Source organism: Uliginosibacterium flavum (genome assembly GCF_040566545.1).
GTDB classification, from domain to species: Bacteria; Pseudomonadota; Gammaproteobacteria; order Burkholderiales; family Rhodocyclaceae; genus Uliginosibacterium; species Uliginosibacterium flavum.
The window spans coordinates 1-95,880 of the sequence record NZ_JBEWZI010000014.1 but is presented as its reverse complement, the minus strand read 5'-3'; the positions used below and the strand labels follow the sequence as shown (position 1 = coordinate 95,880).

86 protein-coding genes and 2 tRNA genes are annotated in these 95,880 nt (G+C 58.9%); 45 read left to right on the top strand and 43 right to left on the bottom strand.

Annotated elements, in window-relative coordinates; translation table 11 throughout:
- Nucleotides 1–96 precede the first annotated feature (96 nt).
- Both ABXR19_RS13720 and ABXR19_RS13715 read right to left on the bottom strand, forming a co-directional pair.
- Nucleotides 97–3,354 (bottom strand): PAS domain-containing hybrid sensor histidine kinase/response regulator, encoded by a 3,258-nt coding sequence (locus ABXR19_RS13720; protein WP_354601707.1) that lies wholly within the window; start codon nucleotides 3,352–3,354, stop codon nucleotides 97–99.
- A 129-nt stretch (nucleotides 3,355–3,483) separates the two neighbouring features.
- Complete coding sequence (locus tag ABXR19_RS13715) at nucleotides 3,484–3,678, bottom strand: hypothetical protein (RefSeq protein WP_354601706.1); 195 nt, start codon at nucleotides 3,676–3,678, stop codon at nucleotides 3,484–3,486.
- Nucleotides 3,679–3,705: 27 nt separating this feature from the next.
- Between ABXR19_RS13715 and ABXR19_RS13710 the strand changes: the two genes are divergently transcribed.
- On the top strand, nucleotides 3,706–5,286 hold the full coding sequence (locus ABXR19_RS13710) for a GDSL-type esterase/lipase family protein (protein WP_354601705.1): 1,581 nt from the start codon (nucleotides 3,706–3,708) through the stop codon (nucleotides 5,284–5,286).
- Between the two features lie 79 nt (nucleotides 5,287–5,365).
- Here ABXR19_RS13710 and ABXR19_RS13705 read toward each other — a convergent pair whose 3' ends face one another.
- Nucleotides 5,366–6,535 carry a trypsin-like peptidase domain-containing protein gene (locus tag ABXR19_RS13705; protein ID WP_354601704.1) on the bottom strand — a complete coding sequence of 390 codons (1,170 nt, stop codon included), beginning with the start codon at nucleotides 6,533–6,535 and terminating at the stop codon, nucleotides 5,366–5,368.
- Between the two features lie 53 nt (nucleotides 6,536–6,588).
- Between ABXR19_RS13705 and ABXR19_RS13700 the strand changes: the two genes are divergently transcribed.
- Nucleotides 6,589–7,335: a Nif3-like dinuclear metal center hexameric protein gene (locus ABXR19_RS13700; RefSeq protein ID WP_354601703.1), complete on the top strand. Its 747-nt coding sequence runs from the start codon at nucleotides 6,589–6,591 to the stop codon at nucleotides 7,333–7,335.
- A gap of 11 nt (nucleotides 7,336–7,346) precedes the next feature.
- Here ABXR19_RS13700 and ABXR19_RS13695 read toward each other — a convergent pair whose 3' ends face one another.
- On the bottom strand, nucleotides 7,347–9,575 hold the full coding sequence (locus ABXR19_RS13695) for a type IV pilus assembly protein FimV (protein WP_354601702.1): 2,229 nt from the start codon (nucleotides 9,573–9,575) through the stop codon (nucleotides 7,347–7,349).
- Between the two features lie 484 nt (nucleotides 9,576–10,059).
- Between ABXR19_RS13695 and sucC the strand changes: the two genes are divergently transcribed.
- From sucC to ABXR19_RS13665, 6 genes are all read left to right on the top strand, one after another.
- Nucleotides 10,060–11,226, top strand: coding sequence for an ADP-forming succinate--CoA ligase subunit beta (gene sucC / locus ABXR19_RS13690; RefSeq protein WP_354601701.1), 1,167 nt, complete (start codon nucleotides 10,060–10,062; stop codon nucleotides 11,224–11,226).
- A 25-nt stretch (nucleotides 11,227–11,251) separates the two neighbouring features.
- On the top strand, nucleotides 11,252–12,145 hold the full coding sequence (sucD, locus tag ABXR19_RS13685; RefSeq protein ID WP_354601700.1) for a succinate--CoA ligase subunit alpha: 894 nt from the start codon (nucleotides 11,252–11,254) through the stop codon (nucleotides 12,143–12,145).
- A gap of 153 nt (nucleotides 12,146–12,298) precedes the next feature.
- Entirely contained in the window at nucleotides 12,299–13,024 is a 726-nt protein-coding gene (locus ABXR19_RS13680; RefSeq protein ID WP_354601699.1) for a TerC family protein, read from the top strand.
- Nucleotides 13,025–13,338: 314 nt separating this feature from the next.
- Nucleotides 13,339–14,085: an FHA domain-containing protein gene (locus ABXR19_RS13675; protein WP_354601698.1), complete on the top strand. Its 747-nt coding sequence runs from the start codon at nucleotides 13,339–13,341 to the stop codon at nucleotides 14,083–14,085.
- An 18-nt stretch (nucleotides 14,086–14,103) separates the two neighbouring features.
- Nucleotides 14,104–14,868, top strand: coding sequence for a 3',5'-cyclic-nucleotide phosphodiesterase (locus tag ABXR19_RS13670; protein WP_354601697.1), 765 nt, complete (start codon nucleotides 14,104–14,106; stop codon nucleotides 14,866–14,868).
- Nucleotides 14,869–14,947: 79 nt separating this feature from the next.
- Complete coding sequence (locus ABXR19_RS13665; protein WP_354601696.1) at nucleotides 14,948–17,302, top strand: GspE/PulE family protein; 2,355 nt, start codon at nucleotides 14,948–14,950, stop codon at nucleotides 17,300–17,302.
- Between the two features lie 124 nt (nucleotides 17,303–17,426).
- Here ABXR19_RS13665 and ABXR19_RS13660 read toward each other — a convergent pair whose 3' ends face one another.
- The 4 genes from ABXR19_RS13660 to ABXR19_RS13645 all read right to left on the bottom strand — a co-directional run bounded on the left by ABXR19_RS13660 (nucleotide 17,427) and on the right by ABXR19_RS13645 (nucleotide 22,624).
- Nucleotides 17,427–18,938 (bottom strand): ArnT family glycosyltransferase, encoded by a 1,512-nt coding sequence (locus ABXR19_RS13660; protein WP_354601695.1) that lies wholly within the window; start codon nucleotides 18,936–18,938, stop codon nucleotides 17,427–17,429.
- Entirely contained in the window at nucleotides 18,938–20,443 is a 1,506-nt protein-coding gene (locus ABXR19_RS13655; RefSeq protein ID WP_354601694.1) for an ArnT family glycosyltransferase, read from the bottom strand. Before ABXR19_RS13655 ends, ABXR19_RS13660 begins: the two co-directional genes overlap by 1 nt.
- 237 nt (nucleotides 20,444–20,680) lie before the next feature.
- The gene (locus tag ABXR19_RS13650) at nucleotides 20,681–21,688 is read right to left on the bottom strand and encodes a glycosyltransferase family 2 protein (RefSeq protein WP_354601693.1); all 1,008 of its coding nucleotides are present in this window, start codon (nucleotides 21,686–21,688) and stop codon (nucleotides 20,681–20,683) included.
- 12 nt (nucleotides 21,689–21,700) lie between these two features.
- Nucleotides 21,701–22,624 (bottom strand): lysylphosphatidylglycerol synthase transmembrane domain-containing protein, encoded by a 924-nt coding sequence (locus tag ABXR19_RS13645; RefSeq protein WP_354601692.1) that lies wholly within the window; start codon nucleotides 22,622–22,624, stop codon nucleotides 21,701–21,703.
- A 190-nt stretch (nucleotides 22,625–22,814) separates the two neighbouring features.
- Here ABXR19_RS13645 and ABXR19_RS13640 point away from each other — a divergent pair, with 190 nt between their 5' ends.
- The 4 genes from ABXR19_RS13640 to ABXR19_RS13625 all read left to right on the top strand — a co-directional run bounded on the left by ABXR19_RS13640 (nucleotide 22,815) and on the right by ABXR19_RS13625 (nucleotide 26,549).
- Entirely contained in the window at nucleotides 22,815–24,113 is a 1,299-nt protein-coding gene (locus tag ABXR19_RS13640) for a threonine/serine exporter family protein (RefSeq protein WP_354601691.1), read from the top strand.
- Complete coding sequence (rocF, locus tag ABXR19_RS13635) at nucleotides 24,110–25,027, top strand: arginase (RefSeq protein WP_354601690.1); 918 nt, start codon at nucleotides 24,110–24,112, stop codon at nucleotides 25,025–25,027. Before ABXR19_RS13640 ends, rocF begins: the two co-directional genes overlap by 4 nt.
- Before the next feature lie 173 nt (nucleotides 25,028–25,200).
- Complete coding sequence (locus ABXR19_RS13630) at nucleotides 25,201–26,154, top strand: diguanylate cyclase (protein WP_354601689.1); 954 nt, start codon at nucleotides 25,201–25,203, stop codon at nucleotides 26,152–26,154.
- Nucleotides 26,151–26,549: a response regulator transcription factor gene (locus ABXR19_RS13625; RefSeq protein ID WP_354601688.1), complete on the top strand. Its 399-nt coding sequence runs from the start codon at nucleotides 26,151–26,153 to the stop codon at nucleotides 26,547–26,549. The genes ABXR19_RS13630 and ABXR19_RS13625 overlap by 4 nt, the downstream gene beginning before the upstream one ends.
- Here ABXR19_RS13625 and gloB read toward each other — a convergent pair.
- Nucleotides 26,540–27,310 (bottom strand): hydroxyacylglutathione hydrolase, encoded by a 771-nt coding sequence (gene gloB, locus ABXR19_RS13620; RefSeq protein WP_354601687.1) that lies wholly within the window; start codon nucleotides 27,308–27,310, stop codon nucleotides 26,540–26,542. The two genes, ABXR19_RS13625 and gloB, sit on opposite strands and share 10 nt — an antisense overlap.
- A gap of 17 nt (nucleotides 27,311–27,327) precedes the next feature.
- On the opposite strand from gloB, the gene ABXR19_RS13615 reads away from it, so the two are divergent.
- Nucleotides 27,328–28,059, top strand: a complete 732-nt coding sequence (locus ABXR19_RS13615) for a class I SAM-dependent methyltransferase (protein ID WP_354601686.1) — start codon at nucleotides 27,328–27,330, stop codon at nucleotides 28,057–28,059.
- Nucleotides 28,060–28,138: 79 nt separating this feature from the next.
- Nucleotides 28,139–28,612, top strand: coding sequence for a ribonuclease HI (gene rnhA, locus ABXR19_RS13610; RefSeq protein ID WP_354601685.1), 474 nt, complete (start codon nucleotides 28,139–28,141; stop codon nucleotides 28,610–28,612).
- A 129-nt stretch (nucleotides 28,613–28,741) separates the two neighbouring features.
- Here rnhA and ABXR19_RS13605 read toward each other — a convergent pair whose 3' ends face one another.
- A complete protein-coding gene (locus ABXR19_RS13605) occupies nucleotides 28,742–29,134 on the bottom strand; it encodes a VOC family protein (protein WP_354601684.1) in 393 nt (130 codons plus the stop codon).
- Nucleotides 29,135–29,201: 67 nt separating this feature from the next.
- Nucleotides 29,202–29,975, bottom strand: a complete 774-nt coding sequence (locus ABXR19_RS13600; RefSeq protein ID WP_354601683.1) for an SDR family NAD(P)-dependent oxidoreductase — start codon at nucleotides 29,973–29,975, stop codon at nucleotides 29,202–29,204.
- A 178-nt stretch (nucleotides 29,976–30,153) separates the two neighbouring features.
- Here ABXR19_RS13600 and ABXR19_RS13595 point away from each other — a divergent pair, with 178 nt between their 5' ends.
- The 5 genes from ABXR19_RS13595 to ABXR19_RS13575 all read left to right on the top strand — a co-directional run bounded on the left by ABXR19_RS13595 (nucleotide 30,154) and on the right by ABXR19_RS13575 (nucleotide 34,499).
- Entirely contained in the window at nucleotides 30,154–31,518 is a 1,365-nt protein-coding gene (locus ABXR19_RS13595) for an MATE family efflux transporter (RefSeq protein ID WP_354601682.1), read from the top strand.
- A 53-nt stretch (nucleotides 31,519–31,571) separates the two neighbouring features.
- A complete protein-coding gene (locus tag ABXR19_RS13590; protein WP_354601681.1) occupies nucleotides 31,572–32,243 on the top strand; it encodes a DedA family protein in 672 nt (223 codons plus the stop codon).
- A 15-nt stretch (nucleotides 32,244–32,258) separates the two neighbouring features.
- Nucleotides 32,259–32,705, top strand: coding sequence for a hypothetical protein (locus ABXR19_RS13585; RefSeq protein ID WP_354601680.1), 447 nt, complete (start codon nucleotides 32,259–32,261; stop codon nucleotides 32,703–32,705).
- 63 nt (nucleotides 32,706–32,768) lie between these two features.
- Nucleotides 32,769–33,413 (top strand): phosphoribosylglycinamide formyltransferase, encoded by a 645-nt coding sequence (purN, locus tag ABXR19_RS13580; RefSeq protein WP_354601679.1) that lies wholly within the window; start codon nucleotides 32,769–32,771, stop codon nucleotides 33,411–33,413.
- A 9-nt stretch (nucleotides 33,414–33,422) separates the two neighbouring features.
- Entirely contained in the window at nucleotides 33,423–34,499 is a 1,077-nt protein-coding gene (locus ABXR19_RS13575) for a DUF3108 domain-containing protein (protein WP_354601678.1), read from the top strand.
- A gap of 156 nt (nucleotides 34,500–34,655) precedes the next feature.
- Here the strand turns inward: ABXR19_RS13575 and ABXR19_RS13570 are convergent.
- A tRNA-Arg gene (locus ABXR19_RS13570) sits at nucleotides 34,656–34,730 on the bottom strand.
- Between the two features lie 591 nt (nucleotides 34,731–35,321).
- Between ABXR19_RS13570 and ABXR19_RS13565 the strand changes: the two genes are divergently transcribed.
- The 3 genes from ABXR19_RS13565 to ABXR19_RS13555 all read left to right on the top strand — a co-directional run bounded on the left by ABXR19_RS13565 (nucleotide 35,322) and on the right by ABXR19_RS13555 (nucleotide 39,963).
- Nucleotides 35,322–36,275, top strand: a complete 954-nt coding sequence (locus ABXR19_RS13565) for a hypothetical protein (RefSeq protein ID WP_354601677.1) — start codon at nucleotides 35,322–35,324, stop codon at nucleotides 36,273–36,275.
- Between the two features lie 139 nt (nucleotides 36,276–36,414).
- Nucleotides 36,415–38,316 (top strand): ATP-binding cassette domain-containing protein, encoded by a 1,902-nt coding sequence (locus ABXR19_RS13560; protein WP_354601676.1) that lies wholly within the window; start codon nucleotides 36,415–36,417, stop codon nucleotides 38,314–38,316.
- A gap of 162 nt (nucleotides 38,317–38,478) precedes the next feature.
- Nucleotides 38,479–39,963 (top strand): pectate lyase family protein, encoded by a 1,485-nt coding sequence (locus tag ABXR19_RS13555; protein WP_354601675.1) that lies wholly within the window; start codon nucleotides 38,479–38,481, stop codon nucleotides 39,961–39,963.
- Nucleotides 39,964–40,029: 66 nt separating this feature from the next.
- On the opposite strand, the gene ABXR19_RS13550 is transcribed toward ABXR19_RS13555, so the two are convergent.
- A complete protein-coding gene (locus ABXR19_RS13550) occupies nucleotides 40,030–40,890 on the bottom strand; it encodes an HDOD domain-containing protein (protein WP_354601674.1) in 861 nt (286 codons plus the stop codon).
- A 241-nt stretch (nucleotides 40,891–41,131) separates the two neighbouring features.
- Between ABXR19_RS13550 and ABXR19_RS13545 the strand changes: the two genes are divergently transcribed.
- Together ABXR19_RS13545 and ABXR19_RS13540 are read left to right on the top strand one after the other, a co-directional pair.
- Nucleotides 41,132–42,160, top strand: coding sequence for an oxidoreductase (locus ABXR19_RS13545; protein ID WP_435594328.1), 1,029 nt, complete (start codon nucleotides 41,132–41,134; stop codon nucleotides 42,158–42,160).
- Entirely contained in the window at nucleotides 42,157–43,287 is a 1,131-nt protein-coding gene (locus tag ABXR19_RS13540) for a GGDEF domain-containing response regulator (RefSeq protein ID WP_354601673.1), read from the top strand. Before ABXR19_RS13545 ends, ABXR19_RS13540 begins: the two co-directional genes overlap by 4 nt.
- 172 nt (nucleotides 43,288–43,459) lie before the next feature.
- Here the strand turns inward: ABXR19_RS13540 and pgm are convergent, their stop codons facing one another.
- The 3 genes from pgm to ABXR19_RS13525 are packed head-to-tail and all read right to left on the bottom strand — an operon-like array spanning nucleotide 43,460 to nucleotide 47,983.
- Nucleotides 43,460–45,091, bottom strand: coding sequence for a phosphoglucomutase (alpha-D-glucose-1,6-bisphosphate-dependent) (pgm, locus tag ABXR19_RS13535; protein WP_354601672.1), 1,632 nt, complete (start codon nucleotides 45,089–45,091; stop codon nucleotides 43,460–43,462).
- A gap of 46 nt (nucleotides 45,092–45,137) precedes the next feature.
- Nucleotides 45,138–46,376, bottom strand: a complete 1,239-nt coding sequence (locus ABXR19_RS13530; protein WP_354601671.1) for a pyridoxal-dependent decarboxylase, exosortase A system-associated — start codon at nucleotides 46,374–46,376, stop codon at nucleotides 45,138–45,140.
- Nucleotides 46,373–47,983 carry an acyl-CoA ligase (AMP-forming), exosortase A system-associated gene (locus tag ABXR19_RS13525; protein WP_354601670.1) on the bottom strand — a complete coding sequence of 537 codons (1,611 nt, stop codon included), beginning with the start codon at nucleotides 47,981–47,983 and terminating at the stop codon, nucleotides 46,373–46,375. Before ABXR19_RS13525 ends, ABXR19_RS13530 begins: the two co-directional genes overlap by 4 nt.
- An 82-nt stretch (nucleotides 47,984–48,065) precedes the next feature.
- Here ABXR19_RS13525 and ABXR19_RS13520 point away from each other — a divergent pair, with 82 nt between their 5' ends.
- Nucleotides 48,066–48,329, top strand: coding sequence for an acyl carrier protein (locus tag ABXR19_RS13520; protein ID WP_354601669.1), 264 nt, complete (start codon nucleotides 48,066–48,068; stop codon nucleotides 48,327–48,329).
- Between the two features lie 142 nt (nucleotides 48,330–48,471).
- Here ABXR19_RS13520 and argB read toward each other — a convergent pair whose 3' ends face one another.
- The 14 genes from argB to ABXR19_RS13450 all read right to left on the bottom strand — a co-directional run bounded on the left by argB (nucleotide 48,472) and on the right by ABXR19_RS13450 (nucleotide 63,525).
- Nucleotides 48,472–49,365, bottom strand: coding sequence for an acetylglutamate kinase (gene argB, locus ABXR19_RS13515; RefSeq protein ID WP_354601668.1), 894 nt, complete (start codon nucleotides 49,363–49,365; stop codon nucleotides 48,472–48,474).
- Between the two features lie 196 nt (nucleotides 49,366–49,561).
- Nucleotides 49,562–49,978, bottom strand: a complete 417-nt coding sequence (locus tag ABXR19_RS13510) for an Hsp20/alpha crystallin family protein (RefSeq protein ID WP_354601667.1) — start codon at nucleotides 49,976–49,978, stop codon at nucleotides 49,562–49,564.
- A gap of 256 nt (nucleotides 49,979–50,234) precedes the next feature.
- Nucleotides 50,235–50,699, bottom strand: coding sequence for a dihydroneopterin triphosphate diphosphatase (gene nudB / locus ABXR19_RS13505; protein ID WP_354601666.1), 465 nt, complete (start codon nucleotides 50,697–50,699; stop codon nucleotides 50,235–50,237).
- Nucleotides 50,696–51,151, bottom strand: a complete 456-nt coding sequence (locus ABXR19_RS13500) for a barstar family protein (RefSeq protein ID WP_354601665.1) — start codon at nucleotides 51,149–51,151, stop codon at nucleotides 50,696–50,698. Before ABXR19_RS13500 ends, nudB begins: the two co-directional genes overlap by 4 nt.
- Nucleotides 51,148–51,525, bottom strand: a complete 378-nt coding sequence (locus ABXR19_RS13495) for a guanyl-specific ribonuclease (RefSeq protein ID WP_354601664.1) — start codon at nucleotides 51,523–51,525, stop codon at nucleotides 51,148–51,150. Before ABXR19_RS13495 ends, ABXR19_RS13500 begins: the two co-directional genes overlap by 4 nt.
- A 381-nt stretch (nucleotides 51,526–51,906) precedes the next feature.
- The gene (locus ABXR19_RS13490; protein WP_354601663.1) at nucleotides 51,907–53,538 is read right to left on the bottom strand and encodes a tetratricopeptide repeat protein; all 1,632 of its coding nucleotides are present in this window, start codon (nucleotides 53,536–53,538) and stop codon (nucleotides 51,907–51,909) included.
- 71 nt (nucleotides 53,539–53,609) lie between these two features.
- Nucleotides 53,610–55,712, bottom strand: a complete 2,103-nt coding sequence (locus ABXR19_RS13485; protein WP_354601662.1) for a S9 family peptidase — start codon at nucleotides 55,710–55,712, stop codon at nucleotides 53,610–53,612.
- 83 nt (nucleotides 55,713–55,795) lie between these two features.
- The gene (gene aspS, locus ABXR19_RS13480) at nucleotides 55,796–57,592 is read right to left on the bottom strand and encodes an aspartate--tRNA ligase (protein ID WP_354601661.1); all 1,797 of its coding nucleotides are present in this window, start codon (nucleotides 57,590–57,592) and stop codon (nucleotides 55,796–55,798) included.
- 80 nt (nucleotides 57,593–57,672) lie between these two features.
- A complete protein-coding gene (locus ABXR19_RS13475; protein WP_354601660.1) occupies nucleotides 57,673–58,272 on the bottom strand; it encodes a DUF502 domain-containing protein in 600 nt (199 codons plus the stop codon).
- Nucleotides 58,273–58,284: 12 nt separating this feature from the next.
- The gene (locus tag ABXR19_RS13470) at nucleotides 58,285–58,581 is read right to left on the bottom strand and encodes an FmdB family zinc ribbon protein (protein ID WP_354601709.1); all 297 of its coding nucleotides are present in this window, start codon (nucleotides 58,579–58,581) and stop codon (nucleotides 58,285–58,287) included.
- A 127-nt stretch (nucleotides 58,582–58,708) separates the two neighbouring features.
- On the bottom strand, nucleotides 58,709–59,563 hold the full coding sequence (locus ABXR19_RS13465) for a prepilin peptidase (protein WP_354601659.1): 855 nt from the start codon (nucleotides 59,561–59,563) through the stop codon (nucleotides 58,709–58,711).
- On the bottom strand, nucleotides 59,560–60,795 hold the full coding sequence (locus tag ABXR19_RS13460; protein WP_354601658.1) for a type II secretion system F family protein: 1,236 nt from the start codon (nucleotides 60,793–60,795) through the stop codon (nucleotides 59,560–59,562). Before ABXR19_RS13460 ends, ABXR19_RS13465 begins: the two co-directional genes overlap by 4 nt.
- A 16-nt stretch (nucleotides 60,796–60,811) precedes the next feature.
- Nucleotides 60,812–62,527: a type IV-A pilus assembly ATPase PilB gene (pilB, locus tag ABXR19_RS13455; protein ID WP_354601657.1), complete on the bottom strand. Its 1,716-nt coding sequence runs from the start codon at nucleotides 62,525–62,527 to the stop codon at nucleotides 60,812–60,814.
- A gap of 200 nt (nucleotides 62,528–62,727) precedes the next feature.
- Nucleotides 62,728–63,525: a cytochrome C assembly family protein gene (locus ABXR19_RS13450; protein WP_354601656.1), complete on the bottom strand. Its 798-nt coding sequence runs from the start codon at nucleotides 63,523–63,525 to the stop codon at nucleotides 62,728–62,730.
- A gap of 73 nt (nucleotides 63,526–63,598) precedes the next feature.
- Here ABXR19_RS13450 and ffh point away from each other — a divergent pair, with 73 nt between their 5' ends.
- The 7 genes from ffh (at nucleotide 63,599) to ABXR19_RS13415 (ending at nucleotide 71,114) form a co-directional block, all read left to right on the top strand.
- A complete protein-coding gene (gene ffh, locus ABXR19_RS13445) occupies nucleotides 63,599–64,960 on the top strand; it encodes a signal recognition particle protein (protein ID WP_354601655.1) in 1,362 nt (453 codons plus the stop codon).
- A gap of 404 nt (nucleotides 64,961–65,364) precedes the next feature.
- Nucleotides 65,365–65,790 carry a GspH/FimT family pseudopilin gene (locus ABXR19_RS13440; RefSeq protein ID WP_435594327.1) on the top strand — a complete coding sequence of 142 codons (426 nt, stop codon included), beginning with the start codon at nucleotides 65,365–65,367 and terminating at the stop codon, nucleotides 65,788–65,790.
- Nucleotides 65,762–66,196 carry a type IV pilus modification protein PilV gene (gene pilV / locus ABXR19_RS13435; protein WP_354601653.1) on the top strand — a complete coding sequence of 145 codons (435 nt, stop codon included), beginning with the start codon at nucleotides 65,762–65,764 and terminating at the stop codon, nucleotides 66,194–66,196. Before ABXR19_RS13440 ends, pilV begins: the two co-directional genes overlap by 29 nt.
- On the top strand, nucleotides 66,186–67,232 hold the full coding sequence (locus ABXR19_RS13430) for a prepilin-type N-terminal cleavage/methylation domain-containing protein (protein ID WP_354601652.1): 1,047 nt from the start codon (nucleotides 66,186–66,188) through the stop codon (nucleotides 67,230–67,232). The genes pilV and ABXR19_RS13430 overlap by 11 nt, the downstream gene beginning before the upstream one ends.
- A gap of 2 nt (nucleotides 67,233–67,234) precedes the next feature.
- Nucleotides 67,235–67,765: a pilus assembly PilX family protein gene (locus ABXR19_RS13425; protein ID WP_354601651.1), complete on the top strand. Its 531-nt coding sequence runs from the start codon at nucleotides 67,235–67,237 to the stop codon at nucleotides 67,763–67,765.
- A gap of 17 nt (nucleotides 67,766–67,782) precedes the next feature.
- Nucleotides 67,783–70,659 carry a hypothetical protein gene (locus ABXR19_RS13420; protein WP_354601650.1) on the top strand — a complete coding sequence of 959 codons (2,877 nt, stop codon included), beginning with the start codon at nucleotides 67,783–67,785 and terminating at the stop codon, nucleotides 70,657–70,659.
- 14 nt (nucleotides 70,660–70,673) lie between these two features.
- The gene (locus tag ABXR19_RS13415; RefSeq protein ID WP_354601649.1) at nucleotides 70,674–71,114 is read left to right on the top strand and encodes a type IV pilin protein; all 441 of its coding nucleotides are present in this window, start codon (nucleotides 70,674–70,676) and stop codon (nucleotides 71,112–71,114) included.
- A gap of 74 nt (nucleotides 71,115–71,188) precedes the next feature.
- On the opposite strand, the gene ABXR19_RS13410 is transcribed toward ABXR19_RS13415, so the two are convergent.
- Nucleotides 71,189–71,824, bottom strand: a complete 636-nt coding sequence (locus ABXR19_RS13410) for a c-type cytochrome (RefSeq protein ID WP_354601648.1) — start codon at nucleotides 71,822–71,824, stop codon at nucleotides 71,189–71,191.
- Nucleotides 71,825–71,920: 96 nt separating this feature from the next.
- On the opposite strand from ABXR19_RS13410, the gene yihA reads away from it, so the two are divergent.
- The 3 genes from yihA to ABXR19_RS13395 all read left to right on the top strand — a co-directional run bounded on the left by yihA (nucleotide 71,921) and on the right by ABXR19_RS13395 (nucleotide 74,318).
- Entirely contained in the window at nucleotides 71,921–72,568 is a 648-nt protein-coding gene (gene yihA, locus ABXR19_RS13405) for a ribosome biogenesis GTP-binding protein YihA/YsxC (RefSeq protein ID WP_354601647.1), read from the top strand.
- Between the two features lie 252 nt (nucleotides 72,569–72,820).
- Entirely contained in the window at nucleotides 72,821–73,837 is a 1,017-nt protein-coding gene (gene hemB, locus ABXR19_RS13400; protein WP_354601646.1) for a porphobilinogen synthase, read from the top strand.
- Nucleotides 73,830–74,318: a GNAT family N-acetyltransferase gene (locus ABXR19_RS13395; RefSeq protein ID WP_354601645.1), complete on the top strand. Its 489-nt coding sequence runs from the start codon at nucleotides 73,830–73,832 to the stop codon at nucleotides 74,316–74,318. The genes hemB and ABXR19_RS13395 overlap by 8 nt, the downstream gene beginning before the upstream one ends.
- A gap of 10 nt (nucleotides 74,319–74,328) precedes the next feature.
- On the opposite strand, the gene fliJ is transcribed toward ABXR19_RS13395, so the two are convergent.
- From fliJ to fliF, 5 genes are all read right to left on the bottom strand, one after another.
- Nucleotides 74,329–74,787, bottom strand: coding sequence for a flagellar export protein FliJ (gene fliJ, locus ABXR19_RS13390; protein WP_354601644.1), 459 nt, complete (start codon nucleotides 74,785–74,787; stop codon nucleotides 74,329–74,331).
- 35 nt (nucleotides 74,788–74,822) lie between these two features.
- Complete coding sequence (gene fliI / locus ABXR19_RS13385; RefSeq protein WP_354601643.1) at nucleotides 74,823–76,235, bottom strand: flagellar protein export ATPase FliI; 1,413 nt, start codon at nucleotides 76,233–76,235, stop codon at nucleotides 74,823–74,825.
- A gap of 77 nt (nucleotides 76,236–76,312) precedes the next feature.
- A complete protein-coding gene (locus tag ABXR19_RS13380) occupies nucleotides 76,313–76,993 on the bottom strand; it encodes a FliH/SctL family protein (protein ID WP_354601642.1) in 681 nt (226 codons plus the stop codon).
- A gap of 272 nt (nucleotides 76,994–77,265) precedes the next feature.
- Complete coding sequence (fliG, locus tag ABXR19_RS13375) at nucleotides 77,266–78,273, bottom strand: flagellar motor switch protein FliG (RefSeq protein ID WP_354601641.1); 1,008 nt, start codon at nucleotides 78,271–78,273, stop codon at nucleotides 77,266–77,268.
- Nucleotides 78,257–79,957, bottom strand: coding sequence for a flagellar basal-body MS-ring/collar protein FliF (gene fliF, locus ABXR19_RS13370; protein WP_354601640.1), 1,701 nt, complete (start codon nucleotides 79,955–79,957; stop codon nucleotides 78,257–78,259). Before fliF ends, fliG begins: the two co-directional genes overlap by 17 nt.
- A gap of 167 nt (nucleotides 79,958–80,124) precedes the next feature.
- On the opposite strand from fliF, the gene ABXR19_RS13365 reads away from it, so the two are divergent.
- The 4 genes from ABXR19_RS13365 (at nucleotide 80,125) to ABXR19_RS13350 (ending at nucleotide 84,624) form a co-directional block, all read left to right on the top strand.
- Nucleotides 80,125–81,252 (top strand): sensor histidine kinase, encoded by a 1,128-nt coding sequence (locus ABXR19_RS13365; protein ID WP_354601708.1) that lies wholly within the window; start codon nucleotides 80,125–80,127, stop codon nucleotides 81,250–81,252.
- Entirely contained in the window at nucleotides 81,249–82,682 is a 1,434-nt protein-coding gene (locus ABXR19_RS13360) for a sigma-54-dependent transcriptional regulator (RefSeq protein WP_354601639.1), read from the top strand. The genes ABXR19_RS13365 and ABXR19_RS13360 overlap by 4 nt, the downstream gene beginning before the upstream one ends.
- Before the next feature lie 112 nt (nucleotides 82,683–82,794).
- A complete protein-coding gene (fliE, locus tag ABXR19_RS13355; protein ID WP_354601638.1) occupies nucleotides 82,795–83,112 on the top strand; it encodes a flagellar hook-basal body complex protein FliE in 318 nt (105 codons plus the stop codon).
- A gap of 153 nt (nucleotides 83,113–83,265) precedes the next feature.
- Nucleotides 83,266–84,624: a tyrosine-type recombinase/integrase gene (locus ABXR19_RS13350; protein ID WP_354601637.1), complete on the top strand. Its 1,359-nt coding sequence runs from the start codon at nucleotides 83,266–83,268 to the stop codon at nucleotides 84,622–84,624.
- A gap of 30 nt (nucleotides 84,625–84,654) precedes the next feature.
- Here ABXR19_RS13350 and ABXR19_RS13345 read toward each other — a convergent pair whose 3' ends face one another.
- The 3 genes from ABXR19_RS13345 to ABXR19_RS13335 all read right to left on the bottom strand — a co-directional run bounded on the left by ABXR19_RS13345 (nucleotide 84,655) and on the right by ABXR19_RS13335 (nucleotide 86,228).
- Nucleotides 84,655–85,179 (bottom strand): hypothetical protein, encoded by a 525-nt coding sequence (locus ABXR19_RS13345; protein ID WP_354601636.1) that lies wholly within the window; start codon nucleotides 85,177–85,179, stop codon nucleotides 84,655–84,657.
- Nucleotides 85,176–85,523, bottom strand: coding sequence for a hypothetical protein (locus tag ABXR19_RS13340; RefSeq protein ID WP_354601635.1), 348 nt, complete (start codon nucleotides 85,521–85,523; stop codon nucleotides 85,176–85,178). The genes ABXR19_RS13345 and ABXR19_RS13340 overlap by 4 nt, the downstream gene beginning before the upstream one ends.
- A 531-nt stretch (nucleotides 85,524–86,054) precedes the next feature.
- Complete coding sequence (locus ABXR19_RS13335) at nucleotides 86,055–86,228, bottom strand: hypothetical protein (protein WP_354601634.1); 174 nt, start codon at nucleotides 86,226–86,228, stop codon at nucleotides 86,055–86,057.
- Nucleotides 86,229–86,418: 190 nt separating this feature from the next.
- On the opposite strand from ABXR19_RS13335, the gene ABXR19_RS13330 reads away from it, so the two are divergent.
- The 4 genes from ABXR19_RS13330 to ABXR19_RS13315 all read left to right on the top strand — a co-directional run bounded on the left by ABXR19_RS13330 (nucleotide 86,419) and on the right by ABXR19_RS13315 (nucleotide 88,357).
- Complete coding sequence (locus ABXR19_RS13330) at nucleotides 86,419–86,910, top strand: ankyrin repeat domain-containing protein (protein WP_435594326.1); 492 nt, start codon at nucleotides 86,419–86,421, stop codon at nucleotides 86,908–86,910.
- Nucleotides 86,911–87,181: 271 nt separating this feature from the next.
- A tRNA-Met gene (locus ABXR19_RS13325) sits at nucleotides 87,182–87,255 on the top strand.
- A 305-nt stretch (nucleotides 87,256–87,560) separates the two neighbouring features.
- The gene (locus ABXR19_RS13320; protein WP_354601632.1) at nucleotides 87,561–88,187 is read left to right on the top strand and encodes a type IV toxin-antitoxin system AbiEi family antitoxin domain-containing protein; all 627 of its coding nucleotides are present in this window, start codon (nucleotides 87,561–87,563) and stop codon (nucleotides 88,185–88,187) included.
- A complete protein-coding gene (locus ABXR19_RS13315) occupies nucleotides 88,184–88,357 on the top strand; it encodes a hypothetical protein (RefSeq protein WP_354601631.1) in 174 nt (57 codons plus the stop codon). Before ABXR19_RS13320 ends, ABXR19_RS13315 begins: the two co-directional genes overlap by 4 nt.
- Here the strand turns inward: ABXR19_RS13315 and ABXR19_RS13310 are convergent.
- The 4 genes from ABXR19_RS13310 to cimA all read right to left on the bottom strand — a co-directional run bounded on the left by ABXR19_RS13310 (nucleotide 88,335) and on the right by cimA (nucleotide 93,066).
- Nucleotides 88,335–89,021 carry an RBBP9/YdeN family alpha/beta hydrolase gene (locus ABXR19_RS13310; protein ID WP_354601630.1) on the bottom strand — a complete coding sequence of 229 codons (687 nt, stop codon included), beginning with the start codon at nucleotides 89,019–89,021 and terminating at the stop codon, nucleotides 88,335–88,337. The two genes, ABXR19_RS13315 and ABXR19_RS13310, sit on opposite strands and share 23 nt — an antisense overlap.
- A gap of 89 nt (nucleotides 89,022–89,110) precedes the next feature.
- The gene (locus ABXR19_RS13305; RefSeq protein ID WP_354601629.1) at nucleotides 89,111–90,118 is read right to left on the bottom strand and encodes a sulfate ABC transporter substrate-binding protein; all 1,008 of its coding nucleotides are present in this window, start codon (nucleotides 90,116–90,118) and stop codon (nucleotides 89,111–89,113) included.
- A 464-nt stretch (nucleotides 90,119–90,582) separates the two neighbouring features.
- Nucleotides 90,583–91,110, bottom strand: a complete 528-nt coding sequence (locus ABXR19_RS13300; RefSeq protein WP_354601628.1) for a plasmid recombination protein — start codon at nucleotides 91,108–91,110, stop codon at nucleotides 90,583–90,585.
- Nucleotides 91,111–91,500: 390 nt separating this feature from the next.
- The gene (gene cimA / locus ABXR19_RS13295; RefSeq protein ID WP_354601627.1) at nucleotides 91,501–93,066 is read right to left on the bottom strand and encodes a citramalate synthase; all 1,566 of its coding nucleotides are present in this window, start codon (nucleotides 93,064–93,066) and stop codon (nucleotides 91,501–91,503) included.
- Nucleotides 93,067–93,580: 514 nt separating this feature from the next.
- Between cimA and ABXR19_RS13290 the strand changes: the two genes are divergently transcribed.
- Complete coding sequence (locus ABXR19_RS13290; protein ID WP_354601626.1) at nucleotides 93,581–93,949, top strand: energy transducer TonB; 369 nt, start codon at nucleotides 93,581–93,583, stop codon at nucleotides 93,947–93,949.
- Between the two features lie 17 nt (nucleotides 93,950–93,966).
- Nucleotides 93,967–95,283: a S41 family peptidase gene (locus ABXR19_RS13285; protein ID WP_354601625.1), complete on the top strand. Its 1,317-nt coding sequence runs from the start codon at nucleotides 93,967–93,969 to the stop codon at nucleotides 95,281–95,283.
- Nucleotides 95,284–95,880 lie beyond the last annotated feature (597 nt).

Here is a 95,880-nt window from a genome sequence, read left to right as displayed (position 1 = left end):
CGCCAAGGTCTGTTGTTTCATCATGGGCCGAATTTTACCGAACTCAACCCTATGACGGAGACTTGTTCAGCGTAGCCTTAGTGTGGTTCCCAGCACTCAGCACTTGTTTTTCCGACTTGTCATCGTCGACTCCAGTTGGGTTCTGAACTGTGGCCAGAGCTGGCTGACGGCTTCGAAGGCTTCCTGATCCGCGTTGGCTTCGAGGATGCCGGCCAGCTCGAGCAGGTGTTCGTCGCCAGTGTAGTAGGCGCCGCCGCGAATGCTGTGGAACTGGCGTGCCAGGGTGACGCGGTCTTTTGCTTCGAGAGCGGCTTCGATATCCACGATGCGTCTGGGCAGTTCAGCGTCGAACATGGCGCGCAGGTGCTGCATGAAATCACCTTTGCGGGCGCTGGGGGTATAGCGGCCTGCGCTGTTTTGAGCTGTGGTTTCGCGGGCGATGTAGGCGGCGAGCATAGTGTGCAGCTTGCGTTCGTCGATCGGCTTGGTCAGGAAGTCGTTCATGCCTGCTGCAAGATAAAGCTGGCGGTCTTCTTCGCTGACGTTGGCGGTCAGGGCGATGAGGGGAATGTGCGGGTTGCGCACGCGCTGAGCGCCATGGCCGCCGGACCGGATGGCGCGCGCGGCATCGCTGCCGTCCATGTGCGGCATGCGCCCATCCATGAGGACCAGATCGTAATCGCGCTGAGTCAGGGCGGCGATGGCTTCGAGGCCGTCTTCCACGATGTCGACGTGATGGCCCATCTCTTCAAGCAGGTTCTGGATGATCAGCTGGTTGGTGGGGGAGTCCTCCGCGCACAGGATGCGCAGTGAGCGGCCGTGGTGCTCGAGCGTGCCCGGTGTGGCTTGCACGACAGTCTTGCCGATCGGCATGGGCAGGACAAAGGTGAAGGTGCTGCCGACCCCGGGCGTGCTGCTGACGACGATCTTGCCGCCCATGGCTTCGACCAGTTGGCGGCAGATGGCCAGACCGAGGCCGGTGCCGCCGTATTTGCGCGTGGTCGAACTGTCGGCTTGCTGGAATTGCTGGAACAGGCGAGGGATGACCTCCGGGGCGATGCCGATGCCGGTGTCGGTTACGCTGAAGCGCACCGTGCATAGGTTTGGCGTGCTGATCACGTTTTCGACCCGTACCGTGATCGAGCCGCGTTCGGTAAATTTCATTGCATTGCTGACCAGGTTCATCAGCACCTGGCGGACACGTGTGGGGTCACCGCGCAGGCTTGCCGGCAGGCTGGCGTCAATATCCAGATTGAAGCTGACGCTGTGTGCCTGGGCGTGTTCGTTGAAAATCTGCAAGGATTCTTTGAGCGTGTCGCGCAGGTCGAATTCGATGTCCTCCAGCAGAAGTTGCCCGGCTTCTATTTTCGAGAAATCCAGAATGTCGTTAATGATGGCCAGCAGGTGTTCTGCGCTGGCCAGGCTGATCATCAGTTTGTCGCGCGCGCTGTCGCTCAGGATTTCCTTGCGAAGCGCCAGACGCAGCATGCCGATCACGCCGCCCAGCGGGGTGCGGATCTCGTGGCTCATGCTGGCGAGGAATACCGACTTGGCTTCGCTGGCGCGCGCGGCGCGCTCTTCCGCCTCGCGCCAGCTGGTAATGTTGAAGTTGGCGCCGATGATGACGGGTTGGCCGGCGGCGTCGATGCTGCTGCGTTTGGAAATCAGGCGGTAGGATTCGCGCCCGGTGACCGAGTGGCGGCGTTTTTCTTCTTTCAGGATGATTTCGCCTGCCAGCACTTGCTGGTCTTCGGCGTACACCATCTGTACGTGATCATCGCCGGAGCCGAACATTTCCGGGGTTGTACCGATCAGTTCGGCGGCTGGACGCTGCAGATCCTGCGCGAAGGCTTCGTTGACCATGACGTACTGGCTGTGCGCATCCTTGACGTACACCGGTTGCGGGATCACGTCGATGAGGCGCTGGGTGAAATTCTGAACCCGTTCGCGCAGTTCGCGTTCGCGCTGTAGAGCCAGCTGCAGGGCGCGCTCGGCCAGTTTCCAGCGGGTCAGGTCAAAGTGTGCGCCAACGATGACCGGGCGGCCCTCAGTGTCGATGGAGGGACGCTTGGAAACGATCCGGAAGACCTCTTCGCCGCTGATCGGGTGAGTGCTTTGCTGTTCCTTGTAGACCTCGCCACCCGCCAGCACGTCGGCATCTTCGCGGATTGATGTTTCGCGGGCCTCCGGGTCGTTGGAGAGCTCCCGCGCAGTCAGCCCCAGAACAGCCTCCTGCGTTTTGCCGCGCTCTTGCGCAAAGGCCGCATTGACAAGCAGGTAGCGGCCGCTCGCATCCTTGACGTAGATCGGGTCAGGAATCATGTCGAGGATGCGTTGGATGAAAACCTGGGTGTCGCGATGGAAGGATTTTTCACGCTCCACCGCCAGTTGCAGGTCACGTTCGGCCTTGCGCCAGGGGGTGACATCGAAATTCGCACCGACGATGACGGTGCGTCCTTCAGTGTCTTCGCAGGCACTCTTGCTGATGATGCGGAATCGTTCCTGCCCGGTATCCGGATGAGGGATGTGCTCTTCCTTGTATACCGACTCACCCGCCAGTACACGCGCGTCTTCGGCTTGCACGCGGTCCGAGGCGTCGAGCGTGGCCCAAGCCCGGCGGCTGAGCAGATCTTCCATCGAGCGGCCGCGTTCGCGCGCGAAGGCTTTATTGACCAGCAGGTAGAAACCATCCGGTTTGCGCACGTATACCGGGCTTGGGATGACGTCAATCAGGCGCTGGGTGAAGGCTTGCACATGTTCGCGTAGCTTGCGTTCGCGTTCGGCGGCATCGGCCAGCGCGTGCTGCACCTGCCGCAGTTCCGTGATGTCAAAGTGCGAGCCGACAATGGCTGGTTCGCCACTAGCGTCCAGACAAGTGCCTTTGGTAATGATCCGGAAAACTTCCTGGCCGGTAACAAAATGCTGCTTGTGCTCTTCTTTCCAGACGGGCTTGCCGGCCATGACGGCCAGATCTTCTTCGCGCTGCAGGCGGGTGGCTTCTGCATAGTTCGATGAGATGCCGTTGCTGCCGACCAGCGCTTCGCGGGACATGGCTTTGTCGCGCGCAAAGGCTTCATTCACCATCAGGTAGTGACTGTTGGCGTTCTTCAAATAGACCGGATGGGGAATCACATCCAGCACGCGCTGAAAGAAAGCGTGTGTGGCGGCGTGTGCCGTTTGCTCGGCCACGAGTGCCCGGAGTGTGCGTGGCAAGATCAGCATGCCGGGCAGCATACACAGCAGTGCGCAGGCGGGCAGAGCCAGCCACAGAGGCGGCGCTAGCCACAGCAGGCCTGCAACGCTGCCGGCGCTGCAGAGCAGCCATGTCAGAAGCGGGCGGAGGTGTCCCTTCATGTCACTGGAGTCTCTGTCCTTGGATGCCGCCGCGTCAGTGCGTGGCGGGCAGTGTTGTCGGTGGAGTGGCTGATATTCGCTCCAGTTTACGGCAAACCACGGGTTTTGCTTGATAGGGGAAGCCCTTGTTCATCCAGGCAGGTTGTACAGGCATTCGAACTGGCGTTTACTGGCGTGTCCGTACTGGCAGACGGGGCTTTGCGGCGCGCGATGCCTGCGTGCAAAAGCATGTTGAATGCGCTTCTTCAGGCTGGTGTGCAAGGGCGTCCTTTTTGTCATTTCCGCAATATCCGTCAAGTCACCATGCTGGCTTCCTGCGATCATGCAGGTCCACCTTGGGAGAAAGCCGTCATGCAAGCCTGTCGTTTCCGCCTCAGTAGCCTCGCCGCACTCGTATTCCTTGCTGCTTGCAGCAATACACCCAGCACGCCACAGCTTGTTGGCACCGTGCTAACTGGCGTTGCGACGCTGGAAGCTCCGCTGGCCGGAGCCAGGATCAGTGTGGCGGATGCCCGGGGCCTGATCAAGACCACCACGGCCGACGCGCAAGGCCGCTATGCCTTGGAGGTGAATGGCCTCGTGGCGCCGCTGATGATCTCGGCTGTGGAGGCGGGCAACACGAATTGCAATGACAGCGCCAAATTGTGGGCCAAGTGCATTGGTGCCTTGCTGGCCGAGGTGAAGCCGGATCGGCGGAACATCGCCAACGTGAATGCCTTGAGCGACCGTGCGCTCGGCAGTGTTGCCCAGACGCTCAAGCACAAAGGCCCGCAAGGCCTGATGGATGCCGGCACGACAGCCGGGATTGATCCAGCGCTAATCCGCAGCAAGACCGATGGCGGACGCAAAGCCGTGCAGCAGGCGCTGAAGGATGCCGGCGTGGTTGATGCAGAAAAATTCGATCCGGTAACAACTCCGATGCAGGCTGATGGCACCGGCGTGGATGCCGTGTTGCGGGTGTTGAGCCATAACCGGGGTTACGACAACGACACTGGTGTGCCCGGCGGTACGGCGATTCTGGATGCCGATTATTACTACGTCGGCAATGAGGAGCCGCTCAATCTGGCGCGTGCCCAGGCCGCGTTGGTCAAGGCCAAGGATCCGGCTTACACGCGCATTCTGATCGTCGGCGATTCCACGGCCAGCACTTACGAGTTGGAGCGCCTGCCGCGCATGGGCTGGGCGCAGGTTTTCGAAGATCAGTTCAAAGCGGATGCGAAGATCAAGGTGTTGAACAACGCCAAGTCGGGTCGCAGCTCGCGCAATTTCTACAATCAGGGCTACTTCCGCCAGATGATGCAGTACGTGCGCCCCGGTGATTACGTGATCATCCATCACGGCCATAACGACCAGAACTGCGATGCTGCCAAGCCCAAGCGCGGCGCGGCGGATGTGGCAAACATGTGCACGTATCCGAACGACGCTCAGGGCAAGAAGCAGTTCCCGGCTGGACAGCCGCAAATGTCCTTCCAGAACTCGCTGGAGGTGTATGTGAAGGAGGCGCGTGCCAAGGGCGCGATTCCAATCATCATGACGCCGACCACCCGTGTCTATAACGCGGCTCGCAAGGAAGGCTTTCCGGTCGTACCGAATCACTTCACCTCGGCCGGGCAGGGTAGCGGTGGTTACGCGTTTGTCGGCGATTACAGCCAGACCATCAAGGACACCGCCAAGGCCAACAAGCTGCCGCTGATCGATGTCGAGACTCAGACCATCGCCTTTGCCAACGCGCATCAGGCGGACTGGAAAAACTACTGGTTGGCCGTCGATCCGGTGAAGTTTCCCTGGTATGCAACGCAGTCCTCAGGCACTTTGAGCAAGCCGGATACCACCCATTTCCAGGAAGCCGGTGCCCGCGCCGTGGCCGGCATGGTCGCGCAAGGGATCAAGGATTCACCCGAGCTGGCAGCATTGGCGAAGATGCTGAAATAAGGCATGGCTGGAGAGCCCATCAGGACAAGGCTCTCCAGCATGCCTGTCTGTACAGGCCCGCAGGGTGCGGCTCTCCGGCCTATTGCTTGCTGATGTCCGGCAGCGGGCGCTGCGCGATGTGGGCGACGGTTTCCAGCGTTTTGCCGCGCCGGATCAGGCTGAGCTTGGCGAGCTGGCCGGGCGGTAGCCGGGCAACCGATTCGAGCACGCCGTGAGCATCCGTGATGGCTTGGCCGTCGATGGCGGTGAGTACGTCGCCGGGCAAGATGCCTGCCTGTTCGGCCGGGCTGTTACGCGCGATGCCGGCAATCAGCGCGCCCTTGGCGGGCAGCTTGAAGGCTTCGATCAGATCAGGCGTGATTTCCTGCACCTGCACGCCGATCCAGCCACGTGTGACGTGCCCGGTCTTGATGATCTGCTCCATCACGCTTTGGGCGGATGAGGCAGGAATGGCGAAGCCGATGCCTAGCGAGCCGCCGGAGCGCGAATAGATGGCGGTGTTGATGCCGACCAGCCGGCCATCGGTGTCTACCAATGCCCCGCCGGAGTTGCCGGGATTGATCGCCGCGTCGGTCTGGATGAAATTCTCGAAAGTATTGATGCCCAGCTGGGTGCGCCCCATCGCGCTGATGATGCCCATGGTGACGGTCTGCCCCACGCCAAAGGGATTGCCGATGGCCAATGCCACATCGCCTACGTGAGCCGTGTCAGCGGGGGCGAAATTGATGGCGGGCAATTTGGCCCGGCTATCGATGCGCAGCACCGCCAGATCGGTTTCCGGATCGCGGCCGACGATGCGGGCGGGGAATTTCTTGCCGTCGTTCAGCGCCACTTCGATGGCGTCGGCACCTTCGATGACGTGATTATTGGTCAGGATGTAACCATCGGTGCTGACCAGCACGCCGGAGCCGAGGCCAGAGCTGCGCTGGGCGGGCGCTTGCCCCTGATTGCCGAAAAAGTGCTTGAAGAAGGGATCGTTGAGCAGCGGATGCTGGGGCGCAGCGATTTCCTTGCTCGTGAAAACATGCACCACGGCCGGCAGCGCGCGCTGGGCCGCCGCCGCATAGCTACCCGGAGAGGCTTGCTGTACGCCACTCTCGGGCAGTGGGCGAGTGCTTTCCAGGTTTGCAAGGGGCGTGGGCAGCAATTGAGTGCGCGGCAGCCATTCCGGCTTGAAGGTGACGATCACGAACAGCACGGCGAGTGCCATCGTGACGGTTTGAGCGAAGATCAGCCACAGACGTTGCATAATTCCTCGTTAGTCGGGTCTTTACCCATCATGAATTCAAAAAGGAGCATCCAGTGCAGCGCGCGCAATTACAGACTTGCCTTGAGGAACTGCTGGAGTGCGGCCGCTTCAGTGATTATTGCCCAAACGGTTTGCAGGTGGAAGGCCGTGCCGAAATCAGGCGCGTGGTGTGTGGGGTGTCGGCCAGTCGCGCCTTGATCGAACGCGCCATTGAAATGCAGGCCGATGCCATCATCGTGCATCACGGCTGGTTCTGGCGCGGCGAGGATGTACGGGTGACCGGCATCAGGCGCCGGCGCCTGGGGATGCTGCTGGCCCATGATATCAATCTGTTCGGTTATCACCTGCCACTGGACGCCCACCCGACGTTGGGCAACAACGCACAGCTGGCGCGGGTGCTGGGCTGGCAGGTGGATGAGCCCTGCCGCGAACAGCCGCTGGTCTTGCTGGGGAAGTTGCCGCATGCCATGCCGGCCGGTGAGGTGATGCGTTCGGTGGCGGCGCGGCTGGCACGCGAGCCCCTGCTGATTGGCGATGCGGAGCGTGAAGTCAAGCGCGTGGCCTGGTGCAGCGGTGGGGCGCAGGGCTACTTCGAGCAGGCGATTGCGGCTGGCGTCGATCTGTTCCTGTCCGGCGAAATTTCAGAGCAGACGGTACATCTGGCCCGCGAGAGCGGCGTGGCCTATCTGGCGGCCGGCCATCATGCGACCGAGCGCTACGGCATTCACGCCCTGGCCGCGTATCTGACTGAGCAGTACGGGCTGGAAGCCGAGTTCGTGGATATCGATAACCCGGTCTGATTCAGTCAGGGTCAGATCGAATCGGTGTCCTTGATGAAACTGCCGTCTTCACTGATGTCGTCCAGATTCAGGTGCAGGGTTTTGCTCAGGTTCGTCATGTCCAGTTCGAAGTCGAGCTGGTGCAGGCTGGTCGTGTTTGAAAATGCCGGCGCTGCGCTTGCCAATGGTGCTGGCTGACGAGGCTGTTGAGGCATTTGCACGGTGGCCTGCAGATCTGGCTGTGTCGGAAATTCAGTTGCGATTGGCGCTACGTTGAGAGCTGTGCTGACATGGGTATGGGTGGCAGGTGGTGTTACGGTCTCGGCAAGCGGGTCAGGACGGTAAGCGCCAATCTGGCTTTCCAGCACGCCCAGTAGCATCAGGATTTCATCCACAATGGCTAACGGGAAGCCTTGGCGGGAGCCTTGGCGATTGTCACGTAACAGCCCATGCAGATAGATCTGGCACTCGCGTTTGCCCCAAAGCTCATCCAGTCGGGCCAGAATGTGCGGCATGCTTTCGAGCGATTCGGGGGCCTGGCGTGCGGCATCAAAGGCGTCCCAGCCGACTGATTTGACGTTGAAGGTCTTGTTCAGTTGAGTCGTCAGGGCGTCAAACTCGACCCGCATGTCGGCGGCGCGATACACCTCCAGCAGCTTGATCCAGGGCTTGACGGCCTGCTTCGGATTGCTGCGGATGAAGTCGGCAAGTGTCTGTGCTGCGCCATGAACACGGCCGAAGGACATCATGATTTCGGCCAGCTCGATGGCGGAGTCGTGTTCTTCGGCGTCGTCATCGACAATTTGCAGCAGCGACACCGGTCCCAGCCCGGAGGCGGTGAAATGCCCCAGCGCGCCTTCCATGGCGTTCATCGAGCGTGGGGTGGTTTTTGGTGCGTGACCCTCTTCATCCGGCCAGATGTCGGCCTCGGAAATGGGATCAATCAGATGTTCGGCAACGTCTTCGCCATCCACGTGATTGGCGGACTGAGGCTGTTCGCTGTCCATCAGCTGCTTGCTGCGACGGCGGCGTCCAAGCCAGAGCAGGGCGCTCAGGCCGGCGGCGATGCTCAGCAATCCACCGAGGATGAAGGCGTTCGAGGCATACCATGGTGAGAGCGGCTCGCTGCTTGCCTCTTGGCGAGGTGCGCTTGCAGCGGCTTGCTGCGCGAGGCTCTCCAGAGGAGGGCTGGCCTGGATCGTCAGCGGGTTGGAGGTTTCCTGGGGCGCGCTTTGCTGGGCGAGGTCCGCCTGTAATTCGCTTTCCAGGCGGGTTGCCTCCTGTTTGAGTTGCGCTTGCATGGCCTCGAGCTGACGCAGGCGCTCTTTCAGTTCGATCTGGGTGGCGATTTTTTCGTCCAGCGAGGCGATCAACTGCATCTCTGTACGGAGTCGCGTGCGCTGATCGTCGTTCAATTCCTTGTGCTGCCCGATGGTGGTGGACATGCGCAGTGAGCCTTCGCTGCCGCCGGAGATGAACAGGCGGTCGCGCGCGATGGGCGTCTCGGCCTTGCGGCGTTGTGGCGCGGGGCTGGCAATTACGGGTTCAGAGCGCAAGACCGGGCTGATGCTGCGCTCGGGCAAGGCGGCTAGAGCGGGGGCGGGCAAGGGCGGGAGTTCAAGTTCGATGCCCGCCGGCAGTGGCGAGCGCGAGGCGGTATTGCCACTCAGGCGAGTTGCGTTCTGACGCAGGATGCTGAGGGCGAACTGGCGCTGGGCCTGGCGGTCACCCGGCACCACGCGTTCGGCAATCGTACGTGCCGAGTCGCCGGCCTGGACTTTCCAATTTTGCCCCGGTGTCGGGACTAGCGAGTTAATGGATTCTTTGGCGGCGACAGTACTGATTGTGCTGGTGGCTGGCAGACTGCTTTCGTCGGCGTTGGGTGGGTTGAGCAGCAGCGTGTAATCGCGTCGCAGGCCCATGCCACATTCAACGCGCAGTCCCAGCATGATGGCTGGGTGGCTGGTAGGGCGGGCGGTAACTACCAGCAAGGCGCCACGCGGCCCGGATTCAAACGTCAGGCGAGCATTGCTGCTGAGCCAGGGTGTGTCATCGCTGTAGCCCGAGGGTGCGCCGACGACCCGGATGCAGCTGAGCTCGATGCGATCAGCGTCACCGGCCTGCATCGGGATCTCGATCCGCAGTGGGCCACCAATACGGCTGGATGTGGTGGCGGTACCCAGCCCCATCGCGAGAGCTGGTTGTGCGACAAGGATGTTGCCCAAACCAGCTACGAGGCTGGCGAGCAATAATTTGCGCATGCAGGGTGGCGTGAATGACTGAGTGCGGTCAGCAGGCATGGAGGCGTGTGTTTGAACCTGTCTCATATGTTCGTCATTTTAATTCTTGTCGCGTGGTTTTAATACAAGGCATGTCCGTAAAACCAGTCAGAACCGTGTCGCAGTCGAGGTTTCTGCTGTAAAAGTATTTGGTGTTTTTGGTGTTGTTTTGCATGAAAACGTCAAATTCAGGAATACCTTTAGAACTGCGGTTTTGGCGCGTTCCGGCATGGATGTATTTCGGTGTCGCGTGTAAGGGAATGTCGCCTGAAGTGTTTTTCAGTGTTTCGGGTTAAAATCCGCGTACCCTGCAGAGATACACGTGCCCTGATTGTCTTCGACTTGTGCGTTTGACAACGGAGGCCGTGAGCCCGGGGTTCCGTCGTGCGCATCAATCCATAGACGACTCAATCCGTGCCACTGCGATCCGGGTTCCGGAAGCATGGCTCGAAACAAGGGCAAAAAAATGAAGATCCATGAGTACCAAGCAAAAGAAATCCTGCGTAAATATGGCGTAGTCACCCCCCGTGGCATTCCGTGTTTCAGCGTGGATGAAGCAGTCAAAGCTGCTGATGATCTCGGCGGTTCCATCTGGGTTGTCAAAGCTCAGATTCACGCCGGTGGGCGTGGCAAGGGCGGTGGCGTGAAGCTGGCGCGTTCCAAGGATGAGGTGCGCAAGGTTGCATCCGAAATCCTCGGCATGCAGCTGATTACGCACCAGACCAGTCCTGAGGGCCAGAAGGTTCGTCGCCTGATGGTTGAAGAAGGCGCCGACATCAAGAAGGAATACTACGTTGCGGCACTGACCGACCGTGCGACCCAGAAGGTGGCCATGATGGCTTCCTCCGAAGGCGGCATGGATATCGAGGAAGTTGCGCACAGTACGCCGGAAAAAATCATCAAGGTGTTCATCGATCCGGCCACCGGCCTGACCGACGCACAAGGCCTAGAACTGGCCAATGGCATTGGCGTGCCGGCTGCGTCGACGGCGATGGCCATCGATACTTTCCGCAAGCTCTACACCTGCTACATGGAAACCGATGCTTCGCTGGCGGAAATCAACCCGCTGATTCTCGAAGGCAACGGCAACATCAAGGCGCTGGATGCAAAGTTCAACTTCGATCCGAACGCACTGTTCCGTCATCCGGACATCGTTGAGTACCGCGATCTGGATGAAGAAGATCCGGCTGAAATCGAAGCCTCCAAGTTTGATCTGGCCTACATCTCGCTAGACGGCAATATCGGCTGTCTGGTGAACGGCGCTGGTCTGGCCATGGCGACGATGGATACGATCAAGCTGTTCGGCGCCGAGCCGGCCAACTTCCTCGATGTTGGTGGCGGTGCCACGACCGAGAAGGTGACCGAAGCCTTCAAGATCATGCTCAAGAACCCGGCTGTGAAGGGGATTCTGGTCAATATCTTCGGCGGCATCATGAAGTGCGACACCATCGCCAATGGCGTGGTGACCGCTGCGCGTGAAGTGCATCTGACCGTGCCGCTGGTGGTGCGCATGAAGGGTACCAACGAGGATCTGGGCAAGAAGATCTTGGCTGAATCCGGCCTGCCCATCATCACTGCCGACACCATGGCAGATGCCGCCCAGAAGATTGTTGCCGCCGTGGCAAATAAGTAAGCCACAGGCCAGGAGCTCACAAAATATGTCTATTCTCATCAATAAAGATACCAAGGTCATTACCCAGGGCATTACCGGGAAGACCGGCCAGTTCCACACTGAAAAGTGTCAGGAATACGCAAACGGCGTGAATTGTTTTGTTGCCGGCGTGAATCCGAAGAAGGCGGGCGAGTCAATCTTCAATATTCCGATCTATGGTTCGGTGAAAGAAGCTGCTTCCGAGACTGGTGCAACCGTTTCCGTGATCTACGTGCCGCCGGCAGGCGCTGCCGCTGCGATCTGGGAAGCCGTTGAGGCTGATCTGGATCTGGCGATCTGCATCACCGAAGGCATTCCTGTGCGTGACATGCTTGAAGTGCGTAACCGCATGAAGGCCAAGGAAGCTGCCGGTGGCAAACGCACCCTGTTGCTGGGGCCGAACTGTCCGGGTCTGATTACGCCGGATGAGATCAAGATCGGCATCATGCCAGGTCATATTCACCGCGCTGGCCGTATTGGTGTCGTCTCGCGTTCAGGCACCCTGACCTATGAAGCGGTTGCTCAGCTGACCGAAATCGGCCTGGGCCAGTCTTCGGCAGTCGGCATCGGCGGCGATCCGATTAACGGGCTGAAGCACATCGATGTGATGCGCATGTTCAATGAGGATCCGGATACGGATGCAGTCATCATGATCGGCGAAATCGGCGGTCCGGACGAAGCCGAAGCTGCGCTGTGGTGCAAGGCCAACATGAAGAAGCCGATTGTTGGCTTCATCGCGGGTGTAACTGCGCCAGCCGGTAAGCGCATGGGTCATGCCGGAGCCTTGATTTCCGGTGGCGCTGACACTGCTGACGCCAAGTTAGCCATTATGGAAGAGTGCGGTTTCAAGGTGACGCGTAACCCGTCCGAAATGGCCAAGCTGCTCAAAGCCATGCTCTGATCAAGGTGTTTTTATGCAAAAGGCCGCCTTGGCGGCCTTTTGTTTTTGTAGAGGGATTTTTCTTCGTCAGCGCGTCTTGGCGACTCAGGTCAAATCAGGGCTTGCTGCCTGAGGTAAGCTCGGCATCTGTTTTGTTTTCAGGGATTTGAACGTATGGAGCTGTTTTTGCAGGCGGAATTCTGGCTGGCGGTTGGTCAGATCATCATGATTGACGTCCTGCTGGGTGGGGACAATGCCGTCGTTATTGCTTTGGCGTGCCGCCAGCTCTCTCCGGCGTTGCGTACAAAAGGAATAGTGTGGGGTACGGTCGGCGCAATTGTCTTGCGTGTGATCTTGATTTTCTTTGCGCTGACGTTGCTGAAAATTTCTTTTCTGAAGTTGATTGGTGCTGTGTTGCTGATCTGGATCGGCGTCAAATTGCTCATGCCGGAGGGCGATGATGAGCATGGCAACATCCAGGCGAGTGATCGTCTCTGGTCAGCCGTAAAAACTGTGATCGTGGCTGATTTTGTGATGAGTCTGGATAATGTGATTGCCATTGCTGGTGCCGCAGAAGGGGCTGGCGGCGATCACAAGATGCCCTTGGTTATTTTTGGTTTGTTGGTGAGTATTCCGATTATCGTGTGGGGCAGCCAGTTGGTGATCAAGCTGATGGAACGCTTTCCTGCCGTGATCCTGATTGGCGGCATGCTGCTGGGCTGGATTGCAGGTCATATGGCAGTCAGCGATCCTGTGCTGATGCCTTGGACGGCTGACGCTGCGGGTGAGCTTGTTCCGGCAGTGAAATATGCTGCCAGCGCAGGGGGGGCAATATTGGTCTGGGTCTTGGGCAAGTATTTGGGTCGAGGCAAGTCGAAGGTTGGTCAGGCAGACGTCTAAGCGGAGATTCATGCGGTCCAGGCTATCTATCTGGTGGAAACTGATATGCCAGGCTTGCTTGAAATGCCCTTGCCGGGCGGGTCATTGAGGCTGCGTATGCAGCGCTGGCGCTTGAAACGGGTGTTTGGTGGATAAGCGCTGTGCGGACGGATGTGCTGCCGGGGTGCCAGGATCTCCTTGTTGGCTCGCACGGCTTGGCAATGCAGGATGTCGCGTTTGCCGCCGAGATGCTGGATCGCGTGAAATCTGCCGGAATCGGTCAGCCAATGCCATACTGACAGCCTGGCAGAGCTGAAAAACTGCAAGAGGAAACGATGGCAAAACTTATTCTGAGCATGGATGGTCTGGTGTTGAAGGAGATCCCGCTTGTCAAGGAGCGGACCAGCATCGGGCGTAAACCGAATAACGATATCCAGATCGATAATCTGGCGATCAGCGGTGAGCATGCCGTAATCGTAGCAATTCTCAACGACGCCTTTCTGGAAGATCTGAACAGCACCAACGGCACCTACGTGAATGGTCAGTCGGTCAAGAAACACGTGCTCAAGGATAACGATGTCGTTGAACTGGGCAAGTACAGGATAAAATTTCTCAAGGACGCGCCGGACATGCGTGCCAGCGATACCTTCGAGAAGGCTTTTGTGATGACGCCCGATGCGGCCAATCTGGGCGCTAGCCCGCGCGCGCATACCGAAACGATGGTGGGTTTTGGCGCCGAAGCTTCGGTGACCAGTGAGTGGAAGGCGCCGATCGACGCTGCGAGCACTGGCGCTGACGAGCCCATGGGGATGGTGCAAATCATCAGCGGACGCAATGCCGGGCGTGAGCTCGAACTTTCCAAATCATTGACCACGCTGGGCAAGCCCGGCGTGCAGGTCGCCGTGATTACCCGCCGGCCGCATGGTTACTTCATCACCCATGTGGAAGGAGATTCCTTTCCTGTGCTCAATGGCAAACAGCTGGATGCCCAGGCTCATCTCCTCGGTGATCACGATGTAATCGAAATTGCCGGCGTGAAGATGGAGTTCTATCTGCGCAGCAGCGATACCCCCGGCGCCTAGCGACTGGACTTCAACCTCATGAAAGTAAGGGTGCTTGGCTGCAGTGGGGGAATTGGTGGGGGAGCACGCACCACCTCACTGCTCGTCGATGAAGACATTCTGCTCGACTGTGGCACCGGCGTTGGGGATCTGGCGTTTGAAGAGCTTCTGCGCATTGATCATGTCTTTCTGACGCACTCGCATCTTGATCACATTGCGCTGTTGCCGATGCTGGTTGATACCGTCGGCGATCTGCGAGAGCAGCCTTTGATCGTCCATGCCGCAGAGGACACCCTGCGTATCCTGCGCGCGCATATCTTCAATTGGCTGGTGTGGCCTGACTTTACCGTAATCCCTGATCGTATTCGGCCGATGTTGCGCATGCAGCCGGTGGAGGTAGGGGGAATCGTGCATCTGGGGGCGCGGCGCATCCAGGTTTTGCCAGCTTTGCATTCTGTGCCAGCAGTCGGGTATTGCCTTGATTGCGGCGGGGATAAGTTGGCATTCAGTGGCGATACGACGGTGTGCGACAAGCAGGTCGAGGCGCTCAACGGCCTGGAAAGGCTGCGTTACCTGTTGATCGAAGCCGCCTTGCCGGATGAGCACCAGGGTCTGGCGCACGCCGCACGCCACCTGTCGCCAAGCATGTTGCATAGCGTATTGGATCGCCTGACCGGTGATCCGGAGATCTTCGTCACGCACTTCAAACCCGGCTACGCAGAAACACTGGAGCACGAGGTGCAGGCTTACCAGGGACGTCTGCGTCCACAGGTACTCTTGAACGGACAGTGTTTCCATATCTAGGCTGAGGGTCTGTCGCTAGTCATTCGTTTGTTGCTTGAATGATCGTCAGCGGACCCTGAGCTTCATCTGGAGATGGCACATGAGCACGACTCCTTCCCGTCATGGTTCTGCTTTGGCACGCCGCCTGGCCTTTTTCAAGGGCTTGCAGAGCCTGAATACCCGGATTCACGATACCTCGAATATTGACGAGATCATATTCGAGGTCTCTGCTGAAGTCTGCGCCCTGTTTGGTGCCGAGCGCATGACCATCTATGTCGTGGATGAATCAGGCAATACCCTCAGCTCGCGCGTCAAGACCGGCCTGCACGTCGCCAAGAGCATCCGGCTGCCGATTTCCGACAAGAGTATTGCGGGTTTCTGTGCTTTGCACCGGCGCATGCTCAATATCCACAACGTTTACGATGAAAACGAGCTGCGGCAGATTTCCGCCAGCATCGAATTCCGGCGTGAGGTGGATGAGCGCAGCGGCTTTCATTGCAAGCAGATGCTGGTTGCGCCGCTGGTGCATCCTGAGGGCAGTCGCCTGCTTGGCGTGATTCAGTTGATGAATACCCTGGATGGTGATGCGTTCTCCTCGGTAGAAGAAGAGGGCGTATTGGCCCTGGCGCAGACCTTGGCGATTGCGTTTGCGCAGCGTCTGCAGACCTCAGTGCCGCTGCGCTCGAAATACCATCAACTGGTGCTCAAGGGGCGCCTGTCGGACAAGGAGCTCGACCAGTCTGCCGAAGATGCACGCAATCGCAAGATTACCCAGGAAAGCGTGCTGGCTGATGATCGCAAGATCGCTTTGGCAGATATCGGTGCGGCCATGTCGGCTTTCTATGGCGTGCCGTATGAGCCGTTCAAGCCAGAGCGCATCAAGCCGATGGATCTGCTGCGCAACATCAAGCGTGAATATGCCATCCAGAATGGCTGGCTGCCGCTGGAGGAGACGCAGGAGGGTGTTGTCATCCTCGCCGTCGATCCCGAGCATGTCATGGGCTCGCGCGTCGTTCTCAATGTGTTCCAGAATGCCAAGTTGATTTATCGCGTCAGCACGCGTGCCGAGTTCGATCAGACCGTTGCCCAGTATTTCGACCAGAGTCTGGATGATCTGAGCGTCGGCGACATTCTTTCCGACCTGAACGAGGGGGACGAAGCTTCATCGAGTAACGATGAGCTCAGCGCGGCTTCGGACAACGAATTGGTCAAGCTGGTCAATCGCATCATCGTGGATGCGCATCGTCAGGGCGCTTCCGATATCCATATCGAACCGCGCCCCGGCAAGGAAAAGATGCTCGTGCGCTTTCGCAAGGATGGCCTGCTGGTGCCGTATGTCGAGGTGCCCGCGATCTATCGCAACCCGATGGTGGCACGTATCAAGATCATGTGCGATCTGGATATTTCGGAGCGCCGCAAGCCGCAGGATGGCAAGATCAAGTTTCGTAAATACGGGCCGCTGGATATCGAACTGCGCGTGGCCACGATTCCCACGGCAGGCAGCATGGAAGACGTGGTGATGCGCCTGCTCACGCAGGGTGAACCGATTCCCATCGAGAAGCTGGCTCTGTCTGATTACAACCTCAAGCGCCTGACGGCCACGGTGACCAAGCCCTACGGCCTGTTCTTTGTCTGTGGTCCAACCGGCTCTGGCAAGACGACCACCCTGCATTCGATCCTCAAGTACATCAATCGGCCTGAAACCAAGATCTGGACCGCCGAAGACCCGGTCGAAATCACCCAGCGCGGTCTGCGTCAGGTGCAGGTCAACCGCAAGGCCGGGCTGGATTTTCCGACTGTGATGCGCGCCTTTTTGCGTGCCGATCCGGACGTCATCATGGTCGGCGAAATGCGCGATGCCGAAACAGTGCAGGTCGGCATCGAAGCTTCGCTTACCGGCCACATGGTGTTCTCCACCTTGCACACCAACAGCGCGCCGGAGTCGGTCGTACGCCTGCTCGACATGGGCATGGATCCCTTCAATTTTGCCGACGCCTTGCTGGGTGTGCTGGCGCAGCGTCTGGCGCGGCGCCTGTGTAAACACTGTCGCGCGCCGGAGGTGGCCAGTGACGAAGAAATCACCGCGATCCTCGACGAATATTGCGAGGATCTGCGCAAGACGCAGCAGTTCCGCGACAACCCCTCCGAAGCGCGTAACGAGATTCTGGCCGACTGGCATGAGCGCTTTGCCGACGCGAACGGGCGTTTCGTACTGTATCGCCCTGCTGGTTGCCCTGAATGCAGCCAGAGCGGCTATCGGGGGCGGATCGGCCTGCACGAACTGATGCTGGGTTCGGATGCGATCCGGCGTCAGGTGCAGATTCGTGCGCTGGTTTCCGATCTGCTCGTCACTGCGCTCGAAGAAGGTATGCGCACGCTGCGCCAGGACGGCATCGAAAAGGTGCTGAGTGGCGACACTGACATGGCGCAAGTGCGCCGGGTGTGTATTCGTTAGAGATTGCTTGCAGAGCCGCACTGGGCAGGCATCTGCAGCATGCCATGCTGTAGATCCAATCCTGCTGCACTTGAGCGCAGTGCATGCCTGAAGAAGTCCGCCAGATGCGGCTCTTCAGGCAGGCTTAGTCCAGTGCAGGCCGATACCCCTTGAAGCCCTCCAGCAGGATCACGCGGGCTTGGCGCCGCAGACCGGGTTCGACTTCGATACTGATCAGCTTCAGCGTTTCGGTGTGGGTGAAGCGACTGGTGATGCTTGGCTCGTCGGTCTGAGTCACCAGAATCAGCGGTCGGCTGCTGGGTTCTTCAGTCAAAGGCGCCGTCAATTGATAGTGATCGCCGGGGTGTTGGTTGGGCGCCCAGCTGCGGTAATCCGGCTTCAGGTCATGCAAGTGATAAAGCAGGTGCGCCGTGATGGTCCGGTCGCTGGTCAGCAGGATCGCACCAGGGCGCTCGGCGATCAGCGGACGTACTTGGGCGGCGAGTTTGTCCCAGCCTTTTGCACGTTTGAGTGGGTCCAGTTTTGCCGTCTGTACCTGGCCGGTGAGGTTGAAATAATCGCCCAGATGATAGGCCGCCAGCATCAGGACGATATTCACGCTTAGCGCGGCGATCCACCAGCGCGTTTTCACGCGTGATAGCAGCACCACTCCCAGCAGCAGAGCGCTCACCAGTGCGGGCGCGGCCCAGTTGCCATTGGCTTCCGAGCGCAGCGCTTGCAGGAACACAATCCCCAGCAGCGGCAGGCTGAAACACAACATGAACTGATAGCGTGGATCTCGCCATTTGCGTCGTGCCAGCGCCAGCCCGGCGACGAAAGCCAGGGCAAAGCCCGGCCCCAGTGAGCCGATCTGCGCCAGCAGGAATTCGCCCAGATTGCCGCCCTTGTCGTTGCTGCCAACGTGCGTGATATCGGCGGTGTGACGCAGGGTCGGGAAATCGTGCGCCCAGTTCCATACGATATTTGGCAGCACGATCACGCAGGCCAGTGCAATGGCGGCCCACAAGCCGGGGTGCGCAAAGATATGGCGACGACGCTTGTCGAGCAGCAGATAGAGTACAGCGGACGCGGCAAATGCGGCCATGGTGTACTTGGCCATGATGCCGAGGCCCACCGCAAGGCCCAGCCACAGCCAGTCACGCATTTGCTCGCGCTCGATGGCGCGCAGCAGGAGCAGCATGGCGGCCGTCCAGCAGAACAGCAGCGGTGCGTCAGTGGACACGGCCAAGCCGAGGGCCGAAACAATCGGGATCAGCGCGAAGGCCAGGCCGGCACGAAAGCCCACGCGCACATCGAAGAGCTTCTGCCCGAGCAGGAACAGCAGCCAGGCGGTGGCCGGGTAGAGCAGCAGCGAAGGCAGCTTCACGGCGAGCAGGCCATCGCCGAAGATCGTCGTGCTGGCGCGGATCAGCCAGGCAATCACCGGCGGCTTGGAGAAATAGCCCCAGTCCAGATTCTGTGCCCAGGTCCAGTATTGCGCCTCGTCGATGTACAGCGTCACGCCCAGGCGTGGGATCACCCATAGCCGATAGGCCGTCAGCAATGCCAGCAGGAGCAGCAGGAGTAGCGGCTGCGGCAGGCTGGTGCTGGGTTCGGGCTTCTCATTGCCCATGCGGATGCGGGTCCAGTCCTCCATTACTTCATCCTCACCAAGACGACGCCGCCTTCCTTGTACAGCACATCAACCTTCGCATCGGCGGGCAGGCGATCCACGCGGGTCAGTGCGATCTGACCGGGCCGGGCCTGTTCGGTCGGTGTCACCTGCTGGCGATACACGGAAAAGCTTGGCGCGTGGAAATTCCACAGCACGCCGGGCTCGGCAAAGTCACGTGCCACGAAGGCGGCGCGTTTCACCGGCCCCTGCAGCACATCACCGACCAGTGGCGCGACGGCCAGCGCCACCAGCAGCGTCTGCAGACAGGCAATCGCCAGCATCCGCTGCCAAACCACACCTGCCCGCAGAGCCAATACCAGCGCGCCTCCCAGCGTGCCCAGCCCCAAGAGGTAATAGCTGAGCGGGGTTGCGGCCGATATTCTTTCCACCTGCGCCAGGTAGTAAGCGTTCTTGACCCAGCCTGCACTTGCTGCGTGTTGCAGCAGGCTTGGCAGAGCGATGAAGGCCGCGATCACCAACAGCGCGGGCGCTGCGCCCAGCCAGATCGATTTGACCCGCTCGCGGTGAATCGCCAGCAGCGCGAACAGCGGCGTGCAGCCATACAGCGCGTAATGCGGCAGCTTGGTGCCGGACAAGGAAAAGAAAGCCGTCACGAAGATGAACCATACCCACAGGAAACGCCGCTCCGGCAGCTTCCAGTCCGTCGGCAACTGGCGCAGCGTCGCCAACAGCCAGCTCAGCCAGGGCAGGAGCAGGGCCGGGATCATCAGTACGTAATAGAACAGGCTGCCCGAATGCCCCTCCAGCGAGCCGGAGAAGCGCTGCACGTTGTGCTTGAGGATGAAGCCGTCGATGAAAGCCTGACCGTGAATCGCCAGCGCCGCGGCATACCAGGGTACCGTGATCACCAGCAGAATCACCCAGCCCAGCGGATCGAACACGCTGCGCAGCCAGTCTTTGAAACGGCGCGTCGTCAGGCAATACAGCAGCGTCGTCGCTCCCGGCACCAGCAAGGCAATCGGCCCCTTGGTGAGCACGCCCAAGCCGATCCAAAGGTAGCTGCGCAACAGCGGCGCCCGCGCGCCCGATTCCAGATGCCGCCAGGCATCCAGCAAGGCCAGCGCCAGCAGCATGTTCAGCAGCGAATCCGCCGTCGCCGCACGCCCGATCAAATGCACACCCAGACTGGTCGCCGCAATGCCGCAAGCCATGATCCCCGCTGCACGGCCGAAACGCTGCCAGACAAACAAGCCAACCGCATAACACCAGAAGGATGCCGCCAAGGCCGAAGGCAGGCGGAAGCTCCACTCATTCGGCCCGAACAGCCACACGAACACCGCCTGACACCAGTAGATCAGGATCGGTTTGTCAAAGCGCGGCGCCCCGTTGAGCCAGGTCGACAGGAAATCGTTGCGCACGAACATCTCGCGCGTCGCTTCTGAAAACGCGCCTTCGTCTACGTCGAACAGCGGCGCCCCGCCGAGGTTCATCAGGAACAGGACGGCGGGCAGCAGGAATAATGCCAAATGAGGCCGCCAGCGGGTTTGGTTTGAGATGGAGTGCTGATTCATTTGCAAGTATTGCGTGGTGTGTGAAAGGCGCCAGCCTTACTCACCATGTGTCGGGTTGATCCGCGTGCGCAAATGCAAAATCATTTGCGCACCCTACAAAACCTGCAGCCTGTACAGCCGCGCCCAGCTTGTTTCTTCAGCCTGCCTGCCCGGAGAAGACCGCGCAGCGAGCCTCTCCAGCATTCTGCCCATTCAAGCCTTGTACCAGGCCTCTTCCGCACTCGGGCTGTCCGGATCGCGCACCTGATACAGCTTGCCGGCGCCGGATTCGAAGTAGATGCGGGCGAGGGTTTCGGCCAGCACGCCGGAGAGGATGAACTGCACGGCCATGATCAGGCTGAAGAAGCCGACCATCAGCAGGGGCCGGGTGCCGATGGATTCGCCCATTACGAACTTGAGCACGGCCATGTAGCTGAGGATCAGGCTGCCGATGCCGCCGAGGATCAGGCCGGCGCCGCCGAAGAAGTGGCCGGGGCGGGCGCGGAAGCGCATGAAGAAGTAAACCGAGATCAGATCGAGCACGACGCGGAAGGTGCGCGAGATGCCGTATTTGGATTCGCCGTGGATGCGCGCGTGGTGGGTGACGACTTCTTCGGCAATGCGGCGCGGGGTGGTGACGGTGGCGATCCAGGCCGGGATGAAACGGTGCATTTCGCCGTACAGGCGCACGTTCTTGAGCACGCTGGTACGGAAGGCTTTGAGGCTGCAGCCATAGTCATTCAGGGTGACGCCGGTGATGCGGGCGATCAGGCGGTTGGCGATGCGCGAGGGGATCTTGCGCAGAACGAGGCCGTCCTTGCGGTTCTTGCGCCAGCCGGCAACCATGTCCAGATCTTCATTGAGCAGACGCCCGACCATGCGCGGGATGTCCGCTGGATCGTTCTGCAGGTCACCGTCCAGGGTGACAACGACATCGCCGCGCGCAGCGTCGATACCGGCCTGCATGGCAGCGGTCTGCTTGAAGTTGCGCATCAGGATCACCGGGCGCACGTGCGGGCCGAATTTGGCGCTGACGCGGCGCAGTTCGTTAGGAGTGGCGTCCGAGCTGCCATCGTCGACGAGGATCAGTTCCCAGGGATGCGCGTAGCCGGCAAGGCCTTCGTGTACGCGGGTGATCATTGGTTCGACGTTGTCGGCTTCGTTGTACATCGGGATGACGATGGACAGGGTGTGCGCCGGGATAGTGATGATTTCGTTCATGGTGGGCGACTTTCAGTCAACGGATTCAAGTTTTGAAACAGGGTTGGCGGCGGGCAAAAATGCCAGTGCTAGAGCACCGGCGACAAGCGCGCTGGCGATTACGAAAAGATGCAGGGTCAGCGCGGCGTTCAGGCCGCTGGTGAAGGTGATGCCATGCGGGGCGAGCAGCGCGGCACCACCGGCTTCGTAGGTGCCGAAACCGGCGACCCCCTGAATCGGCAGGATGGCCGCCAGTTCCACGCCCAATGCCCCGGAGAGGCCCGTCCAGATTGAGTCTTGAAGGAGCGCCCCGAGCAGCCAGGCTTGTGCGGCGAGTTTTAGCGACCAGTTGGCGATGGTCCACAGCCAGCCGCGCCCGTGATGGCGGGTGGATTCGGCCAGAGCGGCGCGGATGCGATGTACGGCGCTGGAAAACTTGCCGGCCCTGGCTTCGAGTTCGGGATGGCGCGCAGCCCATACCGGGATGGCCCCGGCGGCTAGCACGACGGCGCCAATCCACGCGGCGCGCAGGGCCGGATGCAGATCGGGCCAGACGAAGGCGGCCAGCGCCAACACCACGAAGGCATCCTGAATGCGCAGCCACAGCAGGGCCACGACGGCACGCGTGCTTGGCACGCCAAACCAGCGATTGAGCAGGATCGGGAAGGTGGCTTCGCCACTGCGAAAAGGCAGGATGTTGATCGAGGCGTTGTGCAGCAGGGTCAGGCGCAGGATGGCGGCGAAGCGGGCGCCGGTTTCTTCGCGGAATTCGTCATGCACGCGGGCGGCGCGCAGCAGGTAACTGGCCGCGAAGGCGGCAATCGCCAAGCCCAGATCGAGGGCGCTGACGTGCGCCAAGCTGGCGCCCACGTCTTGCCAGCGCGCGCCGTGCAGCACCCAGGCGAGCAGGCCCAGGGTGATAGCCAAGCCCAGGCCGCGTTTGATCCAGGTCTTCAAGAATGACGCTCCGCGTGCCGCAGAGCACAAAAGGCAGGTAGCATCGGGCCGCGACAGTCGGGGTAGGGCATCTATAGTGGAAGGGCTTGGGCCCGGAGATTGCTAGAGAAGGCCGGGAGTTTACCATCTGCCCCTGTTTAACGCCCCATCGGGCAGCTTGTCTACCGCAACTATTCACCGCAGAAACACCATGAGCGACACCTACATTTCCTCAGAGCCCGAGGCGGGCGTCAGGCTGAATCACGAATCCGATGAGCTGCGCTTCATCCAGCGCGTGGCCCGCCTGCTCCTGCAATACAACATGCGCACCGCGTCCTTGCGCGAGCGGCTGGAGGAGATCGGCCACGCCTTGTGGCTGCCCTTGCAGGTGCAGGTGGGCTATCGCACGGTGACGGTCTACACGCCGGATGGCCTGCATGTGCATGCGCAGGCGCCAGAGTTCCGCATCAATATTGCGGTCAGTGCCGAGGTTAATCGCACCATCGACAAGGTGTGTGCCCGCCAGATGCTCTTGCCGGAGGCGATCAAGCTGCTTGATGAGGTCGAACAAAGCGCCGGCCGGCATAGCCGCTGGACGCTATCGTTAATGTTCGGCCTGGCTGCCGGTGCGCTGGCCTGGCTGCTCGCCGCAGACTGGGGCGGTATGGCGGTGATTTCTGCCTCCTCAGCCTTGGGTATGCTGGTGCGTCAGGAGATGCACAAGCACCATCCGGTGCTGTTTGCCCTGCCTTTCGTGGCCGCGCTGATCGGCTCCCTGATGGGCGGCGTGGTGATCCTGCTGGGCTGGACACAGACGCCCGGCATCTGCCTGATCGTGCCGGCCTTGATGCTGGTGCCGGGGCCGCACCTGATCAATGGCCTCTACGACATGCTGGAGAACAACATGCAGACCGGTATCCCGCGTCTGGGGCTGTCGGCCGGCATTCTGGTGGCGGCGGCGATGGGGATTTTCCTTGGCGGCTGGCTTACTTTGGGGATGACCACGGTGCCGCCTTCGACAGTGGCTGCACAGCCGATTTCGCTGTGGCTGGATATCGTACTGGCCGGCGTGGCTGCCTGCGGCTTTGGCGCCTTTTATAACGCCCCCTGGCGCGTGTTGTGGACCTCCATTGCCTGCGGCATGGTCGGCCACGGGATTCGATATCTGTGTCTGGCCAATGGTATGCCGCTGGAGATTGCTACCCTGTTCGCCTGTGTGGCGATTGGCTTCATGGCGATCCGCTGGGTCAGCAGCATGCGCATCCCGTTTGCGGCCGTAGCTTTTGCCGGCGCAGTGCCGATGATGCCCGGCGTGCTGATGTTCCGCAGCATCGGTGGGGCGATGGATATTGCCCTCGCCGGCGCGGGCGCTCCGCTGGTGCTGGTGGCCGGTACCTTGGCCAACATCTTCAAGTCGGCGTTTGTGGTTGGTTCGATGGGTATGGGTCTGCTCGCTGGTGCCTGGCTGGGGTCACTGGTTTTCAGTTTGCTGACCAAGGTCCGTACATGAGCAAACCGATCACCCTGATTGGCGCGCCGACTGATATCGGTGCGGGCATGCGTGGCGCTTCGATGGGGCCGGAAGCCTTGCGCGTAGCCGATCTCAAGGCGACGCTGGAAAGCCACGGGCTTTTCGTCGAAGATCTGGGAAATCTGGCCGGGCCGAGCAATCCCTGGTCGCCGCCGGTTGATGGCTACCGTCATCTGGATGAGGTCATTGCCTGGAATCATCACGTGCACGATGCGGTGCTTGGTGCCTTGCAACAGGGAAGTCTGCCGATCCTGCTGGGTGGGGATCATTCACTGGCAATTGGCTCAATCAGCGCGGTAGCGCGCCACTGTCGGGCGCAAGGCAAGCATCTGCGTGTGCTTTGGCTGGATGCGCATGCCGATTTCAATACCTCCGTGATTACGCCCAGCGGTAATTTGCACGGCATGCCGCTGGCTTGCCTGTGCGGGTTAGGGCCGACGGAGCTGACCGGCTTGTCGGATCAGCGACCGGCAATTGACGCGGCAGCGATTCGTCAGATCGGCATTCGTTCGGTGGATCTGGGCGAAAAGCAACTCGTGCACCGGATGGGTCTGGATGTGTTCGACATGCGCTATATAGACGAGACCGGCATGCGCCACACCATGGAGCAGGCCTTGTTCGGGCTGGATGAGAACACTCACCTGCATGTGAGTTTCGACGTGGATTTTCTCGACCCGGAAATCGCGCCGGGCGTGGGCACCACGGTGCCGGGTGGCCCGACCTACCGCGAAGCCCAGTTGTGCATGGAAATGATTGCCGACACGGGCCGTCTGGGTTCGCTGGATGTCATGGAACTGAACCCTGCGCTGGATCTGCGCAACAAGACGGCTGATCTGGCGGTTGATCTGCTGGAGAGCCTGTTTGGCAAGTCCACTTTGATGCGAAGAGCGTGACTTTAGGGCGAGATCGCGGGAATCCCTAAAGCTTGTGGGTCATCTGGCCGAAAACAAGGGGAGGAGGCTTTTGCTGCGAGTACTGCCTGTAGAGGTGCATGAATACTCGCTGTGCGCCCGGCATGTGTCGGGAACCGCATCAGGCAAGCTTCTATACGGGATGCCCGCTCACAATGAAAGCTCTGGTAATCGACGATACGCTGACCAGCATGGCCGTTATCTGCGCTCAGTTGCGCAAGATCGGCATCGAGCCGATCTCGGCCAGTGACGGAACCGCCGGCATCGAGGCATTCAAGGAGCACCGACCGGATCTGGTGTTGCTGGATGTGATCATGCCTGGCATTGATGGCTACGAAACGGCCAAGCGCATTCGCCAACTGGAGCGCGACGGTGAATGGACGCCGATCCTGTTTTTGACCGCGAGTACCAGTGATGAAGATCTGGAGCGTGGAATTGCTGTTGGCGGAGATGATTTTCTGGTCAAACCGATGTCTGAAATCGTGCTGACCGCCAAGGTGCGCGCGATGCAGCGCATGGCGCAAATGCGTTATTCCTTGGTGCTGCTGACGCGCCGGCTCGATGAAGCCAATCGCGAACTGATCCGCCTATCGTCGGTGGATGGGCTGACCGATATCGCCAACCGGCGCCAGTTTGATGAATTTCTGACGCGTGAATGGGCGCGCGGAATTCGCAGCGCTGCGCCGCTTTCGCTGCTGATGTGTGATGTGGATTTCTTCAAACAGTACAACGATCATTACGGTCACCCGGCGGGTGACGAGTGCCTGAAAGTTGTCGCCAAAACTTTGCAAGGCGGCGTTCGCCGCCCGGCCGATTTGACGGCACGTTACGGTGGTGAAGAGTTTGCGGTGGTCTTGCCCGATACTGATTTGCCGGGCGCCGAGCAGGTGGCGGAAGAAATGCGTCGCGCCCTGGAGAATCTGGCCATGCCTCATGCTGGATCACTATTGGGTCTGGTCAGCATCAGCATTGGTGTGGCGTGTACGGTGCCCAAGCGTGAAAATGGTTCCGTAGCGCAACTGATTGCCGATGCCGATGCAGCCTTGTACAGAGCGAAACAGGCCGGTCGCAATCGCGTGCTGGTGGCTAGTGAGGAGTTGTTGTCATGAGTGAACAGAGCCGCTTTGCGGGCGTCAGCGTGGTCATCATTGATGACAATGACACGACTCGCGCGATGCTGCGTGCCATCTTGCGTGCCGAGATGATTGAAGTGGTGGCTGAGGCGAAAGATGGTGCCAATGGCTTGGTGATGGTTCGCAAGCTGCGCCCGACGCTGGTGTGTCTGGATGTGATGATGCCCAATGTGGGGGGGATCGAAGTACTCAGCCAGATCAAGACTGAAATGCCGGATGTGCGGGTGCTGATGGTGACTGGATCAACCGACCGCGACACCGTGCAGGCCGCGATCCAGGGCGGTGCGAGCGGCTATCTGGTCAAACCCTTCAACGGCGGCAAAGTGATTGCGGCGGTGGAAACGGCGCTGGGGCGGAAAAGTCAGAACTGATCTTTCCACTTTCTCAACACCGTAAAAACTTCCAGCGGGCCATGCAATGCGTGGCCCGCTTGCTTTTCGGCGACTTGGTGTACGGCGGTTTCAGTGCAGCGCAGAAAGGGATTGGTCTGCAATTCATCGCCCAGGCTGGAGGGCAGCGTGGGGCGGCCTTGTTCACGCAGTGCTTCGCAAGAGCGCCGCCGGGTCTGGATCTGCAGGTTGCCGGGCTCGACAGCCACAGCGAAAGCCAGGTTCGAGAGGGTGTACTCGTGCGTGCAGTACACGTGCGTCTTGGCGGGCAGGGCAGCTAGTGTCTGCAAGGACGTGAAGAGCTGTTGTGCGGTGCCGCCAAGAAGTCGACCGCAACCGGCGGCGAACAGGGTGTCGCCGCAGAACAAGGCATCGCTCCACAGGTAAGCAATGTGTTCCTCGGTGTGGCCCGGCACGGCCAGCACGCGCAGCGGCGAAGCGAAACCTTCAATCCGGAATTCACCCTGATCGCTGAGAGCGTGCGTTACCAAAGGCATGGCGGCGCTGTGCGGGCCGAAGACCGGCACGGCGCTATGTGCCAGAAGTTCGGCGACGCCTCCTTGGTGGTCGGCATGGCGGTGAGTCAGAAGGATAGCGGTCAGCGTCAAGCCCTGCTCATGCAGGAAAGACAGCACTGGCGCGGCTTCGCCTGGATCGACGACGACACAGCGCCGGCCTTCACAGATGGCCCAGATATAGTTGTCGCGCAGCGCGGAAAGAGGAACAATCATCATCCACCGCATTCTACGGATTTCCGTGCATGTCCATTACACATCTCGCGCAATGGCTTCCAACGCCTCGTGGTCAGTATCTGCTGACTTGGGAGCAGGATCGTGTCGACCGTGTGGTGGCGGATATTTTCGGGTTCAATGCACTGCAGATCGGTTTGTGCGGGCAGGATTTCCTGCGCGCCAACCGCATGCCTCATCGCATATTGGGTGGCGCCTGCAACCACACCGATGAGCCGGGAGCTTCGGTGCAACTGCTGGCGGAGGAGTTGCCCTTTGCGTCGCAGAGTCTGGATCTGGTCGTGCTGCCGCATGTGCTGGAGTTCGCCAGCTCGCCGCATCAGGTGCTGCGTGAGCTTGAACGTGTGCTGGTGCCGGGCGGACATCTGGTGATCACCGGCTTCAACCCGTTCAGCATGTGGGGTTTGCGCCGTGCGCTGGCCGGGCATATGGGTGAAATCCCCTGGCGCGGGCAATATCTATCGGTCTCGCGTCTGAAGGATTGGCTGGGTTTGCTGGGCTGCGAACCCCGGATCAGCGCCTTTGGCTGCTATGCTCCGCCCGCCTCGAGCGCCGAGTGGCTGCGGCGCTGGTCTTTCATGGATTCTGTAGGGCCACGTTTATGGCCTTTCATGGGCGGAGCCTATGTGTTGCACGCAGTTAAACGAGTGCCCGGCATGCGTTTGATTACGCCCAAATGGCGCGAGCAGAAGGCCCGCAAAAAGGGTTTGGTCGCAGTGACGCAGAAGGATCGCGGGGCTTAGCTCGCAAGTCGTGCCCAGTATCGTCATTCCGGGCTTGACCCGGAACGCAAGTCGCATTTTCAATCAGAGTCGAGTATCCATGGATCAAATCGAAATTTTTACGGATGGTGCCTGTTCAGGCAATCCCGGCCCCGGCGGCTGGGGCGCGATTTTGCGTGCTGGCACAGTGGAGAAGGAGTTGTGGGGTGGCGAACCGACAACGACCAACAATCGCATGGAAATGATGGCGGTGATCCGCGCTCTGGCGAGTCTGAAGCGGCCGGTTATGGCCAAGGTGTATACCGATTCGCAGTATGTGCAAAAAGGCATTTCCGAATGGATTCACGGCTGGAAGAAACGTGGCTGGAAAACGGCGAGCAAGGAGCCGGTGAAGAATGAAGATCTGTGGCGCCAGCTGGATGCCGAGGCCGAGAAACACAAGATCGAGTGGCTGTGGGTGCGCGGCCATTCCGGTCACGTCGAGAACGAGCGTTGCGACGTGCTGGCGCGGCAGGGCGTGGACGCGGCGCGCAAGGCGGGCAAGGCGGTGGAATTCTCCGCGCTGCAGGCGTGAAACTCACCGGGCTGGAGAGCCGCATCGGGCGGCTTTCTTCAGCATGCATCAGTGGAGATAAAGGCAGGATGCGGCTCTTTCGGCGTATGGCCTGTAGACGCTGACTGCAAGCGGATCTCCGGCTAGCCCTTAAACCGTAATTTCGATCCGGTTGCCTTCCGGGTCCAGCACCACGCTTTCGTAGTAGCCGTCACCCGTCCGGCGCGGACCGTCGAGTCGGGTGATGCCATCGGCTATGAGGCGTGCCGTCAGCGCATCCACCTCCGCTTCAGAACCCGTCGCCAGCGCCAGATGGGCGTAGCCGATGAATTGCTGCAGCGGGAAGGCGGGAGGATGGTCGAATACATCCGGGCGTTGCATCAACTCCAACCGCGCGCCGCCGGCAAAACTCAGGAAATAGGACTGGAACTGCGTGACCGGGTTGGCGTAGCGGCGACCCGCCTGCGCGCCAAAGTATTTCACATAGAAATCTTTCAGCAACTCGATATCGCGGGCCCATAGAGCCAGATGGGCGATGTGCATGGCATGTCTCCAGAAGTCGCCTGAAACCGCATCGGCAAAGCCGGCAGAAGTTTCAGGCGGAGTAATTTCAAGGCATGAACTGCCCGCCATTCACATCCAGAATCTGTCCAGTGATGTAGCCGCTGCAGGCATGCGAGGCGAAGAACAGGAAGGCCGGGGCGATGTCCGCCGCTGTGCCGAAACGGCCCATCGGGATGCCGCCACTGATCCGGTCACGCACTTCCTGACTCTTGTCCGCATGGAAGGCTGTGTCCACGGTGCCTGGCGAAACGATGTTGAAGCGGATGCCATCGGCCGTGTGGTAATCGACCCAGTTCTTGTGGATGTTGTGCAGCCAGGCCTTGGCTGCGCCATAAAGTGAAGCGCCGGGGCCGCCACCGGTGTGGCCGGCAATCGAGCCGACGCTGATCACGGCGGCGGTTTGGCCGCTGGCCGCCGCTGACGCCTTCAGATGGGGCAGGGCGGCCTGGGTGCACATCAGTGCCGAGCGCATGTTCACATCTGCGACCGCATCAAAAAACGCGTCATCGATCTGAGGCAACGGCTTGCGCGCGACCAGTGCGCCAGCATTGTTGATCAGTACGTCAATGCCGCCAAAACGCGCGACGAAATCTGCCACCAGTTTTTCGCAGGCCGCGCTGTGCGACACGTCAGCAGCGAAGAATTCGGCCTCGCCGCCATCACGCAGGCCGTTCAGGATGTCGTCCAGATCGGCGGGGGCTTTGCGGCCATTGATGCCGACTTTCGCTCCGGCTGCAGCAAAGGCTTTTGCGGCCGCCAGCCCGATGCCTTGGGTAGAGCCGGTGATGAGGACGCGCTTGCCTTTCAGATCGTTGAACATGTTGCCGTTTCCTTGCCAAAGTTTGAACCCGTGAGGATACCTTGTCGCAAGTCGCAAGTCGCAAGTCGCAAGTCGCAAGTCGCAAGTCGTGAGGGCGCTTTTCAGTGCAGGCCCGGATTGATACCTCAGTCACACTATTTGTCAGACAACTTTTGCGCTTGGCGCTAAACTTCGCGGCATGTCTGCACCCAAGCAACTTCGCCTGTTTTCGATCACTTGGCCGATCTTCGTTGAAAACCTGTTGATGGTCCTGATGGCGCTGTTCGGCTTGTGGCTGACCAGCCGCATTTCGAATGGCGCGGTGGCGTCCTTCGGGCTGGTCGGGCAGATCCTTGGCGCGCTGCAGATCGTATTTCGCGTGGTGAGCATTGGCACCAGCGTGGTGGTGACCCAGCATCACGGCGCGGGCGATGAGGCAGGCGCACATCAGGTGGCCAAGGCGGGTCTGGCCGCATCCAGCTGGGTCGGACTGGCGACGCTGCTGTTGCTGAGTCTGGGTGCGAGCTGGATCCTCACGGCCATGCATTTGCCTGTAGAACTGATGCCGATTGGCGAGCCCTACATGGCTGCGCTGGGCGTGGCACTGTTGTTCGACGCGATCTCGATGTGCATGGTGGCAGTGTTGCGCGCTTACACGCACACGCGTGAGTCGATGAAGATCGTGCTGGTGATGAACCTCGTGCAGGTGGTTTTGAGTGTGCCGCTGATGCTCGGTGTTGGCGCCTGGGCCGGCTGGGGGCTGGTCGGGCTGGCGGCTGCGATGACGCTTTCGCGCCTGCTGGCTATCGGCCTGGCCTGGCGCGTGTGGCGCAGCAAGCTGGGCGTGTACATCGCTCTGCCGGACTGGTTGCGTCTGCGCTGGAAACCGCTGTCCAGCATATTGCATATCGGCTTGCCCGGCGCGGGCGAGAAAGTCGCTTTCCGCATCAGTTTCATCATCAGCATCTCGATGGTCGCCAGCATGGGGCAGGCCGCACTGGCGACCCATGCCTACGTGTGGCAAGCGGTGCAGTTGGTGACGCTATTTACCGGCGCGGTTGGTTTCGGCACCGAAATCATGGTTGGCAATTATGTCGGCGCCGGGCGTTTGAAACAGGCCAATCGCGTGTTGTGGCAGGCCATGGCTTGGGGCTTCGGCGCGATCCTGCTGTGCACGGCGATCAGCTTTTTCGCCACGCCACTGGCCGTGGCGCAGGCTACCCGCGATCCGCAGATTCTGGCGCTGGTCGGCTTGATCATGTGGGTGGAGCTGGTGCTGGAGCCGGGTCGCTCGTTCAATATCGTGGTCACCAGCGGCTTGCGTGCTGCAGGCGATGCGCGCTTTCCGGTCAAGGTCAGCGTCGTCTCGGTGTTCCTGTTTGGCGTCGGCCTGGGCTGGCTATTGGGCGTGCATTTCGGCATGGGGCTGGTCGGCATCTGGATCGGCTATGCGGCGGATGAATGCTGTCGCGGCCTGATCATGGCCGTACGCTGGGTCTGGCTGGGCTGGGTGCCGCATGCGCGGAATACGCGCAAACGGATTCTGGCCCACATGCAGGGCTGATGCGCGGGCGCTTCCGGTATCATTGCGGCCACCGAAACGAAGCCCGCACCCCAATGGAACTCATCACGCAATTCTTCGAGCTGATCATGCAGTTCTTTGACATCGTCCTGCATCTCGATAAATTCCTGCCGCAACTTGTCGCCGAGTACGGCAACTACATTTACGTGATCCTGTTCGCGATCATCTTCTGCGAAACCGGACTGGTCGTGACGCCTTTCCTGCCCGGTGATTCGCTGTTGTTTGTGGCCGGCGGGGTGGCCGCATTGGGTGGTATGGACATCTTTACCCTGTCGGGCTCACTCTTTCTTGCCGCCGTGCTGGGCGATAACGTGAATTACTGGATCGGGCGCTCGCTCGGCCCTCGCGTGTTCAAGTGGGAGCATTCGCGTTTGTTCAACCGCGCGGCCTTCGACAAGACCCACAGCTATTTCGAACATCACGGTGGCAAGACCATCATCGTTGCGCGTTTCATGCCCATCGTGCGGACCTTCGCCCCCTTTGTGGCCGGCGTTGCGCAGATGGACTATCGCCGCTTTCTGCCGCTGGATATTCTGGGTGGTGCGATCTGGATCTTTTCGCTGACTTTTGCGGGCTACTTCCTCGGCAATATCCCCTTCATCAAGAATAATCTGAGTGTGTTCGTCCTGGGCATCATTGCTGTGTCCTTGATGCCCTTGTTTGTAGCCTGGTTGCGCAGCCGCAAGGCACAGACTGCGCAGCCTTGATTCCCCGGAGGGAATATGAATACTCGCGCTGGTTTGATGATTGCCCTGTGTGCTGCACTGCTGTGCTCGGGGTGCGACAAGCTGTTTTCGGACGCCGCGCCTGACATCAACAGTCCCGAATTCAAGAAGGCTGCTCAGGAGCGGCAGGCGCTGATCAAGAAGGACAATCAGATCGTCGAAAAAGCCGCGTGGTTCGGCAAGACCGGTTTATCCGCGGAGCTTGAACGCGAGTTGCCGCGTAACCTGCGCCATCAGTCGGGGCAGACGATCTCTGACAAGAATTCCCTGAAGGCTGCCGATCTGGACTATATCGGCGCTTTCAAGGAAGACGGCGGCATTGTGCGTTACTGGCGCATCAATGATGGCGCCAGCGAAGTGCGCTATGCCTTCGTGACTGCTGCGCCGGATGGCGGAACGGTGATGGGCATGGGCTACCGCCAGCCATCCGGATCAGCTCAATAAACGCTGATTTCAATTTTTTCAAGGCTGCCATCCCCGGCCAGCAACCCCGCATTAATTGAATACATGAAAAACATAGTTATCCTGATTTCCGGCCGTGGCAGCAACATGGAAGCGATCGTACGTGCCGGCATTCCCGGCGCGCGGATTGTCGCTGTTATCGCCAATCGGCCGGATGCCAAAGGGCTGGATATTGCGCGCGGTTTCGGCATCGAAGCGATGGCGCTGGACCACAAGACCTTTGCCGGGCGCGAAGCCTTTGACGCCGCGTTGGCCACGGAAATCGACCGCTTCGCACCGGATCTGGTGGTGCTGGCCGGTTACATGCGCATCCTGACCGACGATTTCGTGCGCCACTTCGCGGGCCGCATGCTCAATATCCATCCTTCGCTGTTGCCCTGTTTCACCGGCCTGCATACGCATCGTCGCGCCATCGAAGCAGGCGTAAAAGTGGCCGGCACCACCGTGCATTTCGTCACGCCGGAACTGGATAGCGGCCCCATCGTCATCCAGGCCGTGGTGCCGGTGCTGGCTGGTGACGATGAAGACAGTCTGGCTGCGCGCGTGCTGCTGCAGGAACACCGCATCTATCCGCAAGCCGTGCGTTGGTTCGTGGAAGATCGTCTGCGCCTGGATGCTGCCGGGCGGGTCGAATTGCTGGACGCACCGACCGGCCCCGAGGGCTGGAGCGTGCCGCCCGTCGAAGCCTGAGGTGAGCCTGTGCGACGGCGCCTGATCGTCGCCTTGCTGCTGTCCATTGCGGCGCATTTCGCCTGGCTCATATCGCCGGGATGGGAGTTGTCCGAAACGCCTGAACCGCCCGGCGAAGCCTTGCGTCTCGAAGCGAAACTCAGCGCGCCGTCTGCAATGGCCTCACTGGCAGCCAAAGCTGCCGTGCCCAAGCTCAAGCCCAAGCCGCGCCCACGCCCGAAACCTGCGCCCCGACCGCCGGATGCGCCCACTGCTCAGCTACCCCAGGACAAGACGCCGGAATCCGCTACAGCTGAAGCCAGCGGCCCGGCGCCCACGGACAGCCTGCCTGCAGAGCCGCAACTGGCGGACGTCTCCGGGCAGGATGCTCCGACAGGCCCGTCCTCTGGGCCTCTTGGCGATACCCCTTTGCAGGCGCCCGTTGCACAGCGCTTGCCAAGGCAGGGACGGGTGCTTTACACCGGCACGGCAGGCGCTTTCATCGCCCTCGGCGCGCGTGGTCAGGCCAGCTGGGAACATGATGGCGAACGCTTTCAGAGTCGCCTCTCGGCCGGTCTGAGCAGTCTGGATAGCTCGCTGGATTTCCGTTCCACCGGCCGCCTGATCGGCCCCCAGATCATCAGCGAAACCACCAGCGACCTGCGCTTGAGCAAACATTCCACCAGCCTGATTGATCAGGCCGGCGGCAAGGTCACGCTGCAGCGCGCGGCTGATACGCGCGAGCGTCAGATCAAAGGTCTGGCGGTGGCGATTTCGGCGCTGCCGCAGTTGTTGATGACTCTGGACGAGGGCATCGACAAGGCTGCCTTTTTCGTCGTCGGCGATTTCTGGGTAGCCGATTCCGTGCTGACGGCGCGCGGCAAGGAAATGCTGCGTTTGCCCGCCGGCCAGATCGAGACGCGGCACTTCACGACGCGCGGCAATAACGGCTCGATCATCGACGTCTGGCTGGCGCCGGTCTGGCGCAATGCGCCGGCGCGGATCCGCATCGAGCTGGGCAGCATCGTGGTCGACCTGAAAGCGGCCGAGGTCGAGATTGAAGGGCAAATGCTGGCACGTGAGCCGGAGGCCGCCTCCAGCGAATAGACCTTGCGGGAAACGGCAGGAGCGTGGAAGGGCAGTGTAGGAGCGGCTTCAGCCGCGAGTGCCGGGCAAAAATTCGCGGCTGAAGCCATTCTCACAAGAGGATTCGGTCATGCTCCTGTGGATGTGACAAAGCCCGCGTGAAGCGGGCTTTTATTTTGGTACCACCAACAGGAATCGAACCTGTACCTGCCCCTTAGGAGGGGGCCGTTGTATCCATTCAACTATGGTGGCAAGAAGGCGCGCATTGTAATTCCATTTTCAGACCAATACAGCATTTGTCGACTTCGGCTAATCGTGTGCCAACTCCGTCTGCGCTTTGTCTTTGGGTCAGTGTTGCTCTGCAAATGGAATGTTTCGGGCGCGCTCGTTTCTCAAGGAGCTGGTGCGAACTCGGAGCGGTGGTTCTGAACAGCGTGGCGCTTACGGTTTGTCCAGATTCCGGGTGAAACTGCCAAAGTGGCTCGCGCATGGCTTCGGTACAGACTTCGGCGATCAGATCCAGATCTTCGTTTAGTTACCGGAAGCTGTCTTTGTGTACCTGAGAGCCTTCGCGCAAGGCAATGATCACGGTTTATCGCACCCAGGGCCCGCGTCCGCATTGGCTGTGCCTGTCTGTCACTGCGATGATGAAAAATGTTGCGTCGGGCAAGGGCAGAAATCAGGGCGGGTTGAGTCCGGATCGCCTAGCTGAAGCTGGGACAGGTTTCTTCAAGGCCTTCATTTCGTTCCATACAGGCGCGACAAGAAATATGACAGACAGGGAGCCTTGTGCCGGCCTATTCTGACGGTTAGGGTAATCGTGCGTGGTCTTCTGGAGGATGTGTGCCGCAGACATTCAGTGCAAAAGCGAAGCTGACGGGCCTTTTGTTCTTGCTGTCGGCCTTGCTGGGGCCACAAGTAGCACAGGCCGACGATGTGTTGATCCGCAACCGACCCAATGTCGGGGTTAATCAGCGCCTGGAGTTTTCGGATCTGGTGCTGGAGGAGGCGATGCGTCGCACGCAGAAAAAATACGGTCCGTACCGGATTGAATGGACGACCGGCACCATCGCCCGCGAGCGTTCCCTGATTGAACTGGTCAGCGGCGAAACGCACAACACCACGATCGTGGCCAGCCAGCCAAGCTGGGAAGAGCAACTGTTGCCGATCTGGATTCCGGTGGATATGGGTTTACAGAACTACCGGATTTCGCTGACTACCAAGGCCGCACAGCCCCGGTTGTCGGCGGTGCGTGCACTGGACGAACTCAAGGCTTTGCGTGCCGGGATAGGGGCGGCCTGGTCATCACGCAAGATCATGGATGCGAATGGATTCAACCTTGTTATCGGCGAGAACTTCGAGCCGATCTTGCGCATGTTGCTGGCGGATCGTTCAGATTATTTTCCGCGCGGCGTGAATGAGGTGTTTGTCGAGTTCGACGCGCGATCCGCAGACAATCCCGAACTGGTGGTGGAGAGTGACATCGTGCTCGAATACCCCTTGCCGACCTATATTTTTGTCTCGCCCAAAGCGCCGCGTCTGCATCAGCGTTTGAGTGAGGGCATGGAAGTCATGGTGCGCGATGGGACGCTGCGCAAAATGGTCATGGACTACTACGCCGATATGATCAAACGTGCGAATTTCTGTGCGCGGCGGCTGTTTCGTATCGAGAACCATCTGGTGTCAGAGAAAACTCCGCTGCAGCGCAAGGAGCTGTGGTTCGATCCTTACGACCCGAAAACCGGCATGTGCGCGAAGCCGGTGACGAAGCCTGCCAGGAAGTCCGCCAAGAAATAGCTGTACCCGAAGAGCCGTATGGTGGGGGCTTCTTCGGCTTGCCTGCCTGAACAGGCTCGCACCATGCGGCAGATGAGGCAGGGGGCTGGGTTTGCCGGGGTACAATCCGGCCCTTCCTTGCTTCACCGTGACGAATCCCATGCCTTTGATGACCTTAGAAAACGCCTGCCTTGCCTTTGGCGATGTGGCCTTGCTTGACCATTCCGAACTCGTGCTGGAGCCCGGCGAACGGGTGGCGCTGATCGGGCGCAACGGGGCGGGTAAATCCAGCCTGATGCGTGCCCTGGCGGGCGAGCAGAGTCTCGACGATGGCCGGGTGTGGCGACAGCCAGGTTTGAAGGTGGCCTACGTGGCGCAGGAGCCCAATTTTGATCTGGCGCGCGACGTGTTCGCCACGGTGGCCGATGGGGTGGGCGATGCGGCGCGTCTGATCGCGGGTTATCACGAGGCGGCGCATGCGCTCGCGCATGGCGACGAATCCGCGATGGATCGCATGTCAGACTTTCAGCACGCGCTGGAGTCGAGCAATGGCTGGGCCTTGCATCACAAGGTGGAGCAGGTGATCGATCGTCTCCGGCTGGATGGTGAGGCGCTGGTCTCCAGCCTTTCCGGCGGCGGCATCAAGCGCGTGGCGCTGGCCCGGGCGCTGGCGGGCGAGCCGGATTTACTGCTGCTGGACGAGCCGACCAATCACCTGGACGTGGCCGCCATTGATTGGCTGGAAGAGCTGATCAAGGCCTTCCGTGGCGCCGTGGTGCTGATCACCCATGACCGGGCTTTCATGGACAATACTGCCTCGCGCATCATCGAGCTCGATCGTGGCCGCCTGGTGAGCTTCCCCGGCTCATACGCAACCTATCAGCAGCGCAAGGCCGAGATGCTGGAGATGGAAGCCAAGAGCAGCGCAGAATTCGACAAGTTTCTGGCGCAGGAAGAAGTGTGGATTCGCAAGGGCGTGGAAGCGCGCCGCACGCGCAATGAAGGGCGCGTGCTGCGTCTGGAAGAGCTGCGCAAAACGCGTACGGCACGGCGTGACCGGCTCGGCAGCGTCAACCTGCAACTGGATCGCGGCGAGCAGAGCGGCCAGCTGGTGGCCGAGCTGACGAATGTGAGCAAGAGCTTTGGCGACAAGACGGTGATCCGTGATTTTTCGGCGCGCATCATGCGTGGTGACCGGATCGGTTTTCTCGGCCCGAATGGTGCCGGCAAGACCACGCTGCTCAAACTGATCCTTGGTGATCACGAGGCCGACTCCGGCACCATCCGGCGAGGCACCAAGCAGCTGGTGGCCTACTTCGACCAGTTCCGCACGGCGCTGGATCAGGAGGCGCCGCTAACCGAAGTCATCAGCCCCGGCTCGGATTTCGTCGAAATCGGCAATACGAAAAAACACGTGATCGGCTATCTGGGCGATTTCCTGTTTTCACCACAGCGTGCGCGCAGCCCGGTGAAGTCACTGTCCGGCGGCGAGCGCAACCGCCTGCTGCTGGCCCGTCTGTTTGCCCGGCCGGCAAACATCCTGGTGCTGGACGAGCCGACTAATGATCTGGATGTAGAAACCTTGGAGTTACTGGAAGAGCTGTTGCAGTCGTATGACGGTACGGTTTTTCTGGTCAGTCATGACCGGACCTTCCTCGACAACGTGGTGACGCAAACCATTGCCTTTGAAGGCGATGCACAGTGGCGCGAATACGCAGGTGGTTATTACGACTGGTTGCGGGTCAAAAATGCTGAGAAGGATGCCGCGGAGAAGGCCGTCAGAAGCGCGTCTACAGCCAGCAAGGCTGCAGAGGCAGAGCGCAAGCCTGTCGCGAAGCAGGCCAAGTTGAGTTTCAACGAGAAGCGCGAGCTTGAAGGCCTGCCCGCCAAAATGGCGGCACTGGAGGCCGAGCAAGCCGGTCTGCAAAAGCAGTTGGCCGATCCGGAAATCTACCGCACGCGTGGCGCGGAAATGACGACGATGAATACGCGGCTGGCGGCGATTGATGAAGAGTTGCTTAATTTGCTGGAGCGCTGGGAGGCGCTTGAAGCCAAAACATAAGGTTTCAGGCTGGCAAAAAAAACGCTTTGGGGGTATGTTTCCCTGCTGGGTTGAACCAAGCTCGGCGCGCCTGTCCCAAGCGTCTGCATGTCGCCCAGGGCATGGATAAACCTGTTTTTTGAAGTGTGCGTTTCCTGTGATTCATTCCACTCGGAGGAGAGTATGAAGAAGAACGTGTTGGCCGTCTCTTTGGCGGCAATCGGTTTGCTGGCCGCTTGTGCCAGCGGTGGCCCTGAGAAAGCTGCTGTCGCTGGCAAGTCTGCCGACATCGGGCGTGCCGTGTTGGCCGCCAATGATGGCTGGGCCGCAGCCGAAGGCGCTGTGACCGGTGGCTCTGCCGCCAAGGCCGAGAATGAATTCACCGTCAGTACGCGCAAAGAGTTTGTGGATGCTTTGGCCAAGGCAGCAAACGCCTCCAAGATCATCCGCGTGAAGGGCACGATCAATCTCTCTGCCGATGACAACAACAAGGAGCTGACCGAAAAGGACTACACGGTCGCGCCGTATAACTTCAATGACTACATGAAGGCTTATGCGCCGGCCACATGGAATCAGAATCTGGTCAAGGGTCGCCCGGAGCGCAAGCTCTCCGGTCCGCAGGAAGATGCACGGGTTGCCTCTTCCAAGCGACAGAAAGATCGCATCGTGATTCAGGTGCCGTCGAACACGACCATCGTCGGTCTGGGCAAGGACGCCAAGATCGTCAAGGGCAATCTGGTGATCGGGCCGGATTCCGAGAATGTGATCATCCGTAACATCGCGTTTGAGGATGCCTTCGATTATTTTCCTGGCTGGGATCCGGGCGATAGCTTCAAAATCGACAAGAGCTATCCGGGTTGTCAGGAAGCTTTTGTTGATGCCAAGACAGGCCCGCAGAATTGCCCGGGCGGTCGCTGGAATTCCGAGTACGACTTGATTTCGGTGAACGGAGGCAAGCGTGTGTGGATTGATCATTGCTCGTTCAATGACGGCGATCGCTCCGACAAGCTGTTTCCACCGGTTTTCCCTTTTCCGCACAACGAAATCACCCAGAAGGTTCAGCATCACGATGGCATGGTGGATGTCACCAATGGCGCCAACTTCGTAACGATCTCGAACAGCGTCTTCAAGGATCACGACAAAGCCTTCCTGATCGGCGGCAGCGATAGCTCCAAGGTCGATACAGGCAAGCTCAATGTCACTCTTCACAATAACTATTTTGAGAATGTTGGTCAGCGCATGCCGCGAGTACGTTTTGGCAAAGTGCATGTGTACAACAACTACTTTGTGGGTGATGCGGCGGGCAACGACGATCCGAAACTCGATTCTTACCAGAACCACCTGAACACACTGAAAGCCAAGCCGGCTGGTAGCATCCTCCGGCAGGCTCTGGGCGTGGGTAAGGACTCAGCGATCTACTCCGAAGCCAATGTTTTTGATATCAAGAACGGCAACTCTGCACAGGCCGCGGTCAATATGGGCGGAACAGTGTTTGTGGATGTCGGTTCGGTGGTCAATGGCAAGCCTTTTGATAGCAAGGAACTTATTGGCAAGCCGCTGACGCCCGACGTTGGTTGGAAGCCGACGCTGTATGGCGTCAACAAAGTTCTTCCGGCTTCAGATGTACCTGCTGCTGTGAAGTCCAACGCAGGCCCTGGCAAGCTTTGATAGCTTGAGTGAAATAAAAAAGCCGAGGCTGCGACCTCGGCTTTTTTGTGTTCGTTGGCGGGGCGTTTACTCCGCTTCGATTTCTTCGCTTGCGATGGCAAGCCAGTATTTTTCCGGGGCGCCGATGCGTTGCATGACCACGCTGCGTTTCACCCGCAACAGAGTGCTGATAGCGGTGTAGTCATCCGGCAGGGCGGGATCATCCCAGCCGTTGGCGGCGTGGCGGGCCAGGTCGCAAGCAAGGATGACGTTGCGAACACGCGGGTTTTCGGCGTTTTCTTCACTCATCAGGGTAATCAATAGCTCGGGAAGGTGCCATTCGCGCACCAGGGCGAGTTGGGCGTCGCGGGCGGTGATTCCAAAAATCGCCTGTTGAGCGACCGCGCTGCGGATGCCGGCATGGTCGTGGCGCAATTGTTCTACCTTGAGCATGAACTCCGGTGCAAAGCACCAGAAAAGGATTTCAGCGGCCTCGTGGAGCAGGGCGGCGACGGTGACTTCGTCCACATCGATATCATGGCGCATCAATGCGAACTCGCGCGCCCAGTGGGCCGCGTGCTTGGCACGGTTGATGACTTTGAGCAGGCCAATCAATGCCTTGGGATGGGTGGCTAGCTTTTCTTCGACCGTGCCCAGATTTCCGAACTTTTCGAAAAATGGCGTGATGCCCATCATCATGATGGCGCGGTCGATGGTGGTGATGTCGTGATTCTGGCGGTGGTTGCGATGGGCTTCGAGATAAACCAGCACACGCAGTGCCAGCATCGGGTCTTCGAGCACTGCATTGGCGAGTGCTCTGCCGCTTACGCCGTCTTCGTTTTTTTGCAATTCGTTCAGTGCGCGCATGCTGCGGCGGAGCACAGGAATTTCCTTGCTGCTGAAGTAGCTGATGTAGCTCTCGATTGAGTCGAGTGGTGCGTTGAGCATGGTCCGTTCCATAAGGGGTGTCGGCTGCGTGCAGGTTTCTACGGCTTTGCCCGGACTAACTTTAGTCGTCCTGATGATTCGGTTTCCTTGGGCCGCGTGCCGCTGGTCGTGTGAAGCCCTGCGCGCGCCGGAACATGGCTTGTCGGACTACCACTTTGGCACTAAAACAACAGCTCCGATTGCCATGTGGCACGACTCGCGCCACTATCCTGCCCTCGTATTGTTTGCTGGTAAAAATCTCTTGGAATCATTCAAGGCTTTCCGGATCGAACAGCTTGGAAATTCAACGCCCATGCGCGTGACCGGGCGTTTTGTGCAGATGGACGAAACGGCACTTGATCATGGCGATGTGCTGATCCGTGTGGAGTGTTCTTCGGTAAATTACAAGGATGCGCTGGCCGCGACGGGCGAGGGACGCATCATTCGGCGTTTCCCCTGCGTGGGCGGAATCGATCTGGCCGGCACTGTGGTCAAGAGCGCTGCGCCGCGATTCCAACCGGGCGACAAGGTGATTGCCACCAGCTACGAAATCGGTGTCGCGCACCACGGCGGCTATGCCGAATATGCCTTGATGCCCGGCGGTTGGGTCTTGCCTTTGCCGGCAGGTTTGAGTCTGCAGGAATCCATGGCTATCGGCACCGCCGGCTTGACGGCTGCGATGGCGATTACCCGCATGGAAAATAACGGTCTCAAGCCCGAAAATGGCCCCGTAATTGTGACCGGCGCCAGCGGTGGCGTGGGTTGCCTGGCTATCGACATGTTGGCCGGGCGCGGCTATGAGGTTGTCGCGCTGACTGGCAAGCCGGAGCAAGCCGATTGGCTACGCTCCTTGGGCGCGGCGAGGGTGATGCTGCGCAGCGAATTGGCGCTGGATGCGATCAAGCCGCTGGATAAAGGAATCTGGGCGGGTGCCGTGGATAACCTGGGTGGTGCGGTGCTGTCCTGGCTGCTCGCCAGCAGTAAACCGACCGGCGTAGTAGCAAGTATTGGTCTGGCCGCCGATACTGTACTGAATACGAGCGTTTTGCCTTTTGTTTTGCGAGGCGTCAGTCTGCTCGGGATCGATTCGGTCTATGCTGGATTTGCCGTGCGTGAAAAGGCGTGGGCGCGTTTGTCGGCGGATTTGCGTCCGCGCCATCTGGATGCGATTACCCGGGTGATTGGTTTTGACGACTTGCCGCTGGTGTTTGAAGATTTCATTGCAGCGCGGGCGACAGGCCGCACTGTTGTACAGATTGCCCCGTCGGGCAACACAGAGGAAAAGCCATGAGTGACGTTGTTGCGCAATTGCCGCGTGTGTTGATCGTTGATGATTCGCGCATGGTGCGCGCCTCGCTGATCAAGCAGATTCGCGACAAATTCGATGTGCGCGAGGAATCCGATGGTGAGGCTGGCTGGCAGAGTTTGCTGCTTGATCCAACTATCGAAGTGGTGATTTCCGATATCGGCATGCCACGCCTGGATGGTTTCGGATTGTTGCAGCGGATTCGCGGCTCCCGTCTGTCGCGCGTGAATACCTTGCCGGTGCTGATTATCTCGGGTGATGACGAGAACGAAGTGCGCATGAAAGCCCAGGCCATGGGCGCCACTGACTTCATCACCAAGGCTACGCCGCGTGTCGAACTGGTCGCCCGAATCGAAGCCCTGGCGAAACTGGCTCAGACTCGTCGTGAACTCGAAGAGAGCCGCGAACAGCTGGTGCGCCGCAATCGTGGCGATGTCAGCGTGATGGTCATTCAGGTCGATGGCTACGACCAGCTTTGCGAGACCTACGGCCATAGTGTTGGCCAGCTGGTGCATCGCAAGCTCTCCAAGCTGCTCTCGGCCAAGGTGCGCAAGGAAGACACTATTGCGCATCTGGCTGAAGGTCAGTTCGCGATCATTTCGCCCTCTGCGGATCTGGATGCTTGCGGCGCCTTTGCGTTGCGGCTGCGTCGTGCCATCGACACGATTGTAATGACTTACAAGGAGCATCGCATCCGCATCAGCCTGACCGTTGGCCTGGCCAGCGCGCATGGCGATCCGAATCTCTCACTTGAAGAGTTGCTGCAACTGGCGGTTTCGCGCGTGGCTGATGGCACCATGATGGGCGGCAATCGCGTGGTGTCCGAGTCGGGCGAAATCAATGCGGACAGCATCGGGCGCTTCAGTCGTCTGGCGGTCAGTGTGGATCATGCGCTGACGCAGCTTCGTACTGGCAGCAAGGACGAGCCGCGCAAGCGCTTGCGTGAGCTGGTGCAGACGGTATTGCCCTTGCTGGAAATGATGGAGCAGGAGTTCCGTATCGACATGCAGCTGGCCCTGCTGCTTGAACGGGCTCAGATCACCTCGCTGGACATGCACACGACCACCACCATGACGGCTGGGGCCAGCGTGGCGACGGAGTGGCGCGGTTGAGATTGGGATAGACGCCAAGAAAAAGCCGCGCGATTTGCGCGGCTTTTTCTTGGCGCTTGCCTGCAGACGCGCTTCTGACTTGGGTTTATGGAGTACCTGTGTGTAGAGGCCCGCGTTACGTGCCTATGCGGACAGGTCTCTTGAAGAGCAATGCTGCGTGCGGCTTTCCAGCCTACCCTGCCAGTGCTGCGGTGACGATCTCCTGCGCCTCCTTGACGATCTGTTGCAGGTGTTCGGCGCTGATGAAGCTTTCGGCGTAGATCTTGTAGATGTCTTCGGTGCCCGAGGGGCGCGCGGCGAACCAGCCGTTCGCTGTCGTCACCTTCAGTCCGCCGATACTCGCGCCATTGCCAGGGGCCGTGGTCAGGCGCGCAGTGATCGCTTCACCGGCCAATGTGGTGGCGCTGACCTTGTCGCCGGTGAGTAGCTTGAAGGCTTTCTTCTGTGCCGGCGTGGCGGCCGCGTCGATACGGATGTAGTGCGGCGAGCCGTACTGGGCGGTGAGCGCTGCGTAATGCTGACCGGGGTCCCTGCCGGTCACTGCGGTGATTTCGGCCGCAAGCAGGCCGAGGATGATGCCGTCCTTGTCGGTGGTCCACACTGTGCCATCGCGGCGCAGGAAGCTCGCCCCGGCGCTCTCCTCACCACCAAAGCACAGGCTGCCGTCGAGCAGGCCCGGCGCGAACCACTTGAAGCCCACCGGCACTTCCAGCAGCTTGCGGCCCAGCCCGGCGACCACCCGGTCAATCATGCTGGAGGACACTAGCGTTTTGCCGACCGCAGCATTGGTCCACCGTGGGCGATGGCCCAGGAGGTACTGGATGGCGACGGCCAGATAGTGATTCGGATTCATCAGCCCGGTCGGCGTGACGATGCCGTGGCGATCCACGTCGGCATCATTGCCCCAGGCGATGTCAAAGCGATCCTTTAAGCCTACCAGCCCGGCCATGGCGTAGGGGCTGGAGCAATCCATGCGGATCTTGCCGTCGTGGTCTAGGGTCATGAAGCCGAAAGTCGGGTCCACATTCGGATTCACTACCTCTATGTTCAGGCCGTAACGCGCGGCAATCCGGTGCCAGTAAGCGACGGCGGCACCACCCAGCGGATCAACGCCGATCTTCAGATTCGCGGCGCGAATCGCCGCCATGTCGATGACCTGATCGAGATCGGCGATGTAGGCTTCGGTGAAATCTTCCTGCGTGATGCAGGCAGCCTTGATAGCCTCAGCATAAGGGACGCGTTTCACATCCACATTGCCGGTCGCTAGCAGCGCATTCGCGCGCTGCTCGATCCAGCCCGTCACATCCGTGTCGGCCGGGCCGCCATTGGGCGGGTTGTACTTGATGCCGCCGTCCTGCGGCGGGTTGTGCGATGGCGTGATGATCAGACCGTCGGCCAGATCCGTGGTGCGGCCCTGGTTATGGACGAGGATGGCGCGCGAGATCACCGGCGTCGGGGCATAGCCATCGTCGGATTGCATGCGTGTGGCCACACCATTCGCGGCCAGTACTTCCAGCGCCGAGCACTGCGCCGGGCTGGAGAGTGCGTGAGGGTCTTTGCCGATGAACAGTGGGCCGGTGATGTCTTGGCCCGCGCGGTATTCACACACGGCCTGGGTGATGGCAAGGATGTGCGCCTCATTGAAGCTGCGCTTGAAGGCCGTGCCACGATGACCGCTGGTGCCGAAGGCGACGCGCTGCTCAGGAATGCTCACGTCCGGCACTTCTGCATAGGCGGCAAGCAGAGCGGGAACGTCCATCAACATGTCGGCGGGAACCGGTTTGCCAGCAAGGGGGTGGGCCATCGTGTGCTCCTGATTTGGGGGATATGCAATGGTAAGGCAGGAAGGCCTAGAGCAGGATTTCCACTGCCTGCGGATGTCCCAGAAAGCCGCGCGGGCTGGCTGTGAAACCGTAGGCGCCGCTCTGATACACCACCACCAGATCGCCCGGCTCGGCGACGGCCAGCTCCATGCGATCCGCTAGGATATCCAGCGGTGTGCACAGCGGGCCGACTACCGAGGCGACTTCGGTTTCTGCAGGTTCTGCCTTGTTGCCGATGATGACGGGGTAATTCTTGCGGATCAGCTGGCCGAAATTGCCCGAGGCGGCGAGGTGATGATGCAGACCTCCGTCGCAAACGAGGAAAGTCTGCCCGCGCGAGAATTTGCGGTCGATGACCCGGCACACATACACACCGGCTTCACCGACCAGATAGCGACCCAGCTCGATGACCAGCTCGGTCTGCGGCAGTTCGCCGCTGGCGCGCTCAACAAGTTGCGCCAGATTCGCGGCGATGGGGGAGAGATCCAGCGGTGTGTCGCCGGGGAAATACGGGATGCCGAAGCCGCCGCCAAGGTTCAGCGTGCGTACCGGCTCTGGCGCATGTTCGGCCAGTCGTAGGGCCAGTGCGTAGCTGAGTTGCTGGGCCTCGATGATGGCCTCGGCGCGCAGGTTTTGCGAGCCAGCAAACAGATGAAACCCTTCGAAGGCCAGACCGAGTTCGCCGATGCGGGCGAGCAGGCGGGGCACTTCCTCGGCATCCACGCCGAAGGGTTTTGGCCCGCCGCCCATCTTCATGCCGGATGACTTGAGTTCAAAATCGGGATTCACCCGCACTGCCATACGCGCGGGCAGGCCGAGGCGCTGCGAGAGCTTGGCGAGCAGCTCGACTTCGCGGAAGGATTCGACATTGAGCAGCACGCCGGCACGCACGGCGGCTTCCAGTTCCGGCTCGCGTTTGGCCGGGCCAGCAAAGCTGATTTCATGCGGACTGACGCCGGTGGCCAGCGCGACGGCCAGTTCCCCGCCGGAGGCCACATCCAGCCCGTCGAGGCGCTGGGCCATGTGGCGCACGAGCGCCGGCATCGGATTGGCCTTGATCGCGTAATGCAGCTGGATGCTGGCTGGTAGCGCCGCGCGCAGCTTGTCGATCTGCGCGTCGATCACGCTGTGGTCGTAAGCGTAGAAGGGCGTCTGGCCCAGTTCTTCAGCCAGTTGTGAAACGGGCTTGCCACCGATCTGCAGTTCTCCATCGACGATGGGGAACTGCTTCATGGGGGCGTGGCGGGGTTTGACCGGGGTGTTCATTTGTTGCCCTCGAACAGGTCGGTAAAATCCCTCGCCAGCATTTTGCGGTCGATCTTGCCATTGGGATTGCGTGGCAGTGCTTCGTGACGCAGGGCGATGTGGGCGGGCACTTGATAGGCTGGTACGCGGGCTTTCAGCACGGCGAGCAGACTGGCCGTATCGGTGCCTTGCGCAGGTGTTGCAATCAGCACGATGGCCGCGCCCAGGGTTGGATGGGGCACGCCGATGGCCGCGCATTCACTCACCAGCCCCGTGGCATAGGCTTCTTCTTCGATTTCGCTGGGGCTGACGCGGTAGCCGGAGGTTTTGATCATCTCGTCGTTGCGGCCGATGAAATACAAGAAGCCTTCTGCGTCGCGGCGCACAGTGTCGCCAGAAAACACGGCGATCTCCGGCAGCGTCAGGCCAGCGGGGCGCAGCGCGGCGGGCAGGGGGCGGAAGCGTTCGGCGGTTTTCTCTGTGTCGTTCCAGTAGCCCATGGCCACCAGGGGGCCGCGTTGTACCAACTCGCCGGGTTCGTCGGCGGCGCATTCTGTGCCGTTACCGCGCAACACGAAGACGTCGTTGTTCGGGATGGCCTTGCCGATGGAGTCTGGGCGGTGGGCAATTTCGGCCGGATCAAGGTAGGTTGCGCGGAAGGCTTCGGTGAGCCCGTACATCAAATAGGGGGTGGCTGAAGGCAAGCTCTGGATAAGGGTCTGCAAGGTGGCTGCCGGAAGACGCCCGCCAGTATTGGCGATGTAGCGCAGATGGCTGGAGATGCCCTCTGGGAGAGGCTGTGCAGCCAGCTGTATCCACAGTGGCGGGACGGCGGTGAGGCCGGTGATGCGTTCGCGCTCAATGGCCTTGATCACGTCGCGTGGCATCAGGTAATTGAGCAGCACGACGCGTGCGCCGACATGAAAGGCCGTGGTGAGCTGTGAGAAACCGGCGTCAAACGATAGCGGCAGGGCAGCGAGCAAGCTGTCGCCGGCATGATTACCGAGATATTCGGCCACGCTCTTGGCACCCACAACCATGTTCCGGTGCGACAGCACCACGCCTTTGGGGCGGCCAGTGCTGCCGGAGGTGTAGAGGATCGCCGCCATGTCGAGTTCAGTCGGTGCGGGTTGTGCTGTGGCAACCGCACTTACGTCCGCAGTTACATCTATTTGCAGATCAGTCCAGGTGTGGGTCTGGTAGGGGGCTTCACTGGCGCGGGTCAGGCTGCCGGTGAGGACGACGTGGCGCAGGTCCGGGCTCTGTGCGAGGACTTCAGCCAGCAACGGCAGGCGTTCGGCCGTAGTCACCAGCATCTGCACATTGCAGTCGCGCAGGATGTAGGCGACCTGCTCGGCTTTGAGCAGCGGGTTGATCGGTACGAAGACAGCGCCGGCCGCGCTGGCGCCAAAGCTGGCGACGACGGTCTCGATCCGTTTTTCCAGATAGATGCCGATGCGCCCGGAGCGGTTGATGCCGAGTGCCGCGAGACTGTTCGCAAAGCCTTGCACGGCCTGCCACAGCTGCGCGTAATCAAGCGTCTGGCTGGCTGTCGTAAGGGCGGGCGCAGCAGGGGCGCGTGCCGCGCTGCGTTCGATGAGGTGGTGAAGTAGCCAGGAATCACACATGGTTTGAGGTTTCTTGCCGGGAGTTGTCGGCTACAAGGCTTATAATGCCGCGCTTTCGTGCCGTAAAACCAAGGATTCGATTTTGTCTTCGCTCGATATTACTCGTCAGGCTGTGCTACAGGTGCTGGAAGAAAGTCTTGGTCTGGGCGGCCGCGCCGCATATTTTAATGACGAGACCGCCTTGCTGGGCGCCGTGCCCGAGCTGGACTCGATGGCCGTGGTGGGCGTGATTGCCGCGCTGGAAGAACACTTCGGTTTTCACCTGGCCGACGATGACATCGATGGCTCGACCTTCGAGACCGTTGGCACCCTGACTGCTTTTGTGGCGAACAAGTTGGCTGCTTGATGGGTCTTGGTAGCTAGGCGCGGCCTCTGGCCGCTCCTGCAAAAACAGCCGTGAACCCGGATGCCGGCCAGTTGGCTGCAATCCGGTTTTTCATTTGTGCGCCAAGCCCGGACTCCGCTGAGCTTCATCCGGGCTGCATTCCTTATTTGCTCTTGATCATCGTCCCGACGCCGTGATGGGTCAGGATTTCCAGCAGCAGACAGTGTTCAACGCGTCCATCTATGATGTGCACGGCATGCACGCCGCTGCGCGCTGCATCCAGCGCCGAGCTGATCTTGGGCAGCATGCCGCCCGATAGCGTGCCATCGGCCACCAGTTCGTCGATCTGGCGCGGGGTCAGGCCGGTGAGCAGCTTGCCTTCCTTGTCCAGCACGCCGGGCGTATTGGTCAGCAGCACCAGCTTCTCGGCCTTGAGTACTTCAGCCAGCTTGCCGGCGACCAGATCGGCATTGATATTGTAGGTTTCGCCGTCAGCGCCCACACCGATTGGCGCGATCACCGGGATGAAGTCGCCGGAGTCGAGGAAGGTGATGATGGTCGGGTCAATCTGGGTGATCTCGCCAACCTGACCGATATCCAGTACTTCACCGGGATGTTCGTTGTCCGGCATCATCAGCTTCTTGGCGCGGATGAAGCCTGCGTCCGCCCCACTCAGGCCGACAGCCTTGCCGCCGTGCTTGTTGATGAGGTTGACGATGTCCTTATTGACCTGCCCGCCCAGCACCATCTCGACGATGTCCATGGTCTCGGCATCGGTGACGCGCATCCCCTGGATGAACTGTCCCTGCTTGCCGACACGTTTGAGCAGGTCGTCAATTTGTGGCCCGCCACCATGCACTACCACCGGATTCATGCCGACCAGCTTGAGCAGCACCACGTCGCGCGCGAAGCTCTCCTGCAGCTTCGGGTCGATCATCGCGTTGCCGCCGTATTTGATGACGATGGTTTTGTCGAAGAAGCGCTTGATGTAGGGTAGTGCCTCGGCCAGAATTTCGGCCTTGAGGGCTGGGGCAAGCTGCTGGAGTTCTGCGGGCATGGACGTTTTACCTGAAGCGTGAATCTGAGGAAGTCGTGATTTTAGCGCATGAAAAAGGCAGCGCCCTCATGGACGCTGCCTTTTCTTGAATGGCGGTTGATCCTCATCGACCGCCACAGGGGCTAACCTGTCCGCCCGACTACGCCGGACTACAAGTGGCGGGTGCAAACAGGCTCGCCCCTGCACCAGACCTGCATTACGCGATGGCCAGCTGTTTGGCTTTCACGCCAGCTTTCTTGGGTAGCTTGAGTTCCAGTACGCCATCATGGAATTTGGCAACGGCATGTGCATCATCCAAGTCGGCGCCCATATCAAAACTCCGTGAAACCTTGCCATAGCTGCGCTCCATGCGTAGCAGGCGTTCGCCTTCCTTTACTTCGCGTTCTTGCTTCCGTTCTCCCGTGATCGACACAACGCTGCCGTCGATTTGCACATGAATGTCTTCCTTCTTCATGCCCGGAAGTTCGGCTTCGATCATGTATGTGTCGCCAGCTTCGCGAACATCAAGCTTCACGCTGGGCGCATCCCACCAGTTCGCGCCAACATCAAGCGGACGTACGAAGAAGCCGCGAAACAGATCCTCCAAAGGATCAGTACGTACGATGTTTGCCATGATGTGCTCCTTTCCTGCTTGAAGGGGATTGGCCTCCCCCGCACCATCAAGATAGGGCTGTCCGTGTCAGTTTTCAAGGCAAAAAGTGACTCAAATTTGAGCGCTTTTGATGGAGATTTACAGGCTGTAGAACCGCGCGGGTATTGACTCTTCAGGTTGTGTGGCTGGAGATGTTCGGTGTGTCTGGCTGTGCGCAATGCATGTCTGAAGAGTACCGCCTGCTGCGGCTCTCCGCTTGCCGCGCAATCGCATTTTGTTATTGAAGTGAGCTGCGCAGTGCCGGCTGACGCGCTAGCATCAGGATCGCATCCTGATTGGTCCACGAGAAGCATTTGCGCGCAGCTTCCTGCCAAGGCAGCCAGCACTGGGCGCGGTGTTCGTCGGGCGCCAGGCGCACTTCGATCGGTTCGGGCACACACAGGCTGAACACGTGCTCGGTATTGTGGCTGACGCCGGGGGCGTAGCGATGACGCCATTGCTCAAGGATCTCGAAATGATTGCTGATGCGCCAATCCTGAAAGGCGCTGGTTGGCGCGCGGATGCCGGTTTCTTCTTCGACTTCGCGGCGTGCCGTGTCGAGCAGACTGTCCTCACCCTCGCGGCTGCCGGTCACAGATTGCCAGAAGCCGGGATGAGCGGCGCGCTCAATCAGCAGCACGTGCTTGTTCGGTGTGTGGATCAGCACCAATACGGAAACGGGTTGTTTGAAGCCGGCGCTCAAGTGCTGACTCCGAGGACGGGCAATTCCGTATGAGTACCGGTCAGCAGGCAGCAGAAACTGATTTTTTGGGTTTGCCAAGCGGTGACGGTTTCATTGAGCACCTCCAGCAGGCTTGAGAAACAGGCCGGGTCGGCGGCTTGCAGGGTTTCGGCATGCACCAGAATCAGTAGATACCCATCGGCTTCGTTCCAGGACATGTCCGTCAGGCAGTCAGCCAGCGCATCCCAGTTGCCGCCGTACCAGTCCGGAAAGTGCAGACCGCGGGCAAGGATGCGATGCAGGGAGTCGGCGTTGCGGGCTTTGCCCAGGTCGATGCGATAGACATTGAAACCAGCAGCCGGGCCAGCCTGAAAAAGGGTACGGGCGGTGTCGTCGGTGGCTTGATATACGCCGGCTATTTCGGGCCGGCGCAAGAGCTGGACTGCATTGGCGGGCAGGGCGTTGATTTTCATGGCGCGATCCGTTTGAAACTGCGGTAGTGGTCGGGCGTGTAGTAATAGTCGCGTTGCTCACCGGCAACGATGCGCCGTGCGCCACGATCCTGCGCACCGGGCGTGGGCACGGTGAATTCGCGATAGTAGCCGCGTGTCTGCTGCGGCAGGCGGTGTTCGCGGTTCTGAAATTCGACGCCATCGCGCCGATACGGGAAGGGCCCGCCACGCTCAATCAGCGCGAGGGTTTCTTGCGCTTCAAGTGGCAGCTGCTGGCGCTGGATAGTGGCGGGGTCATCCTGCCGGCTCCAGAAACTGCGTGCGTCCGCGAGAACACTGCTGCTCGCAAGCAGGGCAAGGAGCAGCCAGATGAAGAATGATCGCAGGACAGACATGTGCGTAACGCCGCGAGGGAAAGCCGCAGTTTAGCAGCGTGGCGGCTTGCCGCTTGCGGCGGAGGACTGAGCAATGGGTACTGAGGACTGAGTGGGCGTGCTTGTAGAGCCGCTTCCGAATTGGGTCTTCGGGCAGGTGTGTTGCAGAGGCAATGCGGAGGCGGCTTTGAGGAAGGGGGGTGTAGGAGCTAGCGCAGCTGGCGATTTGCCAGCGTGGATCGCCAGCGGCGCTAGCTCCTGCGTGGGCATGCTCGCAGAGTCGCGCCCGATAAGCTTCTGCGGGCAGGAGGGCTGAAGAAGCTTGACAGGTGCGGCTCTCTGGGGCTGCATATTGCGCACTCAGCACTCAGCACTCAGCACTCAGCACTCAGCACTCAGCACTTATCTGACTTGCTCCGGCTTGATGCCGTTTTTCTTGAGCAGTGCGTGGAAGTAGTTAACCAGCGCAGCCAGGCGCTTGTTGCCGGGATCCTGTTTGCGAACGCGTTCGATGAAATTCTTTGCATTGCTGGCGAAGTGGTCATTCCAGCCGATGTTTTCGATGTGTTTGAGCAGCGCCAGCGCGGCATTGAAGAGTACGTGTGTGTTGCCGGGGAGTTTGTCGACTGCTTGGAGCATTTGGCGTACTGAGCCGTCGTAGTCTCCGCTCTGGGCGAGTTGGGCTCCCTCGCTCATGATGCTGCGCACCTCGGTGCGTACGCGTGTCGCCAGTTCGGCGCCGAGCTCTGGACGGCCCAGCGCTACCAGCATGTTCTTGATGGCTTCCACGGCCTCATCGTCGGCGGCGTGGCGCATCACATCCATGATCACGTCGGCGGCCTTGTCATCCTGCTTGTTTTCGAGGCAAATGCGCGCGAGATTTTTCTTGAGACCAATCGAAGCTCCCAGCCGTGGGTCGTTGAAGCGGATGGCTTCGTCCAGCGCGGCGTTGGCTTTATCTGAGTCGCCCGCATGGGTGGCGACCATTGCCGTGGATAGTGCCTTGCACAGAGCCGTCTTGGGCAGGCCATCCATGTTGCGGTCGAGATCGCGCAGGGTATTGGCCGCGCCCACGGTATCGCCCATACCCAGTTGGGCTTTGACAAGCTGGACGTGGTCTTCGGGGTCGCGAAAATCCGAGTATTTGCCCTTGGCGACAACGGTACTCATCATTTTTGAAGCAGTCTCCATGTCGCCGATCTCGGCTGATACTTCGCCCAGCTTGCGCAGGCGGCGCATCGTGTGGGGTGAAACCTTGATGGCTTCTTCCAGAGTTTCTTTGGCTTCGTGCAAGCGGCCGGCGGCTTCACGGGTCTTCGCCAGCCAGTCGTAAGCGTCCAGATACATGGCATTTTCTTCGAGCAGGCCTTGCAGCTGTTCTTCCGCCTCGTCGAAGCGTTTCTGCATATACAGGGTCTTGGCCAGGCCCAGCTTGGCCCAAGGCACCGCCCGGTTTTCGACGACTACTGCGTAAACTTCCTGTGCCTCATTGGCTTGGCCAGCAATCAGGTGCAACTCGGCACGCAGGCGCATGAAATCAATCAGGTATTGTGGATTGTCGATTTCGCCTTTGCGACAGGCTTCAATCGCTTCGAGTGTATTGCCGGCCTCGATCAGCTTGTAGGCAGGCATGAAAACGTCACGTTTTTCCAGTGCTTTCGACAGGCGGCTCAGCAGCTTGTCGGAGGAGAAAGGTTTGAGAATGTAGTCGTTGGGTGCCAGTTCGGCAGCGCTAACCACCTTTTCATACAGGCTTTCGCCCGTGATCATCAGGAAGATGCTGGAGAGCGGGATCAGGTGATGGCTGCGCAGATCTTCCAGCAGGTGCTGGCCGTCCTGTCCTTCGCCCAGGTGGTATTCGCACAGGATGATGTCGAAATTCTGGTCACGCAGCTTGCGTACCGCCACGCCAGCCGAGACGGCCAGCGCCAGTTTGGTGATGCCGCACAAGGCCAGCATGGTGCGCAACTGCGTGCGCATGCTGGCATTGGAGTCGACAATCAGTACCGAAATCTCTTCGATATCTTGCGGCATGCGTCCACCGTAGGTAGCGGGAGCTGGGATGTTCCCGATCTGCTTATGCAACGGCAGGGTGGCGATTTTCTTTAGGGTGCTGAGTTTTCGGCAGCAGATCCCAGAACGCTTAGCGCAAAAGCCAACTGACGGGCTCGTTCACGTAGGGAGTCATAGCGACCCGAGGCGCCGCCGTGGCCGGCCTCCAATGTGGTCAGGAAGAGCAGCGGGTTGGTGTCGGTCTTCAGGGTGCGCAGTTTGGCGACATACTTGGCCGGCTCCCAGATCATTACCTGATTGTCGTGCAGACCGGCTTCCACCAGCATCGGCGGGTAGGCGCGGGCGGCGAGGTTGTCGTAAGGCGAATAGGCCAGCATGCGGCGATAGTCGGCCTTGTTGGCAGGGTTGCCCCATTCTTCGTATTCACCCACGGTGAGCGGCAGCGAGGCGTCGAGCATGGTGGTCACCACGTCAACGAAGGGTACTTCGAGGATGGCCGCGCCGAACAGCTCGGGGGCCATGTTCAGCACCGCACCGATCAGCAGGCCACCAGCACTGCCTCCATTGGCTAGAATCCGGCCCCGACGCGTATAGGCTTGCTGGATAAGGGTTTGCGCGCAGGCGATGTAGTCGCTGAAGCTGTTTTTCTTGTGCTGGAGCTTTCCTGTCTCATGCCAGGCCTGACCCAGGTCGCCACCGCCGCGCACATGGGCCACGGCAAAGACCCAGCCGCGATCCAGCAACGACAGGCGCGTCGAGGAAAACCACGGATCGTTGGTGATGCCGTAGGCACCATAGCCATCCAGCCATAGTGGCGCGCTGCCGTCACGCGGCAAACCCTTGCGATAGACCAGTGAAATCGGAATCAGCGTGCCATCGGCAGCCGTGGCTTCGATGCGCTCGGCGATGTAGTGTGCCGGATCGAAATCGCCCAGCACCGGCTGGCGTTTGAGCAGCGTGGTCTGGCGCGTCAGTGGATCGTAATCGTAGATCGATGGCGGCGTGGTCATCGATTCGTAGCTGTAGCGCAGGATCGGCGAATCCCACTCAGGCAGGTCTTCGATATCGACCACATAGGCCGGATCGGCAAAGGCAATCTGGTGGGTTTGCTGGCTGGCCAGATCAGTAATCGATAGCTGCGATAAGCCGTTCTTGCGTTCGCTGCAGACCAGAGTGTCGCGATAGAGTTCGATGCCTTCGAGAACAACGTCTTCGCGCAGCGGCAGCACTTCCTGCCAGTTGGTGGCTTGCCAGTCAGCCAGTGGCGTCTTGATGAGGCGGAAATTCGGGCCGAGATCGTTGGTGCGGATGAACAGCGTGTCGCTATGGTGATCAATCTCGTATTCCACGCCCGCGCGGCGTTTGACCACGATGCGCCAGCGCCCATTCGGCTGGTCGGCGGGCAGAATGCGCGTTTCGCTAGTGGTGTGGCTGGTCGAGTTCAAGACCAGCAGGCCGAGGCTGCGGGTCTTGGCGACGTAGAGATTGAAGCGTTCATCGCGCTCCTCGAAGAGCCGCGTCGGCTGCGCTTCTCCAAGGTCTTGCCGCCAGAACAGGCTCGCACGCTTGGTCTGTACATCCTCCGTGACGAAGAACAAGGTGGGGCGCGGGTCTTCAAGCAATGAGCCGCCATCCTCTGCCCAAGCCAGACTGACCACGCCCTTGTGGCTGAACTTCAGGTTCTTGCCGCGAATCAGATCCCGCACGCGCAGGCGGTAAGTGCGCTGGCCGCGCGTGTCTTCAGTCCAGGCCAGGTAACGGCCGGACGGGCTGACCTCGTAATCGCCGACCTCGTAGAAGGCCTTGCCTTCAGCTTCCAGATTTTCATCCAGCAGGACTTCTTCCGGCGAGGTCTCCCAGCCTGCGTCCGTGATGCGTTTGCGTGCATGCACCGCGTACTGCGCGCCCTGCACGGTGCGGCTGTAATACATCCAGGGGCCGAACTTCACCGGTACCGACAGATCCGCTTCCTGAATGCGTCCCAGCAGCTCGGTGTACAGCGTTTCCTGGAGCGGCTGGAGCGGCGCCAGCACGGCTTCGGCGTAGGCGTTCTCAGCCTTCAGGTAGTCGAGCACTTCGGCGCTCTTGACCTTGCGCAGCCAGTGGTAAGGATCGATGCGTGTGTGACCGTGGGCGACGAGCTTTTTCGGGCGCTGGGGGGCGGTGGGAGGCGTAAGCGAGAGGTCGAGTTTCAAAGTGGCGTGCCTTGAGGATTAAAAGCACAAGGGCCGCAAAGGAGATTTCCTTGCGGCCCTCGCATGGCTAGCGATGTTGCTGCTTATTTGGCCGTTTCTTCAGCTTTTGGCACGGTACGCAGACGAATGTGCAGTTCACGCAATTGCTTCTCGTCGACCGGGCTGGGCGCTTGCGTGAGCAGGCACTGGGCGCGTTGGGTCTTGGGGAAGGCGATCACGTCGCGGATCGATTCGGCACCGGTCATCATGGTAACGATACGATCCAGACCGAAGGCCAGACCTCCGTGCGGGGGAGCTCCATATTTGAGTGCGTCGAGCAGGAAGCCGAACTTGAGCTGGGCTTCTTCCTCGCCGATCCCAAGCGCTGCAAAGACCTTCTCCTGCACATCGGCGCGGTGGATACGCACCGAGCCGCCGCCGAGTTCCCAGCCGTTCAGGGCCAGATCGTAGGCTTTGGCCAGACACTTGCCCGGATCGGTGGTGAGCAGCTCCAGATGCTCGTCCTTCGGGCTGGTGAAGGGGTGGTGGCAGGCGACCCAGCGCTTGTTCTCTTCGTCGTAATCGAACATCGGAAAATCGACGACCCAGGCCGGCGCCCACTTGCGACCGTCGACGTGACCCTTTTCGTGGCCGATCTTGCTGCGCAAGGCGCCCAGCGCGTCTGTCACGATCTTGGCCTTGTCGGCGCCGAAGAAGATGATGTCGCCACTTTGCGCACCGGTGCGTTCAATCACGGTCTTCAGCGAGGCTTCGGACAGATTCTTGACGATCGGTGATTGCAGGCCGGTTTCGTTGATTTGGGTGACATCATTGATCTTGATGTAAGCCAGACCTTTGGCGCCGTAGATCTTGACGAACTCGGTGTAACCATCAATCTCGCCACGTGAAATGGCGGCACCACCCGGCACGCGCAGGGCGGTCACGCGGCAGCCCGGGTCGTTGGCGGCGCCAGCGAAGACCTTGAAGGCCACATCCTTCATAGCATCGGCGACATCGACCAGTTCCAGCGTCACGCGCAGATCCGGCTTGTCCGAGCCATAGCGGGTCATGGCTTCGGCGTAGCTGATGCGCGGGAAGGGCGTGGGCAGCTCGACGTCGATGGCATCCTTGAACACGTAGCGGATCAGGTCTTCCATGATCGCGGTGATCTCGTCCTCGGTGAGGAAGGATGTTTCCATATCGACCTGAGTGAATTCCGGCTGGCGATCGGCGCGCAGATCTTCGTCGCGGAAGCACTTGGTGAGCTGGTAGTAACGGTCGTAACCGGCCACCATCAGCAGTTGCTTGAAGAGCTGCGGTGACTGAGGCAGGGCGAAGAACTCACCGTCATGTACGCGGCTCGGTACGAGGTAATCGCGTGCGCCCTCCGGCGTGCTCTTGGTGAGCATCGGGGTTTCGATGTCGATGAAGCCGGCGTCGTCCAGGTAGCGACGGAATGCGCGTGCAGTCTTGTAGCGCAGGATCATGTTGCGCTGCATGGCAGGGCGGCGCAGGTCGATCACGCGGTGCGTCAGGCGCACGTTTTCCGAGAGGTTTTCGTCGTCGATCTGGAAGGGCGGCGTGACCGAAGGATTGAGCACTTCCAGTTCGTAGGCCAGTACTTCGATCTCGCCGGAGATCAGGTTGCTGTTGGTCGTGCCATCCGGGCGACGACGCACCTTGCCCACCACCTTCAAACAGAACTCATTGCGGACGCCTTCGGCGACTTTGAAAGTCTCGGCGCGATCGGGGTCGCACACGATCTGCACTAGACCTTCACGATCACGCAAGTCAATGAAAATAACGCCACCGTGGTCGCGACGGCGATGAGCCCAGCCAAAAAGGGTTACGGTCTGGTCGAGGTGAGCGGCGGAAACGAGGCCGCTATATGTGGTACGCATCAATGATCTCCGTGATCCGGTGGTTTATTGTGTTTTGAATGATGTTGCCAAGCCGCCAGCATGTGCTGTCGACGGAGGTTTTAGTGTTTGCCTTGTTCGGGCGCAACGGAGCCCATCGAGATGATGAATTTCAAGGCTTCATCAACAGACATCTCTAGTTCGATGACGTCTTTGCGCGCCATCATCAGAAAGAAGCCCGAGGTCGGGTTGGGTGTGGTCGGTACGTAGACGCTGACTGAATCTGTTGGCAGATGCTGCGCCAGTTCGCCGATAGGCTGACCCGTCTGGAAAGCAATTGTCCAGCTGCCTTGGTGTGGATATTGAATCAGCAGAGCCTTGCGAAAAGCCTGACCGCCAGGCCCCAGTAGCGTGTCAGACACCTGTTTGACACTGGAGTAGATCTGTTTGACTACGGGAATGCGGCTGAGCACGCTTTCCCATATCCTGACCAAGCGTTGTCCTAGCAGGTTGGAGGCCACCATGCCCGTACCAACAACGACCAGCAGGGTTATCAGGGTGCCCAAGCCCCAGAGCTTGAAGCCAATCAGGTTGTCGGGCTGCAAGGATGCCGGCAACAGCAGCAGGGATTGATCCAGTGTGCTGACAATGGATCGCAAAACCCACGCCGTGATGACAAGCGGAATCCAGACCAGAAGGCCGGTGATCAGATATTTTTTCATAAAACTCAGACCTCAGTGGCAGGCGCAGTTCTTTGCACAGGCTGGGGCGGGCGTCGCCGTGCTTGGTTCTGACACCGCAGCAGTCGTCGTACCGTTGGAAGCTGGCGAAGATGTGCTGTTTTTTGAGCCGCCCTTGAAGTCGGTGGCGTACCAGCCGCTGCCTTTAAGCTGAAAGCCCGCAGCGCTCAGTTGCTTGGCGTATGTGGGGCTGCCACAGGCTGGACAAGCGGCAATCGGCGCATCGCTGTGCTTCTGGAGATGGTCTTTTTTGTGGCCGCAGTCAGCGCAGCGGTATTCGTAAATAGGCATGTGTTTCCTCGAAAGGATGGATTCTAACGCATTGGCGCGACAGGAAAAACCAGTAACCAGCATTGCGCTGCAATGCTGGTTCGGCTCAAGCAACAATTGGGGCGGGCTAACGCGCTTTCAAGCTGCGTCAGATTGGTACGAAGAGCTTGCTCAGCGTTTCGCCAAAAAACAATGCCAGAATGCCTGCTGCGGCAAGGTAAGGGCCGAAAGGAATAGGTGTCTCGCGGCCATGCTTGGCAAAAACCATCAGGCTGATGCCTACGCAGGCGCCGACGACAGACGAAAGCATTATGACCGCAGGCAGGGCTTGCCAACCCAGAAATGCGCCGATTGCGGCGAGGAGTTTGAAGTCCCCATAGCCCATTCCTTCTTTGCCGGTCACCAACTTGAACAGCCAATACACCGACCACAGCGAAAGGTAGCCGAGGATTGCGCCGATAACTGCTGCATCAAGTGCGACAAAGACCTGGTTGATGTTTAGCGCCAAACCCAGCCATAGCAAAGGCAGGGTGATGTCGTCAGGCAGCAGGAACGTATCCAAGTCTATGAATGTCAGTACGACCAACGCCCATATCAGCAGCAATGCTCCTGCTGTTTGCCATGTTGGTCCGAATTTCCAGGCGACAGCTGCGGAGAGCAGGGCCGTAAGCAGTTCGATAACCGGATAGCGAATCCCGATAGGCGCACGGCAATGTCGGCACTTGCCGCGCAATACCAGATAACTCAGCAGTGGGATGTTTTCCATTGCCGTAATCAGGTGTCCGCAGTGCGGGCAGCGCGACCGGGGCATTGAAAGGCTGATTTTTGGACTATCTGGAGCAGGCTCCCCGCGCAGTTCGGCTGCGTCCTCTTGCCAAGACCGCTCTAGCATCTTGGGGAGGCGGTGGATGACGACGTTGAGAAAGCTGCCAACGCACAGCCCGATGCCGGCGCACAGGCAAACGAGTAGCGCCGGATCCTGAATAAAATGGAGGAAGCTCAAACCACAGCGCCCAGTTTGAAGATTGGCAAATACATGGCGACAACCATGCCGCCGATCAGGGTGCCGAGGAACACTATGATGATAGGTTCCAGCAGTTGCGAAAGGCCTGCCACCATGTCATCAACTTCACGTTCGAAAAAGTCTGCAACCTTGCCGCACATGCTGTCCAGCTGACCGGACTCTTCACCGATGGAGACCATTTGAACCACCATTGCTGGAAACACCTGAACGCCCTGCATTGCGACGGTCAGGCTGGTGCCGGTCGAGACTTCGTTCTGGATGGTTCTGGTGGCAACTTTATAAACGTGATTGCCTGCCGCGCCGGCAACGGAATCCAAAGCTTCTACCAGCGGAACGCCCGCCGCAAACATGGTTGACAGCGTGCGAGTCCAGCGCGCAATCGTGGCTTTGCGCAGGATGTCGCCAATCACAGGGATCTGCAGGCTGGCACGGTCAACCCAGGCTTGCAGAGCCAGCGAGCGTTTGAAAGCCATGGAAAAACCGACAACCGCAGCAATAATAGCGACCAAAATCAGAAAGCCGTTGGCGACCACAAAATCTGAAATTGCCATGACGAAAAGAGTTGGGGCTGGTAGGTCCGCACCAAAGCTGGTGAATACAGCTTTGAACTGTGGAATGACGAAAATCATCATAACTGCGGTGACGCCTGACGCGACAACCAGCACGGAAATTGGATAGAAAAGAGCGGCTTTGATTTTGCTTTGAATCGCAAGCATCTTTTCCTGATAGATGGCGATGCGATCCAGCAAGTTTTCCAGTGCGCCGGACTGTTCGCCCGCTGCAACCAGATTGCAGTAAAGTGCATCGAAGTGGGTCGGGTGTTTGCGCAGCGAGTTAGACAGGCTGGTGCCCGTCTCGACTTCTGTGCGGATCTCGTTCAGTAAACGGCCTAAAGCTGGATTGCTGGTGCCTTTGATGGAGATGTCAAATGACTGTAGCAACGGAACCCCGGCGCGCATCATGGTCGCCAACTGGCGTGTGAAGATGGCAATGTCTTTGTATTTGACGCTCGATCCGCGGCCAAACGAACGTTTCTTGACTTTGGTTACAGAAATGCCCTGACGGCGCAAAGTGGCCTGGACCACTTTTTCGGTAAGTGCGCGTTGTTCGCCGCGAACAATTTTTCCTGATTTGTCCTTGCCTTCCCAAGTAAAAATGATTTCCTTGGGTTCGTCTCTTTGCCGGCGGACGGTGCGAGTTGCTGTGGCCATGTCGGTTTTCCGTAAATTACTCGTTGGTGGTGGCGAGTACTTCTGTCAGGGATGTCATTCCCTGTTTGACCTTGAGAAGGCCTGATTGTCGCAGATCCTGGACGCCTTCGATTTGCGCCTGCGTGGCGATGTCGATCGAATTGCCGCCCGTCATGATGATGCGCTGAATTTCGTCTGAGATGGGCATGACTTGATAAATGCCGACACGTCCTTTGTAACCCGTGCCTTTGCAGCGTTCGCAGCCTACAGGGCCATAAGCTTGCCAGTCACCACCCAGATCACTTTCCGTAAAGCCTGCCTGCATCAATGCTTCCATCGGGATATCGATGGGCTTTTTACACGAACACAGGCGCCGGGCCAATCGTTGGGCAGTAATCAGAATGACGCTTGATGCGATATTGAAGGGTGCTACGCCCATGTTCTTCAGGCGTTCAAGTGTTGTCGGAGCGTCATTGGTGTGCAGTGTTGACAGCACCATGTGGCCGGTTTGGGATGCCTTGATCGAGATTTCGGCGGTTTCCAGATCGCGGATTTCACCTACCATAATGACGTCGGGATCCTGGCGCAGAAATGCTTTGAGTGATACGGCGAAGTTGAGTCCAGCCTTGTCGTTCATCGTGACCTGATTGACGCCAGGCAGGGTGATTTCCGCCGGGTCTTCTGCCGTGGAAATGTTGACGCCAGGTTTGTTCAGAATGTTCAGACAGGTATATAGCGAAACAGTTTTGCCGCTACCAGTCGGGCCAGTTACCAGCACCATACCGTAAGGTCTTTCAACCGCATTAAGTAGTGCTGCCTTTTGGTCTGGCTCGTAACCCAGAGCGTCGATCCCCAGCATGGCGCTGGTAGGATCCAGAATCCGCATGACGATTTTTTCGCCATACATGGTTGGCAGGGTTGATACCCGGAAATCGATGGCTTTGTTTTTTGACAGAACCAGCTTCATGCGGCCGTCTTGTGGTACGCGTTTTTCTGAAATATCCAGTCTCGAAATAACCTTGATCCGTGCTGCAATTTTTTCTTTCAGCGCCAAGGGCGGTTGAGAAATTTCGCGCAGGATGCCGTCGGTACGGAAGCGGATGCGATAAAACTTTTCGTAAGGCTCAAAATGGATATCGGAGGCGCCTTCATTGATGGCGTCGACCAGCATTTTCTGGATGAAACGAACGACTGGTGCATCATCAATTTCACCCGCAGCGGCATCCGCTTGGGCGTCTTCGATTGGTGCATCAATCATGCCGTCCAGATCGAATTCGTCATTCGTCGTCAGTGTGCTCAGGACTGAGGATGCTGATTCTGTGAGCTTTTTCAGCCATTGGCCAAGCTTGTCCACCTCTACTACAACAGGGTCGACCGCCAAGCCTGTCTGGAAGCGAATCTCATCCAGTGCGCGAAGGTTGGTTGGATCTGCCAGAGCAACGGCAATCCGGTTGCCACGCTTGCTCAGTCCGATGACCTGATGTTTTGCCATCAGTTTGGCGTCAATCGCATCCTTCGCAACGTAGCTTTCGTCATAGGCCGAAAGGTCAAGCCAAGGGCTGCCGAAGGTTACTGAGCAAAACGTAGCCACTTCTGCAGGTTTCATCAGGCTGCGCTGCACCAATTCAGCCACAAAACCGCCTGGATTTCCCGTTTGCGCGGTACAGGCCTGTGCATCAGCTTCCGTCAGTCGGCCGTGTTGTACCAAGGCGCGAGCAAGGCCGCTCAGAGAGGTTTGTTGAACAGAAGCCATTTAGGGGTGCTTTATCTACAAAACTTTCAATGGGTTACGTGGTTTTCTTGATGTTGCACTGTAATTCTGGAGATTGTAAACCGCCTTGTGGCATTTTCGACACCGATAGTCGGGGCCGGTAAGGCTTCGGGCAGAAAAACTAACCAGACTAGATGCTTCATATTGTCGGCACAGGATCGACATTGCTGAAGCGTCTGGCCTTAGATACTGCGCCCCAGAAGAAATTCCAGCACAAATCGGGTTCCTGCATAGGCCAGCAAGAGAACAATGAAGCCAGCCAGCAGCCAGCGAGTAGCTGTTTTTCCGCGCCAGCCGAAAGTCTTTCGTCCCACCAAAAGCGTTGCAAACAGCAGCCAGGAAGCGATGCCGAACACTGTTTTGTGGTTCAGCATGAGTGGCTTGTTAAAAATTTTCTCCGAGAAAAACAGGCCAGAGCCGACTGTTAAAGTCAGAAAAACGAAGGCTGTTGTAATCAGCCGAAAAAGGATGTTATCCAGCGTAAGCAATGGCGGCATGTCTTGCTCTGCCCCAATTTGTGGTTGGTGAAGTTCGTGTTCGGCTGCAGTCAGAACAATCGCGTGAAATACTGCGAGTGTAAACAGACTGTATGCCAGCATGGCAACCACGATATGGGCTTTGAATGCCCAGTTCGTGAGCACTAGCGCTTGAGGGTGGCCCGTGATGATCAAGGGAAGCAGGCAGGATATAGCCGCGATGGGGGATGCGCGCTTGAGTAGGCCGTTAAGTGGCGTAACCAGAGCTTCCAGCGCGTAGATCGCCATGGCCAGCCACAAGGTCAAAGATAGTGCTGTACTCAAGCCAAAGTGCAAATCACCTTGGTTGAACAGGATGTTTTCGAGGAGCCAAGCATGGGCCAGCAGTGCGGATAGCAGCAAAGCCGAGGTCCATGCGCGCCGGTTCTTGTTGTTTTGCAGGCAGGCTGCGGCCAGCGTTGCGTAAAGCAAGGCCGGAAGCAGATGCAGTAGAATGTTTCCCATTCCCTCAGTTTAACGCCCATCGGGTGCAGGCGGAATACTTGCCTCTCCTGATCATTTGCCGGATCGCCTCCTCATGCTGGATAACCTTACAAATCGCCTTGCGCATGTTGTCAAGACTTTGCGCGGACAGGCACGACTGACCGAAGAGAATATTGCCGAGATGCTGCGCGAAGTGCGCATGGCCTTGCTTGAGGCAGACGTGGCTCTGCCTGTTGTCAAGGATCTGATTGCCCGGATCAAGGAAAAAGCTCTGGGTCAAGAGGTGATTGCTTCGCTCTCGCCGGGTCAAGCATTGGTTGGTGTCGTGCAACAGCAGCTCACCGAAATCATGGGCGGGTCGCAGTCAGCGCTCAATCTCGCAACGCAGCCGCCTGCGGTAATTCTGATGGCCGGTCTGCAAGGCGCCGGCAAGACGACCACCGTTGGCAAATTGGCCAAATATCTGAAGGAAAAGCAGCGCAAAAAAGTGCTGGTTGTTTCCTGTGACGTCTATCGTCCAGCGGCGATTGCCCAGTTACAAACTGTTGCAGGGCAGGCTGGAGCCGAGTTTTTTCCCTCGGAAATCTCGCAGAAGCCCGTCGATATTGCTTTGGCAGCCATTGATTTTGCCAAGCGCCATTACCTTGATGTGCTGCTGGTCGATACTGCAGGCCGTTTGACGATTGACGAGCAGATGATGCTGGAGATCCAGCAACTGCACGCTGCGATCAAGCCGATCGAAACCCTCTTCATCGTCGACGCCATGGCCGGGCAAGACGCCGTCAATACTGCCAGAGCTTTTAATGAGGCGCTGCCGCTTACGGGTGTTGTGCTGACCAAGCTCGACGGCGATTCGCGCGGTGGTGCAGCTCTATCGGTACGCCATGTCACAGGCGCTCCGATCAAGTTTACCGGTGTGGGTGAAAAACTCAGTGGTCTGGATGAGTTTCATCCGGATCGCATGGCCAGCCGGATTCTCGGTATGGGCGACATCTTGTCTCTGGTCGAAGAGGCTCGCTCCGCGGTTGACGAGAAATCGGCGATGGATCTGGCCAACAAGCTCAAAAAGGGCAAAGGCTTTGATCTGAATGATTTCAAGGAGCAGATCGGCCAGATGCGCAAGATGGGGGGGCTTTCAAGTCTGATGGACAAAATGCCAGCGCAATTCGCCCAAGCCGCTCAGCAGATGCAAGGTGGCGCACAAGAAAAAGCCATGGGTCGGGTAGAGGGCATCATCAACTCCATGACGCCGTTTGAGCGCGCCCATCCTGATCTGATCAAAGCTAGTCGCAAACGCCGGATAGCAACTGGTGCCGGTGTGCAGGTGCAGGAAGTCAATCGCCTGCTCAATCAGTTCGAGCAGATGCAAAAAATGATGAAACAGTTTTCCAAGGGTGGAATGGGCAAGCTCATGCGCGGCATGGGGGGGCTCAAAGGAATGCTGCCGGGGATGTAAGGCACGCGCCATTCGTCGATTGCCCGTTTGGGCAGGTCTCGGCGGATTTTCATTTCTAGAGGTTTTGTGACGCCAAAAGGCAAGGCGTTACGGAGCTTGGTGTTTGCTGAGCGATTTGTTGAAAATTTGAACAAACGAGAGCCTTCGGTCGTTGCTTGCAGGGAGCCGTTTGTCTTTCATGCCATATTCTTTGTCAGAATTACCCTTGCGGCATGGATTGGGTTATTGCATGATGACTCCCGTAGAGGAAGATGCTTAGATGTATACCCTGATCTGTTGGTGGCGTCTGTCTGGCTGATTTGTCGGTGTTTTCGTGGGGGTGGTTGATCGTGCTTCAAACCCGTAAAAATAGGTCCTCCTTTCAGGTGGGTAGGCGTGAACATGGCTTTACCTTGGTTGAGTTGATGATCGCCGTGGCAGTGCTGGCCGTTTTGCTGGCGATTGCTGTACCCAGTTTTACGGGCCAGGTCCGTGCCGGTCGGGCCATGATGGCTTCAGAGGGCCTAGCGCGCACGGTGGCTAATGCTCGGGCGATTGCCTCGCAGACTGGGCGCCGTACGACCCTTTCAATCAACGGCCCTGTCACGGACTGTGGCGATGCCGCCGCTTGGGCAATTACTCAGGGTGCAACGGTGCTGGGGTGTCTGACGAAAGCTGATTTTGGCTCGAAGTATGAAGGCGCCAGTTTTTCGGGTGACGCGGGGAAGACCATCGTTTTTCTACCTAATGGCGTTGCGAACAATGCCGAGGCGCTGAGCTATACCTTCAAATCGGGCGATATAACCAGGACGGTAACAATCAATGTTGGCGGAACAGTCAAAGTCATCTAAAGCCCTTGCAGCGCAGCGCGGCTCCACCCTGATTGAGGTGTTGATTGCGGTGTTGGTGTTGTCTCTGGGTTTGCTGGGCGCCCTGAAGCTGCAGGTCGAAGGCGTGCGCCTGAATTCGGACTCGCGTTATACGGTGTTGGCCTCTACCTTTGCGCACGACGCAATGGATGCGCTGGCCTTTGATCGGTTTAACGACAAGACGACCTGGACCGGCATTGTCGAAGGCACTGTCGCAAACAGCCTTTCTGAGGGGCGTGCCAGAGAGTGGTTAGCTGCGCTTCAACGTGATTTGCCGGACGGCAAGGCCGCCGTTGGCTGTGTTAACAAGGCCTGCTCGGTATTGATCTCATGGACGCCTCCAGGGCGGGACAAAGTTACTGCCCGGTACGACATGTATGACAACTGATCTTCGTCGCCGCAATGGCGGCTTTACGCTCGTCGAGCTCATGATCGCCCTAGTGCTGGGGCTGATCGTCGTGGGTGGTTCTCTGGCATTGTTTGTAACTCAGCGTGTTACTAACCGTATGTCCGGGCAGATGTCGGATGTTCAGGCGGAGGGGCGTATCGCCATGGATGGCATGGCTCGCGATATTCGGGCTGCCGGCGATTTCGGTTGCTGGCCCGTAGCCAATCCCATTGATGGCCGTTTGAATCAGATGGTTTTTGATGTAACCAAAGGCGGCATCAAGGCCTACCTGAATGGCACTACCTTGCCTGCTGCAGGAGCCGCAGATGCTCCCTACGGGCTGGATGTGGTGCGCGCAGCTAATCCCGATGCCAATTCTGGCGTGCTGGTGGTGACCGGCATCAACGGCACCTTGACGCGCACCTCTGACGATATGGCTGACGGAACGGTCGACGTGGTCGTTAAAACACCGTTGGAGCCTTTTAAGGCACATGACATTGCTGTGGTGACCGATTGTGTTAACTGGGCCAAATTCCAGGTCACAGATGTGCTTGCGGGTTCTGCCGACAAGGTCAACCTGAAGCATGCCGGTGGTGCCTTGTCGGGCGTCTGGGGGCAGGGTAATCAGGATGGCAATATCGGAGCCAAATTCCGCAAGGATTCCTCTGTGGGGCGGCTCGATTCCGTGTGGTGGTTTATCGGCACGGTGAATAATCAAAAAGGTTTGTATCGCTTGAGTGCCAGAGATGGTGCGCCAGCCTTGGTGTCCGCGCGCATCTACGCGATGCAGCTCACCTACGATCTTGATACCAATGACGACGCGATTGCGGATGATCTTGATAACAAGGCCAGTGATGTTGGCTTGACTGACTGGCCCAAGGTTCGTTCGGTCAGTCTTCAGATGCTGGTGCAGTCTGAAAAAACCGCTGATGCAGGCGGCAAGGTCTCCGTTACCGAGTTTGCCGGGGTGACCGTGCCGACTGATAAATATCTTTATCTGCCTTTGCAGATGAATGTTGCTGTACGGAATCAGTGAATATGATGAAAGCGTTTTTTTCTTCCCAAAAGCAACGCGGCGCAGCGCTGGTTGTTGCGCTGATCATGCTGATCATGGTTTCACTGTTGGCGGCTGGCGGGTTTTTCCTTGCCACCACCGAGGCGCGCGGAGCAGCGGGCTGGAGCGATCGTCAGCGCGCCATGTTTGCGGCTGAAGGTGTGCTCAAGGAGGCTGAGGCTGCAGTGAAGCTTGTTGCTGCGGTTGAGGACGTGCGCCTTGCTGTCAAAAACAAAGGTACGGGTTATTTCGTGCGCCATGAAGATGTCGTGCCCGAGATGAATTCTGACTGGGACGTGAGTAAATCGATCAAGGCGACGGCGGCTGACCGGGTGACCGAACTGTATTACATGGTGGTTTATGAGGGGACGGCCCCTCAGCTTGATCAGGCGTTTCAGGCGAGTAATGGCAATGTGAACAAGACTTCTGTGCGGCCGCGCTTCACGATTTACGCCAAAGCCGGCGGCATCAAGCAAGGCACCTATGTGGTGCTGTCAACTTCAAAAGAATTCTGAGTAATACCGGGAGCGCAATGATGATGCATGCACAGATTAGAAGGCTTGGCGCGGCAGGTATGGTGGGTTTGTACTTGTTTGCCAGTTCGGCGGCCTTGGCTGCGGCGACTTGCGGCACGGCGCCGGATGCAGCACTGTCGGTAATCGGCGATCATAAGATTGATTTTAGCGGTTCTGGCGGTAATAATAGCTGTACGAATAAAATTATTTTATATAACTCTCCGACGGTGTCGGCGAATAAAGGCCGTCTTTTACAGGCCCTGATTGATACGACAACGGTTAACTCCGACGAGGAGTGCAAGTCCATCAATACGGATGTTAGTGGGGATACTGGCGTTGCTGTAAAAGCCGATGGTTCTCCAGCTGCTGTGCGACCAGAGATTCCGTTTCTGGCGAGCTCGTCTAGTTTTTATGTAAGGCTGTCGACCGATGGGCAGTTGAATACGACGAATGTGCAGAATCTTAATATTCCAGCATCGGACGCTAATCTTAATGCCGCGCTAAAGTTGCCTGGTTCGGGTGGGCAGGGTTCGCTTGCCACAGCGGGCTCCAGCTATGTGGTTACGATGCCTGGTGGAGATTATGGCGAGATCTCTGTTAATGCGAAAACCAAAATTATTTTTTCGGGCCCAGTAAAAATCAAGACTTTGTACTGCACATCTTCTGGCGGTGTCGTCTTTGCAAAGGGGCAGAATTATATTGATGAATTTAGTCATAGCGCAGGCTGTCCCATCATTACAGATCCGCTGGCAAGCTCAGATGATCCGGTTGTTCTGAATTTTCTTGGAAACATCCCATCGTCGTCCATAAAGGGTGTACAGCTTAAAGCAGGGCCTACTTGTATAAATTACGCGCCTGCAAGTGGAGTTGACTGTGGTCAGGCACAAGCGCCGCGGGCAATGGGCGAACAAAATTCCAATAATCTAGAAATTAATGTGCTGAATGGAGCATTGGACGCTCAGGCTGGCATCTCAATTGCAGCAAATATATACGTCCAGCACGCAGGTGCGTATCTTGGGACCGGGCCATTTACCTTGGTGGGCTCGATTACCGCGGCTGGCGATATCGGCATGCAGGCCAATAATAAAACCCAGTTTTATTTTAAATCCAAGGCCGGTGGATCCACGGATATGTCCGCGTATTCACTCTCGCCGCCCGCTGTTGAAAAAATCAGCCAGACTGGATCAATCATTTATCGCACCATGCAGGCCGACTATCAGGCGGATGGTTCCCTCGGCACTTCTGGGCATCTGAAGGCCTTCAAACTCAAGAGCGATAGCACCCAGGAAACTGCTCCACTTTGGGATGCGGCGGATCGGCAAAACGTTACAAACCGTAATGAAAAAATCCGGACCCAGGTGGCCGGCAGTTTTGGGGGCACAGCCTCGGATTTCGAGCTTCTGAGTACAACTGCCGCCGCGGCATTCACGGGGACCGTTGGTGTCGAGACGCTGACCAGTTCGGCGGCGCAGATTCTCGATCCGACCAATGCGGCTTACGCGGCCAAGCTGGGCGGACGCGACAAGACGGCGCTGCTGGGGACGCCCTGGCGGACGAATCCGATCATCGTTGGCAAGTCCGTCCTGTTTGCGACCGATGACGGCATTCTTTATTCGGTGAAGGCGGGCGAGTTGGCTGATGGTGGCGGCGCCCTGAACTGGGGCTGGATCCCGCGTCAGTTGCTGCCGCATACCGCCAAGTACGCCGATCTGGCTTTGAAACATCCGTGGGGGCAGATCGCGGCGATTACCCAGACAGTGAAAGACTCTTCGGATAATTACGTTACCGAAACCTATGTTGTCGGTACGGCAATGGGCGGGCAAGTGCACTTTTCCATCAAGGTCAGTGCTGATGGTGATGTGCTGCAGGGCGTGTCATGGCTGGATGATTCTGTGGGCAAGTTTTCACCAGGTTCGGCCTCACTGGCTGGGGATGCAGCTGGTGTGAAGGCCATGTCGGCTAACTGGCAAGGAATTGCAGGTGGGCCATCCGGTGGCGCCGCACCCACCCCCGCAGCCGCCGATTCAGGTGGTGATCCGCTCAAGGTAGCCTATGTGTACGGGGATTCAACTGCAGGAGTGGAGTTGATGGTGCGCCGTCTGGATGGCAAAGACGCTTCAGTGCCGACTGCCGTTAAATTCAAGACCGCCAGCGGTGGGCTCGCTGTTTTGCCGGCCGCGGCCGCACCGGTGGTCAAGGTGTCGAGCAACTTGCTGTATGTGACGGACGACGCGATCTACTTTGGCACCAGTTCCGGCCGGGTTGAGCGCAGCGATACGACCGGGCAATTGGTTGCATCACCGGGCGACAAGGATCTGCTGGCTACTGATGCGATTCTGAATGTGAATGGCGCGCCCGTTGCCTCGGGTAACGGTTCTGGGGTCGTGCTGACGGCGCAAACCGCGCGGCGCCTGACCGTATTGAAATACGTGGGCGGTACTTGGACAGCGCCAGTGTGGTGGACGGGCTTGAGCGCCAGTGGTGATGCTGAGTCGTCCGGTGAGAATGTGCCGAAAATTGTAACGGGTGCGGGCTATACGACAAAGATTACGGCGGCGCCGGATATCGTTAATGGCAAAGTGATCATGTACGTGACGAAGACCAAGGTGATCGACTCTTGTACGACGGAAACCAAGGGCTATGCATTCGGGCCGCTGGATTTGCTGACGGGCGCTGCCGCGCCGGCAGGGTCGACCTTCAAGGTTACGGAAAATATTGCTGACAACCTGATGAATCTGATCGGGGACGGTCAGGCGGTAGGTGGCTCGGGAACGATTTTTAACGGCAAAACCGGTGTTCTGACAGGTTCGTCGAAGGATACGGGCCTGCTGGCGCCGGGCGCGGGCCAGATCAAGCAACGCCTGAACTGGCGCGAGCTGACCAACTTCTTCTGATGAGGATGATTTCGATGAAGAAGCAGGCGGGTTTTACCCTGATCGAGTTGATGATTACGGTTGCGATCATCGGCATCCTGGCAGCGATTGCCTATCCGTCGTATGAGGACAGTATTCGCAAAACGCGTTTCGGTCAGGCCAAGGAAGGGGCGATGCAGATCGCCTCAATCCTGGAGCGTAAGGTGTCCCAAGCGACGGAATACGAAGCCAAGGCGGATGTGGATGCGCTGGGAAAGCCTTATCAGGACTTGCTGACCTACACTTACGCGCGCGCTGACAGCAAGCGGGACTACGCGCTGACAGTGGTTGAGAAAACGGAGCGCTTCAAGCTCTGGGTCGGAATCAACTCTGTCGGAACGCGCTGTGGCTGTGACGGAAAGGTCTGTACTGCGGCAAGCGCAGGTACTTTCACTGCAACGCAAAAGAGTTGTACAAGCCCAACAGTGGCTTTCTGATGAATTGCTGAGGCACAAACGACAAGGGCGCCAATTTGGCGCCCTTGTCGTTTGTATTTCGGAATGTTTCCGGTTTAACGCAGACCCGCCGCGTAATCCGACACCGCCTTCATTTCGGCATCGGTCATCCGCACGGTCAGCCCGCGCATCACGCCAGCTGGATCATTGCCACGTTTGCTGGCACGGAAGGCTTTGAGCTGGGCTTCGATGTAGTCGGCGTGCTGGCCTTGCAGGCGTGGGTACATGCCGGGGATGCCCAGGCCGGCTGGGCCGTGGCAACCGGCACAGGCGGGGATGCCCTGGGCTTTGTCACCGGCACGCCAGAGTTTTTGGCCGAATTCGATGGTTTGTTTGTTCTTGGCAACTTCCTGCGTCTGTTTTTGCTGCGAGAAGTAAGCCGCCAGACCGCGCATGTCGGCGTCAGACATGGCTGCAACCTGGGCTTGCATCAGGGCGTTCACGCGCAGGGCGGGTTTGCCGCCGACGCTCTTGAACTCGCTGAGTTGTTTGTAGAGATAGGCTTCGTGCTGGCCGGCAAGCTTCGGGAATGCAGTGGTAGGGCTGTTGCCATCTGCTCCGTGGCACGCTGCACAGACTGTTTCTGCGGTCTGTTTGGCCTTGGCGAGGTCGGGTTTGGGTGCCGGCGCGCTTTGCGCGAAGGCGGTCTGGATGGTCAGGGCTAGGGTCAGGATTGAAATGCGCGCGATCATTGTCACCTCTGGGGCGTGGCGTTCTTGAATCCTGATATTCTATACCGCCGCGCGCGTTGCGCGGAATCCCGCTTTCGTTTGTCTCTGGTTTCCTCCATGTCCCTGTTCCGTGCTGCCCGTTTCGAAATTTCCATTGCCCGTCCGCAAGATCTGCCTGCCCCTGATCGGGCCGAGATCGCTTTTGCCGGGCGCTCCAACGCCGGCAAGTCCAGCGCAATCAATACGCTGGTGGGCCACACGCGGCTGGCCTTTGTCAGCAAGACGCCGGGGCGCACCCAGCTGATCAATATTTTTCGCATGAACAATGGCGCGGCGCTGGTCGACTTGCCGGGCTATGGCTATGCCAAGGTGCCCGAATCTGTGCGCAAGCAGTGGGTTGCCCTGCTTGAGGAATACCTGTCGCGGCGCGAGAGCCTGATCGGCCTGATCCTGATCATGGATTCACGTCATCCGCTGACGCCGCTGGATCAGCAGATGCTGAACTGGTTTGCGCCAACCGGGCGGCCGATCCATGTGTTGCTGACCAAGTCGGATAAATTGACGCGTGGCCCGGCCATTCAGACCTTGGCCAAGGTGCGCAAGGAACTGAAGGCCTGGGGCGATCAGATTACGGTGCAGTTGTTCTCCAGCCTGAAGAAGCAGGGCATGGATGAGGCGGAGAAGGTGGTTGCGGGCTGGCTGGAGCACGAGCAGGCAATGCGGGATGGTCTGGTCAGCATGCCGGACGATCTGGATGTTGACTGAGCGCTTGTGAAAAAACTGGCGTAGCAGACAAAAATAAACCCCGGCACGAGGGGGCGCGCCGGGGTCTGAATGACCTGTATGACCCGGGGGAGTTCATGCAGGTACCTGCTCAGGGAGGTGAAGCAGGTGACGGCTTGCACCGTCTGTAGCTATTGACGGCGCCGTGCCGGAAAAGTTTAGTGTTTTGTTTGTAAAGAAGTGTAAAGGTCTTTTTGGCCGTCCATCCCCGCCATTTTGAAACGAGCTTTGAACATGAGTCAGAACCGATTTCCTTCAGCTGCTTTCCCGAATATTCGTCCCCGCCGCATGCGCCGCGATGATTTCTCTCGCCGCCTGATGCGTGAGTCGCGTCTCTCTGTGGATGATCTGATTTACCCGGTGTTTGTGCTCGAGGGTGAAGCTCGCATCGAGCCGGTGGCGTCCATGCCCGGCGTGTCGCGCATGTCGCTGGATAAATTGTTGCTGCTTGCAGCTGAAGCCGTGGCCTTGGAGATTCCCGCGCTGGCGCTGTTCCCGGTGATCGAATCCGGCAAGAGCGAGGGGGCCGAGGAGGCTTGGAATCCGGACGGGCTGGTGCCGCGCGTGGTGCGGGCGCTGAAGGCCCGGTTTCCGGAACTGGGGGTGATCACCGATGTGGCGCTCGATCCTTACACCAGCCACGGTCAGGATGGCCTGATCGACGCGAAGGGTTATGTGCTTAACGACGAGACGCTCGTCGCGCTGGAGAAACAGGCGCTGTGTCACGCGGCGGCAGGCGCTGACGTGGTAGCGCCGTCGGACATGATGGACGGTCGTGTGGGGCGTATTCGCGCCGCGCTGGAGGCGGCGGGGTACATTCACACGCGCATCCTGGCTTACTCCGCGAAATATGCCTCGGCCTTCTATGGGCCGTTTCGTGATGCGGTGGGCTCGGCCGGCAATCTGGGCAAGGGCAACAAATACAGCTACCAGATGGATCCGGCCAATTCGGATGAAGCGATCCGCGAGGTGGCGCTGGATATCTCCGAAGGCGCGGACATGTTCATGGTCAAACCTGGCATGCCGTATCTGGATATCGTGCGCCGCGTGAAGAGCGAGTTGCGCGTGCCGACCTATGTGTATCAGGTCAGCGGCGAATACGCGATGCTCAAGGCCGCTGCGGCGAATGGCTGGCTGAATGAAGAGGCGGTGTTCATGGAGGCGCTGCTGGCCTTCAAGCGCGCCGGGGCCGATGGCATTCTGACTTACTACGCGCTGGACGCCGCGCGTATCCTCAAGCGCCATGCCTGAACTGCAGATTCGGACGATGCGGCCGACAGACTTGTCGGCCGTTTTTGCTTTGCAGATCTGTGCCTATCCAGCGGAATATCATGAGCCGGTCGAAGCGCTGGCAAGTCGGCTGGCTGCCGGGGCTGAATTCTGTTTTGTGGCGCAGCTGGCCGGGCAGCTTGCGGGCTATGTCTTCGCCCATCCCTGGGTGGGCGATCCACCTGCCTTGCATGTCCCTTTGGCGCCGATCGTTGAGCCTGAACATGTTTTCATCCACGATCTTGCGGTGAGTCCGGCTTGTCGGAGAGCCTCTACGGGCAAGCGTCTTCAAGCTGCCGTGCTGGAGAGTGCCACCAGGCGTGACTTTGCAGACATGCGGCTCGTAGCGGTAGGCGCAGCGCGGCTCTTCTGGCAGGGGATGGGTTTTCGAGACTTTCCATGTGCCGAACTGCATCCGGCCTATGGCGAGGCGGTGGTGATGGGACAACAAATCAGGGCTTGAGCAGGCTGACTCAGCTGCCACCTTCTTCCTGTTGCTTGCGGAATTTGTTGCTTGAATGCTCGTCGCTCTGGATTTGCTCGCGCTTATTCTGGCGGAGTTGCTCATGCTGTTCCTGGCGCAGCGAGAGCGTGTCGAAGGCCTTGGCGCGGGTGTGTTCGGACACCCATTTCTGCTGGCCGTGCTCGGTGGCTTTGTGCGAGTGATCGACGCTCATTTGCTGCGCGGCGATGGCTTCGTCGAGTTTGATGAGGAATGCGGAATAGTTGCGCCAGGCGTTCGGCTCGATGCCGCTACGGGCGGTCTGCATGAAGCGGTCGCGGTATTCCGTGCGGTATTGCTGAAGCATGGCGAGCTTGACCTCGCTTGCTTGCTTGCTGGCAATCAGTTCGCCCAAGTGTTTGGTGGCTTCGTCTACGCGGGTGTGGGCGAGATCTTGCAGGGTTTTGAGGCTCTTGTGGCTGGTGCTCATGCGCGGGTTCTCGGGTTCTATTTTTTATGTGTGGCTTACATCGTCTGGCCGAACAGGGCGTTTAACTGCCCCAGACTCTCTTCATAGTCCGCGCGCTCCTCGATGTCTTGCTGCAGGAATTTTTCCAGCGCCGGATACATCCGTACAGCCTCGTCCAGCAAGGGGTCGCCGCCCGCCTGGTAGGCGCCTACAGCGATCAGATCGCGCGAGCGCTGGTAGCGTGAAAACAATTGTTTAAAGCGTCGCACAAGCTCGAAATGGCCGGGGCGAATCAGTCCGTGCATGGCGCGCGAGATGGACTGTTCGATATCGATGGCCGGGTAATGGCCCTGGTCGGCCAGCGTACGTGAGAGGACGAAGTGGCCGTCCAGAATTGCTCGCGCCGAGTCGGCAATCGGGTCCTGCTGATCGTCGCCTTCGGCCAGCACGGTGTAGAAGGCCGTAATCGAACCGCCACCATCTGGCCCGTTACCCGCGCGTTCGACTAGCGCCGGCAGGCGTGCGAATACCGAGGGCGGATAGCCGCGTGTCACCGGAGGCTCACCGATGGCCAGGGCGATTTCGCGCTGGGCCATGGCATAGCGGGTCAGCGAATCCATGATCAGCAGCACCTGCTTGCCTTCATCGCGGAAGTGCTCGGCAATCGTGGTGGCGTAGGAGGCTGCCTGCAGGCGCATCAGCGGGCTGGTGTCGGCCGGGGCCGCGACGACAACCGAGCGTGCCAGGCCGTAGGCACCAAGGTTCTGCTCGATGAATTCCTTGACCTCGCGGCCGCGTTCGCCGATCAGCCCCACGACCACGACATCGGCCGAGGTGAAGCGCGCCATCATGCCAATCAGCACGGATTTGCCTACGCCCGAGCCGGCAAACAGGCCCACGCGTTGGCCGCGTCCGACGGTCATCAGAGCGTTGATGGCGCGAATCCCCACATCCAGGCTCTGGTTGATCGAGGCGCGCGCCAGCGGGTTGATCGGACGGCTCTGCAGCGAGCGCGTCTGGGTGGTGGTGAGTGGCCCTAGCGCATCCAGCGGCCGGCCCGCCCCATCCAGCACGCGCCCCAGTAATTGTTCGCCAACAGGCAGGTGTTTGGCACGATCCGAGACGCGGCGGCGGGGTTCGACGCGTTCCGTGGCATTCGGGGTGGGCTGTACCGGCTCGGTGGCCATGACGTGCGAGCCGGGCGCCAAGCCAAAGACGTCGTCGGTAGGCATCATGTATAGCTTGTCGCCATTGAAACCGACGACCTCGGCCTCCACCGAGCCACCGCCAGGCACCAGCACGCGGCAGCCGGAGCCAAGGGGCAGTTTCAGGCCGGCGGCTTCCATGACCATGCCATTGATGCGCGTCAGGCGTCCGAGCACCTGATAGGGCGGGGTGGCGCGCACGATCTTGCGGCAGTCAGTCAGAAAGCCGCACCAGACCTTGCCGAAATGTTCACTCGAACTCATCACAATTCCGTTTCATTTCGTGCAACCGGCTGTGTTCAATTGCGCAGAACTGGAGCCTGAAGACCATTTCCGAGCTCTCAGTCTTCACCAAACTCGGTTGCCTCACGCGACAGGTTTTCCACCACGCGGCGCCAGCGCGTCTGGATCTGCGCATCGATCTGTCCGCCCGCCGATTCGATGGTGCAGCCGCCCTGTTGAATGCTGTCATCTTCGGTGACGCGGTGACCGATGCCTTCAAAATGCTCCTCCGTATAGCGGCGCAGCAATTGCACATCTGCCGGGTGAGCATGAATCACTGCACCTTGCTGCGGCAGGTTCTGCAGCGCTTCGCGCACCACGACAAGAATCGATTCAGGCTTGGCTGAAAGGGTGTCGCGCACCACCTGGCGAGCGATCTCGATGGCCAGAGCCTGGATTTCATCGGCGACTTGCTGGTCAAGTTCGCTCATCGCGACATCCAGCGCCTGGACCATCTGGTGCAATTCAGCGGCTTCCATGCGGCCGCGCGCACTGCCTTCCTCATAGCCGGCGGCGTAGCCTTCGCGGTGGGCCTCCTGATGGATGCGGTCGAGATCTTCCAGCGTGGGCAAACTGATGCCAGGGGCGATTTCCAGCGGTGCATTGCTGACCTGGGGCGCCGTTTCGACGGGCTTTGCCGTTGGGGCTGGCGCAGCCTTTGCTGGCGGCGCATCGAACTGATCAAATGCCAGGCGCTGGTAGGCGTTCGAGGCCTGATTGCGGGGAATGACGTCAGCCATCTAGCAGCCCCTTTCGTGTCGGGGTGTCGCAAATCGCAAATCGCAAATCGCAAATCGCAAGTCGTGTATGGCTGGAAAGCGGCGTCTGGCGGGCTTCTTCATGATGGCTGGCTGTACGCCGGCGAGCATAGCCGGCTGCCAGCGGCATGCCATGAAGAGCATTTTCCCGCGCGGATCTTCGTGGCATGCCTTTTCTCTGCGGCGCTCCGCGTCTTTGCGTCTTTGCGGTGAAGGCTTTTGAGCTTCCCGGCAGGCCCGCGAGAAATGCACGCTCAGACGAAGGCATCGTCGCCGCCCTTGCCGCCGAGCATGATCTGGCCTTCTTCGGACAAGCGCCGGGCCGTTTTGAGGATTTCTTTCTGCGCGGCCTCCACTTCCGACAGACGCACCGGGCCACGTGATTCGAGATCTTCGCGCATCATCTCGGCTGCACGGCTGGACATGTTCTTGAATATCTTTTCGCGCATTTCGGGCGCCGCACCCTTGAGGGCAACGACCAGTTGGTCGCCTTGCACTTCGCGCAGGATGGTCTGGATGCCACGGTCGTCGCAGTCCATCAGATTGTCGAAGACGAACATTTCGTCGAGGATGCGCTGGGCCAGGTCCGGATCGTATTCGCGCACGTTGTCGAGGATTGCCGTTTCCGCGGCATTACCCACGAAGTTGAGAATGTCGGCGGCGTGGCGCGTGCCGCCCATCGAGGCTTTTTTCAGGCTCTGCGCCGAGCCGGAGAGTACGCGGGCCAGGGCTTCGTTAAGCTCCCGCAGCGCAGTCGGCTGCACGCCATCCAGGGTGGCAATGCGCAGCAGGATGTCGTTGCGCTGGCGGTCGTTGAAGTGGCGCAGGATTTCGCCCGCGTGATCGAATTCAAGGTGCACCAGGATCGTAGCAATGATCTGCGGATGCTCGTTCTTGATCAGATCCGCTGCGGTGGCTGCATCCATCCACTTCAGTGATTCGATACCGGCGGTGTCCGAGCCCTGAAGTACGCGCGAGATCAGGTTGGCTGCGCGTTCGTCGCCGAGTGCTTTAGTCAGCATGACGCGGATGGCTTCTTCATCCGGTTCGATGTGAGAACCGCGCGCCGCGTGCATCTGCAACTCTTCGAGGAGTTTTTCGACGCGCTCGCGCGATTGCGGCACCATTCGCGCCATGCCCGAGCCGAGTTTTTGCACCTCGCGCGGTGACAGGTGTTTGAGGATTTCTGCGGCTTCATCGCCACCCAGGGTGAGCAGCAGCAGAGCGCTCTTTTCCAGTCCGTCGTTAGCGTTCTTCGCCACTTGTGCCTCCCCCCATCCATTCCTTGATCAGCTGTGCCACCATCTTCGGATCCTTGCGGGCCACGTCGCGGGCACGAGCCAGCTTCTTCTCGTAACTCATTTTCGCCAGCTCCAGCTCCAAAACTTCGGGCGAAACATCGGAATCCACCATTTGATCGGCGCGTTCGGCCAGGTTTTCGGCCGATAGCGGCGCGTTCTCGTCTTCGGCCTCGATCGGTTCGGGCACAACAGGCGCCACGCTACGCATCAGTGGCTGGATTACCTTCTTGATCACGAACAGCAGCACCAGTGCCAGCACCAGCCAGCGTGCGGCTTCCTTGAGCATCGCGATCATTTCCGGATCCTTGTAGATCGGCGTGCTGGCGACGATTTCTTTGGCCGGGTCGGTGAACGCAGTGTTGGTCACGTTGATCGTGTCGCCGCGTTTTTCGTTGTAGCCAACAGCTTCGCGAACCAGATCATTGATCTTCTTTACCTCAGCTTCCGTCAATGGAACATTTTTGAAGTTGCCCTTGGCGTCTTTTTCACTCTTGTGATTGACCACCAACGCAATTGACAGGCGTTTGACCTGACCCATCGCGCGCTTCACGTGCTGTACGGTTTTGTCGACTTCAAAATTGGTGGTGGCCGTCTTGCTGGAATTCAGCGGGATCGGGCCAGACTGCGCTGCGCCAGGCACTACCGGCGAGGTAATCGGGGCTGTCGCCGGCACCGGTGGCTGGTTGCTGAGGGCGCCCGGTACGCCAATTGGCCCGGGATTGTTGGCGATGTTTTCGGCAGTCTGCAGGCTGCGAATTGACGTTTTCGGCGTCGGGTTTGGTGTGTAGGTTTCCGAGGTCTGCTCAGCATCGTCGAAATCAACATCTGCCATCACCTGGGAGCGGAAATTGGTGGCACCCAGCATCGGGTCAAGAATTCTCTGGATACGCGCGCTGTAGCTGTCTTCCACGTTGCGTACGTATTCGAGCTGGGTGTCGTCAAGGGCCGGGCCGTCCTGCTTGCGCTGGCGCGCCAGCAGGGCACCATTCTGATCAATCACGCTTACTTGATTGGCCGCCAGACCCGGCACACTGGAGGACACCAGATGCACGATGCCGGCAATCTGCGCTGGCTCCAGTGTGCGCCCAGCGCGCAGGCTTACTACCACCGAGGCTGTGGGTTTTTGTTCATTGCGCAGAAAGGCGCTTTGTTTGGGAATCGCCAGATGGATGCGTGCACCGGCAACCGCCCCGATGGATTGAATGGTGCGGGCCAGTTCGCCTTCCAGTGCGCGCTGGTAATTGACTTGCTCGTGGAATTGCGACAGACCCAGTTTCTGGTTTTCAAGGAGTTCAAAGCCGACTGATCCTCCGCGCGGCAGGCCTTGTGCCGCCAGAGTCAGGCGCAGTTCATTGGCACGAGTGGAGGGCACCATGATGGTGGCGCCGCCGCTTTCCACGCGGTAGGGGATATTTTGCTGTTGCAGGGCGGTGACGATGGCGCCGCCGTCTTTCTCTTCAATATTGGAGAACAGCACCGAATACTCCGGCTGCTGACTCCACATCCACACGCCAGCGAGCAGGGCAATCGCCAAGGCGAGTGCCGCTGCACCGGCCATCTTCTGGCGCGGCGTGAGCCGGTTGAAATTGTCGATCACCACAGCTGTTGGCGAGCTTGGCGGGGTGGGCAGTACTTCTTCGGCCATGTCTCGTGCTCCGTTCAGGCTTCAAGGGCCTTTTTTCACAGGGGCATTGTGCGCGGCCTCCGGCAAGCACGAGCGTGGAATAAGCGGCAGTTTTTGCCGGTTAATCCGCTGCTGGATCACGAATCGTCGGCGCTAAAGTGACGACCATCCTGTATTGCGCCGAGATCATGAACCAGACCCCGCCACCGATGGATGCCGCCAGCCTGGCTGAAGCTTTTCAGACCTTTGCGCGTGCCTCCGACGAGCTGACCCAGGCCTACAACGGCCTGCAGGGGCAGGTGAGTGCGCTGACCGAGCGCCTGACTTTCCTGATGGCGGCGCTGCCGGCCGGAGTGGTCTTGCTGGACGCGAATGGCGCGGTCGAGCAATTGAATCGCGCGGCCATCGGCATGCTCGGCGCGGTGCCGGCTGGCACGCCCTGGTCCTTCATGCTGAAGCGTTTTGAATCGACCGATACTCCGGGTGAAGTCTTCCTGCCGCAGGATGGAGACGCGATGCGCGTGGCTGTGTCGGAAACGCCGGCTGATACGCGCGGCGGGCGCATCGTGCTGCTGCATGACGTGACCGAAGCATGGACCCTGCGCACCCAAACCGCACGTAACGAGCGTCTGGCGGCGATGGGTGAAATGGTGGCGAGTCTTGCGCACCAGTTGCGCACGCCATTGGCCGCTGCGCTGCTTTACACCGGCCACATGGCCAGCACCGAAATGGATCCCACAGCACGTAGCAAGGTCGCGGATCGCGCGCTGGAACGCCTGCGCCACCTTGAAAAACTGATTCAGGACATGCTCATCTTTGCGCGCGGCGAAGCCCTCGGGCGCGAATCTTTCGGCGTCTGCGATCTGGTGGCCGAACTGGCCCATACCATCGAACCGGTGGCGCAGCGGCGCGGAGTGGCCTTCTCGGCCGATTGCACGGCCGGTGCGCGTTTGCTCTTTGGCAATCGCAAGGAGATTGCCGGAGCGCTGCTCAATTTGCTCGAAAACGCCTTGCAGGTGCTGGGCGACAGCGGTTCGGTTGAGCTCACTGCGCGCGAGGAAGGCGGCAATGCGGTGTTTGTGGTGCAGGACAGTGGCCGCGGCATTCCGCTGGAACTCCAGGCGCGCCTGTTCGAGCCCTTTTACACCACTCGCGCCGATGGCACCGGCCTCGGCCTGGCGATTGCGCGCGGCGTGGCGCGTGCCCATGGTGGCGAAATAAGCCTCAAATCGGCACCGGGCGAAGGCACTGAATTTTCTTTTGTTCTACCTCTGGCCAATGCCGGAGAGATCGATAAAACCGGAGCAAACCCATGATTGAAACGCTCAGCATTCTGGTTGTTGACGACGATGAAAGTCTGCGTGACGCCATCAGCATGATTCTCGAATCCGCCGGTCATCGCGTGGTGCTCGCGGCCAGCGGGCCGGAGGCGCTGGCCGCGCTGGAGAAGCAGCGCTTCAACCTGGTCATCAGCGATCTGCGCATGGATCCGATGGATGGTCTGGAGTTGCTCGCCAATATCCGCGGGGCCAATCCGAAGTTGCCAGTATTGCTGATGACCGCCTTTGGTGACGTCGACAAGGCGGTTGCGGCGATGCGTGGCGGCGCCTGCGAATTCCTCATGAAGCCTTTCGAGTCGACCGTGCTGATCGAGAAAGTGCGCCGCTACGCGACGGTAACGCCCAGCCAGGAAGACATGGTGGCCGAAGATCCGCGTACCCGCAGCGTGCTGGCGATGGCCGCGCGCGTGGCCGAAACCGACGCATCAGTCTTGCTGACCGGCGAGTCTGGCACCGGCAAGGAAGTCTTCGCGCGCTATATCCATCAGCACTCGCGGCGCAAGACCGGTCCTTTCGTGGCCATCAACTGCGCGGCGATTCCAGAAAACCTGCTCGAAGCCACGCTCTTCGGTTACGAGAAGGGCAGTTTTACCGGCGCAGTGACGGCACAGGCCGGCAAGTTCGAACAGGCGCAGGGCGGCACGATCCTGCTCGACGAAATCTCGGAAATGCCCATGGGCCTGCAGGCCAAGCTGCTGCGTGTGTTGCAGGAACGCGAGGTTGAGCGCGTGGGCGGCAAAAAACCGATCGCGCTGGATATTCGTGTGCTCTCCACCAGCAATCGCGACATGTTGCGCGAAGTGCAGGCTGGCCGCTTCCGCGAGGATCTGTACTATCGCCTCAACGTATTCCCCGTCGAGATCCCCGGCCTGCGCGAGCGCCCGGCCGACATCCTGCCGCTGGCGCGGCATTTCATCACCCGCCACGGCGAGCGCATCGGCAAAACGGCAAAAATTGCCGGCAATGCAGCGGAAATTCTTGCCGCCTGGCGCTGGCCCGGCAATGTGCGCGAGCTGGAAAACACGGTTCAGCGCGCGTTGATCCTCGCCAGTGGCGACACCATCGTCGCCGACGACGTGAAGCTGTGCCTGCCCGGCTGGGATGGCAGTCTGCCCCCTGCAAGCATCCAGAACTACGTTCAGAATGCCCAGCAGAACAGCCCGCAGAGCGGCTACCAGCAAGTCTCTTCAGGCATGCCCTTGCAGATGCCCGTCAGTGGCGGCTCTTCAGGCATTGCTGAGGCGGTGCCGACCAACATGAAAGATCTGGAAAAACAGCACATTCTCGACGTGCTGCGTGCCGTGGGCGGCTCGCGCAAGAAGGCCGTCGAAAAACTCGGCATCTCGGAACGTACCTTGCGTTACAAGTTGCAGCAGTATCGCGACGAAGGCTGGGTTGAACCCTGATCGCGTCAGTTCAAGGAGTCTGCTAAATTGAAAGCCGAAAGGGAATTGAGCGACCACTTTTACAATTGGGCACAGAAACTGCTTTTATTCCCGTACTGAAACGGAGCTTGTCATGGACACTCGCGCGATTGAACAGATGCTTGGCCAGATGCGTGTAGCAACCGATGTTGCTGCCAGCAAGAGCACGGCCACCTCTGCCGCAGGCGGCGCGGACTTTTCATCGGCCTTGCAGAGCGCTATGGCACAGGTCAGTCAGGCACAGGAATCCGCCCAGCAAATGGCTCAGGATTTTTCCGCCGGCAATTCGGAAGTGAATCTGCAGGACGTGATGGTCAATCTGCAAAAAGCCAATCTGTCATTCCAGCAGATGGTGCAGGTGCGCAACAAGCTGGTGTCGGCCTATCAGGACATCATGAATATGCAGGTTTAAGGTTGTTCTAAGAGGTGTTGAGTGTGGTGTTAAGTTGTTGATGTTTTGAGATTTGTTGTTGTTTGTTGTTCTGGGTTGTACTAGGTGTTCCAAGATGATTGTGTGTATGATTGTGTGTATGATTGTGTGTAGTTTGATGCGGATACACACCCCATGCAATGCACTTTCTCCATCCTTTCGGCGGTCGCCGAACAGCACGGACTCTCGTCTGATAGCGTTCCACGCCAGCTAAGTGCAGCAAAGGTCAGGCATGCGAAACCAGGTGCTGCACCTGTTCAGCTTGCGGATGGTGGTGGGCTCCTCCTTTACATCTCTCCTGGCGGAGTGCGGTCTTGGCGTTACCGATATCGGCTAGGCTCGAAACAACAGATACTTACGATAGGTTCCTTCCCGGAAATTAGTCTTGAGCAGGCGCGCATTGCGCATCGAGCTGCGCGATGGCTGGTTGAGCGGGGAACCCACCCTCTGTCTTTTGTCGAGCAAGAGTCCGACGCAAGGCAGGCTGAGCAAGATGCGGCCAAACTTCATACCTTCAGGGCATTGAGTGAAGAGTGGCAGCAGGCAACTAGCTTGGGCTTGTCAGCAAGAACGTCCAAGCATCGTCAACAGATGCTCGATGCCCACGTGATTCCCACGCTGGGAGATCTACCAATTGCAGAGATTACGCGTAAGGAACTACGCGAACTGCTACTGGGACTGGACAAGACGGTTCCTGTTACAGCGAAGCATTGCCGACAGTACATCAAGCAGATCTTTGACTGGGCATTGGATGCTGAGCTGATCCAGGGTAATCCAACGCCCAAGGCGACCTCCTTGCCCAATCAGTCGACACGCAAGGTCGTGCCACGTAAAGCCTTGCCTTTGTCTCAGTTAGGTGCCTTTTTGTTGCAAATCGATGAGGCGCCCGCAAGCGATCCGCTTACCAAGGCTGCGCTGTGGCTGCTCATTCTGACTTGGAGCAGAACCGCCGAGGTGGTCGGAGCGCGCTGGGAAGAGTTCGACCTAGAGCAGGGGGTCTGGGAGGTGCCAGCCGAACGCATGAAGTCTGGAGAAAAGCACTCCGTCTATCTGAGCAGGCAGGTTGTGGAGCGACTGCAGTTTCTTCAACAGATATCACATGGCCAGTATCTCTTTCCTAACCGCCGTAAGCCTAAAGATCACATGAGCAGGATGACTTTATCTGCATGGCGCAAACGCTGGGGGTTTGATGGGGTAATGGAAATTCATGGCTTACGTGCTGTCGCCTCGACCTGGGCGAATGAAGCTGGGCCCTTTCGGCCTGACGTGATCGAGGCTGCGCTCGCCCATAAGGAAGGGGATCGTGTCCGGGCAGCTTATAACCGAGCGGATTTTGCAAAAGAGCGTAAGCGTATGCTGCAGGCTTGGGCGGATGAGTGCAGCAAGCTATTGGCTGAAGTGAAGGCCAAGAAGAAAGATCTAGCCGCGTCTGATGTGCAAAAAGCCTCCAGGGCCGAAGCGTTCAATGCTTTTGTCTCCAAAATAAAAGCATAGAGGCTGCTTCGTTACCGTTGGTAACTGAGCCTATGGCGGAAATTTTAGCTCTGAAAACTGCCGTCCTTTGAGCACAGCTTGACGCTCAATTTCGGCTGCGGACTTTATCCACTCTTGCCGTTCTAAGAAGAGAAGAAAGGCCCGTGTGCTGACCTTGCGGCAATTGTCTGGCAGCAAGAAGCTTGCTCGCGCGATCTTGTGGTCTTCGAAGAGAAACACGCCTGTGCTGTTCTGTGAGCTGATAGCCAGGGTATTCATGGTCTCTTGGATTGCAAGCTCTCCAAGGTTCGACTTCCGGGACAAAGTTCCTGCACTGAGCGCCTGCTTGTAATGCTCGAAGGTCTTGGTTGGCAGGATCTCAAGTTGATGCTGAGATGCCCAAGATTTGATTGCCTGGCTGGTTGGCGTCTGGTTCCTGGTGACCTCATGCAAAACCATGTCGACAAGTTTGACCTGCCAGCCCGGCTTGAAAAGAAGATCCAGCGCCCCTGCGTAAGCGAGCGTGATCAGTGGTCCTGCGTCGGCCAGCAGCAGTGTGTTGGGGCGCTGGATCACGATACAAGCTTGCTCAAGCTATCAGCCATTTCCTCTGTGGATGCTGCCGACAAGCGTGGCATCGGAAGACGTGCCTGTGCCATCAGAAGGAAAAGATCTTCCTCGCTATCGACGCCAAGCGTCGACATCGTAGTCAGATCATCGATTTTGCCAAGGGAGAAGTTTAGTAGGGCTGTGAAATTCTGGTTGTGGGATCTCTCGGCGGACTCGTAAGTCTCGACGAGATAGCGCAACTCGGCATTGAAGAGAGCGTTGACCGATGTCTCAGTCTTGGCTGCAATGACCTTGGCGCGCTTGAGTAGATCGCGGTCAACTGATCCGGTGAAATTGACTGTTGATGCCATGATGTATAACTCCCGTGTGTTTGCACATAAATAAGTGTAGCACGTAAATGTGTGATTGTATTTTCTGCAGCCTTTGTTCAGGATGTTTAAGGGAAGTTGCCTTATTCCGACGGAGAAAGCGTCCTCATCACACAATCAGTCGGTGGGCCCATCACCGATATGCGAAAGTGATGTGTAGGCGGTAGGAGCGGCTGTGAAGAGAAGTGGATGGACTTAAGAAAGCTGCGAACGTATCTATCGGGGATTTCCGCAGATCGGCCAAAGCCGTCACCTGACATCTCTCGCACGCTTGACCGCTTTATGCCGTTAAGCAGTCAATGATTTGCTCAATATTTAGTGAAAAATAGCGCCAGTCCAGCAAGCGCCACGGAGATCGGTCGAAGAGTACTAGGCATCAAGACTAAGTCCTTCTAAAAATCCCAGCGCCAGAAATCGACCGCTCCATTCGCGACGGTGTAATGAGCCTGTGGGCAGAAAGACTCATCTGCTCCAATGGCACATTGGTCTGAAACGCTTGGTCAGGCGGAAAGCTCAGCCAACCCCGGCCGCAGCGCCCGTACCGAAAACCGGAGCAATCAACTCTCCAAAGTTTTCTGGCGCGACGCTCTGGAACGACACGAAGCGGCCGAGGTAATGCGAGAAACCCTTCGCAAGCTCAGCGCCAGTAACGCCTGGCAATTGACCGACCCCGACGACGCCGCTCACGAAAGAATCGGTCAGCAGGCGCTCGACCGCCTCGGCGACATCCAGATGGGAAGTCCACGAAACCGGGTAGTCGGCTCTCAGGGGATAGCGAAGAATACCAGTCGGTCGAAACCCCGCTGGGGCAAGTCCTTAACTCGACGCCCGGTTTCGATCGCTACGGCAATGCTTATGAGGCGAATCTTGGCGCGAGATGGGAGCTGGACGTGTTCGGTGGCTTGCGCCGGGGCCGCGAAGCCGGGCTGGCCGAGTACCGCGCCTCGGAAGCCGGTGCGATGGCTACTCGGCTGCGCGGCCGGACATCCGCAACGTGAATGGTGATTCGCCACTGCATCTGGCGCTGATGCTCAAGCGTGACGACATCGTGGCGCTGTTGCTGGCGGCGGGTGCTGATGTGAATGTGCCCAATGGCGAGGGCGAATCGCCAATTCTGGTGGCGGTGCGCTATGGCAACGCCAGTGGCTTCGCGGCCTTGCTGCCACGACGCCTGAATCTGGATCGGCGTGACGAGACGGAGCGCAGCCCCTTGTTCTGGGCGATCCTGGAAAACCACGAAGACATGGCGCTGGCGCTGATCCAGCGCGGTGCGCGCACGGATCAGTGCTCAGAAGGCTATACACCGCTGCAACTGGCACGGATTCAGGATCAGGCGCGAGTGGTGGCTTTGTTGGGAGGGGAGATTTGACCCACGCTATACTCCCTCCGGCGCTGTTTGAGAGGCTAGCCCCGTGATTCTGAGGAGGATGGGCGCTTGTCTGCGGCGAGTGACGGAGTGCAGTGTTGGATTGCATTAGCTGCCCAGACCGGGGTTGTTGTTGAGCGTTCAGTTTTCAGGCATTTCGCTTGAGTTCAGTCAGTGGGTGTTTGTCTGTTTCGAGCTCGGCAGGTGGCATCAAGTGTATATATTTAAATACTTGACGAAGTTGTGATTTTGCACCATAATGATTTTTCTCTGACGCGGGGTGGAGCAGTCTGGCAGCTCGTCGGGCTCATAACCCGAAGGTCACAGGTTCAAATCCTGTCCCCGCAACCCGATTTATGTAATTAAGCCAATCACTTAGCGGTGATTGGCTTTTTGCATTTCAGGGCCCTGTGCCTAATTTGTGCCTTGATCTGTGGCATCGGCCGTTACACGGGTTACCCACCGGGCCGCTCTCCTCTGGCATGTTTGAGTCTGCCGTCGGCGGCCCCGTGGATAACCCTGCCGCGCCACTGCATCGCTGCTGATGGTTCAGGGTCTTTGGTGAGACGATGATGCGCGTGCGATTACCTTGGCACGGCATTGAGTGAGAGCTTGTTTCTTTGTGTCGTCAACTAATTGTATTTGACGAATATGTGGAACATACTGTACCTATTATGCGCGACCTCTCTCACTCACAGCGAGTTCTGGAACTGGCCCATCAGAAGGGGACGCTGCGTGCTGCCGATCTGACGCCACAGGGATTGCCACGTGTCGTGCTGACGAGACTTGCCGCGAGCGGTCAGCTTGAGCGAGTAGGACGTGGCCTGTATCGCCTGCCGAATTCTGAAGTGTCTGAACACGACAGTCTTGTTCAGATTGCACGCAAGGTGCCTCAAGCGGTGATCTGTCTGCTGAGTGCACTGCAATTCCATGAGCTGACGACACAGCTGCCGCGTCAAGTGTGGATTGCCATGCCGCGTGGAAGTCATACCCCGAAAATTGACTATCCACCGGTGAAGATGCTGCAGTTTTCAGGTGCTGCATATTCGGAGGGGATTGAGGTCGTCGAGCGTGATCAGGTAAATCTGCGCGTCTACAGTGTCGCCAAAACCGTAGCGGACTGCTTCAAGCATCGCAACAAGATCGGCCTGGACGTGGCGCTGGAAGCTCTGCGGGAAGTGATTGCGAAGCGGAAAGCCAGCAATGACGAGATCTGGCAGTTCGCACAGGTGTGCCGGGTGAGTAATGTGATGCGACCCTACCTGGAGGCGCTGGAATGAACGCAAACCTCGCCGCCTCGGTACGTGCGCGCCTGCTCAATCTGGCCAAGGCTGAAGGATCCGACTTCAATCAAGTCTTGCGTTTCTGTCGACTGGAAGCCCGTCTGAGCCGGGCTCAGCGCCTATTGGAAAAGCACGGTTACGGCATCAGTCCGCCGAAACAGGCTTAGTTTCAAAGTCATCCGCCGAAAGGCCATGCATCCATTGTTTCCAGTTCTGTGCCAGACGTTTTTTCAGGGCATTCTGTTTGCGTTTCAAGCCGGACGTCTGGCACGCAGGAAAGCGGAAATCCGGATCCAGCGAGCCCAGCGGCAAGTCCGATTGTGTGCGGCGCAGTTGTTCGAAGATCGCCAGCCCGTCGGGCCAGGGCCCAAACCCTGACTCTGAATTGATATGCCCGGCATTGCCAATGCTGATCAGGCGGGACCCCCACAGATCTGCCCAGTAAGCGGCGGCCGTCAGGCGCATCCAGGGATCCGTGCTGGATGCCACCACCACGCTCGGGAAACCCAGGCGCTGCGTGGGCAGCATGTCGGTAACTTCGAATTTTTCGGGATCTGCCGGTGCGACAAACATCACGCCTGCGATCTTGTCGCGATAATCGCTTGCTGCATGGGCGGCCGCGAGGCAGCCAAAGCTGTGGGCAATGATCCAGACATGGCCTTTGGCGCGATCCAGTTCGTGGCGAACAGCACCGGCCCAGCGTGGCAGGTAAGGGTCTGACCAGTCGCTTTGCTCGACGCGCAAGGTATTTGGCAGCTTTTGCTCAAACCAGCTCTGCCAGTGAGATGGCCCACTGCCATTCAGGCCGGGAACGATCAGGATTTTTGACATTGGAGGGGGCTCCTACAAGGGGAAAAGGGCTGCGAGAACCGCAGTTCGCGCAGCCCTTTCGGCTTGTTTTTATAAGACGAAATACTGCATTAGCGCACGCTGATCTGGTCGAACACGCCGCCATCGGCAAAGTGAGTCTTCTGAGCCTTTTGCCAGCCGCCGAAAACTTCGTCAATGGTCACCAACTTTACCTTGGTGAATTGTTTTTCATACTTCTTGGCAATAGTCGGATCGATCGGGCGGTAGTAATTCTGGGCCGCGATTTCTTGGCCAACGGGGGAGTAGAGATACTTCAGATAGGCTTCGGCCACCTTGCGGGTGCCACGGCGATCGACAACCTTGTCTACCACAGTGACTGGCGGTTCGGCCAGGATGGAGAGCGAGGGTACGACGATGTCGAACTTGTCCGGACCGAGCTCCTTCACTGCGAGATAGGCTTCGTTTTCCCAGGCCAGCAGCACATCACCGATGCCGCGTTCGACGAAGGTGGTGGTGGCACCGCGGGCGCCGGAATCGAGCACCTTCACATTGATGAAGATGTTCTTCACGAAATCCTTGGCCTTGGCATCATTGCCGCCCGGCTGCGCCAGTGCGTAAGCCCAGGCAGCGAGGTAGTTCCAGCGCGCACCACCCGAGGTCTTGGGGTTCGGCGTGATGATCTCGACGCCCTTGCGGGTCAGGTCATTCCAGTCCTTGATGGCTTTTGGGTTGCCCTTGCGAACCAGGAAAACGATGGTCGAAGTGTAGGGCGAAGCATTGTGGGGAAGGCGCTTTTGCCAGTCGGCCGGAACTGTCTTGGCAATGGATGAAATCTCGTCAATGTCATACGCCAGAGCCAAGGTGGTGACGTCGGCTTCCAAGCCATCAATCACGGCACGCGCTTGCTTGCCCGAGCCTCCGTGGGATTGCTTGATGATGACTGTTTCGCCGGTCTTGGCTTTCCAGTCAGCGGCAAAGGCTTTGTTGAAATCTTCGTACAGTTCGCGGGTCGGGTCGTAGGAGACATTCAGCAAAGTGACGTCCGCCAGGGCCTGGCCAGCACTGAGCAGACCGATCAAGGCGGCGGCAAGCAGCTTGTTGCGTGGGGAGAACTTCATTAGTGCGTCCTTTCGTTGTTGAGTGATGCAATCAGGACACTTTAAGAAAGTCGGCTTATCAAGAGAACGAATAAAAAAGCAATTGCTAATAACAAAATCAAAGCATAAGCATCTGACTGATCCGCCTTTAGTTGCTTTTAGATAAACATAGTGACCGACTATGAATGTCTAGTGATTGGTTCAATCGTTGGTGCGTCTTCAATAAATATAGAAGAACCGGTTGTGCTGCCTCACGAGATTAGCCGATGCATATCGTGATCTGGTTCCGTTGATGGATGGCTGATTGACTCAGTCAAGACATGTCCATGGACATGTCATTGGAGGAGTGGTCTTTGTTACCCAGCTTGGGCCGTGGCGTCTCGTGGGAATTTGTTACTGGTTTCGGTAGTGAAGTGGGGATGTCCTCTGTTTGAGGACTTGGAAGGGGTTGTTCAATAGGCACCTGCGGGTGTTTGAGCTTGGCCTCAAGGTAGCGCTGATGAATTTCCTCTTCCTTTGAGCTGACCTGCATTTCTCACCTCTTGGGCCGCCTTCCTACCGGGGTGCAAACATTCGAATCGTTCTCTTGCGTGAGCTACACAGTAGAAGTGGATATGAGGGTTTTCTTCATCGGTATGTTCAATGACGGAGACGAGTCGATCTCCAAAGAAGTCGATCAGCCACTTGAGTGTGGCTTGTCTGAACGCTGGCCAGTCTTCGATTCGCTGTTGCTCAAGACTGATTACGCCTGCAAGCAGGCACAGCCCATCTCGACGAAGGCGGCGTCCTCGACTATCAAAGGCGTGCTCCGCCCATGCTGAAGCCTTCTCGGCAGCCTTGCTCGGCATGAATCCATACAGCAGGCTTGGGGGCCTGGGCTTGGTTACGTGTAGGCAGGCGCTTGGATGACGCTCCGCTTCTGCCACGATGCTGTCGAGGTTGTGACCACCTTTTTTGGTTGAGCCCGCTACACGCGCATAGACTTCCAAGTGAATGAACTGACAGGAGCTCATGACGTGTTTACCTCCATGGAGATGAGTAAGCAGGCACAAGCATATTGATCACATATGCATGTGCGCCAGTGTTTGGAGTTGCTGATGTTTTGCTTGGAGGCGCGGAGGATGAGGCTTTATCGCAGTAAAGCTCGCGCTTGATTCTGATAACCAAAGCGGAAAGCTATCGCTTTGCATCGTGGCTACCGTAGTCCCGTGATTCTGAGGAGGATGGGCGTCGAATAACGCGCAAATCCTGTCCCCGCAACCCAATATGTAAGTAGAAAGCCCGGTCGAAAGACTGGGCTTTTTGCTATGTGCTTCAGGCACTTGGATCGAAATAAAGCCAATCACTTTGCGGTGATTGGCTTTTTGTATTTCTGGCCCGAAAACGCGCTATGAGGCGCAGCCTCAAGACTTGGCCAGTTTGTACTCCACCGCGTCCACCAGCGCGCGCCAGGATGCGTCGATCACGTCAGTCGATACGCCGATGGTGGTCCATGAGCTTTCACTGTCGGTGGATTCGATCAGTACGCGCACCTTGGCTGCAGAGGCTTGGCTGGAGTCGAGGACACGCACCTTGTAGTCGGTGAGCTTCACTTTGCGTAGCTCAGGGTAGAAACGATCAAGAGCCTTGCGCAACGCCTTGTCCAGTGCGTTGACCGGCCCGTCGCCGTCGGCAGCGGTGATTTCGTCTTCGCCATTGACGTGGATCTTGAGCATAGCTGACGAGTTGATCCCGTTGCCGCTGGGCTCGGTCACCACGACTTTGAATTCGCGCAGCTCGAAGGATGGCGTGAACTTGCCCAGCATCTTGCGCACCAAGAGCTCGAAGCTCGACTCCGCGCTTTCGAACTGGTAGCCCTCGTGTTCGAGTTCTTTCAGGCGTTCGATGATGGTTTTAGTCTCGGGCGAATCCTTGGTGAGCGTCGGGTCGATCTCGTTGATCTTGCCGAGGATGGTGGCGCGCCCGGCGACTTCGCTCATCAGGATCTTGCGCGCATTGCCCACGGTGTCCGGGGTGATGTGTTCGTAGCTGATCGGATTTTTGTGTACTGCATCGACGTGCATGCCGCCCTTGTGCGCGAATGCATCGCCGCCGACGTAGGCGGCCTTGTCGTTGTGTTCCATGTTGGCGACTTCGGAGACGAAGCGCGCCAGCGTGGTCAGGGTCTGCATGTTGGCGGGGGGGATGACCTCGCAGCCAAGTTTCAACTGCAGGTTCGGGATGATCGCGCATAGATTGGCGTTGCCGCAGCGCTCGCCTATGCCGTTGATGGTGCCTTGTACATGAGTCGCACCCGCCTGCACCGCGCGCACGGAATTGGCCACGGCCAGTTCACAGTCATTGTGGCAGTGGATGCCGACCGACACGCCGGGGAAGCGTGCGACGACCGTCTGGGTGATTGCGAAGATCTCGTCCGGGAAGCTGCCGCCGTTGGTGTCGCACAGGGCGAGGTTGTCCGCGCCACCCTCTACCGCTGCGGCCAGCGCCTGCAGGGCGTAATCCGGGTTGGCCTTGTAGCCGTCGAAGAAATGTTCAGCGTCGAAGATAACTTCCTTGCCCTGAGCCTTCAGGAAGGCGATGGTCTCGCGGATCATGCGCAGGTTCTCATCCAGCGTGGTGCGCAGGATGGCGGTGACGTGGTAATCCCATGTCTTGCCGAAGATCGCCACCGCTGGCGTGTTGGCGCCGAGCAGGGACGCGAGCTGGCCGTCCTCGGCCGGATTGGCGCCGACCTTGCAGGTGCTGCCGAAGGCGGTGATCTTTGCGTGTTGCAGGTTCAGCTCGCCCAGACGGCGGAAGAACTCCAGATCTTTCGGGTTCGAGCCGGGATTGCCGGCTTCAATATAGGCAATGCCCAGCTCGTCGAGCTTGCGCACGATCCTGAGCTTGTCTTCCACCGAAAAGGAAACTCCTTGCGCTTGAGAACCGTCGCGCAGGGTGGTGTCGTAGGCAAAAACCTTGGTATTCATGATCGTATGTCGAGAGTCTGAAGGGCTTCGCCAGCCGTGCCAGCGAACCTCGGAAACTACCATAAAAGGCCGCTTTTTCGAAGGCTGGCGGGGCTATGAGGTTTATAGAGCGCAAGGCTGAGGGCTTTTTGAACGCCAATCCGGGGACTGCGTGCCGGGCAGGCAGTGGAGAAATGAATGCTGCGGGCGAGTGCGTTAAACTCGCCTCATGCCAAACGCGTTGTCGCCTCCGCCCGAAAATCCTGAATGCCGTGCCCGGCGCGAAACCCGCCTGGTGTTGGGGGTGTGCGCACTCACCTCCTTGCTGTTGCATCTGATGCTTGTTTGGTTGTGGCCTGGCTATGGTGGTACGGAGACGAGGACGGCCCGGTTGCGGGCCACAATCAGTTCCATACCTGCCACGCCGCTGCCGGTGATGAGTCAGGCTCCGCTTGCTCAGCAAGCTGCTGCGCCGCAAGATTCCGTAGAGAATTCTGCCCGGAGAGCCGCTCCGGTCAAGGCTCCTGGCGAGGCCATGCCAGAGAGCCCCGCGCAGAAAGTCTCTGCGGATAGGCTATCTGAAGACTCAGGCGGGGGGCGGCTCTCCGAGTATGTTCCGGTGGAATTGCTGAGCACGAAGCCGCGTTTTCTGGCGGATTTGAGTGAATACATTCCCGCTTCGCTGGAGGCAAGCGAATCCGGTCGGATCGTCGTGCAGGTGCTGATCGGGCTGGATGGCGAGGTGGATGGCGTGGTGATCGAGCATTCGGAGCTCACACCTCGCGGCACGCGCCGTTTCATCCAGCGCCTGGATGCCCTGAAGCTTCATCCCGGCTTGCGTGATGGCTTGCCGGTGAAGGCGCGCTGGCGCATGGAATTCAATTTTTCCCCGCAAACTGATTGATCCTTGCAAAGACTGACATGAAACTTTTCATTGTTCTGTTTGCGTTGTGCTCCGTACTGAGTGGCTGCGCGACATTTGATCCGCACGGAGTGATTTCGCGTCGCGTTGGCAACGCTGCCCCGGCCAGCGGCAAGCTGGATGCGGCAGCGCGTGCCGAGGCTTTCGATTTCGTGTGGACCACCATCAACACGGGCTATCTCGATCCCGCCTTCAAAGGCGTGGACTGGAAGGCTGTGGGCGAGCGTTATCGCCCCTTGGCGCTGGACGCAGCTGATGATGGCGCATTCTGGAAACAGCTTGATCACATGACGGGCGAACTGCGCGACGCCCACACCCGTGTTGAATCTCCGCAGCGTTATGCGGAAATCCGGGCGCAGGCCGGCATCAGTCTGAGCGTGCTGCTCGTGGAACTGGATGGGCTGTTGCTCGTCGAGCGTGTGGGATCGGGCTCGGAGGCCTGGCTTGCCGGTTTGCGCCCCGGCGCCCGCGTGCTGCGCATCGCCGACGAGCCGGCGCTGGGCTGGTGGCGGCGCACCGTGAATGCGGCCCGTGAAGGCTCGACGCCGCTAAGTCGCCAGCGCTATGCCAATGGCGCGCTCAATACGGGCAAGGCGGGTGAGGCCGTGGCGATTGAGTTCGAGCGCCCTGATGGCAGCCGCGTCGCCACGAAGATTGCGCGCAACAAGGTTTCCGGTAAGCCCGGAGTGCTCGCCCTCAAGCTTTCATCCGGGCTGGGCTATTTGCGCTTTTCTTCTTTTGACGAATCCATTCGCAGCGAGACACTCAAGGCGCTGGAAGGTTTGCGTGATACGCAAGGCATCGTCCTTGATCTGCGCGACAACGGCGGTGGCTCCACCTTTTTCGCGCGTGCTTTTGCCGAGCAGTTCGTCACCGGCAAGCATGAAGTTGCCCGCATCAATACGCGCAGTGGCAAACCCGTCACATTGTTTTTCGGCATGCTTGATCTGATCAAGCCTGAATTCATCCTCGATGGGCCCGAGAAACCACTGAATCAGCCGTTGGTGATCCTGATGAACTCCGCCAGTTCCAGTGCCAGCGAACTGACCGCCACCGCCCTGCAAAGCCTGGGCCGTGCCCACATCATCGGCGACACCTCCTGCGGCTGCCTGCTCGGCTATCTGGGTTACGCCAAGGTGCCGGGTGGCGGTGCGCTGGCATATAGCGAAATTGGCTTCACCTTCAGCGACGGTCGCCGCATCGAAGGAATTGGCCTGATGCCCGATGAGGCGGTGCGACCGAGTGCAGCCGATCTGGCCAGTGGCCGTGATACGCAATTCGAGGCCGCGGTGGCGTGGTTGAGTCGTGAAAAATGAAACGCCAGCAAGCGCCTGCGCGGAAGTTGTGGAGGCCATGAAAGCAAAAGGCCCGCTTCTTTCGAAACGGGCCTGAGTGCTTGATTCTTTGGCGGAGAGGGTGGGGAATCTGGCTTTACGCCGATAACCCCATGATTCTTGGCCGTTTTTAAGCTTTCTACACACCTAATATTGGCGCGTTGTGTAGAAGCCCGATCCATTCAGTCTATTCGAAAATCTCGCTCTGTGCCAGCGTTTTACACCGTATGTTTGGTCCCACATCCCGCGCTATGACTACCGAGTAACGAGCATCTAATAACGGTTCGTTTGGACGTTTACGCAGGCTGACATCGGCATCAGAACTGGGCTATTGCTGCCCCCGCAAACCTAGGGGCAGGTATTCGGCCCATTCCGCTCGTTCACGTGCGAGCTGGTCTAAGTCTGCAATGTGCCGCTTACCCTCCGCTCAGCCCAAAATCGGATTGAACAACCGCTTCCCGGTCTGACGAACTCACACTCCCGACCCTTTGCGGTCATTGAGCCCATACCATTCCACACAACTCATAACGCATAAATCGCCTTCAGCTTCTCAGCCCCTCTGGCGAAGCTGCTGACTCG

Bases quoted from the DNA above. Each gene is read 5' to 3' on its own strand.
- ABXR19_RS13720 (WP_354601707.1), bottom strand. From the start codon at position 3,354: ATGAAGGGACACCTCCGCCCGCTTCTGACATGGCTGCTCTGCAGCGCC.
- ABXR19_RS13715 (WP_354601706.1), bottom strand. From the start codon at position 3,678: ATGATCGCAGGAAGCCAGCATGGTGACTTGACGGATATTGCGGAAATG.
- ABXR19_RS13710 (WP_354601705.1), top strand. From the start codon at position 3,706: ATGCAAGCCTGTCGTTTCCGCCTCAGTAGCCTCGCCGCACTCGTATTC.
- ABXR19_RS13705 (WP_354601704.1), bottom strand. From the start codon at position 6,535: ATGCAACGTCTGTGGCTGATCTTCGCTCAAACCGTCACGATGGCACTC.
- ABXR19_RS13695 (WP_354601702.1), bottom strand. From the start codon at position 9,575: ATGCGCAAATTATTGCTCGCCAGCCTCGTAGCTGGTTTGGGCAACATC.
- sucC (WP_354601701.1), top strand. From the start codon at position 10,060: ATGAAGATCCATGAGTACCAAGCAAAAGAAATCCTGCGTAAATATGGC.
- sucD (WP_354601700.1), top strand. From the start codon at position 11,252: ATGTCTATTCTCATCAATAAAGATACCAAGGTCATTACCCAGGGCATT.
- ABXR19_RS13680 (WP_354601699.1), top strand. From the start codon at position 12,299: ATGGAGCTGTTTTTGCAGGCGGAATTCTGGCTGGCGGTTGGTCAGATC.
- ABXR19_RS13675 (WP_354601698.1), top strand. From the start codon at position 13,339: ATGGCAAAACTTATTCTGAGCATGGATGGTCTGGTGTTGAAGGAGATC.
- ABXR19_RS13670 (WP_354601697.1), top strand. From the start codon at position 14,104: ATGAAAGTAAGGGTGCTTGGCTGCAGTGGGGGAATTGGTGGGGGAGCA.
- ABXR19_RS13665 (WP_354601696.1), top strand. From the start codon at position 14,948: ATGAGCACGACTCCTTCCCGTCATGGTTCTGCTTTGGCACGCCGCCTG.
- ABXR19_RS13660 (WP_354601695.1), bottom strand. From the start codon at position 18,938: ATGGAGGACTGGACCCGCATCCGCATGGGCAATGAGAAGCCCGAACCC.
- ABXR19_RS13650 (WP_354601693.1), bottom strand. From the start codon at position 21,688: ATGAACGAAATCATCACTATCCCGGCGCACACCCTGTCCATCGTCATC.
- ABXR19_RS13640 (WP_354601691.1), top strand. From the start codon at position 22,815: ATGAGCGACACCTACATTTCCTCAGAGCCCGAGGCGGGCGTCAGGCTG.
- rocF (WP_354601690.1), top strand. From the start codon at position 24,110: ATGAGCAAACCGATCACCCTGATTGGCGCGCCGACTGATATCGGTGCG.
- ABXR19_RS13630 (WP_354601689.1), top strand. From the start codon at position 25,201: ATGAAAGCTCTGGTAATCGACGATACGCTGACCAGCATGGCCGTTATC.
- ABXR19_RS13625 (WP_354601688.1), top strand. From the start codon at position 26,151: ATGAGTGAACAGAGCCGCTTTGCGGGCGTCAGCGTGGTCATCATTGAT.
- gloB (WP_354601687.1), bottom strand. From the start codon at position 27,310: ATGCGGTGGATGATGATTGTTCCTCTTTCCGCGCTGCGCGACAACTAT.
- ABXR19_RS13615 (WP_354601686.1), top strand. From the start codon at position 27,328: ATGTCCATTACACATCTCGCGCAATGGCTTCCAACGCCTCGTGGTCAG.
- rnhA (WP_354601685.1), top strand. From the start codon at position 28,139: ATGGATCAAATCGAAATTTTTACGGATGGTGCCTGTTCAGGCAATCCC.
- ABXR19_RS13605 (WP_354601684.1), bottom strand. From the start codon at position 29,134: ATGCACATCGCCCATCTGGCTCTATGGGCCCGCGATATCGAGTTGCTG.
- ABXR19_RS13600 (WP_354601683.1), bottom strand. From the start codon at position 29,975: ATGTTCAACGATCTGAAAGGCAAGCGCGTCCTCATCACCGGCTCTACC.
- ABXR19_RS13595 (WP_354601682.1), top strand. From the start codon at position 30,154: ATGTCTGCACCCAAGCAACTTCGCCTGTTTTCGATCACTTGGCCGATC.
- ABXR19_RS13590 (WP_354601681.1), top strand. From the start codon at position 31,572: ATGGAACTCATCACGCAATTCTTCGAGCTGATCATGCAGTTCTTTGAC.
- ABXR19_RS13585 (WP_354601680.1), top strand. From the start codon at position 32,259: ATGAATACTCGCGCTGGTTTGATGATTGCCCTGTGTGCTGCACTGCTG.
- purN (WP_354601679.1), top strand. From the start codon at position 32,769: ATGAAAAACATAGTTATCCTGATTTCCGGCCGTGGCAGCAACATGGAA.
- ABXR19_RS13560 (WP_354601676.1), top strand. From the start codon at position 36,415: ATGCCTTTGATGACCTTAGAAAACGCCTGCCTTGCCTTTGGCGATGTG.
- ABXR19_RS13555 (WP_354601675.1), top strand. From the start codon at position 38,479: ATGAAGAAGAACGTGTTGGCCGTCTCTTTGGCGGCAATCGGTTTGCTG.
- ABXR19_RS13550 (WP_354601674.1), bottom strand. From the start codon at position 40,890: ATGCTCAACGCACCACTCGACTCAATCGAGAGCTACATCAGCTACTTC.
- ABXR19_RS13540 (WP_354601673.1), top strand. From the start codon at position 42,157: ATGAGTGACGTTGTTGCGCAATTGCCGCGTGTGTTGATCGTTGATGAT.
- pgm (WP_354601672.1), bottom strand. From the start codon at position 45,091: ATGGCCCACCCCCTTGCTGGCAAACCGGTTCCCGCCGACATGTTGATG.
- ABXR19_RS13530 (WP_354601671.1), bottom strand. From the start codon at position 46,376: ATGAACACCCCGGTCAAACCCCGCCACGCCCCCATGAAGCAGTTCCCC.
- ABXR19_RS13525 (WP_354601670.1), bottom strand. From the start codon at position 47,983: ATGTGTGATTCCTGGCTACTTCACCACCTCATCGAACGCAGCGCGGCA.
- argB (WP_354601668.1), bottom strand. From the start codon at position 49,365: ATGCCCGCAGAACTCCAGCAGCTTGCCCCAGCCCTCAAGGCCGAAATT.
- ABXR19_RS13510 (WP_354601667.1), bottom strand. From the start codon at position 49,978: ATGGCAAACATCGTACGTACTGATCCTTTGGAGGATCTGTTTCGCGGC.
- ABXR19_RS13500 (WP_354601665.1), bottom strand. From the start codon at position 51,151: ATGAAAATCAACGCCCTGCCCGCCAATGCAGTCCAGCTCTTGCGCCGG.
- ABXR19_RS13495 (WP_354601664.1), bottom strand. From the start codon at position 51,525: ATGTCTGTCCTGCGATCATTCTTCATCTGGCTGCTCCTTGCCCTGCTT.
- ABXR19_RS13490 (WP_354601663.1), bottom strand. From the start codon at position 53,538: ATGCCGCAAGATATCGAAGAGATTTCGGTACTGATTGTCGACTCCAAT.
- aspS (WP_354601661.1), bottom strand. From the start codon at position 57,592: ATGCGTACCACATATAGCGGCCTCGTTTCCGCCGCTCACCTCGACCAG.
- ABXR19_RS13475 (WP_354601660.1), bottom strand. From the start codon at position 58,272: ATGAAAAAATATCTGATCACCGGCCTTCTGGTCTGGATTCCGCTTGTC.
- ABXR19_RS13470 (WP_354601709.1), bottom strand. From the start codon at position 58,581: ATGCCTATTTACGAATACCGCTGCGCTGACTGCGGCCACAAAAAAGAC.
- ABXR19_RS13460 (WP_354601658.1), bottom strand. From the start codon at position 60,795: ATGGCCACAGCAACTCGCACCGTCCGCCGGCAAAGAGACGAACCCAAG.
- pilB (WP_354601657.1), bottom strand. From the start codon at position 62,527: ATGGCTTCTGTTCAACAAACCTCTCTGAGCGGCCTTGCTCGCGCCTTG.
- ABXR19_RS13450 (WP_354601656.1), bottom strand. From the start codon at position 63,525: ATGGGAAACATTCTACTGCATCTGCTTCCGGCCTTGCTTTACGCAACG.
- ffh (WP_354601655.1), top strand. From the start codon at position 63,599: ATGCTGGATAACCTTACAAATCGCCTTGCGCATGTTGTCAAGACTTTG.
- ABXR19_RS13440 (WP_435594327.1), top strand. From the start codon at position 65,365: ATGATCGCCGTGGCAGTGCTGGCCGTTTTGCTGGCGATTGCTGTACCC.
- pilV (WP_354601653.1), top strand. From the start codon at position 65,762: ATGTTGGCGGAACAGTCAAAGTCATCTAAAGCCCTTGCAGCGCAGCGC.
- ABXR19_RS13430 (WP_354601652.1), top strand. From the start codon at position 66,186: ATGACAACTGATCTTCGTCGCCGCAATGGCGGCTTTACGCTCGTCGAG.
- ABXR19_RS13425 (WP_354601651.1), top strand. From the start codon at position 67,235: ATGATGAAAGCGTTTTTTTCTTCCCAAAAGCAACGCGGCGCAGCGCTG.
- ABXR19_RS13420 (WP_354601650.1), top strand. From the start codon at position 67,783: ATGATGATGCATGCACAGATTAGAAGGCTTGGCGCGGCAGGTATGGTG.
- ABXR19_RS13415 (WP_354601649.1), top strand. From the start codon at position 70,674: ATGAAGAAGCAGGCGGGTTTTACCCTGATCGAGTTGATGATTACGGTT.
- ABXR19_RS13410 (WP_354601648.1), bottom strand. From the start codon at position 71,824: ATGATCGCGCGCATTTCAATCCTGACCCTAGCCCTGACCATCCAGACC.
- yihA (WP_354601647.1), top strand. From the start codon at position 71,921: ATGTCCCTGTTCCGTGCTGCCCGTTTCGAAATTTCCATTGCCCGTCCG.
- hemB (WP_354601646.1), top strand. From the start codon at position 72,821: ATGAGTCAGAACCGATTTCCTTCAGCTGCTTTCCCGAATATTCGTCCC.
- ABXR19_RS13395 (WP_354601645.1), top strand. From the start codon at position 73,830: ATGCCTGAACTGCAGATTCGGACGATGCGGCCGACAGACTTGTCGGCC.
- fliJ (WP_354601644.1), bottom strand. From the start codon at position 74,787: ATGAGCACCAGCCACAAGAGCCTCAAAACCCTGCAAGATCTCGCCCAC.
- fliI (WP_354601643.1), bottom strand. From the start codon at position 76,235: ATGAGTTCGAGTGAACATTTCGGCAAGGTCTGGTGCGGCTTTCTGACT.
- ABXR19_RS13380 (WP_354601642.1), bottom strand. From the start codon at position 76,993: ATGGCTGACGTCATTCCCCGCAATCAGGCCTCGAACGCCTACCAGCGC.
- fliF (WP_354601640.1), bottom strand. From the start codon at position 79,957: ATGGCCGAAGAAGTACTGCCCACCCCGCCAAGCTCGCCAACAGCTGTG.
- ABXR19_RS13365 (WP_354601708.1), top strand. From the start codon at position 80,125: ATGAACCAGACCCCGCCACCGATGGATGCCGCCAGCCTGGCTGAAGCT.
- ABXR19_RS13360 (WP_354601639.1), top strand. From the start codon at position 81,249: ATGATTGAAACGCTCAGCATTCTGGTTGTTGACGACGATGAAAGTCTG.
- fliE (WP_354601638.1), top strand. From the start codon at position 82,795: ATGGACACTCGCGCGATTGAACAGATGCTTGGCCAGATGCGTGTAGCA.
- ABXR19_RS13350 (WP_354601637.1), top strand. From the start codon at position 83,266: ATGCAATGCACTTTCTCCATCCTTTCGGCGGTCGCCGAACAGCACGGA.
- ABXR19_RS13340 (WP_354601635.1), bottom strand. From the start codon at position 85,523: ATGGCATCAACAGTCAATTTCACCGGATCAGTTGACCGCGATCTACTC.
- ABXR19_RS13330 (WP_435594326.1), top strand. From the start codon at position 86,419: ATGGGAGCTGGACGTGTTCGGTGGCTTGCGCCGGGGCCGCGAAGCCGG.
- ABXR19_RS13315 (WP_354601631.1), top strand. From the start codon at position 88,184: ATGAACGCAAACCTCGCCGCCTCGGTACGTGCGCGCCTGCTCAATCTG.
- ABXR19_RS13310 (WP_354601630.1), bottom strand. From the start codon at position 89,021: ATGTCAAAAATCCTGATCGTTCCCGGCCTGAATGGCAGTGGGCCATCT.
- ABXR19_RS13305 (WP_354601629.1), bottom strand. From the start codon at position 90,118: ATGAAGTTCTCCCCACGCAACAAGCTGCTTGCCGCCGCCTTGATCGGT.
- ABXR19_RS13300 (WP_354601628.1), bottom strand. From the start codon at position 91,110: ATGAGCTCCTGTCAGTTCATTCACTTGGAAGTCTATGCGCGTGTAGCG.
- cimA (WP_354601627.1), bottom strand. From the start codon at position 93,066: ATGAATACCAAGGTTTTTGCCTACGACACCACCCTGCGCGACGGTTCT.
- ABXR19_RS13290 (WP_354601626.1), top strand. From the start codon at position 93,581: ATGCCAGAGAGCCCCGCGCAGAAAGTCTCTGCGGATAGGCTATCTGAA.
- ABXR19_RS13285 (WP_354601625.1), top strand. From the start codon at position 93,967: ATGAAACTTTTCATTGTTCTGTTTGCGTTGTGCTCCGTACTGAGTGGC.